The following is a 113,618-nucleotide window of genomic DNA, read 5'->3' as shown; positions in this document are numbered from 1 at the left end:
TCCTCGGCAACTCCGAGTCGCTCGGCCTGCTCACGTACGACGCGTGCGTGGCCGAAGGGCTGACGCCCTCACCCCCGCTGGACCTGACCACCGCGGCCGCGCCGGAGGACTTCCACGCGGCCCTCGCGCGCGCGTTGGCCGACGACTCCTGCGACGCGGTGATCGTGACGGCCATCCCGGGAGTCGGCGAGGGGTCCGCGGGCGACGCCGCCCTCGCCGAGGCGCTCAGGTCCGCGGCGGAGCAGGTCCCCGGCAAGCCGGTCCTCGTGGTCCACGTCGAGCTCGGCGGCCTCGCGGAGGCCCTGTCGGCGGCGACCAGCACCGCGCCGCAGGCCGCCGCGGGCCCGCCGAAGATCCGTGCCGACCACCCCTTCCGCGCCCTGGACCGGCTGCGCGCCACACCGGGCCCCGCGGAACCGCCCGCCCCCGGGAACGGCGACCGCCTCATCCCCGCCTATCCCGCCGCCGAGCGCGCGGTGCGGGCCCTGGCCGATGTCGTGCAGTACGGCCAGTGGCGCCGGGAGTCCGCCGAACCCGGCAAGGTGCCCGAGTACGAGAACATCGACGAGAAGGGCGCCGCCACCCTGATCGACGGCCTGCTCACGCGCGGACAGGGCCTCACCCTCGGCACCGAGGACACCTGCCGGCTGCTCGCCGAGTACGGCATCCGGGTCCACCGCGCCCTGCCCGCCGCCACCTCCGACGCCGCCGTCGAAGCCGCCGCCACCCTCGGCTACCCGGTCGCCCTCAAGGCCACCGCCCCGCACCTGCGCCACCGCGCCGACCTCGGTGGCGTACGCCTGGATCTCGCGGACGAGGAGCAGCTGCGGCGGGCGTACGCCGAGCTGACCGAGTTGTTCGGCGCGCCGGACGAACTGCGGCCCGTGGTGCAGGGGATGGCACCGCGCGGGGTGGACACCGTGATCCGGGCCGTCATAGACCCCGCCGCCGGCGCCGTGCTGTCCTTCGGGCTCGCCGGGGCCGCCTCCCAGCTGCTCGACGACACCGCTCACCGGCTGATTCCGGTCACCGACCGAGAGGCGACAAGCCTCGTGCGATCGATCCGGACCGCGCCGCTCCTCTTCGGCTGGCGCGGTTCCACCCCGGTCGACACCCCCGCCCTGGAGGAGCTCCTGCTGCGGGTGTCCCGGCTGGTCGACGACCATCCCGAGGTCGTCGCGGTCACCCTGGAGCCGGTCGTCGTCGCCCCGCGCGGCCTGAGCGTCCTCGGCGCCTCCGTACGGCTCGCGCCACCGCCCGCCCGCGACGACCTCGGCCCGCGGACCCTTCCCGCGTACTGAGCGGCGGCGAGCGGTGCCTCGCAGTCGGCGTGCCACCGTAGGATGGACGTCATGGCCAAGACCAGTACGACGACCCAGGGGCTGCGTGCGGCGATCGAGCGCAGCGGCTACTACCCGGCCCTCGTGGCCGAGGCGGTGGAGTCCGCGCTGGGCGGCGAGCCCATCCGGTCGTACCTGGTCCACCAGGAGACGACGTTCGACCAGAACGAGGTGCGGCGGCACGTGACCGTGCTCGTCCTCACGGGCAACCGCTTCATTGTGAGCCACACCGACGAGCAGGCCGCGGACAGCACGTCCCCGACGCCGTACGCCACCACCTCCACGGAGTCCGTGAAGCTTGGCCGGATCTCGTCGGTCGTGGTCAGCCGGGTCGTCGCGAACCCGGAGCAGTACCAGCCGGGCACCCTGCCCCGCGAGGTCGTGCTGACCATCGGCTGGGGCGCCGTCTCCCGTATCGACCTGGAGCCCGCCGCCTGCGGCGACCCCAACTGCGAGGCGGACCACGGCTACACAGGCAGCTCCACGGCGGACGACCTGAGCCTGCGCGTCAGCGAGGCGGGGGACGGCCCGGACACCGTGCGCCAGGCGCTCGCCTTCGCCCAGGCCATCTCCGAGGCGACCGCGGACGTCCCCCGCTGATGGCCCACCCGTCTCCCCCCGCCGCCCATGATCGAGGGCGCTCCGCGCCCGCCCCTGCTGATTCCACCGCCTGGGACCACCCCGAACCCCTGGCCCTCGACACCGCGCCCGTCCCCGAGTACGGCACCGGCTCCCTCGCCGACCTGCTGCCCACCCTCGCCGCCGGCATGGCCGTACCGGACATGACCGCCACGATCCAGGAGCTCACGCCCTCCGACCGGAACTGCGTGTTCCTGATCGACGGCCTGGGCTGGGAGCAGCTGAAGGCGCACCCGGACGAGGCGCCCTTCATGACCTCCCTGCTGGCCACCTCGCGCGGCGGCACCGGCCGCCCCCTGACCACCGGCTACCCGGCGACCACCGCGACCTCCCTCGCCTCCGTCGGCACCGGCCGGCCGCCCGGAGCCCACGGCCTGCCGGGCTACACCGTGCGCAACCCGGCCACCGGCGAGCTGATGAACCAGCTGCGCTGGCAGCCGTGGACCAAGCCGCACGTCTGGCAGCCGTACCCCACCGTCTTCCAACTCGCCGACCGGGCCGGGGTGCACGCCGCCCAGGTCTCCTCGCCCACCTTCCAGAACACCCCGCTGACCAAGGTCGCGCTCAGCGGCGGCACGTTCCTCGGGCGGCTGTCCGGCGAGGAGCGCGTGGATCTCGCGGCCGAGCAACTCGCCGCCGCCGACCGCTCGCTGGTCTACACGTACTACGCCGAGGTCGACGGCGCGGGACACCGCTTCGGCGTCGACTCCGACACCTGGCGCGGCCAGCTGATGTACGTCGACCGCCTGGTCCAGCGCCTCGCCGAGCAACTCCCGCCGAACAGCGCGCTGTACGTCACCGCCGACCACGGCATGGTCGACATCCCCTTCGACGACCAGCACCGCATCGACTTCGACGAGGACTGGGAACTGCGCGCCGGCGTCGCCCTGTTGGGCGGCGAGGGCCGGGCCCGCCACGTCTACGCGGTGCCGGGCGCCGCAGGCGATGTGCTGACCTGCTGGCGCGAGGTCGTCGGCGAGCAGTTCTGGGTCGCCTCCCGGGACGAGGCCATCGCGGCGGGCTGGTTCGGACCGCCGGACCACTTCGACGAGCGGGTGTACGACCGGATCGGCGACGTGGTCGCCGCCGCCCGCGACGACGTACTCCTCATCGCCTCCGAGCGGGAGCCGAAGGAGTCGGCGATGGTCGGCAACCACGGTTCCATGACCCCCGCCGAGCAACTGGTGCCGCTGCTCGAAGTACGCTCCTGAAGCCGACCCGCCCCCGTCTCCCACAGAACCGAAAGGTGCTCGACCTGCCATGCCCGAGCTGGTGTTCTTCTCCGGAACCATGGACTGCGGGAAGTCCACACTGGCTCTCCAGATCGAGCACAACCGTTCGGCGCGTGGTCTGACGGGCATCATCTTCACCCGGGACGACCGGGCCGGCGAGGGCAAGCTGTCCTCGCGGCTCGGTCTGGTCACGGACGCGGTCGAGGTCGAGGACGGCCAGGACCTGTACGCCTACCTCGTCGACCACCTCTCCCGCGGCGGCCGCGCGGACTACGTGATCGCGGACGAGGCGCAGTTCCTCACGCCGGAGCAGATAGACCAGCTCGCCCGTGTGGTCGACGACCTGGACCTCGACGTCTACGCCTTCGGCATCACCACCGACTTCCGCTCCAAGCTGTTCCCCGGCTCCCAGCGCCTGGTGGAACTGGCCGACCGGGTCGAGGTGCTCCAGGTCGAGGCCCTGTGCTGGTGCGGCGCCCGGGCCACGCACAACGCCCGTACGGTCAACGGCGAGATGGTCGTCGAGGGCGCCCAGGTGGTCGTCGGCGACGTCAACCAGGCCGATGACGTCGGCTACGAGGTCCTGTGCCGCCGGCACCACCGCCGCCGGATGACCGCGGGTACCGCACACGCGGCCGCGCTGTCCCCGGACGTCCTGCCCGTCCCGTCGGCCGGGGCGCGCTTCTGACCTGACGGGGGAGGGGCTCAGCGCGGGTTCTCGATCAACGAGAAACGCGCCCCCTCCGGATCCGCCACCGTGGCCACGCGACCGTGCGGGCTGTCGTGCGGCGACCGCAGCACATGGCCGCCCAGGTCGGTGAGGAGACGGGTGGCGGCGGTCGCGTCGGCCACCTCGAAGTACGTCATCCAGTGCGGTCCCCGGTCGCGGGGGAGGGCGTGGCCGACGCCGTGGAGACCGGCCACGGGGCGGCCGCCGGCGTGGAGGGTGACGTAGTCGAAGTCGGCGGAGACCACGGGCTCGCCCTCGTAACCGAACACCGTCTCGTAGAACTTGGCGACGCCCACCGTCTCGAAGGTGAGCAGCTCGTGCCAGGCGGGAGTGCCCGGTACGCCCGCGACGGAGGTGCCCAGGTGGGCCGCCGCCTGCCACACGCCGAAGACGGCACCGGACGGGTCCGAGCCGATCACCAGCCGCCCGGCCTCCCCGGCGTCCAGCGGGCCCACCCCCACCGTGCCACCGCACAGCCGTACCGACTCGGCCGTCAGGTCGATGTCGTCCGAGGCGAGGTAAGGCGTCCAGGCGACCGGAAGATTGCGGTCGGGCGACAACTGCCCGATCCCGGCGACGTCCTGGCCGTCGAGCAGCGCGCGGACGTAGGGCCCGAGCTGCTGCGGGCCCGGCACGAACTCCCAGCCGAACAGCGATCCGTAGAACTCCTGGGTCGCGGCCATACCGTGCACCATCAGACTCACCCAGCAGGGTGTACCGGGCGTGTGCCGAGCGGGCGGGGCGGCCGACCCCCTTGCCTCGGTCATCGTCACTCTCTCCTCGGCCCCTCGCGGTGGCCGTGTCGTGTCCGCTGTCGGGACCTCCGTGCCGATGCTCGCACCACCCGCGGCCGGCTGACCGTTGCCACGCGATGGCCGACGGATGTCGATCGGCTGTACAGCATGTGCCCGTTCCCGTACGCCTGGTGACCGGGCCTGTCCGGCGGAGCAGAGTAGCCGGACATGGACGAGGCGGCCACCCGGTGCGCAAGGATGGTGGCCATGAACGCCATCATCTCCGCATCCGAACTCGCGAGCGCCCTGGCGGGTCCGAACCCGCCCGTACTGCTCGACGTCCGCTGGCAGCTGAGCGTGGCCAAGGCGGCCGGTGAGCCGCCCTTCGACGGCCGGGCCGAGTACGCGGCCGGGCACCTGCCGGGCGCGGTCTACGTCGACCTGGACCGGGAGTTGGCCGGCCCGGCCGGCGCCGGCGGGCGGCATCCGCTGCCCGACCTCGCGGAGTTCGGCGCAGCGATGCGCCGGGCGGGGGTCTCCGCCGGTACACCGGTCGTCGTGTACGACGGCGGGCAGGGCTGGGCGGCCGCCCGCGCGTGGTGGCTGCTGTCCTGGACAGGTCACCCGGATGTGCGAGTCCTCGACGGCGGGTTGACGTCCTGGCAGGGGCCGCTGCAGTCCTCCCTGCCGGGTCCCGCTCTCTCCGAGGGCGACTTCGAGCCGGTTCCCGCGGCGGCCGGTCTGCTCGACGCCGACGCGGCCGCGGCGCTGGCCCGCGCGGGTGTGCTGCTGGACGCACGCGCGGGGGAGCGCTACCGCGGCGAGGTGGAGCCGATCGACCGCGTCGGCGGCCACATCCCGGGCGCCCGGTCCGCGCCCACCACGGACAACGTCGGCCCGGACGGCCGCTTCCTGCCCGCGGAGGAGCTGAACGCCCGCTTCAAGGCCCTCGGCGCCACCGACGGCACCGAGGTCGGCGTCTACTGCGGTTCCGGCGTCTCCGGCGCCCACGAGGTCCTGGCGCTGGCGGTCGCGGGCATCCCGGCGGCGCTGTACGTCGGCTCCTGGTCGGAGTGGTCCTCGGACCCGGAGCGACCGGTCGCCGTGGGCCCGGACCCCCAGTAGCCCGCCGCTGCCCAGTACGACGGGAAAGGGCCGCACTCGACGAGCGCGGCCCTGTTCCCCGTACGGCTGACTACTCCTGCTTCTTCCTGCGCGTCCCGAACACGATCTCGTCCCAGCTCGGGACCGCCGCTCTGCGGCCCGGGCGGACGCCGTCGGCCTCGGCCTGGCGGTCGGTCGCGCCGATGAGGCGGTCGCGGTGGCTGGCCACCGAACGCGGCATGAGGACGTCCGCGTAGGCGGAACCGGCCGAGGCCGCGGGGGCCGGCGGCTCCTCCACCTCCGGCTCCTCCTCGAGCGCGGGCGGTTCCTCGATGCTCGCCGTCTCGGACGGCCGCTCCGGTACGACCATGTCGCCCCGGAAACTCGGCACGGCCTCCAACAGGCTGGTCAGCGAGTCCCGTTCGGCGACGGTCTCCTCGACGGGCTCGGCCGGGGGCAGGCTCGGCCGGTCGAGGGCGCGGTCCAGCGGACGGTCGCGCGGCAGCCGGGCGATCCGCGGTACGAAGGGAAAGCTGGGCTCCGGCGCGCCGAGGTCCTCGGACTCGCCGATGAGTGAGCGCGCCTCCTCGTCGACGGCCTGGACGAGCCGCCGGGGCGGGTCGTAGGTCCAGCTCGCCGAGTGCGGTTCACCCGCGACGCAGTAGACCAGCAGAACCTCCCAGGTGCCGTCGTCGCGACGCCACGAGTCCCACTGGACGGTGTCCTTCTCGGCACCGCGCAGCACCAGCCGCTCCTGCACGGCCTCACCGAGCTGCGGTCCGGCGTTCTCGCCGGGCCGGCGGACCGGGGTCTTGCGGGCTCGTTCGGCCATGAAGGCGCGCTCGGCGAGCACGGGGCCCTCGAAGCGCCGTACGCGGTCTACGGGGATACCTGCGAGCTGGGCTACCTCTTCCGCGGTGGCACCCGCGCGTATACGCGCCTGGATGTCGCGGGGACGGAGATGGCTTTCGACCTCGATCTCGATCTGGCCGAGGCGGGGACGGTCGCCGCGCACCGCCGCGCGCAGCCGCTCGTCGATCGGAAGCGTGTACTCCGTTGAGTCGGCAGCCTTCAGCACCAGCCGTGTGCCGTCATTGGAGACGGCCACGACACGCAGTTCGGGCATGGGGACCTCCCGGGTGGTGCCTGCCGACGTCACGTGCGTCGCTGCTTCCGCTAGTCGAGTGTGGCCTGCCCGGGTGCAGCCTGCCACAACCTTGCCGAGTTGCCCGGCGTGTCGGGCCAGAGCCCTGGATCGCCGTTATGGCACGGTTACCTATTCGCAACGCTAAGTGACCAACTCCGTCACCCTGTGCAACTGGCCCCCTCCCGACCGCCCTTGAAGGCCACGGACGCCCTGGCGGGAGACCTGACCCAGGGCTCGCAACAGTACTCCATTTGGGCCACGTGCGTGGATTGGCGCGCCACTCGACTTCGTTCAAGAAACCCTGTCCGGCCGTTCGTTGAGCAGTTCTTGCGATCTTGGACGTGGCGTAGTTCACGGAATCGCCAGAAACGGAACTATTGCCTTCGTGCGTATGTCCGGCGATCGCCCGGCTATGCCCCCAACACCCTGCGCAGATAGTCGTTCTGGAACCGCCGGTGGGGATCGAGGCGGTCCCGGAGCGCGGTGAACTCGCCGAAGCGCGGGTAGACGCCCGCGAAGTACTCGGCGTCACGCGTGTGCACCTTGCCCCAGTGCGGGCGCCCCTCGTGCGCCGTGAAGATCCGCTCCGCGGCCGTGAAGTACGCCTGGTACGGCGTCCCCTTGACCATGTGGACGGCGATGTAGGCGCTGTCGCGGCCGGAGGCGGTGGACAGCGTGATGTCGTCGGCGGGCGCGGTGCGCACCTCCACGGGGAAGCTGACCCTGAGGGCGGACCGCTCGACCATCGTCCTCAGTTCGCGCAGCGTCTCCACGACGGCCTCGCGCGGGACGGCGTACTCCATCTCCACGAACCGCACCCGGCGGGGCGATGTGAAGACCTTGTACGGGATGTCGGTGTACGTCCGCGCGGACAGCGCCTTGCTGGAGATGCGCGCGATCGAGGGGATCGTGCCCGGCGCCGCGCGGCCGACCCACTGGGCCACCTGGAAGACGCCGTTGGAGAGGAACTCGTCCTCGAACCAGCCCTGGAGCTGCGGCACCGGCTTCTCCGGACCCGCGCTGCGGTTGTTGCGCTTGGTGTTGGTGGAGCCGGTGTGCGGGAACCAGTAGAACTCGAAGTGCTCGTTCTCGGCCCAGAGTTCGTCGAAGGCGCTGGTGACCCTGTCGAAGCTCATGGGCTCCTCGCGGGCCGTGAGCAGGAAGATCGGCTCGACGGCGAACGTGATCGCGGTGACGATGCCGAGCGCGCCCAGACCGATCCGGGCGGCCGCGAAGACCTCGGGGTTCTCCTTCTCGGAGCAGGAGAGCACCGAGCCGTCGGCCGTGACCAACTCGAGTCCCCTGATCTGGGCGGCGATCGAGCCCGAGTCCCGGCCCGTGCCGTGGGTGCCGGTGCTGGTGGCTCCGGAGACCGTCTGCTCCATGATGTCGCCCATGTTGGTGAGCGACAGGCCCTCACGCGCGAGAGCCACGTTGAGCCTCTTGAGCGGCGTACCGGCCTCCACCGTGACCGTCATGGCGTCCCGGTCAATGTTGCGTATACCGGTCAACAGTTGAGGGCGTATCAACACACCGTCGGTCGCGGCGATCGAGGTGAAGGAGTGCCCGGTGCCGACGGCCTTCACCTTGAGACCGTCCTCGGCTGCCTTCCGCACGGCAGCGGCCAGCTCGTCGACCGAGGCGGGCGTGACCTCCCGCGCGGGACGCGCCGCGACATTGCCGCCCCAGTTACGCCACGTGCCGTTCCTCGCGCTCGCTGCCGTGCTCAACGCTGCCTCCCCGACGTGGAGCCGGCCTCTTGAGCCGGCGGTACCCGAGGAAACCGACCGCGACCGCGACGGCCCCGGACACCGCCGGAACCCCGTACCCGGCGCGCGCACCGGCCGCGTCGATCACCCAGCCGGCCACGGAGGAGCCGAGTGCGACCCCGACCGCGAGCCCGGTACTGATCCAGGTCATGCCCTCGGTCAGTTGCGCGCGTGGTACGTGCTGTTCGATCAGGGACATCGTCGTGATCATCGTGGGAGCGATGGACAGGCCCGCAACGAACAGCGCCACGGCCAGAAACGGCAAGTTTCCGACCAGTAGGAGGGGGATCATACTCACGGCCATGGCGCATATGCCCAGCAGCCAGCGAGGTTCGGGACGCCCCGGGAAGTGCAACAGCCCGAAGACGAGGCCCGCTGCACAGGACCCCGCCGCGTAGAGGGCGAGCACGAGGCTGGCGGCGCCCTTGTGGCCCTGCTCGTCGGCGAAGGCCACGGTGACCACGTCCACCGCCCCGAAGATCGCCCCGGTCGCCACGAAGGTGGCCACCAGGACCTGCAGGCCCGGCGCGCGCAGTGCCGTACGGCCGCCGTCCTGCTCACGCGGGTGCGGAGCCGGCTCGGTGGCCCGCTGCGCGGTCAGCCAGAACACACCGACCGCCAGGAAGCAGGCGGCGAGCAGCGGACCCGCCTCGGGGAACCAGGCCGTGGACAGCCCGATGGAGATGATCGGTCCGAAGATGAAGCAGACCTCGTCGACGACGGACTCGAAGGAGTACGCGGTGTGCAGCTGCGGAGTGCCGCGGTACACGGCCGACCACCGCGCGCGGATCATCGCGCCGAGGCTCGGCACCGAGCCGATGCCGACGGCACACACGAACAGCACCCAGTCCGGCCACCCGAAGTGCGCCGCGAGCAGCATCCCGGCGGACGCCATCAGCGCGACGAGGGTCGCCGGGCGCAGCACCCGCCGCTGGCCGTGCAGGTCCACCAGCCGGGAGACCTGCGGGCCGATCGCGGCGGCGGCCAGCGCGATGGTCGCGGACAGCGAGCCAGCGAGACCGTACCTGCCGGTGATCTGGGAGATCATCGTGACCACGCCGATGCCCATCATCGACAGCGGCATCCGGCCGACGAAGCCCGCGGCGGAGAAACCCCTGGAGCCGGGGGCGGCGAACAGGGCGCGGTAAGGGCTGGGCACAGGGTCTCCGGTCGGCCGGTGAGCGGCGGCTCGTGGGGCGGGTAAGGCGCGAATGCGCCTCATACAGCTTACTGGTGAGGGGTCCCGGCGCACCCGGCCGGGCGGCCGGGAACCCGGGTGGTCACCCCGCCGTTTCCCGGCTGTCAGTACCGGATGACAGGATCGACCCATGCGAGACGCGCTCGACGCCACCCCCTACGACGCCCTGCTCCTGCTCTCGTTCGGAGGCCCCGAGGGCCCGGACGACGTGGTCCCGTTCCTGGAGAACGTGACGCGCGGGCGTGGCATCCCCAAGGAACGCCTGAAGGAAGTCGGTCAGCACTACTTCCTGTTCGGCGGGGTCAGCCCCATCAACGACCAGAACCGCGCCCTGCTGGACGCCCTGCGCAAGGACTTCGCGGACCACGGCCTGGGCCTGCCGATCTACTGGGGCAACCGCAACTGGGCGCCCTACCTCACGGACACCCTGCGCGAGATGGTCGTCGACGGCCACCGCCGCATCCTGGTCCTGGCCACCAGTGCCTACGCCTCCTACTCGGGCTGCCGCCAGTACCGCGAGAACCTCGCCGAGTCGCTGGCGGCACTCGAGGCCGAGGGCCTGGAGCTGCCGAAGATCGACAAGCTGCGGCACTACTTCAACCACTCCGGTTTCCTGGAGCCCATGGTCGACGGGGTGATCGCGTCCCTCGCCGAGCTCCCCGAGGACGTCCGCGACGGCGCCCACATCGCCTTCTCGACCCACTCGATCCCGACCGCGTCCGCGGACACCTCAGGACCGGTCGAGGGCCACGGCGAGGGCGGCGCGTACGTCGCGCAGCACCTGGAGGTCTCGCGGCTGATCGCGGACGCCGTCCGGGAGCGCACCGGCGTCGACCACCCCTGGCAGCTCGTCTACCAGTCGCGCTCCGGCGCCCCGCACATCCCGTGGCTGGAGCCCGACATCTGCGACCACCTGGAGGAGCGCCACGCGTCCGGCGTCCCCGCCGTGGTGATCGCGCCCATCGGCTTCGTCTCCGACCACATGGAGGTCCTCTACGACCTCGACACGGAGGCGAAGGCCAAGGCCGAGGAGCTCGGCCTGCCGATGCGCCGCTCGGCGACCGTCGGCGACGATCCCCGCTTCGCCGCCGCCGTCCGCGACCTGGTCCTGGAGCGTGCCGCCGTCGAGCGCGGACAGGAGGTCACACCCTGTGCCCTCGGCGCGCTCGGGGCCGGCCACAACGTCTGCCCGGTCGGCTGCTGCCCCGCCCGCGCCCCCAAGCCCGCCGCCGCGGGCGTCGACAGCCCGTACGTGTGAGGAGCCCCGTGACCGACCCCCTGCACGCGGAACTGCTGCGGCTGGCCCGGGAGGCCGCCCGCCGCGCCGGCACCCTGCTGCGGGACGGCCGCCCGGCCGACCTCGCGGTCGCCAGGACCAAGTCCAGTCCCATCGACGTGGTGACCGAGATGGACATCGCGGCGGAGAAGCTGATCACGGACCTGATCTCCGAGCACCGCCCGCACGACGGCTTCCTCGGCGAGGAGGGCGCCGCCACCGAGGGCACCAGCGGCGTCCGCTGGGTCATCGACCCGCTCGACGGCACGGTCAACTACCTCTACGGATTGCCGACTTGGTCCGTCTCCATCGCGGCCGAGCAGGACGGCGAGACCGTCGTCGGGGTCGTGGCGGTCCCGATGCGCGCGGAGACGTACCACGCGGTCCGCGGCGAGGGCGCGTGGGCCACGGGCGCGTGGGCGGGCGAGCGCAGGCTGGCGTGCCGTCCGGCGCCGCCCCTGGAGCAGGCCCTGGTGTCGACGGGCTTCAACTACGTCACCGAGGTCCGTGTCCACCAGGCCGAGGTGGTCCGGAAGCTGATCCCCCTCCTGCGGGACATCCGCCGTGGCGGCTCGGCGGCGGTCGACCTGTGCGACCTGGCCGCGGGCCGCCTGGACGGCTACTACGAGCGGGGCCTGAACGCCTGGGACTACGGAGCGGGCGACCTCATCGCCCGAGAAGCGGGCGTCCTGACCGGCGGCCGCCCCGGAGAGCGCCCGAACCCCGGCCTCACCGTCGCCGGCACCCCGGGAGTCTTCGAGCCCCTCCAGCAGCTCCTGGAGGACTTCGGCGCCTGGCACGACTGACCGGCAGACTCCGGGCGAACACAAGGTGAACAGGCCCGGCCGGCGACGCAGCGGGCCCCCGGCGCTGGATTCGCCGGGGGCCCGCTGTCGTGCCGGGAAGCCGATCAGACGCTAGACGCCGACCTCCACACCGTGTTCGGCGGCGAGGCGGCGCAGGTCGTCGAGCTCGCCCTGTTCCACCTCGACGAGGAAGTCGTCGCCCTCGTCGAGAGCCCGCGTCAGATCCGTCTCGGTCGCCCTTATGCGCTGCAGAAGTCCTGCGGTGAATGCGTCCATGCTGCGCCCCCTCGTCCTGGGTCGTGGGTCGGTGGCACGGGGGTGTGCCGTTCGGAAGGGGCGATCACGTCTCTCGCGGGTGCCCAGCGCTGCCCAGGCCGGGCGGCGACGGTGCCGGACACCCACGCCCGCTCTGCGGAAGCGGACAGCGCCGTGCCGCATGGTGGTACGGCACATGCAGAGCGTGATCGCGGGTGTAAAGCCGTCCTCCCCCCGCTCCCTTCGACGGAAACCTCAACCCCGCGAGAAAATCCCGCATTCCCGCTCTCACACCCGTCTTTCAGTTGGCCCTCACCCGCCTTACAGCCGACTTATGGCCGAAAAGGGCAGGATGGAGGCCGACACTCACCGAACCCCTGCCCACGCGTGCCCGAAGCGCGCTACGCGGGTGGACACAGGAAGGACAAGCGACGTGCGCGTACTCGTCGTCGAGGACGAGCAGCTGCTCGCCGATGCGGTGGCCACCGGACTGCGCCGGGAGGCCATGGCCGTCGACGTCGTGTACGACGGCGCGGCCGCCCTGGAGCGCATCGGCGTCAACGACTACGACGTGGTCGTCCTCGACCGGGACCTTCCTCTGGTCCACGGCGACGACGTCTGCCGCAAGATCGTCGAACTCGGCATGCCCACGCGCGTGCTGATGCTCACGGCCTCCGGTGACGTCAGCGACCGCGTCGAGGGTCTGGAGATCGGCGCCGACGACTACCTCCCCAAGCCCTTCGCGTTCAGCGAGCTGACGGCACGCGTGCGTGCCCTCGGCCGCCGCACGAGCGTCCCGCTGCCGCCGGTCCTGGAGCGCGCCGGGATCAAGCTCGACCCCAACCGCCGCGAGGTCTTCCGCGACGGCAAGGAGGTCCAGCTCGCCCCCAAGGAGTTCGCCGTCCTGGAGGTGCTGATGCGCTCCGAGGGCGCTGTCGTCTCCGCGGAGCAGCTCCTGGAGAAGGCCTGGGACGAGAACACCGACCCCTTCACCAACGTCGTGCGGGTGACCGTCATGACCCTGCGCCGCAAGCTGGGTGAACCCGCAGTGATCGTCACCGTCCCCGGCTCCGGTTACCGGATCTGATCACCCGTGGCCTCGACTCCCGCTCCTCCCCAGGCCCCTCCGAAGCCCACGTGGGACCCCAGGCGACCGGCGCCGCCGCTGCCGTGGCTGCGCCCGACCATCCGCATAAGGCTCACGCTGCTGTACGGCGGCATGTTCCTGATCGCGGGCATCCTGCTGCTGTCGATCATCTACCTGATCGCCGCCCAGGCGCTGAACGTCGGCAGTGAACTGCCCTTCAAGATCACCACGGGCAGTGTCACCAGCGACATCTGCAGCAACCTGCCCTCGAGCGGCACCTCCGAGGTCATGAACAAGGCGATGGACAGGTGCGTCAACGACCAGCGCCAGCACGCCCTCGACGACCTCCTCAGCCGCTCGCTGCTGGCCCTGCTCGGCCTCGCGATCATCGCCTTCGCCTTCGGCTACGCCATGGCGGGACGCGTCCTGTCCCCGCTCGGACGGATCCTGCGCACCGCACGCGCGGTGGCCGGCTCGGACCTCTCCCGCCGTATCGAGCTGGACGGCCCGGACGACGAGCTCAAGGAGCTGGCCGACACCTTCGACGACATGCTGGAGCGCCTGGAGCGGGCCTTCACTGCCCAGCAGCGCTTCGTCGGCAACGCCTCGCACGAACTGCGGACCCCGCTGGCGATCAACCGCACGCTCCTGGAGGTGCACCTGTCGGATCCGGGGGCACCGGTGGAGCTGCAACAGCTGGGCAAGACGCTGCTGGCCACCAACGAGCGCAGCGAACAGCTCGTGGAGGGCCTGTTGCTGCTCGCCCGCAGCGACAACCAGATCGTCGAGCGCAAGCCCGTGGACCTCGCCGAGGTCGCCGAGCAGGCGGTCGACCAGATGCACGGCGAGGCGGAGGCCAAGGGCGTGGCGATCCGCGGCGAGCAGAAGTCGGCGGTCGTCCAGGGCAACGGCGTCCTGCTGGAGCGCATCGCCCTCAACCTGGTGCAGAACGCGGTGCGCTACAACGTGCCGGAGGGCGGCTGGGTCGAGGTGACCACGGAGCTCCAGCACGGCCACGCGGTGCTCACGGTGTCCAACACGGGCCCCGTGGTGCCGGCGTACGAGGTCGACAACCTCTTCGAGCCCTTCAAGCGGCTGCGCGGCGCCGACCGCACCGGCAGCGACAAGGGAGTCGGTCTGGGGCTGTCCATCGTGCGGTCCGTGGCGCGGGCGCACGGCGGCCACATCACCGCTCAGCCGCGCGAAGGAGGTGGGCTGGTGATGCGAGTCACCCTGCCTGTCTGAGACCATGGCCCCCGCACCGAGACCGACATACAGGGATGTTCGCTTTGCGCGGAATTTTCTGGGCACCTGGAGGACTGCCCCCTGTGTGATCGATCACAAGGGAGAATTTCCCGCCATCTACTCTCCGTGATCATGCACCCTGTCGGAAAGCCGGGAACATCCGGGTTTTCAGGGGTCCTGATCACGGGAAGTACACGGTGAGACGCCTTTGAAGTGCGGGATTCGGACCGTGTACGGTCCCGATCGCCATCCAACCCGATCACTCAAGAGGGGTCCGGTTGGGTGTCGATTGAGTAACAGACCTTGATGTGAGGCAAAATCTCCGCCTCGGGTCGGGCACAAGTCCGGCCTCTCACGCGTTACGTGCGCTGGAGACACCGCAGACACCCAGAGGGGGAGAGCGACATGGCAACGGATTACGACACCCCGCGCAAGACCGACGACGACGTCGACTCGGACAGCCTTGAAGAGCTCAAGGCGCGTAGGAACGACAAGTCGACGTCCGCAGTGGACGTCGACGAGTTCGAGGCCGCCGAAGGCCTGGAACTGCCCGGAGCGGACCTCTCGAACGAAGAGCTGGCCGTCCGGGTACTGCCCAAGCAGCAGGACGAGTTCACCTGCATGAGCTGCTTCCTGGTGCACCACCGCAGCCAGCTGGCCCGAGAGAAGAACGGCCAGCCGATCTGCCGCGACTGCGACTGAGGGCGGGTCGGGCATGACTGGCTCGACCCCTCCTTGGAAGCGCCGCTCTCCCCGGCAGGGAGCGGAGCAGGGGCCGTCCGACGGCTCCCACGCGCGTGACGACGAGCGGGGCTCTTCCGGTCCGGGAGCCTCGCTCGAACCGGTGGCCGACCGGGCCGGCCTCCCGGCGCCCACCGATTCGACCAGGACGCCCGCGCCCGTCGCGCGACGACGGGTGTCGGCGATCCGGGACAAGGCCCGGGAAGGGGTCCGCAAGGGCGGTAGCCGGGCCAGGGCGGGCCTGGCGTACCTCACGGACCGCATCATCGAGAACGCCCCGCGTATCCCCGTACGGGACCTCGCGACCCTCCGCCGCCAGTTCCCCGGCCTTGGCCCCGAGCAGCTCGCGGACAAGCTCGTCGCGGGCGCCGCGAGCGCCACGGCGACGGTCGGAGCGGGGATTGGTGCGGCGGCGATGCTCCCCGTCCCGCCTGCGATGCCGACAGAACTGGCCGCCGAGATCACCGGCGTCGCCGCGATCGAGCTGAAGCTGATCGCCGAACTCCACGAGGTCTACGGCGTACGGCCGCCCGGGAACCTCAAGGAGCGCAGCACCGCGTATCTCAATTCCTGGTCGGGAGAACGCGGGATCGACGTGAAGAAGCCGTCGACGGTGAGCGGCGCGCTCAACAGCCCGATGAAGCAGCAGCTGCGGCAGCAGATCATGAAGCGGATGATCCGCGACCTGCCGAACCTCATGCCGTTCCTGGTCGGCGCGGCCGTCGGGGCGGTCATGAACCGCAGGGACACCAGAAAGCTCGCGGAGCGGATCCGCAAGGATCTGCGCAAGGTCCAGGTGGCCTGGGACGAACTCCCCGCGTTGCCGGCCCTGGAGATCCCGGCCGATCCACTGGAGCTGGAGACGTAAGACGATCGCGAGAAGTCCGGGCCTCACCGTCCATGCGGTCGGGTGAAGCCCTGCACGAACGTGCTAGGCGGCGGCCGTGCGGGCCGTCTTCAGCGCCTCGGCCAGCCGCTCCGGCTCGCGCGTCGACAGGTACAGATACGGCGTCGGGTCGTCCGGATCGGTGACCTCCACTTTCAGCGCCCTGGGGATGTAGGAGCGCAGCAGCAGAAAGGCCCGGGTGTCGGCCTTGTAGGTCCGCCAGGCCCGGGCCTCCTCCGGGTCCAGGATCTCCGCCTCGCCCAGCGCCGACACCGGGATCTTCGCCTCGCCCGCGATCAGGGAGTCCCCCACGACCCGGATGCGCAGCGAGCCGTAGGAGCTGGCGCAGATCGCCGCCGCGGCGGTGCCGCCGACCAGGCCGCCGAGCAGCGGAAGCGTCCCGAAAGGGAGCAGGATCAGCGCGAACGCGACGCCGACCAGGAGGGAGATCAGCCACCAGGAACGGGGGGCGGTGAGGCGTTCGTCGTACGGGGCGGCGGAGGGCTGCATGGAACCAAGCTTGGCACGGCGTCCAGGCACGGCCGATGTCAGGGGCAGTCGGCGCGAAGCGCCGTCAGGCAGGGTGGCGGGGGGAGACGGGCGGGCGGGTAAGGTCTGCGCCTGTGAGTGGTACTTCCCCGGCTCTGAAGCCTCCCGCCGACGCGGCGCGACCTGTGCGCCACCCGGACGCTCCCGCGCCCGGTGAGCTGCTCGGTGCGCACTACGGCCAGTGTTTCGGCTGTGGCGGCGAGCAGCCGCACGGGCTGCACCTGGCGGCGCGGGCCGGCGAGGGGGTCTCGGTCACCGCCGAGTTCACTGTCCGCCCCGCCCATCAGGGCGCCCCGGGACTAGCGCACGGCGGTGTGCTCGCGACCGCCCTCGACGAGACCCTGGGCTCGCTCAACTGGCTGCTGCGCACGATCGCCGTGACCGGACGCCTGGAGACCGACTTCGTACGGCCGGTACCGGTCGGCACGGTGCTGTACCTGGAGGCCGAGGTGACCGCGGTGGCCGGGCGGAAGATCTACTCGACCGCGACCGGCCGGATCGGCGGCCCCGAGGGGCCCGTGGCGGTCCGTGCCGACGCCCTGTTCATCGAGGTCAAGGTCGACCACTTCATCGACAACGGCCGCCCGGAGGAGATCCGGGCCGCCATGGACGACCCGGACCAGGTCCGGCGTGCCCGCGCCTTCGAGGTGAACCCGTGAGCCGTGACCCCCTGAACGTGCTGATCCGGCGCGTCGACCCGGACGTACCGCTTCCGTCGTACGCGCACCCCGGTGACGCGGGGGCCGATCTGCGGACCACCGAGAGCCGTGAACTGAAGCCCGGGGAGCGGGCGGTACTGCCCACCGGGGTGTCTGTGGCGCTGCCGGAGGGGTACGCGGCCTTCGTGCACCCACGATCCGGTCTCGCCGCCCGCTGCGGTGTCGCTCTCGTGAATGCCCCGGGGACGGTTGATGCCGGGTACCGTGGGGAGATCAAGGTGATCGTGGTGAACCTCGACCCGCACGAGTCGGTGCGGTTCGAGCGTTTCGACCGGATTGCTCAACTCGTCGTCCAGCAGGTCGAGAGGGTCCGCTTCCAGGAGGTCGCGGAGCTTCCCGACTCGGCGCGGGCCGAGGGGGGCTTCGGGTCCACCGGCGGTCACGCCGCCGTGGGCGACGGGGGCGATACAAGCGCTGAGGCCGCCGTGGGCGGCACAACGGGTGGGAATCGATACGCATCGGTCGTATCCGACCGGGAAGGACAGTGACGTGTTCGGACGTCGCAACAAGAAGGGTGCCGCCGAGGACGCGGCCGGCGAGGCCGAGCAGGTCGTCGACAGCGTCGGCACGGAGGCGGACGACGTAGAGCGCGAGCGCGTACGGCTGGAGCCGGAGCCGCGTCCCGACGGGCCCTGGGACGACACCGAGGTCCGCGACCCCGCCGAGGGCCGCGTGGACCTGGGCGGGCTGTTCGTACCGGGTGTCGACGGCATGGAGCTGCGGGTCGAGGTCGCGGGCGACGCGATCGTCGCGGCCACCGTCGTGCTGCGCGACAGCGCCATCCAGCTCCAGGCCTTCGCCGCTCCCAAGCGCGAGGGCATCTGGGGCGAGGTGCGTGAGGAGATCGGCTCCGGCATCACCCAGCAGGGCGGCATCGTCGACGAGGTCGAGGGTCCGCTGGGCTGGGAGCTGCGGGCCCAGGTGCCGGTGCAGCTGCCGGACGGCACGGGCGGCTTCCAGGTCGTGCGGTTCGTGGGTGTGGACGGACCGCGCTGGTTCCTGCGCGGGGTGATCTCGGGCCAGGGCGCGGTGCAGCCGCAGGCGGCCGGGCTCCTGGAGCAGATCTTCCGGGACACGGTCGTGGTCCGCGGCGAGGGTCCGATGGCGCCCCGCGACCCGATCGTCCTCAAGCTGCCGAACGACGCCCAGATGGTCCCCGAGGGCATCCAGCAGCAGGACGAGGGCTCCCGTTTCTCCGGCGGCATGGGTCAGCTCCAGCGCGGACCGGAGATCACCGAGGTCCGGTAGCCGTACGACATCGAGGGCCGTACCCCGTCCTGGGGTGCGGCCCTTTTTCGTGCGCGGGACCTTGACGGCGGATTGGTCTGTACCTACCTTCTCGGCTCAACGCGTCTGTTCATAAAGGCGCTTGGCGTTCATATACGAGAACGGAAGGCCCCCCACCTATGCGCAGAACCGCTCTCCTGACCGCTGTCGCGGCCCTCGCCGCCGGTGCTCTCGCCGTGCCCGCCGACGCCGCGCCCGCCACCTTCGTCCATCCCGGAGTCACCGTCTCCCAGGGGCAGTTGGACTTCGCCCGCAGCAAGGTGAACGCGGGTGCCCAGCCCTGGAAGGGTGCCTTCGACGCGATGCTGGCGAGCAAGTACGCCGATCTGAACCGCACGGCCAAGCCGCGCGCGGTCGTCGAGTGCGGGTCGTACTCGAACCCCAACTACGGCTGCACCGACGAGCGCGAGGACGCGATCGCCGCCTACACCGACGCCCTGGCCTGGTACATCACCCGGGACGAGCGGTACGCCAAGAAGGCCATCCAGCTCATGGACGCCTGGTCGGCGGTGATCACGGACCACACCAACAGCAACGCGCCCCTCCAGACCGGCTGGGCCGGCTCCTCGTGGCCCCGGGCCGCCGAGATCATCAAGTACACGTACAGCGGGAGTTGGGCGAACTCCGGGCGCTTCGCGACCATGCTGCGCAACGTCTATCTGCCCGAGATCATCAATGGCTCGAACTCCAACGGCAACTGGGAGCTGTCGATGACGGAGGCGGCCGTCGGCATCTCCGTCTTCCTGGAGGACAAGGCGTCGTACGACAAGGCCATGGCGAGGTTCCGCACCCGTACCGCCGCCTATGTGTACCTCGACTCCGACGGCGATCTGCCGAAGACGGTGCCGAGCCAGAACCTCAACACCCGGGACAAGATCGTCGGTTACTGGCAGGGGCAGTCCACCTTCGTCACCGGGCTCACCCAGGAGACCTGCCGGGACCTCACGCACACCGGGTACGGCATCTCCGCGATCTCGCACGTCGCCGAGACGAGCCGGATCCAGGGGCAGGACCTGTACGGCACGGACGTGGGCGAGCGCCTGCGGCAGGCACTGGGGTTCCAGGCGAAGTACGAGCTGGGGACGGCCGTGCCGAGCTGGCTGTGCGGTGGGTCGCTGAAACTCGGGCTCGGGCCGGTGACCGAGGTCGGGTACAACGCGCTGCACAATCGACTTGGCATGGGCATGACTAACACGCAGGCGCTGACGGAGCGGAACCGTCCGGCGGGCAGCAACAACCTCTTCGTGGCCTGGGAGACTCTCACCCACGGGGACAACCCGAACTGAAACCGTTGAAGGCCGGGCGCCGGGCGGTGATACTGGCGCCCGGTTTCACGGTTCACGGGGTTTCACGGGTTCACGGGGGAGGACGTATGACTCAGGTGGTCACCGAGACCATGGTGCGGGTCGAGGACATCCACAGGTCGTTCGGTGAGGGGGCCGCCGCGGTGCACGCGTTGCGTGGGGTCTCCTTCGAGGTGCCGCGCGGTGAGCTGGTCGCGCTCAAGGGGCGCTCGGGCTCCGGGAAGACCACGCTCCTCAACATCGTCGGCGGGCTCGACCGGCCCGACCGGGGGCGGGTCGTCCTCGACGGGGTGGACGTCGCCGGGCTGGACGAGGACGGGCTGCTGGCCCTGCGGCGGGACCGGATCGGCTTCGTGTTCCAGTCCTTCGGGCTCATCCCGATCCTCACCGCTGCCGAGAACGTCGGTGTGCCGATGCGGCTGCGGCGGATGGACGCACGCGCGCGTGAGGAGCGCGTCGAGCTGCTGCTGGCCCTGGTCGGCCTCGCGGACCACGCGAAGCAGCGGCCCGGTGAGCTCTCCGGGGGCCAGCAGCAACGGGTCGCCATCGCCCGCGCCCTCGCCAACAACCCCGCCCTCCTCGTCGCCGACGAGCCGACCGGCCAACTGGACGCGGAGACCGGTCACGCCGTGATGGAGCTGTTGCGGGCCGTCGTACGCAGCGAGAACGTCACGGCCCTGGTGGCCACGCACGACGCGACCCTGCTGGACCTGGCGGACCGGGTGCTGGAGTTGGGGGACGGGGAGATCGTGGGGCACTGAGGGGGTGCTCGGGGGGCGGTTCCTCGGTTGGTTGGGGTGGCCCGGTGTGAGCGGCGTGCGCAGTGGTTGCGAGGGGGCTCAGTCGGTCCGGGTGCTCACCGCGAGGGGTGCTTGGGTCTGTGGCGGTGTGGGTGCGGGCGGGGTGGGCCCCGGGCCGGTGTGGCCGTGAAGGGTTACGGGGCGTGTGCGAGCGCTGGGCTCCGTCGAACTGGGGGTGCAGCTCCGGCCCGGAAAGGCTGCGGAGTGTGCTGCGGGGGACATCCGGGCCGGCATCAAGGGTGTCGGGGCCGGGGCCGGTCGCATGGCCGGGACCACCAGTGATCGCCGGTCGCTGTCGAGGCGCCGGGTGAACCATGCGTCCAGGGTTACCGGCCGGTCTCTGGGGCCCACACTCCGATGGCCGGAGCCGTCAGCCGGTTTCGGGGTCCTGCGTCACGACGTCCTGGATCACCGAGCCCGAATTCCAGAGGCGCCTCACGGCGGGCAGGAGCCTCCTCCTGCGCTTCCGCTCCGGGTCCGGGTCGCCGCCTGTCCCGGGCTCCCACCCCGACGTCCTGGATCGCCGAGCCGGGTTCCAGGGTTCCGTCTCGACGGGCCAGGGGCTGCTGAGCCCGTCCCCCCGGCTGCCGAGGCCAGGTTGCCGGGTATGTCCCCCGGGCAAGTGTCGCGAGACCTGGGGACTGCCGTCCCTGGCCCCCGCGAGGCCAGAGCTGCCGAGCCGGCCCCCAAGGCCCGTGACCACGTCCCCGCCGCCCGCCCCTCTGCGAGGCCGGGTTGTCGAGTCCGTCCCGCCGGCGCGCGCCGCGAACCAGGGAATTACCATCTCCGGCCCCCCGCGAGGCCCAGGACTGGCGAGGCCCCCAGGCCCCCGTAACCACGCCCACGTCCCCGCCGCCCGCCCCTCTGCGAGGCCGGGTTGTCGAGTCCGTCCCGTCGGCGCGCGCCGCGAACCAGGGAATTACCATCTCCGGCCCCCCGCGAGGCCCAGGACTGGCGAGGCCCCCAGGCCCCCGTAACCACGCCCACGTAACCACGCCCCCGGTCCCCAGGACCCCAGGGCTGCCGAGCCCCGCCCCCGGCCCTCGCCGTAAGCCCACGGGCTGCCGCCCCCGTCCCCGGCCCCCCGCGGGGTCAGAACTGCCCAGTCCGACCCCGAGACCCTCGTAGCTCCCCCCGCGTCAGAGTTGCGTCAAAGACCACCCCCAAGCCCCCCTCCCGCCCCCTCCGCCCGGATCGGCGGCCGTAAGGTCGACGCTGCGTAGGCAGTGTTGACCGGAAGACAATGGACCCATGGGACGCGGCAGGCTTCGGATCTATCTCGGTGCGGCACCGGGCGTCGGCAAGACGTACGCGATGCTGTCCGAGGCGCACCGCAGGATCGAGCGGGGTACCGACTGTGTCGTGGGCTTCGTGGAGCACCACGGGCGGCCGCGCACCGAGGTGATGCTGCACGGGCTGGAAGCGACTCCGCGCAGGGAGATCGCGTACCGGGACTCCGTCTTCGGCGAGATGGATGTCGATGCCCTGCTGCGCCGGGCCCCCGCCGTCGCCCTGGTGGACGAACTCGCCCACACCAACATCCCGGGCTCGCGCAACGCCAAGCGCTGGCAGGACGTGGAGGAACTGCTCGCGGCCGGGATCGACGTGGTCTCGACCGTGAACATCCAGCACCTGGAGTCGCTCGGTGACGTCGTCGAGTCGATCACCGGGGTGCGGCAGCAGGAGACCGTTCCCGACGAGTTCGTACGCCGGGCCGACCAGATCGAGCTTGTCGACATGTCGCCCCAGGCGCTCAGGCGTCGCATGGCGCACGGCAACATCTACCAGCCGGACAAGGTCGACGCGGCGCTCTCCAACTACTTCCGGCCGGGCAATCTGACCGCCCTGCGGGAGCTCGCGCTGCTGTGGGTGGCCGACCGGGTCGACGAGTACCTCAAGCAGTACCGCAACGATCACCAGGTCTCCAGGATCTGGGGATCCAGGGAGCGGATCGTCGTCGGGCTGACCGGCGGGCCGGAGGGGCGGACACTCATAAGGCGGGCCGCACGCCTGGCCGAGAAGGGCGCCGGCGGTGAGGTGCTCGCCGTCTACATAGCCCGCAGCGACGGTCTGACCTCCGCCTCGCCCAAGGAACTCGCCGTCCAGAGGACCCTCGTCGAGGACCTTGGAGGAACCTTCCACCATGTCGTCGGCGACGACATACCGGCCGCGCTGCTCGACTTCGCGCGCGGCGTCAACGCCACCCAGATCGTCCTCGGTTCCTCCCGACGCAAGACCTGGCAGTACGTCTTCGGACCCGGTGTCGGCGCGACGGTGGCCCGGGAGTCCGGGCCCGACCTGGACGTGCACATCGTCACCCACGACGAGGTCGCCAAGGGACGCGGACTGCCCGTCGCCCGCAGCGCCCGGCTGGGGCGGGCCCGGATCCTGTGGGGCTGGCTGGTCGGTCTGGCCGGCCCGGCGTTGCTGACGATCCTCCTCACCACCGTCGACCTCGGCCTCGCCAACGACATGCTGCTGTTCCTGGCGGTCGTCGTGGCGGCGGCCCTGCTCGGCGGCCTCTTCCCCGCGCTCGCGTCGGCCGCGCTCGGCTCGCTGCTGCTCAACTACTTCTACACACCGCCCCTGCACCGCTGGACCATCGCCAACCCGAAGAACATCGTCGCCATCGTGATCTTCGTGGGCGTCGGCATCTCGGTGGCTTCCGTGGTCGACCTCGCCGCCCGCCGCACCCACCAGGCCGCCCGGTTGCGCGCCGAGTCGGAGATCCTGTCCTTCCTCGCCGGCAACGTGCTGCGCGGCGAGACCCGCCTGGAGGACCTCCTGGAGCGCGTCCGGGAGACCTTCGGCATGGAGTCGGCGGCCCTGCTGGAACGGGCGGGCGACGTCGAGCCGTGGACCTGCGCCGGCCGGGCGGGACTGGGACCCCCCGTGGAGCGGCCCGAGGACGCCGACGTCGACATGCCGGTGGGGGACCACATGGCGCTCGCGCTCACCGGCCGGGTACTGCCCGCCGAGGACCGCCGGGTGCTCGCGGCCTTCGCCGCCCAGGCTGCCGTCGCCCTGGACCGCCGCAGGCTCCAGGAGGAGGCCGACCAGGCCCGCACACTGGCCGAGGGCAACCGCATCCGTACGGCGCTGCTGGCGGCCGTCTCGCACGATCTGCGGACCCCGCTCGCCGGCATCAAGGCGGCCGTCTCGTCGCTCAGGTCCGACGACGTCGCCTGGTCCGAGGAGGATCAGGCGGAACTCCTGGAGGGCATCGAGGAGGGCGCCGACCGGCTCGACCACCTCGTGGGCAACCTGCTCGACATGTCCCGTCTGCAGACCGGCACGGTCACCGCGATCATCCGGGAGATCGACCTCGACGAGGTGGTGCCGATGGCGCTCGGCGGGGTGCCCGACGGGAGCGTGGAAATGGACGTGCCGGAGACCTTGCCGATGGTCGCCGTCGACCCGGGGCTGCTGGAGCGGTCGGTGGCCAACCTGGTCGAGAACGCCGTCAAGTACAGCCCGCCCGGCCACCCCGTCCGCGTCTCCGCCAGCGCCATCGCCGACCGGGTCGAGCTACGGGTCGTGGATCGCGGCCCCGGCGTCCCTGACGATGCCAAGGAGCGCATCTTCGCGCCCTTCCAGCGTTACGGCGACGCCCCGCGCGGCGCGGGGGTGGGGCTCGGGCTCGCGGTGGCCCGGGGTTTCGCGGAGGCCATGAACGGCACCCTCAACGCCGAGGACACACCCGGGGGCGGCCTCACCATGGTGCTGACGCTCCGCGCGGAGCACACGCACGCGGAGCTCCTCGTGGACCCCTTCACAGAGGCAGAGGCAAAAGCAGAAGCAGCGGCAGAACCGGCGGCAGAAACCGAAAGGCAGGCCACATGACCAGAGTGCTGGTCATCGACGACGAGCCGCAGATCGTGCGCGCCCTCGTGATCAACCTCAGGGCGCGCAAGTACGAGGTCGACGCGGCGCACGACGGCGCCACCGCGCTCCGGCTCGCCGCCGCCCGCCACCCCGACGTGGTGGTCCTCGACCTGGGCCTGCCCGACATGGACGGCGTCGAGGTGATCCGGGGACTGCGTGGCTGGACCCGGGTGCCGATCCTCGTGCTGTCCGCCCGGCACTCCTCCGACGAGAAGGTCGAGGCGCTGGACGCGGGCGCCGACGACTACGTCACCAAGCCCTTCGGCATGGACGAGCTGCTCGCCCGCCTCAGGGCCGCCGTGCGCCGCGCCGAGCCCACCGGGAGCGGCGAGGACGAGGTCCTGGTGGAGACCGACGAGTTCACCGTCGACCTGGCCGCCAAGAAGGTCCGCAAGCACGGCAGAGACGTACGTCTCACCCCCACCGAGTGGCACCTGCTGGAGGTGCTGGTCCGCAACACCGGCCGACTCGTCGGCCAGAAGCAGCTCCTCCAGGAGGTCTGGGGGCCGTCGTACGGGACGGAGACGAACTACCTGCGGGTCTACATGGCCCAGCTGCGGCGGAAGTTGGAGGCGGACCCCTCGCATCCCAAGCACTTCGTCACGGAACCGGGAATGGGATACCGGTTCGAACGCTAGTGCTGCGGGTACAACGCTGTCGGCGCACCCCGGTACGCTTTCCGATATGAGTGCTGTTCCGCGTTCCGAGAAGCCGGTGGGCCGGTTCCGGCGCATGCTCGACCGGCTCTCCTCGTCGCAGGAGGACCTGGAGTCCGAGGAGCTGCGGGAGGACACCGAGACCGCAGGCTGCACTCGGATAGGTGACTGTCACGACCGGCAGATCGTGACCGTTACTGGTACCTTGCGCACGGTCACCCTGCGTCCGCGCGCGGGCGTCCCGGCCCTGGAGGCCGAGCTGTTCGACGGCTCCGCCGCCCTGGACGTGGTGTGGCTCGGCCGGCGCTCCATCGTCGGGATAGAACCGGGGCGCAAGCTGATCGCCTCCGGGCGGATCTCGATGAGCCGGGGCCGCCGGGTGCTGTTCAATCCGAAATACGAACTCCGACCCGTGGGACGGGAGTAGCCGGTGACGTCTCTCGACAAGCCGACCGAAGACACTCAGGCCGACGACGCACGGGCGGTGACCGAGGCCGCCCTGTTCGAGGCGTTCGGCGGCGTCCGGGGCATGGTCGAGACGGTCCTGCCGGGCCTGCTCTTCGTCACGATCTTCACCATCAACAAGGACCTGCACCTGTCGGCGATCGCCGCGCTCGCGGTGTCGTTGCTGCTGGTCGTGGTCCGTCTGGTCATGCGGGACACCGTCAAGCACGCCTTCAGCGGTGTCTTCGGCGTCGCCTTCGGTGTCGTCTTCGCGATGATGACGGGCAACGCCAAGAACTTCTATCTGCCGGGCATGCTGTACACCCTGGGCCTGGGCCTGGCGTACATCATCACCACGCTCGCGGGTGTGCCGTTGATGGGGCTCATCCTCGGCCCGGTCTTCAAGGAGAACCTCTCCTGGCGGACCCGCAACCCCGGCCGCAAGAAGGCGTACTCCAAGGCCAGTTACGCCTGGGGTGGCATCCTGCTCGCCAAGTGCGCGATCCTCTTCCCGCTGTACTGGTGGGCCGACACCGCGCAGCTCGGCTGGGTCCTGGTCGCCCTCAAGATCCCGCCCTTCCTGCTCGCCGTGTGGCTCACCTGGGTCTTCCTCGCGAAGGCGCCGGCTCCGATCGACGTGTTCGCGGAGATGGAGGCCGAGGAGAAGGCCCAGGAGGAGCGCAAGGCGGCCCAGGCCGCGGAGCATGGGGACACGGAGGCCGCGGGCGGACGGCACCGGCGCGAGGCGTAGATCGCGGCACTTCCGGTACTGCCGGCACTTCTTCCACGACGGCGGAGGGTGCCCTGCACACGCAGGGCGCCCTCCGCCGTCGTACCGCCCAAGAGGCTTCCTCCCGCTAAGAGGCTTCCTCGCGGCGGACCGACAGCAGGTCCTCCAGCTGTTCCTCGCGGGCCTGGGCGGCCACGAACAGGAGCTCGTCGCCGGCCTCCAGGGAGTCCTCCCGGGACGGGGTGAGCACGCGGGTGCCGCGGATGATGGTGACCAGAGAGGTGTCCTCGGGCCACTCCACGTCGCCGACCGTGGTGCCGGCCAGGGCCGACTCCTCGGGCAGGGTCAGCTCGACCAGGTTCGCGTCGCCGTGGCTGAAGCGGAGCAGGCGGACCAGGTCGCCGACGCTCACCGCCTCCTCGACCAGGGCGGACATCAGGCGCGGGGTGGAGACGGCGACGTCCACGCCCCAGGACTCGTTGAACAGCCATTCGTTCTTCGGGTTGTTCACCCGGGCGACGACCCGCGGGACGCCGTACTCCGTCTTCGCCAGCAGGGAGACGACCAGGTTGACCTTGTCGTCACCCGTCGCGGCGATCACGACGTTGCAGCGCTGGAGCGCGGCCTCGTCCAGGGAGGTGATCTCGCAGGCGTCGGCGAGCAGCCACTCCGCCTGCGGAACGCGCTCGACCGAGATGGCGGTCGGCGCCTTGTCGATGAGAAGGACCTCGTGGCCGTTCTCCAGCAGTTCGCCCGCGATCGAGCGGCCGACCGCACCGGCACCGGCAATGGCGACCCTCATCAGTGACCGCCCTCCTCTTCGGGGCCCTCGGCGAAGGACGCCTCGACCTTCTCGATGTCGTCCGTGCGCATCATCACGTGGACGAGGTCACCCTCCTGCAGCACCGTCTGCGAGGTGGGCAGCATGGCCTCGCCGAGGCGGGTCAGGAACGCCACGCGGACGCCCGTCTCCTCCTGCATCCTGCTGATCTTGTGGCCGACCCAGGCGGTCGAGGCGTGCACCTCGGCCAGCTGGACCCCACCGGTGGGATCACGCCACAACGGCTCCGCGCCCGAGGGCAGCAGCCGGCGCAGCATCTGGTCCGCCGTCCAGCGGACCGTGGCCACCGTCGGGATGCCCAGGCGCTGGTAGACCTCGGCGCGCCGGGGGTCGTAGATGCGGGCAGCGACGTTCTCGATGCCGAACATCTCGCGGGCCACGCGCGCGGCGATGATGTTGGAGTTGTCGCCGCTGGAGACCGCGGCGAAGGCGCCGGCCTCCTCGATGCCCGCCTCGCGCAGGGTGTCCTGGTCGAAACCGACCCCGGTGACACGGCGACCGCCGAAACCGGAGCCCAGTCGTCGGAAGGCGGTGGGGTCCTGGTCGATCACGGCGACCGTGTGCCCCTGTTGCTCCAGGGCCTGGGCGAGAGCGGAACCCACTCTCCCGCAGCCCATGATGACGATGTGCACGACCGTCCTTCCGGTGTCAATAAGTACTGCTCAGCCACATCAGGGTCTCAGACCGACGCCCAAGCTACACACGGGCGTAGGACGACGGCACCCCCGTGCACGGTTGCCCCGACTTCGGGCCGGTCAGCGGCGACTGATGCTGCGGACGCTCGCGAGCGTCAGGATCCCGAGGCCGACGAGGGCGGCCGCGGCGCCGATCAGCTCTGCGGTCGTGTGCATGGAACCTCCGGGAGCAGTAGGGGCGGGGTCCTGTCATATAGGCATGCCGCCCCGCTCACCTGCGCAATCCGTAGCCGGAGGGGGTCCGGATTTCACCCGGTAAGCAGATGCGGGGTGCCGGGTGGTTGTTCTTCCTTTCGAACGCTTACGCTTCTCTGTTGTGTCCAAACTGACCGACGTGCCCAAACGGATCCTCATCGGGCGCGCACTGCGCAGTGACCGGCTCGGGGAAACGCTCCTGCCGAAGCGCATCGCGCTTCCGGTGTTCGCCTCCGACCCGCTGTCCTCCGTGGCGTACGCGCCCGGCGAGGTGCTGCTGGTCCTGTCCATCGCGGGCGTGTCGGCGTACCACTTCAGCCCGTGGATCGCCCTGGCGGTCGTCGTGCTGATGTTCACGGTGGTCGCCTCCTACCGGCAGAACGTGCACGCGTACCCGAGCGGCGGCGGCGACTACGAGGTGGCCAACACCAACCTCGGCCCCAAGGCGGGTCTCACGGTCGCCAGCGCCCTGCTGGTCGACTACGTCCTCACGGTCGCCGTCTCCATCGCCTCGGGCATCGAGAACCTCGGCTCCGCCGTCCCCTTCGTGGTCGAGCACAAGGTGTTCTGCGCGATCGCCGTGATCATTCTGCTCACGCTGATGAACCTGCGCGGCATGAAGGAGTCCGGCTCGCTGTTCGCGATTCCGACGTACGTCTTCGTCACGGGCGTGTTCATCATGATCGCGTGGGGTGCGTTCCGCGGTCTGGTTCTGGGCGACACCATGCGGGCACCGACGGCGGACTACCACATCAAGGCCGAGCACCAGGGCCTGGCCGGATTCGCCCTTGTCTTCCTGTTGCTGCGCGCCTTCTCCTCCGGCTGCGCCGCGCTCACCGGCGTCGAGGCCATCTCCAACGGCGTACCGGCCTTCCGCAAGCCCAAGTCGAAGAACGCGGCGACCACGCTCGCGATGATGGGCCTGCTCGCCGTCACGATGTTCTGCGGGATCATCGTGCTGGCCATGGTCACCAAGGTCCGCATGGCCGAGAACCCGGCCGTCGACCTGATCCACAACGGCGTCGCGCTCGGCTCCGACTACGTCCAGAATCCGGTGATCTCCCAGGTCGCCGAGGCCGTCTTCGGCAAGGGCAGCTTCCTGTTCATCGTGCTGGCCGCGGCCACCGCGCTCGTGCTGTTCCTCGCCGCGAACACCGCCTACAACGGCTTCCCGCTGCTCGGCTCGATCCTCGCCCAGGACCGCTACCTGCCGCGCCAGCTGCACACCCGCGGCGACCGCCTCGCCTTCTCCAACGGCATCGTGCTGCTGGCCGGTGCGGCCGGACTCCTGGTGTGGATCTACGGCGCCGACTCGACCCGGCTGATCCAGCTCTACATCGTCGGCGTGTTCGTGTCGTTCACGCTCAGCCAGACCGGCATGGTCCGGCACTGGAACCGCCACCTGGCGACCGAGAAGGACGCCGCGAAGCGCACCCACATGATCCGCTCCCGCGCGATCAACGCCTTCGGTGCCTTCTTCACCGGGCTCGTCCTGGTCGTCGTCCTGGTCACCAAGTTCACCCACGGCGCCTGGGTGGCCCTGCTCGGCATGTGCATCTTCTACGCGACGATGACGGCGATCCGGAAGCACTACGACCGGGTGTCCGAGGAGATCGCGGCGCCCGAGGGCCCGAGCGACGACAGCCTGCGGCCGTCCCGCGTCCACTCCGTCGTCCTGATCTCCAAGATCCACCGCCCGGCGCTGCGGGCCCTCGCCTACGCCAAGCTGATGCGCTCGGACTCGCTGGAGGCCCTGAGCGTCAACGTCGACCCGGCCGAGACCAAGGCACTGCGCGCCGAGTGGGAACGGCGCGGGATCGACGTACCGCTGAAGGTGCTGGACTCGCCGTACCGCGAGATCACGCGGCCGATCATCGACTACGTCAAGGGGCTCCGGAAGGAGTCGCCGCGCGACGCGGTGTCCGTGATCATCCCCGAGTACGTCGTCGGCCACTGGTACGAGCATCTGCTGCACAACCAGAGCGCGCTCCGGCTCAAGGGCCGGCTGCTGTTCACGCCGGGGGTCATGGTGACCTCGGTGCCCTACCAGCTGCAGTCCTCGGAGGCGGCGAAGAAGCGCGCTCGCAGGCGGCAGGAGTGGAACGCGCCCGGCGCGGTGCGGCGCGGTCCGGCCGAGCAGCGGGCGAAGGAGACGCCGGCGCCGAAGTAGACTGGTCGGCTGTTGTCCTGGTGGGTTGTCGACCCACCGCTTCCTTTGACGTTGTGGAGTCACCCCGCCATGCAGGCAGAACCGAAGAAATCGCTGGTGGGGCTGGAGTTCGAAGTCGAGGTCGGCCCCGTCGCCCACGGCGGGCACTGCATCGCCCGCACGGAGGACGGCCAGGTGCTGTTCGTCCGGCACACGCTGCCCGGTGAGCGGGTCGTGGCCCGGGTGACGGAGGGCGAGGAGGGAGCGCGTTTCCTGCGCGCGGACGCGGTGTCGATTCTGGAGCCGTCCAAGGACCGCATCGAGGCGCCCTGTCCCTACGCCGGTCCCGGCCGCTGCGGCGGCTGCGACTGGCAGCACGCGAAGCCGGGTGCGCAGCGACGCCTCAAGGGGGAGGTCGTCGCCGAGCAGCTGAAGCGGCTCGCCGGTCTCACCCCCGAGGAGGCCGGCTGGGACGGCACGGTGATGCCGGCCGAGGGCGACAAGCTGCCGGCGGGCGAGGTGCCCGCCTGGCGCACCCGCGTGCAGTACGCGGTGGACGCCGACGGCAACGCCGGTCTGCGCCGCCACCGTTCGCACGAGGTCGAGCCGATCGAGCACTGCATGATCGCGGCGCCGGGCGTCAGCGAGCTGGGCATCGAGGAGCGCGACTGGTCCGGGATGGCGTCCGTGGAGGCGATCGCGGCGACCGGCTCCCAGGACCGCATGGTCATCCTGGAGCCCCGCCCGGGCGCCCGGCTGCCGCTGGTGGAGCTGGACAAGCCGGTGTCCGTGATGCGCGTCGAGGAGCACGACGGCGGCATCCACCGCGTCCACGGCCGCGCCTTCGTGCGCGAGCGGGCCGACGGCCGCACCCACCGGGTGGGCAGCGGCGGCTTCTGGCAGGTGCACCCGCAGGCGGCCGACACCCTGGTGAAGGCGGTCATGCAGGGCCTGCTGCCGCGCAAGGGCGAGATGGCGCTCGACCTGTACTGCGGTGTGGGCCTGTTCGCGGGGGCGCTGGCGGACCGCCTCGGCGACAAGGGCGCGGTCCTCGGTATCGAGTCCGGCAAGCGCGCGGTCGAGGACGCCCGGCACAACCTCGCCTCCTTCGACCGGGTCCGCATCGAACAGGGCAAGGTGGAGTCGGTGCTGCCGCGCACCGGGATCACGGAGGTCGACCTGATCGTCCTCGACCCGCCGCGGGCGGGGGCGGGGCGCAAGACGGTGGAGCACCTGTCGTCCCTGGGGGCCCGGCGCATCGCGTACGTCGCCTGCGACCCGGCGGCGCTGGCGCGCGACCTGGGGTACTTCCGGGACGGGGGGTACCGGGTGCGGACGCTTCGGGTGTTCGATCTGTTTCCGATGACGCATCACATGGAGTGTGTCGCCATCCTCGAACCGGCCGCAAAGGGATCCTGACCTGCGGTTTTGTGCGTGCGCATTATGTGCGGTGTGGGCGTTACGGGCGATATCTTGACGCTGAAATGACGCTCGTGACGCTCATATGACGCTCGTTCTGGTGGGGTGTCAGGCAGTTTTTTCAGCAGCTCAAGCACCTTCGCCGTGGAACGACGACCTGCTCCCGACGAACGGCAGCGCGTACTTCTTGAGCGGATCGCGGCTGGCGAGGAACCCGGCGCCTGGGCGCCGGGGGAGTGGTGCTCGACGTATGCCCTGCGTGACCGTGGGACGCTCGTTCGACGCGGATTCTGACGGAGCGTGACGCGGTTGTCCCGGACCAGATCGCGCGGGTCCGGGGTGGCGGCAGCCGAGTGCGCGCCGTGTCGCAAGCGAGCGAGGGCCGATCCCCAGGTGAGCTGGTTGCCGCAGTCTGCTCAGCCCTGAGGAGGACAGACTCTTGGCCACGGTGTTCACCCTCGCCGCCTCGGCGGGCGCCGGATGCACCGCGGGAGCATCCCGATCGCGGGGCCGCCACCACGGGGGCGACCCGGGACCAGCAACGATGTCCTTGCGGAAGGGCGAGAGAAGCCGCACCGTGGGCTGTCACGGCTTGTGGCTGGCTCCCTCAGGTACGGGTCCAGTGTTGGTTGTTGCGAGGCGGACGTGTTCGCGCATGTCGCAGACGGGTCCGCTTGACCCTGTCGAGGGCGCCTGAAGCCGACCCTGGAGACCGTGGTCCACGCGTCATGTGCGGAACGCTTCGCCCTTCCGGCTCCTGGCCCGTAGGACGTCGAGCGCTGTGAGTGCCACGTGCAGTTCGGTGCGGTGTTCGCCGGACTCGAGATCGCAGTCGAGTATCCGCTCTATGCTGCGCAGACGTTGGTAGACGGTCTCGCGGGACAGACAGCCGGAGCGGGCTGCCAGGGTCTTGTTGCCTGCCGCGTCGAGGTAGTGGCGCAAGGTCGTCAGCAAGTCCGTCCCGTGGCGGGCATCATGGTCGAGGAGCCGGCTGAGCCGGCGCTCGGTGAAGTCCTGGATCCGGGTGTCCTCCCGGAGCGCGAAGAGCAGGCGGCGCAGGCCGATGTCGGATGGCTTGTGGTAGGAGCGTTCCGGCGGGAGCGGCTGGCCGGGCTCGGTGGCCTCGGTGACGCGGGTCGCCTCGCGGAAGGATCGGGCGACATCGAAGAGGCCCGTCGCCTCGCTGCCTGCGCTGACGGTGGCCCCCGGCGCCAACTCGAGTACGGTGCGGCTCAGGTGTTCGACCACGGGTGGGCAGGGCCGGCCGGGGCGCAGGGGTAGGAGGATGCCGAGGCGCGTGGGACCGAGCACGCCGACGAGGGCCTGTGTCCCTTGCTTCCTCAGCTCCTCGCAGAGGAGGGCCTCGCTTTTCGTCGCGTCGGCCTCTTGAGGGAAGTCCGCGAGCACGGCCATGAAGCTGCAGTCCTTGGTGGACAGACCCAGTGCGGCGAACCGGGCCTCGGCGTCCATAGGAGAGTGGTGACGTTGTCCGACGAGGTCGCGCAGGAGATTGCGGTGTGCGGTGCGTTCCCAGGGCACGGGGTGGATGACGCGGGCGATGGTGAGGGCCATGGCCGCTCTCTCCAGGACCGTCACAGCCGTGGGGCCGAATGCCGAGGGGGTGGCCTGGCCTGGCGGGGCGGGCAGCATGACCACTCGGCCCCAGCTTTCGCCCTGGTACTCCACGGATGTCACGAGCCAGCCGCCGGGTCCGGACACGGATGTGCGGCCGGCGGGAGGTGTCGCTCGTGAGCGCCGTTCCCAGTCGCTGAGCGCTGCCTCGACCGTGCCTGCGGAGGGCGCGCAGATCAGCGCCTGGTGGGCCAGGTTCTCCAGTACGACGGTGTGGCCGCTCATCTCGGCGGCGGCACGTACGACCTCCTCGGGCACAGCGCCGCGCAGGGTGAGGGCGGTGAACGCCTCGTGAATGCGCTGGGTCCGGCGCATCTCCTCGGCCTGGTTGCCGAGGATGAGAGCGTGGACGACCTGTGTGACCTCAAGGAAGTTGACGTCCTTTGCCAGGGTCACGAGGGGGAGCCCGCGGGCCTCGCAGGCATGGACCAGGGCGTCGGGCGCGCGGTGGTAACGGCGGACCAGTTCGATGACCAAGGCCGCCGCGCCGATGTCGGCGAGTTCGTTCACGTAGCGGCGTACGCCGGCCGGCTCCTCGGGCAGGGGCATACCGGTGGTCAGTACGAGCTCGCCGCCCTTGAGGAAGGAGGCAGGGTCGGTCAGCTCGGTCATGTGAACCCAGCGGACGGGGCGGTCGAGCAGGTCTGGCCCGGTGACGACCTGCGGCTGCCCGGCGGACAGGACGGGAAGGGTCAGAACGTCGGCCACGGTGAGCGGATGGCCGGCGGTGGCCATGTCCGGGCCTGCCAAGGAGGCGTCAAGACCGTCGGTGACGGGCCTCGCAGCCGTGTGGTGCTTCTCGCGCATGGGACCTCCCTGGGTGCTCCGTCACCCTGACAAGCCTCACTGACCTGCGCAAGAGCTCTGAAAGGGCCGCTGTGAGCAGGACGAGCGGGGCGTGATGCCCGGTGCGGCTGACACAACGTCCAGATGCCGCGGCACGGACGGACAGATCGAGCGTTGGCGTCATCGAGGTACGCGGAGATGCTCGACCGGACCGGAGCCAGACCGACGACCCGCCGGGAGACGAACATGACTGCACTGTCGCCGCACCTTCGCCAGGCCACGCCCGTGGTGGCGGTTTGGGGAGAGGGCGTCCACCTCTACGGTGATGACGGCCGCCGCTACCTCGACTTCACCGCCGGCATCGGCGTGACCAGCACCGGGCACTGCCACCCCAAGGTCGTAGCGGCTGCCCAGGAACAGGTGGGCGCCCTCGTCCACGGCCAGTACACGACAGTCATGCACCAGCCGCTGAAGCGGCTTGTCGGCAAGCTGGGCGACGTCTTGCCCGAGGGGCTCGACAGCCTGTTCTTCACCAACTCCGGCAGCGAGGCGGTGGAGGCGGCGCTGCGGCTGGCCCGGCAGGCCACCGGTCGGCCGAACATCCTGGTCTGTCACGGTGGCTTCCACGGCCGTACGGTGGCCGCCGCCTCGATGACGACCTCCGGCACCCGCTTCCGGTCGGGCTTCTCCCCGTTGATGAGCGGTGTCGTCGTCACTCCCTTCCCTTCGGCCTTCCGCTACGGCTGGGACGAGGAGACCGCGACACGATTCGCCCTGCAGGAGCTGGACTACACACTCCAGACGATCTCCTCACCTGCTGACACGGCCGCCGTCATCGTCGAGCCGGTGCTCGGCGAGGGGGGTTACGTGCCCGCGACCCGCGCCTTTCTGGAGGGCCTGCGGGAGCGGGCCGACCGGCACGGCTTCCTACTGATCCTCGACGAGGTGCAGACCGGAGTGGGGCGCACCGGCCGGTTCTGGGGACACGAGCACTTCGGCGTCACACCCGACATCCTCGTCACTGCGAAGGGCCTGGCCAGCGGCTTCCCGCTGGCAGGTATCGCCGCCTCCGACGAGCTGATGGCCAAGGCGTGGCCGGGCTCACAGGGCGGTACGTACGGCGCCAACGCCGTCGCCTGCGCCGCGGCCTGCGCCACCCTCGACATCGTCCGCGACGAGAAGCTCGTCGAGAACGCCGAGGCGATGGGCGCGCGCCTTCGCCAGGGCCTGGAGGCGGTGGCCGACCGGACCGTAGGCATCGGCGACGTACGCGGCCTCGGGCTGATGCTCGCCACCGAGTTCGTCACCGAGGACGGCAGTCCGGACCCCGAGACTGCCGCCCGCGTGCAGCGTGCCGCTGTCGACCAGGGCCTGCTCCTGCTTCTGTGCGGCGCCTGGAACCAGGTCGTGCGGATGATCCCGGCCCTGGTGATCGACGAGACGGCGGTGGACCAGGGGCTCCAGGCATGGGCGGCCGCGGTGGAGGCCGGCACATCGGGAGCGGGGCGGCGATGACGGACACCACCACGGCCCTGGAGTCGCTGGTCGCGCGGCTCACCAAGACCGCTCCCGGCCTGCGTGGTCTTCCCCAGCAGTGCCGCTGACGTGGTCGCGGTGCTGCGCGCGTGCCCGAGGCGGGCGTCTCGGTCACCGCGCCCGGTGGCGGCACCAGCATGGCGGGCAACGCGGTCGGGCCGGGTTCCGTCCTTGACTTCTCCCGTTACATGAACCGCATGCTGGACATCGACCCGATGACGCTTACCGCGCGCGTTGAGGCACGAGTGATCCTTGACGTGCTGCACAGCGCGACGGCACGGCACGGGCTCACCTTCGGCCCCGATGGAGGACGCGGCAGCAGCGCCCGAGAACCTGGCCGCTTACCTGCGCGACTTCCGCACGCTCCTGGCCGCACGTGGCTTGACTGGGGTGCTTTACGGGCACTTCGGCGCGCATGGAATGCTGATCTACTGCCGGTTTTCGGACCTCCGCCGGGAGACGGCTGTGACTCAGCGCCTCAGCCGGCCATTGAGCGACTCAATCAGCTGTGAACCGCGCTTCGGTGACAGCAACGGTCAGTGCATCGGGGGTCCGTGCTTCGTCGAGGCTGTCCTTCACGCAACCATGGTCGGGACGGGACCAATCGAGTCGACGGCTGCTTTGTTGAGGGGCAGAGGGTGCGTAATGGACATTCGGCAGCTGGAGTACTTCCTTGCGATCGTTGATCGTGGGGGGTTCAACCGTGCGGCCTCGGCTCTGTACGTGTCACAACCGTCGCTGTCGCAGGCCGTGCGGGCACTGGAGCGTGATCTCGGTTCCGAGTTGTTCCATCGCATCGGGCGTAGGGCAGTGCTGACGGAGGCCGGAAGGGCTCTGATCGAGCCTGCCCGGGACGCCGTGCGGAGTTTGGAGACGGCGCGGGCGAGTGTCGCGGCGGTGCACGAGCTGCGTGAGGGGCGCCTGGACGTGGCATCCGTGCCGTCGCAGGCGGTGGAGCCGCTGACGAGTTTGGTGAGTACCTTCACCCACCGGTATCCCGGCGTCTCCGTGGCCATCAAAGCGGCGTTCACCTCGCGTGATGTGATCGACATGGTGCGCACGGGTGCCGTGGAACTGGGGCTCTTGGCGTCCGCCGGGCCGTTCTCCGACAAGGAGGTCGTCTCCCACGCGCTGGAGCGGCAGCGCTTTGTGCTGATGGTGCCGGCCGACGGCCCGTTCGCCGATCGGACGGCGGTGGAGTGCCAGGAGCTTGCAGGACAGCGGCTGATCGTCGGGCAGCCGGGTACCGGGATGCGCGCCTACGTCGACGCGCTGCGGGAACAGGGCATCGAGTTCACCATCGCCGCCGAGACGGAGCACCGGGTCTCGCTCATGCCCCTGGTGCTGGCCGGGGTCGGGCTCGCGGTGGTCATGGATTCCTGGCGGGACCTCGCCCGGCAGCTGGGCGCCCGCGTCCTGGACATCGAGCCGGAGACCACCTTGGACATCGCTCTCGTCAGCCGCCGCGGCAGCCTGTCGCCGGCAGCCGCCGCGTTCGTCACGGCCGCCACGGCTGATAGCCACCGCTTATAAGGGATATCCGCTTTGCGTCTTGGACGCCCCGCGGACCGCCTTGCTGCAATCGACGGCATGACGACGAACCACCGCATTGCCCTGATCCCCGGCGACGGCATCGGCGCCGAGGTACTGCCCCCAGCACAGCAGGTGCTCGATGTTCTCGGCCGCCGCCACGGCTTCAGCCTGTCCTACACGTCGTACGACTGGTCGTGCGAGCGGTACCTGCGGGAGGGCGCGATGATGCCCGCCGACGGGATCGACCAGCTGCGCGACAAGGACGCGATCCTGCTGGGCGCCGTCGGCTACCCGGGGGTGCCGGACCATGTCTCGCTGTGGGGGTTGCTGATCCCGATACGGCGCAGCTTCCGCCAGTACGTCAACCTCCGGCCCGTCCGTGTCTTCGCGGGCATCGACAGTCCGGTGCGCGGCGCACAGCCGGGCGAGGTCGATCTCGTCGTCGTGCGGGAGAACGCCGAGGGCGAGTACAGCGAGATCGGGGGACGGCTGAACCAGGGCACGTCCGAGGAGCTGGCCGTCCAGGAAGCAGTGTTCACCCGGGCCGGGGTCACCCGTATCGCCGACTACGCGTTCTCGCTCGCTGCCCGCCGCCGAGGGAAGCTCACCTCCGCCACCAAGTCCAACGGCATCATTCACACCATGCCGTTCTGGGACGAGCTGATCGCCGAGCGGGCCGTCGAACACCCCGGCGTCACCTGGGACCAGGAGCACATCGATGCGCTGGCAGCCAAGTTCGTCCTCGACCCCGCCCGCTTCGACGTCGTCGTCGCCTCCAACCTCTTCGGCGACATTCTCAGCGACCTCGCGGCCGCGGTCGCCGGATCGATCGGCATCGCCCCGGCGGCCAACCTCAACCCCGAGGGTGACTTCCCCTCGATGTTCGAGCCGGTACACGGCTCAGCGCCCGACATCGCAGGCCAGGGCATCGCCAACCCGCTGGGCGCGATCTGGTCCGCGGCCATGATGCTCGACCACCTCGGCCATCCAGCCGCGGCCAGGGACATCACGGACACGATCGCGACGGTCCTGGCCAAGACCGATACCCGTACACGTGACCTGGGCGGAACCGCGACCACCGCCGAGTTCACCGACAAGCTGATCGAGCTCCTCTGAGCCATGTTTTCTTCCGCGGTGGGCGGCAGGGACGGCGCCGCCCACCGGTCACTCCCGCGCGCCCTGGCCATGAGGTGAACTTGAGGTCGGAGACGACGCACGTGCACAAGGCGTCTTCCGGGCACCGGTCGTCGCAAGACGACGCGGGTTACGGCCTACGTTCTCGTCACACGCCGGGAACAGCTGCTTCTCCGGCGTCCAGAACCAACACCGCGACGTGCAGGGACGTGCGCTGCAGTCCTGATTCCAGGTCACAGCCGAGGAGCCGTTCGATGGTGTGGAGGCGCTGGTAGTACGCCTGCCGGGACATGCCGGCGCGCTTCGCCGCGACCGACTTGTTCCCGGCCGCCGCCAGATAGGCGCGCAGTGCCGGGAGCAGATCGCCGCCATTGCGGCCGTCGTGCTCGATGAGGCGGCTCAGTTGCCGTTCCGCATACCGCTGAAGACGGGTGTCCTCGCGCAGGACGCCCAGCAACTCCGGCAGCCGGACGTCGGCGGGGACGTAGAACCACCGCTCCGGCGAGGCCGGTGTGATGGCCTCCGCCGTCTGCTCCGCCTCCTGCCACGACTGGGCGATCCCGCCGAGGTCGGTCACCCCGGGGCCGACGGCGACGACGGCCCGCGGTCCGAGCTCCTCCCGGGTCAGACGGCCGATCTGCTCGGCGGCCGGCTGCCAGGCGCTCGCCTGCGCCAGAGCCATGAGTACGCCGATGCGGCCAGGGGCAGTCTCGCCGACCAGGGCGCGGATGCCGGTGTGCGCCAGAGCCTTCGCGATCCGTTCGTCGAGGTGCTCACCATCAGTGCCGGTGTACGGGTGGCGGATGACCACGGCGAAGAGGCGGTGTCCAAGGGTGGGCAGTCCTAGTGCCTCGGCGCGGGCGCGGGCGTCCGCCGGCGACCGGAAACGCCGTTCGTACAGGTCCCGCAGTACCGAGCGGTGGGCCCGGCGGTCCCACCAGGCACGCCCGGCGAGGCGCGCCATGGTCAGCGCGATCGCCGCACGTTCCAGCACCAGGACGTGTTCCGGGTCGGGCTCGGCGTTCAGCCGGTCCTCCAGCAGGACCAGCCGCCCCCACGGCCCGTGGTGGTCCTGCACCGGCGCGATCAGCCATCCCTCCGGGCCGCTCGGCGTGATCCTCTCCGGCGTCGGGGCGGCCCGCGAACGCCGCGACCAGGCCGACACCACCGGCTCGTACGGCCGGCCGAGCAGCTCGCACATCAGGACCCGGTGGGTGAGATCCTCCAGCACCACGGGGGCTCCGGTGAGCTCCGCGGTGGCGTGCACCAGTTCCTCGGGGTCCGCGCCCCGCAGTGTCAGGGCGGTGAAAATGTTCTGGATGTCCCGCCCGCGGCGCAGCAGGGCCCCCTGGGCGTCGAGGATGAGCGCGTGCACCGTCTGCGTGACGTCGATGAACCGGACGCCACGGGCCAACTCGACCAGCGGCACGTCACGGGCTCGGCACGCCGCCACCAGCTCGTGGGGCACCTTCTGGTACCGGTAACCGAGCTCCACGATCAGGCCGGCCGCGCCGACGTCCGCGAGCTGGTCGACGTAGCCGCGCAGCTCGGAGGCGTCCTCGGGATGCGGCATGCCGGTCGTCAGCACCAGCTCGCCGCCCTCCAGGAAATCGGCGGGGTTGAGCAGCTCGGTGACATGCACCCAGCGCACCGGGCCGTCCAGCTGTGACTCGCCGGCCAGCACGCGCGGCATTCCTTCGGCGAGCACGGGCAGGCGCAGTACCTCCCTGAGCGTGGGGAAGTGCCCGGGTGCGGGAGGTCTGGGCGGCATAGGGGGTGCTTTCATCCGAGGGGATCGGGCTCACCTTGGCATCAGCCACCCATCGTGACAAGAGGAGGGCCGTCATTCGTGCAGTCCGGCCGTCCGCAGTGACAGACCGTCTCGAGAAGGCCCCAAGGCGGAACACAGTGTGGGTTGACCTGCAGGTTCCCTCGGGCGGAGAGTGAACGCCATCCCCAGCAGGATCCTGGACCGGAATGGTCCGCACGGTGTTTCGCACCGTGCTGGGGCCCGACTGCCGCCCACCCCACCATCGAGAGGAGCGACCTCATGCGCATCCCGAAGCGCGTCGCCGTGATCGGTGCCGGCAGCATGGGCAGCCAGGCCATGTGGCGACTGGCCGCCCGCGGAGCCGAGGTCATCGGCTACGACCGGTACGCACCGGGTCACGACCGAGGCGCGGCCGGGGGCGAGAGCCGCATCTACCGAGCCGCCCACCTCGGCGAGCCCGCGTACATTCCTCTGCTGCGGCTCGCAGACCGGATGTGGGAGCAGCTTCAGGCAGAGACGGGCCGGTCGCTGCGACGCCGCAGCGGCAGCCTGGTGATGGGGGACGCCTCCTCACCTTCCATGAGCCTCCTCCTCTCCACCAGCACCGCCCAGGGGCTGGATCACGCGGTACTGGACCGGGAGGAACTCGCCCGCCGCTACCCGCAGCACCGGCTCCCGGACGGACACATCGCCGTCCTCGACCGGTTGGGTGCCGTCATCAGGCCGGAGGCTTCCATCCAGGCCGCTGCCGCCCGGGCCGAGCACCTGGGCGCCCTGCTGCACCGTTACACCACGGTGCGGGAGGTCGTCCCGGCAGCGGGCGGCGGGGTTCGGGTCGTCACCGACCAGGGCACGGACCACGTGGACGCCGCCGTGGTGACCGTGGGCCCCTGGGTCAACACCCTGCTCCCTGACCTTCCCCGGACCATCGACGTCCGCCGGGTGGTCTGCTCCTGGCACTTGCCCACCCGCCACGACTGGTTCGCGGGCGGTGCTCCTCCCTTCGTGCGCGCCGCACCCCACGACTGTTTCGGGATCCCGTCGCCCGACGGCATCTCCGTCAAGCTCGGTCTCTCCTTCAGACACCATGCGCCGGTGCCCGAGCCCGAACGGCTCGACCGTACGGTCCGGCCCGAGGAACTCGGCACCTTCCGCGAGCTCATCGGTGAACTCATGCCCGACCTGAACCCCGACCCCATCAGGATGTCGGCCTACATGGAGGGCTACACGAAGTCCGGAAACCCGCTCGTCGGTCATCTCCCCGGCGAGGACGACATCATCGTCATGGCCGGTTTCTCCGGCAGCGGCTTCAAGACCTCGCCCGCGATGGGAGAGATCGCCGCCGACCTGGCGCTCGACGGCACCACGGAGCACCCCGTCGGCTTCCTCGCTCCGGCAGGAGTCGGCGGCGCCTGATCCCCGGCGCTTGTCGACGTCATCACCCCCCTCACGACGACGTCATCACCCCCCTCCCGAGATTCCTGTCAGGAACATGGTCAAAGGCCGCGCCGACCCTGACCAGTTCCCGAAGCAAGAAAGTGGAGTACTTCCATGCCCCTTCCCTCGTTCCAGTTCCGGCCGAAGTACGTCTCGTTCGACTGCTACGGCACGTTGATCGAGTGGCCGATGACCCCCATCACGCGTGAACTCGTCGGCGACCAGATCCCGGCCGAGCACTGGGACCAGTTCGTCAAGGAGTTCCGCGGCTACCGCTACGACTCGGTCCTTGGCAGGTACCACCCCTACGAGCAGACTCTGCAGGACGCCTTCGAGAGGGTCTGCCACAAGTGGGGCGTGAAGGCCGCCCCGGACGCCGGCAAGCGGTTCGCCGACGGCGTGCGCAGCTGGGGCCCGCACGCGGATGTGCCGGAACCGCTGAAGAAGATGGGCGAGAACTACAAGCTGGTGATCCTCTCCAACGCCGATGACGCCTTCCTCGAGGAGAGCGTGCCCCGGCTCGGGGCCGACTTCCACGCGGTCTTCACTGCGGAGCAGGCCGGCTACTACAAGCCCCGGTACGCAGCGTTCGAGTACATGCTCGACCAGCTCGACGCGTCCCCCGAGGACTTCGTGCACGTCTCCTCGCACACCCGCTACGACCTGATGCCGATGCACGACATGGGCTTCCGCAACCTCGTCCTCCTGGACCGCGGCTGTGACCCGGTCACCCACGGCTATGACTACGTGACCGTCAAGTCCCTGAACGAGCTCAACCAGATGCTGGGCATCTGACGCGCGACGCACCCCCGGTCACCCAGCACCTTCCCGACAGTCGCCCGGTCTCGCGCGGCCGCCCATGAGCCCTGCGCGACTCCGGCCGCTGACGGACGACGTCCCACCACCCCCGTCCGCCCCGCACATCGTCCCCGCATCACGGATTCCCCGTATCTCCCGTATCCCCAGCGTTCCCCAGGAGGCACCGCCATGGAAATCAACCCCCGCAGAACCGTACTCCGCACCGCAGGCGCCCGGGCTGCAGCCCTGCAGGTCAACAGGCACTTGAGCATCCCGATCGTCACGACCGCCCTGGCCCTCGCGCTCGCCGCGTGCGGGGCGGGCGCCACTGGGCAGAACGTAGGGGCGAACAGCACGGCACAGGGCGGAGGATCCGGCTCGTCGGCCGAGCACACCGACGACATCTCGGTCGGTGTGAAGCCGGACCAGAACGCGGTGAAGCTGCTGCCCGCAGCGGTGAAGGCCAAGGGCACGCTCTCGGTGGCCATGGACCTGTCGTACCCGCCCACCATGTTCATGGCATCGGACAACAAGACCCCGATCGGGTTCAACCCGGACCTGGCCCGGCTGATCGCCGCCAAGCTCGGTCTGAAGCTTCAGATCAACAACGTCAAGTTCGACACCATCATCACCGGACTGCAGGCCAACCGGTACGACTTCACCGCCTCCACCATGGGCGCCACGAAGGACCGGCTCAAGGCGCTCGACATGGTCGACTACGTCAACTCCGGGACCGGAGTGTCCGTCCCCTACGGGAACCCGCAGAAGCTGGGCACCCACACGCTGTGCGGGCACCGCGTCGGAGTCACCTCCGGCACCACCCAGCAGCTGCAGTGGCTGCCCCAGCTGTCCAAGCAGGACTGTACGAGCAAGGGCAAGCCGGCCATCCAGGCGGTGTCCCTGCCCAGCGTAAACGACGCTCTCACCCAGCTGGTCTCCAAGCGGATCGACGCGGTCATGTACGACTTCATCGCGCTCGAGTGGGCGGACGCGCAACAGCCCAAGACCTTCGACGTCCTCAAGCCCCTGGTGACCACCAAGCCCGTGACCGTCGGCCTGAAGAAGGGCTCACCGCTGACCCCCGCGGTGAAGGCAGCCATCCAGTCGATCATCGACAGCCCCAAGTACGCCCAGGCGCTGGGCCGCTGGGGTTTCGATGATCTCGGGGTCAAGTCCGCGGCCATGGCCGTCCCGCAGGACTGACAGGCCGATGGACGTGATCGAGACCACGACGACCAGGGGCGGACCGGTGCCACAACTACGGGCCGAAGAGAAGAAGCGGATCACGCCGAAGCGTCCGCGCGACTACGTCGCCTGGGCCGTCGCCGTCGCGATCGTCGCAGGTCTGGTGTGGACCGCGGTGACGAACGAGAACTATCGCTGGCCGGTGGTGTTCAGCTACTTCACCACGCAGACCATCCTCAACGGCCTGCTGATCACGCTGCTTCTGACCGTGACGAGCATGGCTCTGGGCACCCTGCTGGGGCTGGTGCTGGCGGTGATGCGCATGTCGCACCAGCGGCCCGTCTCTGGGCTCGCCCAGCTCTACATCACCTTCTTCCGTGGCACCCCTGTGCTCGTGCAGCTGGTCTTCTGGTTCAACATCGCGGCGCTGTACCCGAACCTGTCGATCGGCATCCCGTTCACCGGCATCTCCACGCCGGTGAACGTGAACGCGATCATGACCCCGATGACCGCGGCCATCGTGGGGCTGTCGCTCAACCAGGCCGCCTACATGTCCGAGATCATCCGTGGCGGCTTCGCCTCGGTCAGCCGTGGGCAGCACGAGGCCGCGGAGTCCCTGGGCATGTCGGGGTTCACCAAGCTCCGCCACGTGATCATCCCGCAGGCCATGCCGGCGGTCATCCCGGCCACCGGCAACCAGATGATCGGCATGCTCAAGGAGACCTCGCTGGTGAGCGTGCTCGGCGTCGCCGACCTGCTGAACAGCGCACAGGCGATCTACGCCCGCACCTACCAGACGATCCCGCTGCTGATCGTGGCCAGCCTCTGGTACCTGATCATGACGCTGGTGCTGAGCGTGCCGCAGTCGATGATCGAGCGCCGGTTCTCCCGCTCGACCCGGGCGCGGCTGACCCCGGCCGCCACCTCGGCCGGGCCCGGGGCCGGCCGGCCCGTTCCCGTCACGAGGGAGTCGCTGCTGTGAACGCCGACGGAACGATCGTCGCACGCAAGCTGTGCAAGAGCTTCGGACGTCACCAGGTCCTGCGTGACATCGACCTGACCGTCGCGGCCGGTGAGATCTCCTGCATCATCGGGCCCAGCGGCTCGGGCAAGTCGACCCTGCTGCGGTGCGTCAACGGCCTGGAGACCGTCGACCGCGGAGTCCTCAAGGTCAACGGAGAGGACTTCGGCTACGTCGAGAAGGACGACGCCTACCACGCCGTGCGCCCCAAGCGGCTGGCCGAGCAGCGCGCCCGCATCGGCATGGTGTTCCAGCAGTTCAACCTGTTCCCCAACATGACCGCCGAGAGCAACGTCATGTCCGGACCGGTGCTGGTGCAGAAGAAGGACCGCGCCACCTGCCGGGAGCGGGCACAAGAACTGCTGGCCAAGGTCGGCCTTGAAGGGTGCGGCCACAAGTACCCCGCCCAACTGTCCGGCGGCCAGCAGCAGCGCGTGGCCATCGCCCGCGCGCTGGCGATGGAGCCCACCATCATGCTGTTCGACGAACCCACCAGCGCCCTGGATCCCGAGCGCGTGGGCGAGGTACTCGCCGTCATGCGCGACCTCGCCGGCAACGGAATGACCATGCTCCTCGTCACCCACGAGATGGGCTTCGCCCGCGAGGTCGCCGACGAAGTGCTGTTCATGGACGAAGGCATCGCAGTCGAACGCGGCGACGCACGCGAAGTGCTGGCCAACCCACGCGAGAAACGAACCCAGGCTTTCCTCGAAAGGGTGCTGTAGAAGCGTTCCGGACACGCGGAGCGGCTCCGGCAGCGGGTCCGGAGAAGACGCCGACCGACTGCGGGTGACATAACTCCGCACCCTGCCGGTCCTGGTCTTCAACACCCAGCAGTTCGACGTCGCATTGACCGTCACCGTCAGCGCGCTCCTCATCGCCCTGGTCGCCCTCGTCCGCAAACTCGGCGGCCAACGGGACGGTCAGCGCGTCCTCCCCGCCCCCACTTCGAAACTCCCCGTCAAGGACCCGACATGAAGACGATTCCCTACTGGATAGAAACCGCCGGGGCGTTTCCCGACCGGTCCGGCAAGCCGCTGACCGAGGACACCGACCTGGTGGTCGTCGGCGCCGGCCTGACGGGCCTGTCCACCGCCCTCCACTCCGCCCGCAAGGGCGCCCGCGTCACCCTCGTCGAGAAGGGCCAGATCGGCTCCGGTGCCTCCGCGCGCAACGGCGGCATGGCCAACCTGGGCTTCACCATCGGCGTACGCCAGGCCATCCGCCGGTACGGACTCGAACGGGCCCGCGAGATCTACAACTCCTACGGCGAGGCCGTGGACACCGTCGAACGGCTGGTGGACGAGGAGTCCATCGACTGCCAGTTCCGCCGCGTCGGACGCCTGGGCGTCGCGTCCCGCCCCGCCCACTTCGAAGGCAAGAAGGCCCAACAGCGCGACCTGGCCAAGCACTTCGGACACGAGACCACTCTGATCGGTAAGTCCGAGCTGCGTTCCGAGATCGGATCCGACGCCTACCACGGCGGCCTGCTCGACCCGTTCAGCGCCGCACTGCACGTCGGCCGCTTCGTGCGCGGTGTGGCGGAGGCATGCGAGCGCACCGGTGTCGAGATCCACGAGCGCAACGCTGCCATCGGCGTGCGGCGTACCGCCGCCGGCCGGTTCGAGGTCAGTACCGAGCGCGGCGTCATCCGTGCCGGACAGGTCATGATGGCCACCGACGCCTACACCGACACGAACTTCCCGTGGCTGCGCCGCCAGCAGGTCTGCGTGGGCAGCTTCATCATCGTCACCGAGCCGCTCGGCGAGGAACTCGCCCGGGACATCATCCCCAAGGCCCGCCTCATCGTCGACTCGAACAAGGTCTGCCACTACTTCCGGCTCACTCCGGACAACCGGCTGCTGTTCGGCGGCCGTGCCCGTTTCGCACCGTCCGACCCCACCTCGGACAAGAAGAGCGGACAGGTTCTGTTCCGTGAGATGTGCGAGATCTTCCCCCAGCTCTCCCGCACCAGGATCGAGTACGTGTGGGGCGGCTCCGTCGGCTTCGCCATGGACCGCATCGTGCACGCCGGACAGACCGAGGACGGCGTCCACTACTCCATGGGATACGCCGGCCACGGCGTGCAGATGGCCACCCACATGGGGCAGGTCATGGCCGAGGTGATGGACGGCCACCCCGAGGTCAGCCCCGTCCGCGACCTCGCTCCGCCCCGCATCCCCCTCTACAACGGCACTGCCTGGTTCCTGCCCTTCGCGGGCGCCTACTACAAGACGCTGGACCGCATCCGCTGACCGGTCGGCAGCCTCTCTACACCTACAAGGAGATACCCACGATGACTGTCGTCCGTGATGTTCCCAAGCAGCTGTTCATCGGCGGCGATTGGCAGGACGCGGAGTCCGGACGGACCCTGTCCGTCGACAACCCGGCCACCGGCGAGGAACTGTGCCAGGTCGCCGACGCCTCACCCGCCGACGGCCGGCGTGCCGCCGAGGTGGCCCTCGCCGCGCAGGCCGCCTGGGCCGCCACCCCGCCGCGCGTGCGCAGTGAGATCCTGCGCCGCGCCTACGACATCATCATCGCGCGCACCGAGGACCTCGCGCTGCTGATGACCCTGGAGATGGGCAAGTCCCTGGCCGAGGCGCGTGCCGAGGTCGCCTACGGCGCGGAGTTCTTCCGCTGGTTCTCCGAGGAAGCCGTGCGTATCGACGGCGGCATGATGACCGCCCCCGACGGCAGGAACCGTCTGCTGGTCACCCGTCAGCCCGTCGGCCCCTGCCTGCTCATCACCCCCTGGAACTTCCCCCTGGCGATGGGCACCCGCAAGATCGGCCCCGCCATCGCCGCCGGCTGCACCATCGTCCTCAAACCCGCCCCCCAGACCCCCCTGACCAGCCTCGCACTGGCGGAGATCCTCACCGAAGCGGGCCTGCCGGCCGGTGTGCTGAACATCGTCACCACCTCCGACGCCGCCGGCGTCGTCGAACCCCTCCTTCGCGGCGGGAAGATCCGCAAGCTCTCCTTCACCGGCTCCACCCAGGTCGGGCGGATCCTGCTGGCCCAGTGCGCCGACACCGTCATCCGCACATCCATGGAACTGGGCGGCAACGCTCCTCTCCTCGTCTTCGACGACGCCGACCTCGACACCGCCGTCGAGGGCACCATGGTCGCCAAGATGCGCAACATGGGCGAGTCCTGCTGCGCGGCCAACCGCATCTTCGTCCACACCTCCGTCGCCGAGGAGTTCGCCTCCCGCCTCGCAGCCCGCATGGCCGCCCTCACCGTCGGGCCCGGCACCGAACCCGGCACCGACGTCGGCCCCCTCATCGACGCCGCCGGCCGCAGTAAGGCCCACGACCTGGTGCAGGACGCCGTCAAGCGCGGTGCCACCGTCCTGACCGGCGGTGAACTCCCCGAAGGGCCGGGCTGCTTCTACCCGCCCACCGTCCTCACCGGCATCGCCCCCGACGCCGCGATCATCGACACCGAGATCTTCGGCCCCGTTGCCGCGATCCGCACCTTCGAGACCGAGGACGAGGCCGTTGCCGCCGCCAACGACACCGAATTCGGCCTGGCCGCCTACCTGTTCACCCAGAACCTCGACCGTGCCCTGCGTGTCGCCGAACGTCTCGAAAGCGGCATGATCGGCATCAACACCGGACTGGTCTCCAACCCCGCCGCGCCCTTCGGCGGCGTCAAGCAGTCCGGCCTGGGCCGCGAAGGCGGACGCGTCGGCATCGACGAGTTCCTGGAGTACAAGTACCTGGCCGTCCCCGTCGGAGCCTGACATGCGCGAGCGACTCGTCGTCCTCTACCGCGGCAACCGGCCCCCCGCCACCACACGCATCGAACGCCTCGCGGACACCGTCTACGCGACCGAGGAGGAACTGCCCTACCTCCTCCCCGGCGCCGACGTCCTTTTGGCCTGGGTGAACATCACCCCGGCCATCCGGGAGGCGTGGCCCGACGATCCGCAGAAGGCGCCCCGCTGGGTCCACGCGTCCTCTGCGGGCGTGGACTCCTTCCTCTTCCCCGCCCTGGTGGACGATCCGCACGTTGTCCTGACCAACGCCCGCGGGGTCTACGAGCAGCCGACCGCCGAGTACGTCCTGGGCCTGATCCTCGCCCTCGCCAAGGACTTCCCCGGCACGTGGGAGCACCAGCGGCGCCGCGAGTGGCGTCCGCGCCCCAGTGACGGCATCACCGGACGCACCGCGCTGGTCTGGGGCACGGGGCCGATCGGCCGGGCCATCGCCGGACTGTTGCGCGCCGTCGGGATGCGGGTGAGCGGTGCGGGCCGCAAGTCCCGCACCGACGACCCCGACTTCGGCACGGTCCACGGCGCGACGACCCTACGCTCCGCCCTGACAGAAGCGGACTACGTCGTCCTGGCCGCCCCGCTCACCCAGGACACCCGGGGCATGGTCGACGCCCCTGTGCTCGCCGCCATGAAGCCGGGGGCGCGGCTGATCAACGTAGGCAGGGGCGGACTCGTCGACGAGGAGGCGCTGGTCGACCACCTCGCCGCCGGACGGCTCGCCGGCGCAGCCCTGGACGTGTTCGCTCAGGAACCGCTGCCTGCCGAATCACCACTGTGGGACATGCCCGGCGTGATCATCTCCCCACACACGGCGGGCGAGACCACCAGCGAGCGGGAGGCACTCGTCGAGGTGTTCCTCGACAACTTCGCCCGCCACCTCGGGGGCCGACCGCTGCGCAACGTGGTGGACAAGCGGCGCGGATACGTGGTCGACGACCCGCACCCCGCCTGAAGACGAGCAGCACGATGGGACCGGGCGGTAGCCGCCCGGTCCCATCGCCTCATACTGCCGCGCTGAGCTGGCAAAGCTGTCCCCTGCCGTGTAGACCACCGGCTCGCCGCCTTCCGGTGCGAGGCTTGGTCAGGTCGTACGAGGTCATCCCCGACCAGGCCATGCGCAGCGGCAGCTCCACGATCCCCTGGGCCGGGCCGGACAACTCATCCAGCGACTCCGGCAGACGACGCCGGAACTTCTCCGGGTAGAGCGCGAGGTCCTCGGCGTCTGCGCTCCGGAGGTCCCTCGGCGCGGGTCATGATTGAGCGAGCCGGTGTCTCACGTGAGAGAGGCTCTTAGCAGCTCGGTCTGCCCGAGTGGGCAGGACGGGCAATCGGTCGTGACGCTCGTTTGACGCTCTGGGCGTCCGCACGCCTCGCGATGAGTCAAGAAGGCGGCTCTGACCTGGCCTTTTCCCTCACTCCCTCAGGCCGTTCCTGACCCCCCATGTGACCGCACCGGGGCCGCCGTCTCGGCGGGGCCGCTCACGGTCCGTCGGTGGGCGCGGCCTCGGTGTCGCGGGTGTCCCGGGTGCTACGCCGTCGCGGTCAGCAGGTCGGCCAGGACGTCGGGGCGTTCCAGGGCGATGAAGTGGCCCGCCTTCGGCACCTGGGTGAAGTCGGCGGTCGGCAGGAGGTGCTTGTTGGCCTCGCGGTCCGAGACGCGGGACCAGTCCTTCTCGCCGTAGACGAAGTGGACGGGGGCCTTGACCTCCGGGTAGCGGGAGCGGGCCGCGATGAGGCTGGGCAGGGCCTGGTACACGGCCCGGGCGACGGTCGGGTAGCCGGGGCGGGCGCCCACCTGGAGGAGTTCGTCCACGTAGTCCTCGCGCAGGGCGCTCTTGTCGCCGAGGCCGCCCTGCAGGATCTTGCGGAGGGCGGGTCTGGGCTCCACGCCGGCGATCACCGGGCCCACTCCGGGTGCGAGAGCTCCGCTGACCACCACACGGGCGAGAAGACTGGACCGGGCGATTCCGCCGGGGAAGTCGTACGTGTTCACCGCGATGACGCGCCGTACCCGCTCCGGCAGGTCGGCCGCGGTGGTCAGGGCGAGCACCGCCCCCATGGACTCTCCGACCAGCGTCACGTCGTGGAGGTCGAGTTCGGTGAGCAGCCGCTCGACGCCCGCGCGCATCGCCGGCTCGTCGTAGGACGCCCCGGGCACGATCTCGGAGTAGCCCATCCCCGGCAGGTCGAGGGCGTACACGGTGTACCGGTCCGCGAGCAGCGGGATGAGGAGGCGGAAGTGCTCGGCCTGCGTGCGCACGGTGTGCAGCAGGACCAGGGGAGCGCCGGTGCCCGCCTTGAGGTAGCGCAGGGTTCCCTCGTGACGGTGATGCCCTGCGCGCGGGGTCAGGGCGTGGCTGGTGGTCCCCGGGATGTCGATGGTGGGGCGTGACGTCTGGCCGGGCTTCAGTGCGGTCATGTCCGCCTCCACGTGAGAAACTGATCGGTTTCCAGTACAGTAAACCGATCGGTTTCAGAGTGCAAGTGCGAGTGGCTGGTTCCCCGCCTCGGCGTGGCCTGTCGGCGTCGTTCAGGTCGAGTCGGAGCTCGGGGCCGAGTTTCCCGACCATGTGGTAGAGCCACTCGGAGGGTCGCCGGCACGGGGGTGCCTTCGACCGCACCGTGCTGTTCGAGCCGGTCGTCTGACTGCTGTGACGCCTGGCCCGGGTGGGCGCGAATCACCGCCGCCGTGATCGCCGTGCGTGCGGGCGGGAGAGGCGTCCGCGGATGGGCGCCCGTCGCCTGCTGGGCCCCTCGGGCAGAAGCCGGTCGGCGGCGTGCGGGGAGAACCCGGCGAGGCGTCCGCCACCGGCCGGCGCGAGCGTCCGGCCTCGCCCATGACCGTTGCTCGGGCGTTCGCCTCCCGCTCGACCGTGCGGCGGATCACGGTGTGCGCACGCGGATCCGGCCGCCCGGGTGCAGGGGCATCGCCGTGGCCACGGTGACCTCGGGGGCCGGCCCATCGCCGCCCGGTCTCTCGGGGAGCGCGTCCGCAAGGGCGGTCGGGAGGGACGCGCTCACCCACACTCACCGCAGCCGCACTCCGCTCATTCCCCGTGACCGGGCTCCTTCGCCAGTTCCGCGTTGAACTGGGCGCCGACCAGAAGTGCCAGGTTGGACAGCCACAACCAGATCAGGAAGACCACGACGCCCGCGAGCGAGCCGTACAGACGGCTGTACGTGCCGACATGCGAGGTGTACAGGGCGAACCCGAGGGAGACGGCGAGCAGAAGGGCCACCGCCAAGGTGCCGCCGGGCGCCATCCGCCCGACGGGGCGGGAGCACCCCGGGCCCGAACGGTACAGAACGAGTACCAGGGCGACGGCCACCGCGGCGATGACCGGCCACCGCAGTGTGTCCCAGGCGGCCTGCGGTCCGGTGCCGAGATCCAGCGCGCTGCCCAGACGCCGGACGAGGCCGCCGCTGAGCAGCAGTGCGAGCGTCGACGTGAGGAGCAGGGCGAGCAGCACCAGGGCCGTGGCGACGATGCGCGGAGCGGTACGCCAGACCGGCCGGTCCGCGTCGATGCGGTGCATGGAGTACAGCGCGCGACGGAAGACGCTCAGATAGCTGCACCCCGACCACAGGGCACCCGTCCCTCCGGCGAAGATCAGCGTCCACGCCGTCGCCTCCTGCCCGGCCATCTGCCGCAGGGTGCCGCGCAGCAGGGCACGGGACGCGGCAGGAGTGGCCTGCACCATGCGGTCGATGACGCCCGGCTCGGCGGTGGGCATGGCCAGACCGAGAATCGACAGGATCACCAGCAGCGACGGGAACAGGGCCAGAACCGCGTAATAGGTCAGCGCCGCGGCCCAGTCGGTGACGTCGTCGTTCCAGACGGCCACCGGCGTCCGGCGCAGCGCCGTCCACCAACGGGCGGTACGACCGTCTGCGTCATCCATGGCAGGACTCTCTGTCGGTGCTGGCAAAGAGGGCGGCGTTGTCCGTGCGTCGTGGTCGCCGCGCCGCCTCGTGCGTTTCACAGGAAGCGGCGGATCGGTCCGACCGCGGCTTCCCCGACGCGTTGCAGCACGGCCCGCCGTCTCCACCGATGGAGGTCGATGTCCACACTGCGCTCGAGGTCCGCCTCGTAGTCCCGGTCGAGGGAGGCGGTGAACTCCTCGTCCAGGACGGCGAGCATCACCTCTTCGTCGTGGTCCATGGACCGGCGGTTGAAGTTGGTGGATCCGATGAGCGAGGCCACCGAGTCCACGGTGATGATCTTGGCGTGCATCATGGTCGGCTGGTACTGGCGTATGTGCACCCCGGCCCGCAGCAGACGCGTGTAGTGGTGCTGGCCGGCCAGTTGGCAGGCGCGCTGGTCGGTGTGGGGACCGGGCAAGAGGATCTCGACCCGCACGCCGCGACGAGCGGTCTCGCACAGCAGGTCGATGAAGTAGGCGTCCGGAGCGAAGTAGGCGGTGGCCAGCCTGAAGCGTTCCTCGGCGGAGCTGAGCATGATCCTGATGAGCGTCTGCATGTCCTGCCAGCCGATGCTGGCGGAGCCGCGGACGACCTGTACCACCGACGACCCCGCCTGCGCGTGTTCCGTGAAGCGGTCCCGGGTGTCGAAGAGTTCGTCGTGGCACTCGGCCCAGTTCTGCGCGAACGCGGCCGCGATGCCGTCGACGGCCGGACCGCGCACCTGAACGTGCGTGTCCCGCCACTCGGCGGGGTTGCGCGCGTCGCCGCACCATTCCTCGGCGATGCCGACGCCGCCGGTGAAGGCGGTGCCCTCGTCGACGACGAGGGCCTTGCGGTGGCAGCGGTGATTCTGCTTGAACGGCGACAGCCACGCGGGTTTGCGGAACCAGGCCACCTGCACGCCCGCGGCACTCATGAGGTCCAGCAACCGCCGCTCGATCTCCTTGGCGCCGAAGCCGTCGAGCAGCAGTCGCACCCGTACCCCCGCGCGGGCGCGCTCGGCCAGCGCGTCGGCGAAGTCGTGGGCGATCTGCCCCCGCCAGTACACGAACGTCATCATGTCGATGGTGTGCCGGGCCGAACGGATCGCCCCGAGCATCGCGGGGAAGATCTCGTCGCCGTTGCGCAGGGGCACCAGGTCGTTGCCCTCGGTGGCGGCCACGCCGATCAACCGCTCCAGGCGACGGCGCAGACGCTGCTTGCGCGCCTCCGGGTCGGGAGCGGTGTCCTGTGCGGAAGGTGCGGGTATGCCGCCGAGTGTCACGCCGGATCTCCGAAGGGGTCATGAAGCGGGAACGTCACGGGGCCGAGCGAGCCCGAACAACCACCTTCCCGGTGGACCCCGCGGCACACGATTACCCCGGCTTCGGGTTCCTGCGGCACGATGTCGCTGACACACCGCACCCTTGCGTGGCCCTTCTGGAGCCCTCGATCACACGCCCCCCGGGAGGCCCGCCGTATGAGGATCTCGCAACGCGCCCAGTCCGTCGCGCCGTTCTACGCGATGGAGTTCGGCAAGCACGCCGCGGCGCTGGAGGCCGAGGGGCAGCACGTCGTCAAGCTCAGTCTGGGGGAACCGGACTTCGGGGCGCCGCCGACCGTGCTGGACGCGCTGCGGGGGGCCGTGGGGAGCAGGCCCATGACGTACACGGGGGCGCTCGGGCTGCCCGAACTGCGGCTGGCCATAGCGCGGTTCTACGGTGAGCGGCACGGCGTCGACGTCGATCCGGGCCGGGTCGTCGTGACCGCCGGGGCGTCGGCCGCGCTGGTGCTGGGTGCCGCCGCGCTCGTCGATCCCGGGGACGAGGTGCTCATCGCCGACCCGTCGTACCCCTGCAACCGGCAGATCGCCGAGAGCTTCGGGGCGCGGGTCACGCTCGTGCCCACCAGCGCCGGGTCCCGGTACCAGCTGGACGCGGCCTCCGTACGGTCGTCCTGGACGGACCGCACCCGCGGCATCATGGTCGCGAGCCCCTCCAACCCGACCGGCACCTCCGTCCCGGCCGACGAGCTGGCGGCCATCTGCGAACTGGCCCGGGAGCGGGACGCCTGGCGGATCGTCGACGAGATCTACCTCGACCTCGGCGACCACGACGAGCACGGGCGGCCGCCGCGCAGTGTGCTGTCGTACGACCCTGAAGCCGTGGTCATCAACAGTTTCTCGAAGTACTTCGGGATGACCGGCTGGCGGCTGGGCTGGTGTGTGGTGCCCGAGGCGCTGGTGCCCGCCCTGGAGCGGCTCGCCCAGAACTACATGATCTGTGCCTCCACCCCCGCCCAGTACGCCGCGCTCGCCTGCTTCACGCCCGAGTCGCTCGCCGTGTGCGAGGAGCGGCGGGCCGAGTTCGGGCGACGGCGGGCCCTCGTCCTGGAGGGCCTCGAGCAGATCGGGCTGCCGGTGCCCGTGCCGCCGGACGGGGCGTTCTACGTCTACTTCGACGTCAGCGGCACCGGGCTCACCTCGTGGGAGTTCTGCGGGCGGGCGCTGCGGGAGGCGCACGTCGCGCTGACGCCGGGGCGGGACTTCGGGGTGGCCACCGCCGACACGCATGTACGGCTGTCCTACGCGGCCTCGGCCGACGAACTGGGCGAGGGGATCGCGCGGCTCGGGAAGTTCATGGCCACGCTCGCCTAGACCTGGCACGGGGGCCGGTCCGTGTGGACCGGCCCCCGCGTCATGCGGATGCTCAGACCAGGTCGAAGCGGTCCAGGTTCGAGACCTTGACCCACGCGTCGACGAAGTCCTTCACGAACTTCTCCTTCGCGTCGTCGCTCGCGTAGACCTCGGCGAGCGCGCGCAGCTCGGAGTTGGAGCCGAAGACCAGGTCGGCACGGGTGCCGGTCCACTTCAGCTTGCCCGTCTCCGCGTCACGGCCCTCGAAGGCCGTCTGGTCCTCGGAGGTGGACTTCCACGTCGTGCCCAGGTCGAGCAGGTTGACGAAGAAGTCGTTGGTCAGGACGCCCGGACGGTCGGTGAGGACGCCGTGCGCCGTGCCGCCCTGGTTGGCGCCGAGGACACGCAGACCACCGACGAGGACGGTCATCTCGGGGGCGCTCAGGGTGAGCAGGTTCGCCTTGTCGAGCAGCAGGTACTCGGCCGGCAGGCGGTTGCCCTTGCCGAGGTAGTTGCGGAAGCCGTCCGCCACCGGCTCCAGCGCCGCGAAGGACTCGACGTCGGTGTGCTCCTCGGTGGCGTCCACACGGCCCGGCGTGAAGGGGACCTCCACGTAGTAGCCGGCGTCCTTGGCGGCCTGCTCGACCGCCGCGGCACCCGCGAGGACGATCAGGTCGGCCAGGGAGACCCTCTTGGCACCGGTGTTGAAGTCGGCCTGGATGCCCTCCAGGACGCGCAGCACCTGGGTGAGCTGCTCGGGGTCGTTGACCTCCCAGCCGCGCTGCGGCTCCAGGCGGATGCGGGCGCCGTTGGCACCGCCGCGCTTGTCGCTGCCGCGGAAGGTGGACGCCGAGGCCCACGCGGTGGAGACGAGCTGCGAGACCGTGAGGCCGGTCTCCAGGACCTTGGCCTTCAGGGCCGCGATGTCACCGGCGTCGATGGTCTCGCCCTCGGCCTGCGGCAGCGGGTCCTGCCACAGCAGCGTCTCGGCCGGGACCTCCGGGCCGAGGTACAGGGACTTCGGGCCCAGGTCACGGTGGGTCAGCTTGTACCAGGCGCGGGCGAAGGCGTCCGCGAACTGGTCCGGGTTCTCGTGGAAGCGCTTGGAGATCTCGCCGTAGATCGGGTCGAAGCGCAGCGAGAGGTCGGTGGTGAGCATCGTGGGCCGACGCTTCTTCGACGCGTCGTGGGCGTCCGGGATGATCTCCTCGGAGTCCTTGGCCACCCACTGCTTGGCGCCGGCCGGGGACTCGGTCAGCTCCCACTCGTAGCCGAAGAGGATGTCGAAGAAGTCGTTGCTCCACTGGGTGGGCTTGGTGGTCCAGGTGACCTCGAGACCGGAGGTGATGGCGTCGCCGCCCTTGCCGGTGCCGTAGGTGGACTTCCAGCCCAGGCCCTGCTCCTCCATGGAGGCGGCCTCGGGGTCGTTGCCGACCGCGTCGGCCGGGCCCGCGCCGTGGGTCTTGCCGAAGGTGTGACCACCGGCGATGAGGGCGACGGTCTCCTCGTCGTTCATCGCCATGCGGCGGAAGGTCTCGCGGATGTCGCGGGCCGCGGCCAGCGGGTCCGGGTTGCCGTTGGGGCCCTCGGGGTTGACGTAGATGAGGCCCATCTGGACCGCGCCGAGCGGGTTCTCCAGCTCACGGTCGCCGGTGTAGCGCTGGTCGTCGAGCCAGGTGGTCTCGGGACCCCAGTAGACGTCCTCGTCGGCCTCCCAGACGTCGGCGCGGCCGCCGGCGAAGCCGAAGGTCTCGAAGCCCATGGTCTCCAGGGCGACGTTGCCGGTGAGGATCATGAGGTCGGCCCAGGAGATGGACTGGCCGTACTTCTTCTTCACCGGCCACAGCAGACGGCGGGCCTTGTCCAGGTTGCCGTTGTCCGGCCAGCTGTTCAGCGGCGCGAAGCGCTGCTGGCCGCGGCCGCCACCGCCGCGGCCGTCGCTGATGCGGTAGGTGCCGGCGCTGTGCCAGGCCATCCGGATCATCAGCGGGCCGTAGTTGCCGAAGTCCGCGGGCCACCAGTCCTGCGAGGTGGTCAGCACCTCGGCGATGTCCCGCTTCACGGCGTCCAGGTCGAGGGCCTGGAACGCCTCGGCGTAGTCGAAGTCCGCACCCAGCGGGTTCGCCACGACCGGGTCCTTGGCGAGGATCTTCAGGTTCAGCCGCTCCGGCCACCACTGGCGGTTGCCGCCGCCCTGGGTGGGGTGCGGGGCGCGCCCGTGCGCGACCGGGCAGCCACCGGTGCCCTCGGGCTTGGGGTCGGTGACGATTGCGTCGTGGTTCTCAGACATGGAAGTCCTTCCGAACTGGGTGGATCACGGTGCTGAAGTAAGCCTTGATCAGGGTGCTGAAGTAAGCCTTTGGGCGGAGCAGTCGGGGCACAGGCCCCAGTAGATGACCTCGGCCTCGTCGATCGAGAAGCCGCGGTCGTCGGAAGCCGTCAGGCAGGGCGCGTGACCGACGGCACAGTCGACGTCGACGACGGCCCCGCACGACCGGCAGACCAGGTGATGGTGGTTGTCCCCGACCCGTCCCTCGAACCGTGCCGCGCTGCCGGGCGGCTCGAGGCGGCGCACGAGACCCGCCGCGGTGAGCGAGTGCAGGGCCTCGTACACGGCCTGGAGGGATATGTGGCCGAGACGGTCGCGCACACCTGTGGCGATCGCGTCGGCCGGGAGGTGGTCACCGGCCCGGACGGTCTCGAGCAGTGCGACGCGCGCGGCCGTCACCCGCAGGCCGGCACCGCGCAGCTCATCGGCGGTGTTCGGAAGCTGGGGGGCGGTCATGCGACCAACCTACCCCCACAAACACGAATGGTTCAAGAAATGGAACCGTTCCAAATTTGTGGCGCGTCGGATCGGGGCCCCTCTCACCCCCGATGGCGCTCACAACACTGGCCGCTGCGGTGTGCGTGCGGTGTAACCCCTGATGAACGGCACGGGAGACATCTGTGTAATGGGCGTTTCGTACGGTCGGTGGAGATCGAGTCGGCTGAGGTCAGGAGGCGTGCCCGTGGTGCGGACGGTCTGCTCGTACTGCGGTGTGGGCTGCGGCCTGGTCCTCGACATCGGGACCGGACCGGACGGACGGCGTACGGTCCTGAAGGCGTCCGGCGACAAGGAGCATCCCGCCAACTTCGGCAAGTTGTGCACCAAGGGCGCGACCACCGCCGACCTGCTGGCGGCACCGGGGCGGCTGGCCACGGCCCTGGTGCGGCCCGAGCGGGGTGAGGAGCCGGTGCCGGAAGCCGTCGGCGTGGCGATCACCGAGACGGCCCGGCGGCTGCGGGAGATCGTCGACGAGCACGGCCCCGACGCCGTCTCGCTCTACGTGTCCGGGCAGATGAGCCTGGAGGCCCAGTACCTGGCCAACAAGCTCGCCAAGGGATTCCTGCGCACCAACCAGATCGAGTCGAACTCGCGGCTGTGCATGGCCGGCGCCGGCACGGGATACAAGCTGTCGCTCGGCGCGGACGGCCCGCCCGGCTCGTACCAGGACTTCGAGCAGGCCGACCTGTTCTTCGTCATCGGCTCCAACATGGCCGACTGCCATCCCATCCTGTTCCTCCGGATGATGGAACGGGTGAAGTCGGCGGGCGCCAAGGTGATCGTCGTCGACCCGCGACGCACCGCCACGGCCGCGAAGGCGGACCTGTACCTCCAGATCAAGCCGGGCACCGACCTCGCGCTCCTCAACGGCTTGCTGCATCTGCTGCACGCGAACGGCGACATCGACCCCGACTTCATCGCCTCCCACACCGAGGGCTGGGAGGCGATGCCGGAATTCCTCGCCGACTACCCGCCCGCCACGGTGGCCGGCATGACCGGCCTCGCCGAGGAGGACATCCGGGAGGCGGCGCGGCTCATCGGCTCGGCCGGTGAGTGGATGAGCCTGTGGACCATGGGGCTCAACCAGTCCACCCACGGCACCTGGAACACCAACGCCCTGGTCAACCTCCACCTCGCCACGGGAGCCCTGTGCCGCCCCGGCAGCGGCCCCTTCTCCCTCACCGGCCAGCCCAACGCCATGGGCGGCCGCGAGATGGGCTACATGGGACCGGGACTGCCCGGCCAGCGGTCTGTCCTCGTCGACGACGAGCGGGCCTTCATGGAGGAGCTCTGGGAGCTGCCCCCGGACACCCTGCGCGCCGACGGCGTCGGCAAGGGCACGGTCGAGATGTTCCAGAAGATGGCCGACGGCGAGGTCAAGGCGTGCTGGATCATCTGCACCAACCCGGTCGCCTCCGTCGCCAACCGCCGCACGGTCATCGAGGGCCTGGAAGCCGCCGAGTTCGTCGTCACGCAGGACGTCTTCGCCGACACCGAGACCAACGCGTACGCCGACGTCGTGCTCCCGGGTGCGCTGTGGACGGAGGGCGAGGGCGTCTTCGTCAACAGCGAGCGCAACCTCACGCTGACCCCGGCGGTGGCCGACCCGCCCGGCGAGGCGATGGCCGACTGGCGGATCATCGCCGCCGTCGCCTGCGAGATGGGGTACGAGAAGGGGTTCTCGTACGACAGCGCCGAGGACGTCTTCGAGGAGATCAAGCGGGCGTGGAACCCGAAGACGGGATGGGATCTGCGCGGGGTCTCCTACGAGCGGCTGCGGGAGACACCGGTGCAGTGGCCCGCGGCGAGTCCGGACGGGCCGGACCGGAACCCCATCCGGTACGTGGCGCAGGACGGTTCGCTGAGCTTCCCCACCGCGAGCGGGCGTGCCGTCTTCTACGCCCGGCCGCACATCCCGCCGGCCGAGATGCCGGACGACGACTACCCCTTCGTCCTGAACACCGGGCGGCTCCAACACCAGTGGCACACGCTGACCAAGACGGCCAAGGTGGCGAAGCTGAACAAGCTGAACCCCGGGCCCTTCGTGGAGCTGCATCCGCAGGACGCGTCCGCCCTCGGAGTGGTCGACGGTGACTCGGTCGAGGTGGCCTCGCGGCGCGGGCGGGCGGTGCTGCCGGCCGTGGTGACGGACCGGGTCCGGCCGGGGTGCTGCTTCGCGCCCTTCCACTGGAACGACCTGTTCGGGGAGTACCTGAGCGTCAACGCGGTGACGAACGACGCCGTCGATCCGCTGTCGTTCCAGCCGGAGTTCAAGGTGTGCGCGGTGTCGCTCACGAAGGTGCCGACGCCGGTGGCCTTGCGGACACCGGGGGCCGTGCCGGCTCCGGGTTCGGTAACTGGGCATGAGGTCGCTGAGGTTGCTCCGGCCGCGTCCACGGCCGCGTCCGTCTTCGGCCTCGACCCCGCACCGCCGCCCGTCCTCACCGCTCAGGAACGCCAGTACCTGGTCGGCTTCCTCGCCGGGGTCCCCGCCGGGGCGCCCGGGGTGCCGGTGCTGCCGCCCGACGCGCCCTTCAGCCCCGAACACGCTCTGTGGGTGAACGGCACACTCGCAGGGATGTACTCCCGGGCGGCGACCACACAGCCCTCGGCCACACAGCTGCGCCGTGAGGTCGTCATCCTGTGGGCCTCGCAGACCGGCAACGCCGAGGAGTTCGCGGCCGCCACCGCCGAGCGGCTCAAGACGGTCGGCCACCCCGCCTCCCTGCTCGGCATGGACGAGGCCGACCTCGGCGAACTGCCGCCAGGCGCCGACCTGTTGCTGATCACCAGCACCTTCGGCGACGGTGACGCCCCCGACAACGGCAGCGGTTTCTGGGAGACCCTGGCCGACCCCGGGACCCCCCGCCTGGAGGGCCGTCGGTACGCGGTGCTGGCCTTCGGCGACTCGTCGTACGACGACTTCTGCGGGCACGGCCGCCGCCTCGACCAGCGCCTCGACGAACTGGGCGCGCTGCGGCTCGCCCCGCGCACGGACTGCGAACCGGACTTCGAGGACGCGGCACATGGCTGGCTGGACCAGGTCCTGACGGCCCTGTCCGGCGAGGCCGAGGCACACTCCCGCCCCTCGACGGCCGCCTCCGGTACGTCCTTCGCCCTCGCCGGTCCGCCCTCACGCCCCTCCGCCCCCGCCCTCCCAACCCTCCCCGTCACCCCGCCCCGCCCGAAGAAGCCCGCCCCCGTCCTCGCCCGCCTCACCGGCAACCGCCTGCTGAGCCTGCCCGGCGCCGGCAAGGAGGTCCGCAGGTTCACCTTCGACACCCGGGACGCCGAGAGCCCGCTGCTGTACGAGGCGGGTGACGCCCTCGGCATCCGGCCGCTCAACTCGGCCGACCTGGTCGAGGAGTGGCTCGCGGTCACCGGTCTGGACGCCGGGGCGGCGGTGGACGTCAACGGCGTGGGCGAGGTCGCGCTCGGCGAGGCGTTCCGGCGCCACCTCGACATCACCAGGATCACCCCCGGCCTGCTCCGGTTCGTCGCCGAACGCACCGGGGACGCCAGGGAGTTGAAGAAGCTCCTGCGCCCGGACAACAAGGACGAGCTCGCCAAGTGGGGCTGGGGCAGGCAGGCCGTGGACGTGATCACGGAGTACGCCGTGAAGGCCGGCCCGCAGGAGTGGGCGCAGACCCTCGGACGCCTCCAGCCGCGCCTGTACTCCATATCGTCCAGCCCGCTGACCGACCCGCACCTCGTCTCGCTGACCGTCTCCGTGGTGCGCTACGAGAACCTGCACGGCAGGCCCCGCCAGGGCGTCTGTTCACCCTTCCTCGCCGACGCCGCCGCGGACACCCCGGTGCCCGTCCACGTCCAGCGCTCCCCGCACTTCCGACCGCCGGCCGACTCCGCCACGCCCATGGTCATGGTCGGCCCCGGCACCGGTGTCGCGCCCTTCGTCGGCTTCCTGGAGCAGCGCCGGGCGCTCGGCCACCGGGGCCCGAACTGGCTGTTCTTCGGCGAACAGCACAGGGCGACCGACTTCTACTACGAGGAGGAGCTGACCGGGTTCCTCGCGGACGGCACCCTCGCCCGCCTGGACACCGCCTTCTCCCGCGACCAGCGCGCCAAGGTGTACGTCCAGGACCGGATGCGCGAGCACGGCCCGCTGCTGTGGTCCTGGCTCCAGGACGGCGCCCACTTCTATGTGTGCGGCGACGCCTCCCGGATGGCGAAGGACGTCGACCAGGCGCTCCGGGACATCGCGGCCCTCCACGGCGGCCTGGACCAGGCGGGCGCGGCGGCCTATGTGAAGCAACTCGCCGCCGAGAAGCGCTATGTACGTGATATCTACTGACCGCACCCGTGGGCGGGGCTTCGGCCACACGTGGCAGTATCGGTCGCCATGAGGGCGTCCCCAGCGGTCCGCAGCCTGCGCGCGGCGGTGCTCGCCGCGCTCTGTGTGCTGCTGGCCGCCGGAGGACACACACTGGCGACCGGTATGGCGCCGCCGGTGTGGGCACAGGCGGCCGGGTTCGTACCGGTGTTCGCGGCCGGGTGGCTGCTCGGCGGCCGGGAACGGTCACTCGGGGCCATCGGCGCGGCGACGCTCACCTCCCAGGGCGGACTGCATCTGGCCTTCGGCTCCGTGCGACCGCACACGGTGATGGTCATGCACGGCATGCGCATGACCCACACGCACGCGCACGCCCTGACCCCGCACGCCACCGCGGCCCACGTCTCGGCCGCTGTCCTGCTGACCTGGTGGCTGCGGCGCGGCGAGGCCGCCCTGTGGTCGCTCCTGCGCCGGACGGCCACGCTCGTACCGGGCCTCGCGGCCTGGTGGCAGGGGTACGGCGAACCGGTCGCCCCGGACCCCGTCCGCCCACCGGCCGACGGCCCACGCACCCCCCGCCCCGTCCTGCTCCGCCACACGGTCCACCGGCGCGGCCCGCCCACGACGATCCCGTACGCGCTCTGACCTTCCCCTCCCTTCCCGTCAGTACGGAGATCCCTCACCCATGTCCCCAGCACGCACCGCCCTGCGCCGTGCCGGTCTCGGCAGTGCCCTCGCCGCCTGCGCCGTCCTCACCGCCGCCGGCGTCGCCTCCGCGCACGTCACCGTCCACCCCGACAGCTACGCCAAGGGCGCCACCGACGGCGCCCTGACCTTCCGCGTACCCGACGAGAGCGACACCGCGAGCACCACGAAGGTCCAGCTGTTCCTGCCCACCGACCACCCCCTGCTCGGCGTGCTCGTCTCCCCGCACGACGGCTGGACCGCCGAGGTCACCGACGCCAAGCTCAAGACGCCCGTCAAGACGGATGACGGCACGATCACCGACGCGGTCTCCGAGATCACCTGGACGGGCGGGAAGATCGGCCCCGGCCACTACGAGGACTTCGACGTCGCCTTCGGCCAACTGCCCGACGACGCCGCCCAGTTGACCTTCAAGACCCTGCAGACCTACTCCGACGGCAAGGTCGTCCGCTGGATCGAGGAGGCCGCACAGGGAGACGACGAGCCGGAGAACCCGGCGCCGGTCCTCAAGCTGACGGCGGGCACGACCGCGTCGGCCACCGCGTCGAAGACCTCCGCGGCCGCGGCTCCCAAGGCCTCCGCGAGCGACTCCACCGCCCGTGGTCTCGGTGTCGCCGGACTGGTCGTGGGCGTCCTGGGGCTGGCGGCCGGCACCTTCGCCGTCGTACGGAGCCGCCGTGCGCGCTGAGCGGGGACCTGCGGATTTCCGTACCCACAGGTGACGACGGGCGCCCGGATGGGAGGATGAGGCGCCATGACTGCAGGGTGGTGTGCACGCACAGTACGGGCCGCGGTGTTCGCGGCCGTCTGTGTGCTGCTCGCCGCCCTGGGCCACGTCCTCATGTCCGGCGCCCAGGTGCCGGGCCGGACACTGGCCGCGGGCCTGGCCGTGACCGGGTGCGCGGGCTGGTGTCTGGCCGGCCGTGAACGCGGGCTGCCGCTGATCGTGGCCGTCGTGGTCGGCGCCCAGACGGCCCTCCACGTGGCGTTCTCCCTCGCGCAGTCCACAGCGGAGGCGCAGGACATGGGCGGGATGCACACGGAGTCCATGCACATGAGCGGCATGGACTCCGTCGATGCGGCCTCCATGGGGACCTCGTCGGGTGTCGGCGCCCTCTCGTTCCTCGTGCCCTTCGGGATGTACGCCGCCCACCTGCTCGCCGCACTCCTGACCGGCCTCTGGCTGGCGTACGGCGAGCGGGCCGCGTTCCGCATCCTGCGGGCTGTCGCGGCACGGCTGGTCGCCCCGCTGCGGCTGCTGCTCGCCCTGCCCGCCACCCCGCACCGCCCGCGTCCGCGCGCAGGCCGGCCCCGTTCGCAGCGGGAGCCGCGCCTTCTCCTTCTCGGCCACGCGATCAGCCATCGCGGTCCGCCCCCGGGGATCGCTGTCGCCTGACGACAGCCAGTGCGCCGAGACCGCCCCTGCGCGGCTCGGCCCCCGGCCGTACGCCCACGTGCACATCCACGCCGGCGCCGTACGACCGCGTCTCCTCACCGGACCACCCCGCGCCCCCGTGTGCACAGCCGGCGGTCCGGATCACGGCTGACCCGAGAAGGACACCTGGTGATCACTTCCGCCCCGCCCGCCCCGGCCGACCCCCGCGCTCAACGGGAGTCCGCCGACGCCACCGCCACCGCCTGGGCGCTCGCCGCCCGTGCCGGTGACACGGACGCCGTCGAGCAGTTCGTCCGCGCGCTCCACCATGACGTGCTGCGCTATGTCTCCTACCTCTGCGCCGACCCCCAGGCCGTGGACGACCTGGCCCAGGACACGTTCCTGCGGGCGCTCGGCAGCCTGCACCGGTTCGAGGGGCGGTCCTCGGCGCGGGCCTGGCTCCTTTCCATCGCCCGCCGTGCGGTGATCGACGGGTTCCGCCATGCGGCGGCCCGGCCCCGCCGGTACGACGGTTCCGACTGGCAGGCTGCGGCCGAGCGCGCCCAACCGCGGGGCGTGCCCGGCTTCGACGACGGGATAGCGCTGCTCGACCTGCTGGCCGCGCTACCGGACGAGCGGCGCGAGGCGTTCGTGCTGACGCAGATGCTGGGGCTGTCCTACGAGGAGGCGGCCGTGGTGAGCGGGTGTCCTGTGGGGACGGTGCGGTCCCGGGTGGCGCGGGCCAGGGGAGTGCTGATGGAACTGGCGGGCTGAGAGCGCCCACGGCGGTGCCGCTCCCCCGGGGAAGGTCCGGTCACCGCTTGTTCCGGAGGTACCGGGCCGCCATGGCCGCCGCGGCCAGACCTGCGAGCCCTGCCCCGGCCGAGGTCAGTGCCCTGGCCCTGCGGCTCGGGCCGGCCGGCCGCGCGCCCGGCGCCACACCGTACGCGCTGCCCGGTGCCCCCGGGACCGCGCTCGCCAGCAGCTCCGCCAGGTGCACCCCCTCGTGGCCGCCGCTGTCGAACTCGTGGATCTGGGTGCGGCAGCTGAAGCCGTCGGCCAGGACCACCGTCTCCGGGGGCTCCTCGCGCAGCCGGGGGAGCAGCACGCGTTCCGCGCACGCCTCGCTGACCTCCAGGTGGCCCGGTTCGAAACCGAAGTTGCCGGCGAGACCGCAGCAGCCGGAGTCGAGTCGTTCGGCGTCGACTCCGGCGCGGCGCAGGAGCTCCCGGTCGGCCTGCCAGTCCAGTACCGCGTGCTGGTGGCAGTGCACCTGGGCGAGGGCCTTCGCGGAACGTTCCGGGACGTGCGGGGGCTCGTAGCCGGGGGAGTGCTCGGTGAGCAGTTCGGCGAGCGTGACCGTCCGGTCCCGCAGCCGCCGCACGTCACGGTCGGTGGGGAACAGCTCGGGCGCGTCCGAGCGGAACACGGCCGTGCAGCTGGGCTCCAGGCCGACCACCAGACCGCCCGCCCGGACGTGCTCGGCGAGCCTGCGCACGGTCCGGCCCAACACCCGTTCCGCGGTCGCGAGTTGTCCTGTCGAGATCCAGGTCAGTCCGCAGCACAGCGGCTCCTCGGGCAGGACGACCCGCCAGCCCGCGTGCTCCATGAGAGTCACGGCCGCCTGTCCGATGTGCGGGTGGAAGTGGTTGGTGAAGGTGTCGGGCCACAGCAGGACGCTGCCGCGCGCCCCGTCGCCGTACGGCTCGTGCCGGGCGAACCACTGCTGCAGCGTCTCCCCCGCGAACAGCGGGATCTCGCGGTTCTCGACGCCCGCGAGCGCGACCGCCGCCCTGGACAGCGGCGGGGTGTGGGTCAACGCGTTCACGACGGGGCCGAGTCGGGTGCGTCCGACGACCTGCGCCACGGCGGGCAGCCAGCCCATCGAGAGATGGGCGCGGGGCCTGCGCCACCAGCGGCCCTCGTAGTGGTGGGAGAGGAACTCCGCCTTGTACGTGGCCATGTCGACGTCCGCCGGACAGTCCTTCTTGCAGCCCTTGCAGGCCAGACACAGATCGAGTGCGTCCCGGACCGCCTGTGACCGCCAGCCGCCCTGGACCGGGCTGTCGCCGTGCCCGTCGAGCATCTCGAACAGCAGCCGGGCCCGCCCGCGCGTGGAGTGCTCCTCCTCGTGCGTGACTTGGTAGGACGGGCACATCACCGCGCCGCCCTCGGTGGTGTGCTGACGGCATTTCCCCACGCCCACACAGCGGTTGGCGGCGTCGGCGAAGGACCCGCCGTCGTGCGGGAAGCGGAAGTGCAGGTCGCGGGGGTCGTACGGGGCCCAGTCGCCGCCGAGGCGCAGGTTCTCGTCGAGTCCGTACGGCGCCACGACCTTCCCGGGGTTCATCCGGTCGAGCGGATCGAAGAGGGCCTTCACCTGGCCGAAGGCGGTGCCCAGTCGCTCCCCGAACATGCGGGGCAGCAACTCGCCCCGGCTCTGCCCGTCGCCGTGCTCGCCGGAGAGGGAACCGCCGAACTCGACGACCAGGTCGGCCGCCCGCTCCATGAACCGCCGGTAGGCCGCGACCCCGTCGGCGGAGTACAGGTCGAAGGGGATCCGGGTGTGCACACAGCCGTGCCCGAAGTGGCCGTAGAGACTGGGCCCGGTGTCGCTGAGGTAGCCGAACTCGTCGTACAGGCGCCGCAGTCGGCGCAGGTAGTCGCCGAGCCGTTCGGGCGGGACCGCGGAGTCCTCCCAGCCCTCGAAGGTGTCGGGGCGGCCGGGGATGTGCGCGGTGGCGCCGAGTCCGGCCTCGCGGACCTGCCACAACTCCTGCTCGTGGGAAGGGTCGTCGAGGAAGGCGACCTGGGGGTCGTGCTCCGACTCGTGCAGGCCGTCGAGCATGCGGTGGGCGTGCTCGTCGGCCTCCCGCAGGGTGTCCGCGCCGAACTGCACCATCAAGAAGGCGTTCCCGTCGGGGAGTTCGGCACGGGCCTTCGGGTTGAGGTGCTTGATCCGTTCGTCGCGGACCAGCCGCGCGTCCAGGCCCTCCAGCGCGATCGGCTCGTACGGCAGGATCGTCGGCACCGCGTCCGCGGCCGTCTCGATGTCGGGGAACCCGAGGACGACCAGGGTGCGCTCCTTGACCACCGGGACCAGTTCCAGCTCCGCGCGCACCACCGTGACCAGCGTCGACTCGCTGCCGACCAGCAGCCCGGCGACATCGAAGCCGTGCTCGGGGAGCAGGGAGTCGAGGTTGTAGCCGGAGACGCGGCGCGGGATGTCGGGGAAGCGGGCGCGGATCTCGTCGGCGTAGGTGTCGCGCAGGGCGCGCAACTGCCGGTACAGCCGGGCCCGCAGATCTCCGTGCCGCTCGATCTCGGCGTACTCCTCGTCGCTGGTCTCCCCGCACCAGAACCGGGTGCCGTCGTACAACTGCACTTCCAGGCGGGCGATGTTGTCGACGACCTTGCCGTACGCCTGCGCGGTGGCCCCGCAGGAGTTGTTGCCGATCATGCCGCCGATGGTGCAGTTGGCATGGGTGGCGGGCTCCGGGCCGAACCGCAGCCCCTGCGGGGCGAGTTGACGGTTGAGTTCGTCGAGGACGATGCCGGGCTGGACGACACAGGTGCGGGCGTGGGGGTCCACGGACTCCAGACGGTCACAGTACTTCGACCAGTCGATCACCACGGCGGTGTTGGTGCACTGCCCGGCGAGGCTGGTCCCGCCGCCCCGGGACAGTACCGGCGCGTCGTGCTCGCGGGCCACGGCCACCGCCTCGGCGGCCGCTTCGGGCGTCCGGGGCACGACCACGCCGATCGGGGTCTGACGGAAGTTCGAGGCGTCCGTCGAGTAGGCGGCCCGGCTCCCGGCGTCGAAGCGGACCTCGCCGTCGACCCGCTCGCGCAGCGCGTGTTCCAGGGCCGCCGTGTCCTGCGGGGGTGCGTCGGGCCGTCGTACGACAGGAGCGGGCAGGTCGGAGGTCGTCATGAGGCCCTCCTTCGGTGTCGGCGCGGGCACCGGCCGGGTACCCGCGGCGGCACCGGTGACTACTCGGGTGCCGGCTCCGCGACGAAGTCGGGCATCAGCGCGCACAAGGCCTGGCGCTGCGCGGGGCCCACGAACCGCCCGAAGGCCTCCTGGGCGGCCCGGCTCCCGGCGTCGAAGCGGACCTCGCCGTCGACCCGCTCGCGCAGCGCGTGTTCCAGGGCCGCCGTGTCCTGCGGGGGTGCGTCGGTCCGTCGTACGACAGGAGCGGGCAGGTCGGAGGTCGTCATGAGGCCCTCCTTCGGTGTCGGCGCGGACCTCGGCCGGGTACCCGCGACCGCACCGGTGACTACTCGGGTGCCGGCTCCGCGACGAAGTCGGGCATCAGCGCGCATAGCGCCTGGCGCTGCGCGGGGCCCACGAACCGCCCGAAGGCCTCCTTGACCGTCTCGGCGAGTGCGTCGGAGGCGTCCTTGAGCAGCCCCCGGGCCTTCTCGGTGAGGGTGACCTCGATACCCCGCTTGTCGCCGCAGACCGATCTGCGGGTGACCAGACCGGCGTGCTGAAGGCAGGCGATCTGGTAGGTGAGGCGGGTCTTCGGGCGGCCCAGGAGCTCGGCGATCTGGGTCATGCGCAGGGCCTGGCCGGGGTGTGCGCCGAGCAGCGACAGGACCAGGAACTCGTCGTGTGAGACGTCCAGCCGTTCCTTCACGACGGAGCGCAGCTCCTGCTCGACGGCTCCCGTCGCGGCCAGCATCAGCATCCATGCGTGCAGCTCAGGGGGCAGGAGTCCACCGGACGCGGCGGGACATTCGGACGGATCGGCCATGCGTCGAGTGTAGCTGTTGTTCAAATTTGGAGTATGCGCTAGCGTGACGTCATCCAAATTTGAACAACAGAACCGAGGGATCATGACCGTCGCCGTCGAAACCGGAACCTGGCAGCTCGACCGGACCGCCACCACCGTCGCGCTCAAGCACAAGACCATGTGGGGCCTGGTGACCGTGAAGGGCGCCTTCGCCACCGTGGACGGCCAGGGCGAGGTGCGGCCCGACGGGTCCGCCGTCGGCACCGTGACCCTCGACGCCGCCTCCCTCGACACCAAGAACGCCAAGCGCGACGAGCACCTGCGCGGCGCCGACTTCTTCGATGTCGAGAACCACCCCCAGATCACCTTCGCGGTGCGCAGCGCCGAGCTGCGGGACGGCGACCAGGTGCAGGTGATCGGTCAGCTCACCGCGCGCGGCATCAGCCGCCCCCAGTCCTTCACCGCGCGGCTCGGTGACGTGAGCGCCGACGCGGTCACGCTGAACGCCGAGTTCTCGGTGGACCGCGACCAGTTCGGCCTGGGCTGGAACCAGCTGGGCATGATCCGCGGTCTGACCACGGTCACCGCCTCGCTCCGCTTCAAGCGGTCGGCAGCGTGACGTAGGTGCTCGACAGCGTCTGCGGCGAGGACGTGAACACCCGGAGCCGGATGTGCCGACCCGGCTTCGGGAGGGCGTACGTCCCCCCGGGCGGCCGCAGCTCATAGGTCGCCGTCGAGTGCGCGGCCAGCGTCCTGGGCCCCCGCAGGACCGAGAAGTACGGGTACATGCCCTGACCCCGGGTGAGGGTGAAATGGGGCGTGAGGGCCTCGTCGTCCGTGTTGGTGACACGGAGCGTCAGCCGGGAGAGGGTGCGGACGTCGTGCCGCACGGAGGTGACCTCCATGCGCAGGGGCGGTGAGCCGGTGGCCGCCAGCGCCGCGCTCGCCAGCGCCGGACTCAGCAGCAGGACCGCCGCGGCGATCCGCGCCGGGCGCCGGAGCGGGCCGGTGAGCCGGCGGGTGAACGGCTGCCAGGCCCCCGCGAACTCCGTCGCGGGCGCGGTGACCGCCGCCGCCAGCCACAACGGGGTCATCATCAGGTAATAGCCGTCCTGCGAACGCGTCGCCAGCCAGAAGGCCAGCCACGGCAGTACGGTCGCCGCCGGGCCGAGGCGGCGCACGAACAGCACGAACAGCGCCAGCAGACCGGCGAGCAGCAGCAGACTCGCGTACCCGTACCAGTCGAGCCGGTCGCTGCCGTCCGTGAGATACAGCGACACGCCCACCAGGCCCTGGCCGTGCAGCACCGCGCCCTGGATCAGCGGCAGCGCGATCCCCTTCAGCCACGCGACCGGCTGGCTCACGACGAAGTACGCGTTGATCAGCAGCCATACGGCGGCGGCGACCCCGGCGAGCCGCAGCGCCACCAGGCCCGCCGCCCGCGCGCCGAGCTCCCCACGCCGTATCGCGTAGATCCCGGCGAGCAGGAACGGCGCGAGGAACCACGGCAGTTGCTGCGCCGCGCACGCCGCCCCCAGACAGGCCGCCTGCGCCATCCCGGTCGGACCCAGCCGCCCGCCCCGCCCGATCCGGGGCCAGCGCACCACCACCGGCACCAGCAGGGCCAGCGCCAGGATCGCCGGGTAACCGAGCCGGCCGTACATGGAGATCATCGAGAATCCCAGGCACGTCATGGTCGCCGCCGACCGCCACGGCGTGGGCAGCAGCCACCACAGCACGACCGTGCCGACAAGCAGCGCGCCCGTGCTCATCGCTATGGCCGGCAGACCGCCGTGGCCGAGCCACAGCAGGGGGGCGGTCAGCAGCGGGGCGAGCGGGGGATAGCCGTAGGTGTAGTCGTAGCCGCCCGTGACGGTCGGGGTGAGCGCGATGCCGTTGCCGCCGAAGAGCCAGGGCCAGGGACGGCCGTAGATCCCGTGCCCGGCGACCAGGTCGCGGGCCGCCTGCGCGGTGAGGACGGACTCGTCGGAGCCGCGGTGGAACAGGACGAACGCGCACAGGGCGAGCGTCAGGCCGGTCACCAGCACGCACAGGTCCACGCGCGCGAGGGAGCGCCGGCCGCGCACGACCAGGGCGAGCACGCCGCAGACGAGGATCGACGCGTAACAGGCCGAGATGACCGCGGCCACGGCGGGCCGGTGGGTGGCCGCCTGTGTCCACACCTCGCGCGTGCCGATGAACAGGCTGACGTCCGCGAGCAGCGTCAGGACGCGATGCCACTGCGGGGGAGGTTCCGGGGCGGTGGACGCCGCCGGCTGGGTCGGTCGGCCGGGCGCCGACAGCTGAGTATCTGCCAGGAGCACGGCACCGGACGCTAATCGGCCCCGGTGAGCCAGGTGGCGACGGAGGCCAAGAGTCCGGTGTGAGGGGGGTAAGACCCTTTCGTCATGGTCGGGGGTGACGTGATGTGTACGCCGAGTCCGTCGCGGACCGTGTCGTTGTTGGGCCGAACGGGTGACTTGGCGTAAGAATTGGCTGGTGCAGGCATTGAAGGCAAGTCGGAGCGGGGGCAGCCGGTGAACAGGTACGACGTCACCGATGAACAGTGGGAGGGGCTCGCCCAGGTCGTTCCGTTGCGCGGGCGGGACGCGTGGCCCTCCGCGGTCGACCACCGGTCCGTGCCGGAGGCCGAGACCGAGGCCCGGCGCCGGTTCGTGGTCCTGCGGATCAACGTCTTCGCGGACGCCCGCGAGGTCGCCGAGACCCTGATGGCGGGCATCCCCGTCCTGCTCGACCTCACCAGCGCGGAGACGGACGTCGCCAAGCGGGTCCTCGACTTCAGCACGGGCGTCGTGTTCGGACTGGCCAGCGGGATGCACCGGGTGGACCGGAACGTGTTCCTGCTCACTCCGGCCGGCACCGAGGTGACGGGGTTGATGGAGAGCGCGGGGATGCCGGGGGCTTAGCGGTTGGTGGTGGTGGGGGGCGGGGGCAGGGTGGGGCGGTTGCGGGATCGGCTTGTCGGTCGGGGGCCCGGCCGTCGCTGCGGGAGCGGGCCGGTCGTGGGGTCGGTCGGGTGGGGCGGCGAGTAGGTCGTGGGACTGGTGTGCCGGTGTGGAGCGCACTGGTTGCTGGTCCAGTCGGTCGGTGCGGGAAGGAGCCCATCGCGGGGGCGACCCGATGCTGCGCTGGCGGGCCGGTTGTGGGGCGGTCGGTCGGTGTGGGGGCCGACGGGACGTCGGGCTGATCTGCCGACGCGGTGGTGGGGCAGGTGCGCTGGTGCGGCGGTGGTCCGGTCGTTCGATGTTCGGGGAGGGCGGGTCGGTTCCGGTCGGGTGTCACACCCGGCCGGGGTGGCGTTCGCTCGTTCGTGGGAAGGCCGGGGCGGAGGAACGGTTCGCCCGGTGGCGGAGTCCTACGGTCCGGATATGCGTGTGTCCCCCACCTCCTCCGTCGTGCCGGCTCAGTCCGCTTCGCCGCTCGCGGAGTCGCCGCGGCGCCGGCCCGACCGGCCCTGTCTCACCGAGCTGCGGCTCTCCGCGTACGCCGGGCACCGGCGGGCCGGGCTGCCGCTCGGGCCGCTGACCCTGTTCGCAGGGCCCAGCGGGAGCGGCAAGACGAGCGCGCTCCGGGCATACGAGGCGCTCGCGCGACTCGGTGGCGGCGCGAGCCTCGATGAGGTGTTCCCGTACCCCCTCGCGTGCGTCCCCGACCGGGCCCGCCCCGACGCTCAGCGCCGCCGCGGCTTCCGGATCGGCTGCACGGCCGACGGGCCCGAAGGTCCGGTCCGGCTCGACGTCGCCGTCCAGGCCGAGCCCGAACTGCGCATCGTGGGGGAGCGGTTGACCTCCGGCGGGCTCGTCCTGCTGGAGACCGCCCTGCGCGACCCCTCCCGCCGATCCGTACAGGCCGCCTGGCACACCGCCGGGACCGCGCCGGTCACCCGCGCCCCGCTCCCGGACGACCAACTCGGCACCCCTCTGCTGCCGCTGCGAGTGGCCGGCAAGACGGACGGACAGCGGCGCGTTCTCGCCGCCGCCGAACAGATGGTCGTCGCCCTGCGCTCCGTCTTCGGCTGCGACCCACGGCCCGGACGCATGCGCCTGCCCGTCCCGACCGGTTCCGGACGGCTGCTCGGCGGCTGCGACAACCTCGCCGACGTCCTGTGGCGCACCCGCACGGAGTGCGGCCGACGGCACGCGCAACTCGTCGCCGCGGTGCGCGCCGGATGCGCGGGACCCGTCGCCGACGTGCTCGCCGAACCCCTGCCCGCCGACATGGTCCGGGCCCTGCTCGACCGCGGGGACGGCAGCCGGACGGAGCTCGGGCGGCTGGGCGACGGCGAGTTGAGGTATCTCGCCCTCGCCCTGGTGCTGCTCACCGGTCCCGGAGTGCTGGAGGTCGACCCGGCCGGCGAGGTGCCCGCGGCGATGCAGACGCTCACCGTGCTCGCCGACAACCTCGACCGGAGCCTGGACCCACGGCAGCGGACCGAGCTGCTGCGGCTGGCCGTGCGGATGTGCGAGCGCGGGCACATCAGGCTCGTCGGCGCGGTGAGCGACGCCTCGTGGGCCACGGGGGTGGACGGCGTCACGGTGGTACACCTGGAGCCGTGACCGAACCTCTCGACGTGGCGAAACTGCAGCGCAGGCTGGCCGACTTCGCGGCGGCCCGAGACTGGCAGCCGTACCACACCCCCAAGAACCTCGTCGCCGCGCTCAGTGTGGAGGCGTCCGAACTGGTGGAGATCTTCCAGTGGCTGACGCCCGAGGAGTCGACGCGGGTCATGGACGACCCCGACACCGCGCACCGCGTCACGGACGAGATCGCCGACGTGCTCGCGTATCTGCTCCAGTTGTGCGAGGTGCTCGGCGTCGATCCGCTGGCCGCACTGGACGCGAAGATCGACCGCAATGAACGGCGGTTTCCGGCGCCGTGAGGAAGGGATCAGTCCTCTTTCACTCTCCGTGATGAAAAACGGCTTCGAAATCGATTTGTTGTCCACAGATTTCCGCCTACCTCTGGTTTTTCGTTCCAGGCGACCTCACTCTGGGTAGTGGACAAGGGAGTTCGGGCGGACGTGCCCGGGGTACGTCGCGACAGACGGGGGCAGCCGATGGACGCGGTGCGGCTCATCGTGACGAGCAGGCGTGCCCTGGCCGGGGGCGGCGAGGCGCCTCAGGTCATGGCGGAGGTGTGGCAGGCGCAGGCCCTGGCCCAGGCGATAGGGAGCCGCCTCGCGGTCGCCGGCCCCCCCGAACTCCGGGGTGAGGCGCTGGGATTGACCGAGCTGGCGGGCCGGGGCTGCGGAGTCCTGGAGCGTCCCGACATCGCCGTGGCGGAGTTGCGGGCCGCGCAGCTCACCGAACTCGGCGATGCCCGCCAGGCCCTTCTCTGTCTCGGCGGCCTCCTCGGCGAGGTGGGCATAGCCCTGGTCGGCCTCGCCTGCGCGGCGGACGACGAGACGACGTACTGGCAGTGCATGGAGGCGATCGACGCGGCGGACGAGTCGCGGGACCGGGTACTGCAGATGCTGCGAAGACTGGCGGACCGGGGGGAGGAGTTGCCGGAGGCGGGGTGACTCTTCGGCTGCGGGTCCGTCGTGGCTGGTCGCGCCGACGCGGCAGAGCCGCATATCGATACAGCCCCGCGCCCCTGGGTGGGTACAGCCGGGCATGGCTTGTCTGCCACTCAGTCAGGGGCGCGGGGCTGTGACATCGGCGGCTCCGCCGCGGGGCGCGACCAGCCCCCACCGACCCGCAGCCACCGGACAACCCTCAGCCCACCCCCTCCTCGCCGACCCCCAGCCCAGAACCCCCGGCCCCCTGAAAATCCGCATCCAACGCCGAGAGATCCGCGTTCAGCGCCGCCATCAGCTCCTCCATCTGCTGCAGCAACCCCTGCGGCTGCCCAGCCCCCGCAGTCGGCGGCACGGTTTCTTCGGACAAGACGGCCTCCTCGGCCCAAGGACCCCGGCCAAGGGGCCGACGCGGGTAACGGATCACGCACCGGCGACGACGAGCCGGCTCCACCTGAGCCAACGATCACCAAAGAGCTCGGTCACTGGCGGGGTCACAGGGACCGGTGGGACCACGGTGAACTCCTGCGTGCAGGATGGAATCATGGATCTCCGCATCTTCACCGAGCCCCAGCAGGGCGCGAGCTACGACACCCTCCTCACCGTCGCCAAGGCCACCGAGGACCTCGGCTTCGACGCCTTCTTCCGTTCCGATCACTATCTGAAGATGGGCGACGCCGACGGCCTGCCCGGCCCCACCGACGCCTGGATCACCCTCGCCGGTCTCGCCCGCGAGACCAAGCGGATACGCCTCGGCACCCTGATGACAGCCGCCACCTTCCGGCTCCCAGGCGTCCTCGCCATCCAGGTCGCCCAGGTCGACCAGATGTCCGGCGGCCGAGTCGAACTGGGCCTGGGCGCCGGGTGGTTCGAGGAGGAGCACACGGCGTACGGCATCCCGTTCCCGAAGGAGAAGTTCCCCCGCCTCCAGGAGCAGCTGGAGATCGTCACCGGTCTGTGGGCCACCGCGCCCGGCGAGACCTTCGACTTCCGCGGCGAGCACTACGAGCTCACGAAGTCGCCCGCGCTGCCCAAGCCCGCCCAGGACAGGATCCCCGTGCTGATCGGCGGCCACGGCGCGACCCGTACCCCGCGCCTCGCCGCCCGCTACGCCGACGAGTTCAACATGCCGTTCGCCTCCCCGGACGACAGCGAGACCCAGTTCGGCCGGGTCCGCGCCGCCGCCCGGGAGGCGGGCCGCGCGGCCGACGCCATCACCTTCTCCAACGCCCTCGTCGTCTGCGTCGGCAAGGACGACCAGGAGGTCGCCCGTCGCGCCGCGGCGATCGGCCGTGACGTCGAGGAGCTCAAGGCCAACGGCCTGGCCGGCACCCCCGCCGAGGTCGTCGACAAGATCGGCCGCTACGCCGCCGTGGGCTCGAGCCGGATCTACCTCCAGGTCCTCGACCTCGACGACCTGGACCACCTGGAGCTGATCTCCGCGCGGGTGCAGTCCCAGCTGTCGTAGACCGGCGCCTCCTGGTTAATCGAAGGCGCAGGTGGGACCCGCTGTGGGAAGCTGAGAGCGTCGTCCTGCCGAGCCCCCGGGATCACCGTCTCGGGGGCTTTCGCGCGCACGGCATCCTGTCCCGTCCACCGGCCGGAGAGGCCACTCGCATGTTTCTGACGATCAGTACCACCGGCACTCCCGAACGCCCCGCCACCGACCTCGGCTTCCTGCTGCACAAGCATCCCGACAACGCGCAGGCGTTCTCCACCTCCTACGGCAGGGCGCACGTCCTGTATCCCGAGGCGGACGATCAGCGCTGCACGGCGGCGCTGCTGCTGGAGGTCGACGCGGTGGCGCTGGTCAGGCGCGGCAAGGGCAAGGGACGCGGCGGCGCCCCGGACGCGGCGCTCGCGCAGTACGTCAACGACCGTCCGTACGCGGCCTCCTCGCTGCTCGCGGTGGCGCTGAGCGCGGTGTTCTCCAGCGCGATGCGCGGGGTGTGCGGTGCCAAGCCCGAACTGCCCACGCAGCCGCGGCCGTTGCGCATCGAGGTGCCCGCGCTTCCGGCCCGTGGCGGTCCGGAGCTCGTACGGCGTCTCTTCGAGCCGCTCGGTTGGGACGTGACCGTCGAACCGGTCGCGCTGGACACCGAGTTCCCCGAGTGGGGCGACTCGCGCTACGTCCGTCTCGAACTGGAGTCCACGCGGCTCACCGTCGCCGAGGCCCTGCGCCACCTGTACGTCCTCCTCCCCGTCCTCGACGACGCCAAGCACTACTGGGTGGCCTCCGACGAGGTCGACAAGCTGCTCAGGGCCGGTGAGGGCTGGCTGCCCGCGCACCCGGAGCAGAAGCTGATCACCAGCCGCTACCTGTCCCGCCGCTGGTCGCTGACGCGGGAGGCCATGGAGCGCCTGGAGTTGGTGAGGCTCGCGGAGGCCGACGACAGCGCGGTCGAGGACATCGACAACGCCGTCGAGGCGGAGACCGAGACCGAGGAGAAGCCGACCCCGCTCGCCGTCCAGCGGCGCGAGGCGATCCTTGAGGCGCTGCGCGCCGCCGGTGCCGCCCGGGTCCTGGACCTCGGGTGCGGACAGGGCCAGTTGGTGCAGGCGCTGCTCAAGGACCCGAGGTTCACCGAGATCGTCGGCGTCGACGTGTCGGTGCGGGCGCTCACCATCGCCTCCCGCCGGCTGAAGCTGGACCGCATGGGGGAGCGGATGGCCTCCCGCGTCCAGCTCTTCCAGGGTTCGCTGGCCTATACCGACAAGCGGCTCAAGGGGTACGACGCCGCCGTGCTCAGCGAGGTGATCGAGCACCTCGACCTGCCCCGGCTGCCGGCCCTGGAGTACGCGGTGTTCGGCGCGGCCCGCCCCCGGACCGTCCTCGTGACGACCCCGAACGTCGAGTACAACGTGCGCTGGGAGTCGCTCCCGGCCGGGCACGTCCGGCACGGCGACCACCGCTTCGAGTGGACGCGGCAGGATTTCCGGGACTGGGCGTCGTCGGTGGCCGAACGGCACGGCTACGACGTGGAGTTCGTCCCGGTGGGGCCAAACGACCCGGAGGTCGGGCCGCCCACACAGATGGCCGTTTTCGAGCTGCGCACAGCTGTGATCAAGACCGAGAAGGAGGTGAAGGCGGCATGACCGAGACCCAGCGCACAGGGCGGACTCTTCCCGTCACCGACCTCTCCCTCGTCGTCCTCGTCGGCGCCTCCGGCTCCGGCAAGTCCACGTTCGCCCGCCGGAACTTCAAGCCGACCGAGGTGATCTCCTCGGACTTCTGCCGGGGCCTGGTCTCCGACGACGAGAACGACCAGGGCGCGACGAAGGACGCCTTCGACGTCCTGCACTACATCGCGGGCAAGCGCCTGGCCGCCGGCCGCCGCACGGTCGTCGACGCGACCAGCGTGCAGTCGGACTCCCGACGGCAGCTGATCGACCTGGCCAGGCAGTACGACGTGCTGCCGATCGCCATCGTGCTGGATGTGCCCGAGGAGGTGTGCGCCGAGCGCAACGCGGCCCGCACCGACCGGGCCGACATGCCGGTCCGGGTCATCAAGCGCCACATCCGCGAACTGCGCCGCTCGATCCGCCACCTGGAGCGCGAGGGCTTCCGCAAGGTGCACGTCCTGCGCGGGGTCGGGGACATCGAGAACGCCACCGTCGTCACCGAGAAGCGCTTCAACGACCTGACCCACCTCACCGGCCCCTTCGACATCGTCGGCGACATCCACGGCTGCGCCCTCGAACTGGAGTCGCTCCTCCACAAGTTGGGCTACGCCGACGGCGTCCACCCCGAGGGCCGTACCGCGGTATTCGTCGGCGACCTCGTCGACCGCGGCCCGGACAGCCCCGGCGTGCTGCGCCGCGTGATGTCGATGGTCAAGTCGGGCAACGCGCTGTGCGTGCCGGGCAACCACGAGAACAAGTACGGCCGTTACCTCAAGGGCCGCAAGGTCCAGCACACCCACGGCCTCGCGGAGACCATCGAGCAGATGGAGAGCGTCACGGACGAGTTCCGGGCCGAGGTGAGGGAGTTCATCGACGGCCTGGTCAGCCACTACGTCCTCGACGGCGGCCGCCTGGTCGTCTGCCACGCCGGTCTGCCGGAGAAGTACCACGGCCGCACCTCCGGCCGGGTCCGCTCGCACGCCCTGTACGGGGACACCACCGGCGAGACCGACGAGTTCGGGCTGCCGGTGCGCTACCCGTGGGCGGAGGACTACCGCGGCCGGGCGGCGGTGGTCTACGGCCACACCCCGGTCCCGGAGGCGACCTGGCTCAACAACACGATCTGCCTGGACACCGGAGCGGTCTTCGGCGGCAAGCTCACGGCGCTGCGCTGGCCGGAGCGGGAGCTGGTCGACGTACCGGCGCAGCAGGTCTGGTACGAGCCGACGAAGCCGCTGAAGTCGGAGGCGCCCGGCGGGCAGGACGGCCGGCCCCTGGACCTCGCCGACGTGCACGGCCGCAGGGCGGTCGAGACCCGGCACCAGGGCCGGGTGGCGGTCCGGGAGGAGAACGCGGCCGCGGCCCTGGAGGTCATGAGCCGCTTCGCGGTGGACCCGCGGCTGCTGCCGTACCTTCCGCCGACCATGGCACCGACGGCCACCAGTCACATCGAGGGGTACCTGGAGCACCCTGCCGAGGCCTTCGCGCAGTACGCGCAGGACGGTGTCGAGCGGGTCGTGTGCGAGGAGAAGCACATGGGCTCGCGGGCGGTGGCCCTGGTCTGCCGGGACGCGGAGACGGCCCGCAGGCGCTTCGGAGTCGACGGCCCTACGGGCTCGCTGTACACGCGGACCGGCCGCCCGTTCTTCGACGACGAGTCGGTGACGGAAACGATCCTGGACCGCTTGCGCACGGCGATCGGCGAGGCGGGCCTGTGGTCCGAACTCACTGCGTCCAACAGCGCCTCCGGCGCGGGTGACTGGCTCCTGTTGGACGCCGAGCTGATGCCGTGGTCGCTGAAGGCCTCCGGTCTGCTGCGGTCGCAGTACGCGGCCGTCGGCGCCGCGTCCGGAGCGGTGTTCCCGGGCGCGCTGGCCGCGCTCCAGGGCGCCGCGGACCGGGGCGTGGACGTGTCGGACCTGCTGGGCCGTCAGCGCGAACGGGCCGACGCGGCGAGCGCGTTCACCGACGCGTACCGGCGCTACTGCTGGACCACCGACGGCCTGGACGGTGTCCGCCTGGCCCCGTTCCAGATCCTCGCGGTCCAGGGCCGCAGCCTCGCCGGGCTCCCGCACGACGAGCAACTGGCCTGCCTCGACCGCCTGGTGGAGCACGACAGTACGGGCCTGCTCCAGACGACCCGGCGCCTCTACGTCGACACCGGTGACCCGGAGTCGGTGCGGGCGGGCGTCGACTGGTGGCTGGAGATGACCGGGCGCGGCGGCGAGGGCATGGTCGTCAAGCCGCTCGGCGCGGTGGTCCGCAGTACGGAGGGCCGTCTGGTCCAGCCCGGTATCAAGTGCCGCGGCCGGGAGTACCTGCGGATCATCTACGGTCCCGAGTACACCCGTCCTGAGAACCTCGACCGGCTGCGCAAGAGGTTCCTGAACCACAAGCGCTCCCTCGCGATCCGCGAGTACGCCCTCGGCCTCGAGGCCCTGGACCGGCTGGCGGAGGGCGAGCCGCTGTGGCGGGTGCACGAGGCGGTGTTCGGGGTGCTGGCGCTGGAGTCGGAGCCGGTGGACCCCCGTTTGTGAGGCGTGGCTCACCCCAGCAACCGCAGCCGCTCCCCGCACACCCCCACCTCCACGGTCTGCCCCCACGTCAGCTCCAGCGAGTCGCCCTCCATCCCGTCCCCGAAGGCGATCAGGCGTTCGGACTCGACGGTGAGGCGGAGGCGGGCGGGGGCGAGGAGTTCGCCGGCGGTCAGCAGGGTGCCGGTGGCCGGGGAGGGCCAGGCCTCGCGGACGAACCAGACCAGGCGGGTCTCCGTCGGGGCCGGCAGCCGTAGGGCGGCGCCCCGCTCCTGCCACACGGACCGGAGCCAGCCCGTGGCTCCGGTCCCCGTCCCCACCAGCACCCCGGAGGAGGCCTGGGCCTCGACGACACCCCCGTCGCCCTCCAGGCCCAGGCGGTATCTGGCGGTCTGGTGTCCGGCGGCGCCCAGGTAGATCTCGTTCAGCGCGACGAGCCGCTGGGTGTCGTCCGCCACGGCCTCGACCATCGTCAACTCGTCGACGCCCGCACCGGCCGCCGTCAGCAATCTGGCGGTGTCCCGCGGTCGGTGCCGCACCAGCACACCGGGGTTGCGGCCGGGCTCGGTGTCGATGCCCAGCACCGGCTGACCGGAGAGGTACTTGGCCACGTTCGCCACCAGTCCGTCCTGGCCGACCACGATCACGACGTCCTCGGGAGCGAACAGGAAACGGTCCAGGTCGGCCCGCTCCACCCGCGCCTGACGCCAGGTCAGCGGAATCGCGGAGGTCACCTCGGCGAGCGCCCGTCGGGTGCGTTCGTGGCGTTCGGCGACCTCCCGGATGTCCCGGCCCCGGGAGGAGAGGAAGAAGGCGGCCTGGCCGTGGGTGCCGTGGTGGGCCACCAACTCCTCGTACTCCGTGGTGCGATGGACCAGGACCGCGCGCGGCGCGAGACTCACTCCGGCTCCCGTGCGCCCAGTTTGGCCAGGAGCCCCGTCAGTACGTCGGGGGAGATCGTCACGCTGTCGATGTTCGGCAGGTTCTCCGCGAGCCGGGTCCCGGTGAGGGCGTGCAGCGTGGCCACGTCGACCTCCGCGTGCACCCGCAGCCAGGCGGCCTGTGCCTGCGCCTTGGCGTCACCGACCGCGCGCACTCCGTCGGCCTCCGCGCGAGCCAGCCGTACCGAACGCGTCGCCTCCGCCTCGGCCCGTACCGCGTCCGCCGCCGCGTGCTCCTCGGCCTCCCGACGGGCGTTCGTGCCTCGCTGGTCCACCAACTGCTCCTCGCGGCGGGCGAGTTCGATCTTGCTGTCCAGTTCGTTCTCGGCAATGGCCCGCTCACGCTCCACGGCCACGGCCCGCCGTTCGTAGGTCGCCCGGTCGGCCTCCTGCTGGATCTGCTCGCGGGCCGGGGTGCGCAGGGCCCGTTCCACCTCCGGCTCGGGACGCAGCGCCATCACGCGTACGGCGACCACCTCGATGCCGGTGGCCGGCAGCCGTGGCTCCGCGTCCAGGCCCGCCGCGACCCGCTCGCGCACCGCCGCCACCCCGTCGACGAGGGCGACGGACAGGGGAGTGCGGGCCAGTACGTCGAGCGCGTGCTGCTGGGCCGTCTCCGTGAGCAGTGTGCCCAGTTGCTCCAGGGGCGCACCCCGCCACACCCCGGTGTCCGGGTCGATCGAGAAGTCCAGGCGGGCGGCCGCGAGCGCCGGGTCCCCGATCCGGTAGGTCACGGTCGCCTGCACCGCCACGTCCTGGAAGTCGGACGTACGGGCGTGGAAGGTCATGGCCAGCTCGCGGTCGTCCACCGGGACTTCGGAGAGCGCGGCCGTCAGTGCGCGGAACCAGAAGCTGAGCCCGGGACCGTCGTGCAGCAGTGCGCCGCCGCGGTGGTGCCGGATGTGCGCCGTGGGTGCGCCGCGCAGATGGCGCCAGCCGAGGCGCCGGGTGATGTCGGCCATCGAGCCCCCTCTTTTCGTCTATTGGACGATAACCGGAAGGGTCAGTTGTCGTCAAGGGGACGAGAACAAGAAAGCCGCGCGGACCGTGGGTCAACAGGCCCCTCGGTGGTCAGGATGGAGGCATGGGATTCCATGTCGACTCCGAAGCCGGGCGGCTCAGCCGCGTCATCCTGCACCGGCCGGATCTCGAGCTCAAAAGGCTCACCCCCAGCAACAAGGACGCGCTCCTCTTCGACGACGTGCTCTGGGTGCGCCGGGCGCGCGCCGAGCACGACGGATTCGCCGACGTGCTGCGCGACCGCGGTGTCGCCGTGCACCTCTTCGGCGACCTGCTCACCGAGGTCCTGGAGATCCCGCAGGCCCGGTCGCTCGTGCTGGACCGGGTCTTCGACGAGAAGGAGTACGGCCCGCTGGCCACCGACCACCTGAGGGCCTCCTTCGAGGCGCTGCCCGCCGGAGAACTCGCGGAGGCGCTCGTCGGCGGTATGACCAAGCGGGAGTTCCTGGACGCGCACCCGGAGCCGACCTCCGTGCGCTTCCATGTGATGGACCTCGACGACTTCCTCCTGGCCCCGCTGCCCAACCACCTCTTCACCCGCGACACCTCGGCCTGGATCTACGACGGGGTCGCCGTCAACGCCATGCGCCGGCCGGCCCGCCGACGCGAGACGGTCCACTTCGAGGCGATCTACCGCCACCACCCGCTCTTCCGTGACGAAACGTTCCACGTCTGGTCGGAGGGCCAGGCCGACTACCCGTCCACCATCGAGGGCGGCGACGTCCTCGTCATCGGCAACGGCGCCGTCCTCATCGGCATGAGCGAGCGGACCACGCCCCAGGCCGTCGAGATGCTCGCGCACAAGCTGTTCGCCGAGGGCTCCGCGCACTCGATCGTGGCCCTCGACATGCCGAAACGGCGGGCCTTCATGCATCTCGACACCGTGATGACGATGGTCGACGGCGACACCTTCACCCAGTACGCCGGGCTCGGCATGCTCCGGTCGTACACCATCGAACCGGGTGTCGGCGACAAGGAACTCAAGGTCACCGACCACCCGCCGGAGCACATGCACCGCGCGATCGCCGCCGCGCTCGGACTGAGCGAGATCCGGGTCCTGACCGCCACCCAGGACGTGCACGCCGCCGAGCGCGAGCAGTGGGACGACGGCTGCAACGTCCTCGCGGTCGAGCCGGGTGTCGTCGTCGCCTACGAGCGCAACGCCACCACCAACACCCATCTGCGCAAGCAGGGCATCGAGGTCATCGAGATCCCGGGCAGTGAGCTGGGGCGGGGCAGGGGCGGACCGCGCTGCATGAGCTGTCCGGTGGAACGGGCGGCCGTATAGAAGCGATCTGTCGTGGAACGGTCGAGCGCACAGTCGTACAGCTGCCTGTATATAAATGCTGAAGGTCGTATAGACTTCCAAGGTCCGTCTGATCACGTACCTCTGGAGCGCCCCCCATGGCGACAGTTCCGACCGCCCTCGCCGGCCGCCACTTCCTCAAGGAGCTCGACTTCACCGAGCAGGAGTTCCTCGGGCTGGTCGAGCTGGCGGCCGAGCTGAAGGCCGCCAAGAAGGCGGGGGCCGAGACCCGGTACCTGAGCGGGAAGAACATCGCGCTGATCTTCGAGAAGACCTCGACGCGCACGCGCTGCGCGTTCGAGGTCGCCGCGGCGGACCAGGGCGCCTCGACGACCTACCTGGACCCGTCCGGCTCGCAGATCGGGCACAAGGAGTCCGTACGCGACACCGCGCGCGTGCTCGGCCGTATGTACGACGGGATCGAGTACCGCGGGGACAGTCAGCAGAAGGTGGAGGAGCTGGCGGCGTACGCCGGGGTGCCCGTCTACAACGGGCTCACCGACGACTGGCACCCCACACAGATGCTGGCCGATGTGCTCACGATGACCGAGCACACCGCGAAGCCGGTCCGGGAGATCGCGTTCGCCTACCTCGGTGACGCGCGGTTCAACATGGGCAACTCGTATCTGATCACCGGTGCGCTGCTGGGCATGGACGTACGGATCGTCGCGCCGAAGGCCTACTGGCCCGCGCAGGACATCGTCGAGCGGGCGCGTGCGCTCGCCGTGGACAGCGGGGCGCGGATCACCCTCACCGAGTCGCTGGAGGAGGGCGTGCGGGGGGCGGACTTCGTCGCGACCGACGTCTGGGTCTCCATGGGCGAGCCGAAGGACGTGTGGGACGAGCGGATCGCCGCGCTGTCGCCGTACGCGGTGACCATGGACGTGCTGCGGGCCACGGGGAACGCGGACGTCAAGTTCCTGCACTGCCTGCCCGCCTTCCACGACCTCGGTACGAAGGTGGGCCAGGAGATCTTCGAGACCCACGGCCTCGAGTCCCTGGAGGTCACGGACGAGGTGTTCGAGTCGGCGCACTCGGTGGTCTTCGACGAGGCGGAGAACCGCCTGCACACGATCAAGGCCGTGCTGGTCGCGACGCTGGCCTGAACCTCACGCCGGGTGCCACCGAGGCGGCACCGCCTTGAGGTGGAACCACACCGCCTTGCCGGTCTCGGTCGGGCGGTGACCGCACGACGAGCTGAGCGCCCTGATCAGGAGCAGCCCCCGGCCGTGCTCCTGCCAGGGGTCCGGTTCCGTGGTGTCCGGCTGGGTGAGATGCCCCGGGGGCGCCGGGTCCGGGTCGTGCACCTCCACCTGGCAGCCGGTCGGCAGCAGCTCCACGACCAGCTCTATCGGGGTGTCGCCGGCCGTGTGCTCCACGGCGTTCGCCACCAGCTCCGCCGTCAGCAGCTCCGCGGTGTCGCAGTCCGCCCCGTGCTCCAGCTCGGCCAGCGCGGTGCGGACCAGCGCGCGCGCCACGGGCACGGCCGCGGCGGAATGCGGCAGCGCGATGCGCCAGGACGCGGAGGCTGGGGGGCGATCTTGCAAGGCGGTTCCGTTCATGAGCAGGCTGTCCTGCTTTCAACCCGATGAATGGTACGGCGCCGTCGGCAGAGTCGTCCGGCGGGCACCGTACGGGACCTTCGGCCCCGTTGGCAGGCGGCTTACCCGTAGCAACGGCTTGCCTCCCGCGGCTGATCCCGCCGTTGCCGGTCTGTCGACGAGCCGTGACGGATGTGACGGGGCCAGGTCACATCCGGACACCTCTCTCACCTCTATCGCGCACTCATGACGACAGTCAAAGATGAGTGATAGCTTCGAAGGGCAGAGCGCACCTGGAACCTCGCCACTCGCACGTCGTCCGAGCACGAGGAGGCCGCACGATCATGAGCCCCTTCACCGGCTCCGCCGCCCGCACCCCCGACTGGCAGCATCTGCGCGTCGACCTCGCCGACGGCGTCGCCACGGTCACCCTCGCCCGCCCCGACAGACTCAACGCGCTCACCTTCGGCGCCTACGCCGACCTGCGCGATCTGCTCGCGGAGCTGTCCCGCGAGCGTTCCGTGCGCGCCCTGGTCCTGGCCGGCGAGGGCCGCGGGTTCTGTTCCGGCGGTGACGTGGACGAGATCATCGGCGCGACCCTCGCCATGGACACCGCCCAGCTCCTCGACTTCAACCGGATGACGGGCCAGGTGGTGCGGGCCGTACGGGAGTGTCCGTTCCCGGTGATCGCGGCCGTGCACGGGGTGGCGGCGGGCGCCGGCGCGGTCCTCGCCCTGGCGGCCGACTTCCGGGTGGCGGACCCCTCGGCCCGCTTCGCCTTCCTCTTCACCCGGGTCGGCCTGTCCGGCGGCGACATGGGCGCGGCCTATCTGCTGCCCCGGGTGGTCGGGCTCGGCCACGCCACCCGTCTCCTCATGCTCGGCGAACCGGTCCGCGCCCCCGAGGCCGAGCGCCTCGGCCTGATCAGCGAACTGACGGGGGAGGGCGGCGCGGACGAGGCGGCCCGAGCCCTGGCCCGCCGGCTGGCCGAGGGCCCGGCCCTGGCGTACGCCCAGACGAAGGCGCTGCTGACGGCGGAACTGGACATGCCGCTGGCGGCCTCCGTGGAACTGGACGCCTCGACGCAGGCCCTGCTGATGAACGGCGAGGACTACCGGGAGTTCCACGCGGCGTTCACGGAGAAGCGGCCGCCCAAGTGGAAGGGGCGGTGATCATGTCCACTTCCGTCCGACGCATCGCGATCATCGGCGGCGGTCCTGGTGGGCTGTACGCGGCAGCTCTGCTGAAGCGGCTTGATCCCGGACGTGACATCACCGTCTGGGAACGCAACGCCCCCGACGACACCTTCGGCTTCGGAGTGGTCCTCTCCGACGAGACCCTCGGGGGCATCGAGCACGCCGACCCGGAGGTCTACGAGGCGATGCAGGCCGACTTCGTCCGCTGGGACGACATCGACATCGTGCACCGGGGCGTCCGGCACACCTCCGGAGGACACGGCTTCGCCGCCCTCGGCCGCAGACGACTCCTGGAGATACTGCACGACCGCTGCCGCGCGCTCGGCGTGGACCTCCGCTTCCGTACGCGGGCCCCGGCCGGTCTCCAGGAGACGCACGACCTCGTCATCGCCGCCGACGGAGTCAACAGCACCACACGTGGGGCCCACGCACCTGTGTTCCGCCCCCATGTGACCTCGCACCACTGCCGCTACATCTGGCTCGCCGCCGACTTCGCCTTCGACGCCTTCCGGTTCGAGATCGCCGAGACCGAGCACGGCGTGATGCAGCTCCACGGCTACCCCTACGGGCCCGACGCCTCCACCGTGATCATCGAGATGCGCGAAGAGGTCTGGAGGGCTGCCGGCTTCGACGAGGTCAGCGCACAGGAGTCGACGCAGAGCTGTGCCAAGATCTTCGCCGAAGCACTCCGCGGCCGCCCTCTGCGCTCCAACAACTCCACCTGGACCACCTTCCGCACGGTGGTCAACGAACGCTGGTCGCACGGCAACACCGTGCTGCTGGGCGACGCGGCGCACACCGCCCACTTCTCCATCGGCTCGGGCACCAAGCTCGCCGTGGAGGACGCCCTCGCCCTGGCCGCCTGTCTCGAGGAACAGCCGTCATCGGCACAGGCGTCGGCGGCCTACGAGGCGGAGCGCAAACCCGTCGTCGCCTCCACGCAGCGCGCCGCCCGCGCCAGCCTGGAGTGGTTCGAGAACCTCGGCCTCTACCTCGACCAGCCGCCCCGCCAGTTCGCCTTCAACCTGCTCACCCGCAGCCGCCGGGTCACCCACGACAACCTGCGCCTGCGTGACGCCCGCTTCACCGGCGCCGTGGAGCGCGAGTTCGGCTGCCCGCCGGGCACGCCCCCGATGTTCACCCCGTTCCGGCTGCGCGGTCTGACCCTGCGCAACCGGGTCGTGGTCTCGCCGATGGACATGTACTCCGCCACCGACGGCATTCCGGGCGACTTCCACCTCGTCCACCTGGGCGCGAGGGCGCTCGGCGGCGCCGGGCTGGTGATGACCGAGATGGTCTGCGTCTCGCCCGAGGGACGCATCACGCCCGGCTGCACCGGCCTCTACACCGGCCGACAGGCCGAGGCCTGGAAGCGGATCACCGACTTCGTCCACGCGCGGTCGCCGGGCACCGCGATCGGTGTGCAGCTCGGCCACAGCGGCCGCAAGGGCTCGACCAAGCTGATGTGGGAGGGCATCGACGAGCCGCTGCCCGAGGGCAACTGGCCGGTCGTGGCGCCGTCCCCGATCCCCTACAAGCCCTCCAACCAGACCCCGCGCGAGCTCGGCCGTGCCCAACTGACCGACATCCGCGAGCAGTTCACGCAAGCCGCGGTGCGGGCCGCCCGAGCCGGCTTCGACCTCCTCGAACTGCACTGCGCCCACGGCTACCTGCTCTCCGGCTTCCTCTCCCCGCTGACCAACCGCCGCACGGACGCCTACGGCGGCTCGCTCGCCCAGCGCCTGCGCTTCCCGCTCGAAGTCTTCGACGCCGTCAGGGGAGTGTGGCCCCAGGAACGGCCCATGACCGTCCGTATCTCCGCCACCGACTGGGCCGAGGGCGGCACCACGGCCGAGGACGCCGTCGAGATCGCCCGCGCCTTCGCCGCGCACGGTGCCGACGCGATCGACGTGTCGACGGGGCAGGTCGTATCCGAGGAGCACCCGGAGTACGGCCGCTCCTACCAGACGCCGTACGCCGACCGGATCCGTCACGAGACCGGCGTCCCGGTGATCGCGGTCGGCGCCATCTCCTCCTGGGACGACGTCAACTCACTGATCCTGGCCGGGCGTACCGATCTGTGCGCGCTGGCCCGGCCCCATCTCTACGACCCCCACTGGACCCTTCACGCGGCCGCCGAGCAGGGGTACGACGGTCCCGGCGTCGCCTGGCCCGACCCGTACCGCGCGGGCAACCGCCGGCCACAGACCGGCCGCACGGACGCACCCAAGCCCCGGCTCGGACTGGGGGCTTGAGGGGCCGCTCCTCTCGGCGTACCGCACGACTGTGACGGGCCCGGGATCACAGACCGACGAACGTGGCCCCCGCGTCCCGCAGCCGCTCGTGCAGGCCCCGGAACACCGCCGCCGCCCGCTCGCCCGGCCAGTCCTCCGGGAGCAGCGCGGCGGGCAGCCCGGGGTCGGCGTAGGGCAGGTGGCGCCAGGAGTCGAGGGCGAGGAGGTAGTCGCGGTAGGCCTCCTCCGGCGGAGTGTCGGCCCGCTCCTCCCAGTCGTGCAGCACGCGCGCGTGGCGGTCGAGGAACGCCTCGTGCTCCTTGGCGATCGCGGCCAGGTCCCACCAGCGGGAGACCGCCTCCACGGTCGCCGCGAAACCGAGATGCTCGCCGCGGAAGAAGTCCACGTACGGGTCGAGCCGCAGCCGCTGGAGCGTGTGCCGGGCCTCCTCGTACAGCCGCGCCGGCGCGATCCACACCCCGGGGGCCGCCGTGCCGAAGCCGAGTCCGGCCAGCCGGGAGCGCAGCACATGCCGCTTCTGCCGCTCCGACTCGGGCACCGAGAACACGGCGAGCACCCAGCCCTCGTCCTCGGGCGGGGTCACCGCGTAGATGCGCCGGTCGCCGTCGTCGAGCAGCTGGCGGGCGTCCGGGGACAGCTCGTAGCCGGCGGCGCCCTGTGCCGTGCGGGCCGGCAGCAGCAGGCCGCGCCGCTTGAGGCGGGACACCGACGACCGTACGGAGGGGGCGTCCACGCCGACCGCGGCCAGCAGCCGGATCAGCTCGGCGACGGGCACGGGGCCCGGCACGAAGCGGCCGTAGGCTCCGTAGAGCGTGACGATGAGAGACCGTGGTGCATGCTGGTCGGACACGTTGATCATCTTAGGTCGTGTGGATCACTGCTGGTCACCATCGGTGCGCAGCCTGAACCGCTGGAGTTTTCCGGTCGCCGTGCGCGGCAGCGCGTCCAGGAAGACGATCTCGCGCGGGCATTTGTAGGGTGCCAGTTCGCCCTTGACGAAGGCGCGCAGCGCGTCGGCATCACGGTCGGCGCCCTCCTTGAGGACCGCGAAGGCGACGACGACCTGACCGCGTGTTTCGTCGGCCCGCCCCACGACCGCCGCCTCGACCACGTCCGGGTGCCGCAGCAGGGCGTCCTCGACCTCCGGTCCGGCGATGTTGTACCCGGCGGAGATGATCATGTCGTCCGCGCGGGCCACATAGCGGAAGTAACCATCGTTCTCCCGGATGTATGTGTCGCCGGTGATGTTCCAGCCGTCCCGCACGTACTCGCGCTGCCGGGGATCGGCGAGGTAGCGACAGCCGACGGGGCCGCGTACGGCGAGCAGTCCGGGCTCGCCGTCGGGTTTCTCGTGCCCCCTCTCGTCGACCACGCGCGCGTGCCATCCGGGTACCGGCACCCCGGTCGTCCCGGGCCGGATGTCCTCGTCGGCCGCGGAGATGAAGATGTGCAGCAGCTCGGTGGCGCCGATGCCGTTGACGATCCGCAGCCCGGTCCGCTCCCGCCAGGCCCGCCAGGTGGCCGCGGGCAGGTTCTCACCGGCGGAGACACAGCGGCGCAGGGAAGAGACGTCGTACGCGTCGAGCCCGTCGAGCATGGCGCGGTAGGCGGTGGGCGCGGTGAAGAGAACGGAGACCCGGTGCTCGGCGACGGCCTGCAGCAACTGCTGGGGACCGGCCTGTTCGAGGAGGAGGGAGCTGGCGCCGACGCGCATCGGGAAGATCACCAGACCGCCGAGCCCGAAGGTGAAACCGAGCGGCGGACTGCCCGCGAACACATCGTCCACATGGGGCCGCAGCACGTGCCTGGAGAAGGTGTCGGCTGTCGCGAGCACATCCCGGTGGAAGTGCATACAGCCCTTGGGACGCCCGGTGGTCCCGGAGGTGAAGGCGATCAGCGCCACGTCGTCGGCCGCCGTCCGCACGGTGGGATACGGCGTCCTGGGCGCCTCGCGGTTCAGGAGGTCGTCGGGGGCGTCGCCGCCGTACGTCGTGATCCTGAGGCCCGGTATCTCGGCCTTGGCGAGGTCGTCGACGGAGCGTATGTCGCACAGGGCGTGCTCTATGCGCGCGATCTCGCACATCGTGGCCAGCTCGTGCGGGCGCTGCTGGGCCAGCACGGTCACGGCGACCGCCCCGGCCTTCAGCACCGCCAGCCAGCAGGCCGCGAGCCAGGGCGTGGTCGGCCCGCGCAGCAGGACACGGTTGCCGGGGACGACCCCGAGGCCGCCGGTGAGCAGATGTGCGAGCCGGTCGACCCGGGCGCGCAGTGTGCCGTACGTCCATGTGTCCCCGGCCGGGGTGTGGAAGACCGGGCGGTCGTCGGGCGGGCCCGTCAGCAGCTCGGCGGCACAGTTCAGCCGATCGGGGTACCTCAGCTCCGGGAGGTCGAAGCGGAGCTCCGGCCACTGGTCGGGGGGCGGGAGGTGGTCGCGCGCGAAGGTGTCGACGTGGGCCGAGACGTTCATGGCGGGTCGCCCCCTTGCCTTGTGGGCCGCCTAGTGGGCGTCGATGGTGGGCTCGCACAAGGAGCGTATCGTGTTGGTGACGACAGTCAACGCCACGCGATACTGTCGTGGGGTCCTGTCGACGAGAGGGGACCGGCAATGCCCGCATTCTCACTCGAACCGTCACAGACCGCCCGGTGCGCGGAGCTGCGTGCCCTCGCCGAGGAACGGCTGCGCCCGCTCGCGGAGAAGGGCGAGCCGGGACAGGTGAACCGTCCGCTGATCGCCGAGCTCGGTCGACTGGGCCTGCTGGAGCGGCTGTTCACCTCCGGGGCCCTCGACCTCTGTCTGATGCGGGAGTCCCTCGCGTACTCCTGCACGGAGGCGGAGACGGCCCTCGCCCTCCAGGGTCTCGGCGCCCACCCCGTCCACGCCCACGGCACCCCGGCCCAGCGGGAGCGCTGGCTGCCGGCGGTCGGCGACGGCGGCGCGGTGGCCGCGTTCGCGCTGAGCGAGCCGGGGGCGGGGTCGGACGCGGCGGCACTGTCCCTGTCCGCGGTCCCCGACGGCCCCTCCCGCTGGCGGCTGACCGGGAAGAAGTGCTGGATCTCCAACGCCCCCGAAGCCGATTTCTACACGGTCTTCGCCCGGACCACCCCCGGCGCCGGAGCCCGTGGAGTGACCGCCTTCCTCCTGCCCGCCGACCGCCCCGGTCTCACCGGCACCGCCCTCGACATGCTCTCCCCGCACCCCATCGGCGCCCTCGCCCTCGACGCCGTGCCTGTGAGCGACGACGACGTCCTCGGTGAGGTCGACCGCGGTTTCCGGGTCGCCATGGGAACCCTCAATCTCTTCCGGCCCAGCGTCGGCGCCTTCGCGGTCGGCATGGCGCAGGCGGCGCTGGACGCGACCCTCGCGCACACCGCCCGGCGGGAGGCCTTCGGCGGCAGGTTGAAGGACCTCCAGAGTGTCGCCCACACGGTCGCCGAGCTGGCCCTGCGCACGGACGCGGCCCGCCTCATGGTGTACGCGGCGGCGACGGCGTACGACGAAGGCGCCCCGGACGTGCCCAAGCGGGCGGCGATGGCGAAGCTGCTGGCCACCGAGACGGCGCAGTACGTCGTCGACACCGCGGTCCAGCTGCACGGCGCGCGCGCCCTCCAGCGCGGACATCTGCTGGAGCACCTGTACCGGGAGGTGCGCGCCCCGCGCATCTACGAAGGGGCGAGCGAGGTGCAACGGGGCATCATCGCCAAGGAGTTGTACGCGAACCTGGAGGCCTCGTGAGCGCCGAGCGCATCAACCCGCCCGAACTCTCCCCACCCACCGGCTTCTCGCACGCGGTCGTCGCCACCGGGTCCCGGGTGGTCTTCCTGGCGGGGCAGACGGCCCTCGACGCCGACGGCAAGGTGGTGGGCGACTCCCTGCCGGAGCAGTTCGAGAAGGCACTCGTCAATCTCCTGACCGCCCTCGCCGCCGCCGGCGGTACCCCGTCCGACCTCGCCCGGGTCACCGTCTACGCCACCGACATCACCGCCTACCGCGCCCATGTCCGTGAACTGGGCCGTATCTGGCGGGAGTTGGCGGGCCGTGACTATCCCGCCATGGCCGTCGTCGAGGTCGTGCGGCTGTGGGACGACCAGGCAGCGGTGGAGCTCGACGGGTTCGCGGTGCTGCCGTAGTGTCGCCGAGCTGCCGGCGACCTCGTTCAGAGGCGGTGTCGTCCTTCGAGTGGCCGCCCCGGGGGCCTTCGTCGATCGCTGCGGCCATCCAGCGGGGGTGCGCATCCTCGACAAGCCCCCGCTCGCGCATCCGCGGTGCCGCGGAATCAGGCGGCGACGGCCAGCTCTCCGGTCGGCACCCGGTGCGGGGCGACGATCCGGCCGTCGGGAAGCAGCTCGCCGGTGTCGTCGAAGACGATCGCGCCGTTGCACAGCAGGTTCCACCCCTGCTCGGGATGGGCGGCGACGATGTGCACGGCGGTGTTGTCGGACGAAGCGCACGAAGACTGGTGAGAACACATGGCGCACCTCCACATTGTTGGACCGTCCCTGTGGGGGCCGTATCCGTATGGGTAGACCATGCTCCCGTCGCGGACTCATCGGAACGGTCCGACGTGAAGCGTGACAACACGCGGACAACTCTCGGACGGTTCCACGACGCTCGGTGCGGACTCGCCACCGAAGGAGTGACGGTCACGGCTGTCCGGGCGTGTACCCGGTAGCAGTGGAGGCCCTCACTCCATCATCCGGGAGGTACCCCCCATGCCTGTTCGCCTCGTTCTCACCGCCGCTGCCGGTGCCGCGCTGTTCCTGCTGGCCGCCCCCGCACTGCCCGCGAGCGCCGATCCGTCCGAGACCGTCACCGTCGACCCCGTCGGCCGTATCGCCGAGGACGGCACCGTGACCCTGTCCGGCACCTACCGCTGCACCGGCGGTACGGGCCCCGTGTTCGTGAGCTCCTCCGTGGACGGGCGCTCCTCGTCGGTGCGGTACGGCATCGGCGGAACCCACGCGGAGTGCGACGGCGTGGAGCACCACTGGGAGAACACGGGCAAGGTCACCTCGGGCGCGCTCGAACCGGGTGCGATCCACGTCGAGGCCACCCTCATGGAACTCAGCCTCCAGAGCGGTCTCCCGTTGCCCCGCTTCCACGCCGCCGAGCAGCGGGACATCACGCTGACGAAGGGCTGAGCACGGCCCACGCTCCCCACGGGGCGGTCAGCGCACGAGTGTGATCTCCGGCGGCCACAGCACACCCTCGGCCAACAGCAGGGCGGGACCGAGGTGTTGAGGGCACACGACCAGCGGTGGCCGGGCGTGGCAGGCGATCTGGAAACGGGCGCGGGCCCCGCACTCCTCTCCGTCCCGCGGACCGGAGTGCCGGCTCGCGCACCGCAGCGCGGGCGGGGTGTCCCCGGCGGTCACCGCAGGACCGCCCGGACGTCGGAACCGTGTTCGAGGGTGGCCAGGGCCATGGTCTCCTCCTTCGGGCCGGCGGCCGGGAGCGGGCCGGGCGGACGCACCACGCAGGCATTCACCCTAGGAACGCGCAGGCCGGACGGCCTGCCCGGAAGGCCCGTACGAGTGAGACGGGAGCGGCGGCTCCACCGAGCCGGCCGGCTGGACAGGCGCCGGTCACGTCTCCGCACCGGTCAGGTGTGCGCGGCGGTCACGTGTCCAGCCCGCCGGTCGGTCGTGTCGTAACTGGGCCGATACCCCCGTTGAGCCGTTCAGGTGGGCGCGGATCGTCCGCGGGCGCACACCGCGCCGGGCCGGGTTCGTCGGTCCGCAGGGCCGAGGGGTGGATTCGTCCGGTCACCGCGGTGGCAAGGGTGCCCGCGCGGCCCCGCACCTCCGGGCCTCCTCAGACCGGATACGCGTGCGTCTGCGCCGCCTTCACCGCCGCCCAGACCTCCGCGCCCGGGTGCAGGTCGAGCTCCGCGGCGGCCACCGTCGTGAGGTCCGCCACGAGGGGGAGTTCGCCCGTGAGGTCGGCGCGGATCTGGTCGCCGTGGGTCTCCAGGCCGACGACCTCGCACCGCCAGTGGTTGCGGGCGCTGGAGCCGGTGGGCGGTTCGCGGTGGAGGGTCACGGCGCTCGGCGGGAAGGCCACGAAGACAGGGCCCGTGAGGTCTTCCGTGGTGGTGAGCGCGGGCCCCGCCTCCAGGCGGACCGTGTGCCCCTCGGCCTCGCCCCGGTAGAGGTTCAGGCCGACCAATCGGGCGATGTAGTCGGTACGGGGGTGGCGGGCGATGTGGGAGGGAGCGCCTTCCTGGACGACCGTGCCGTGTTCGACGACCACGAGGCGGTCGGCGAGGACCATGGCGTCGAGCGGATCGTGCGTGACGAGTACGGCCACGGCCTCGAACTCCGCCAGGTGGCGCCGGAGTTGGGCCCGAACCTCCAGACGGGTGCGGGCGTCGAGGGCGGCGAGGGGCTCGTCGAGGAGCAGCAGCCGGGGGCGGGTGGCCAACGCCCTCGCCAGCGCGACGCGTTGGGCCTGCCCGCCGGACAACTTGCGGGGCTTGGCTGCCGCGTGGGCCGCGAGACCCATACGGTCCAGCCACTCGGCGGCTCGTGCGCGGGCCGCCGCCTTGCTCGCGCCCTGGCAGCGCGGCCCGAAGGCGATGTTGTCCAGGGCGCTGAGGTGCGGGAAGAGCAGATAGTCCTGGAAGACGACGCCCACCGGGCGGGACTCCGGCGGCGTACGCTCCAACGCGGCGCCGTCCAGCCGTAGATGACCGTCGGTGAGCGGGGTCAGCCCAGCCAGCGCGCGCAGGGCGGTGGTCTTCCCGGCACCGTTCGGGCCCAGCAGGGCGACGACCTCGCCGGGGGCGACGGTCAGGGACACATCGAGCCGGAAGGCTCCGCGGTCCACGACGAGACGGGCGTCGAGACCGCCGGGGGCGGCGGGCGCGTCCGGTGTCGCGTCGGGGGCGGGGCGGGGCTTCTCGGTCATCCGGCTGTCGTCCAACGGTGTCATCCTGCTGTCATCCAACGGTCGCGCAGTCCCGCCAGTACCGCCACGGACACGGCCAGCAGGACCAGGCTGAGGGCGATGGCCGCCTCCGGGTCGCTCTGGAGGGCGAGGTAGACGGCCAGCGGCATGGTCTGGGTGCGGCCGGGGAAGTTGCCGGCGAAGGTGATCGTCGCGCCGAACTCGCCCAGCGCCCGTGCCCAGGCCAGCACCGCGCCCGCCGCGATACCCGGCGCGATCAGCGGGAGGGTGACCCGGCGGAACGCGGTGAAGCGGGAGGCCCCCAGGGTCGTCGCCGCCTCCTCGTAGCGCGGGTCGGCGGCCCGCAGGGTGCCCTCCACGCTGATGACGAGGAACGGCATCGCGACGAACGCCTCCGCGACCACGACCCCGGCGGTGGTGAAGGGCAGTGTGATCCCGAACGAGGCGTCCAACCACTTCCCGACGACCCCGTTGCGGCCCAGCGCCATGAGCAGGGCGACACCGCCGACGACGGGTGGGAGGACCAGCGGCAGAGTGACCAGGGCACGGACCAGACCGCGGCCGGGGAACTCGACGCGGGCCAGCAGCCAGGCCAGCGGCACCCCCAGCACCAGGCTCACCGCGGTCGCGGCCGTGGCGCAGACCAGGGACAGCTGGAGCGCCTGCCACACCTCGGCGCCGGTCAGCTGCTCGGGCATGCTCCGCCAGGGCGCCCGTACGAGCAGGGCGATCAGCGGCACGATCAGGAACGCCAGACCCATCAGCGCGGGCACGAGGAGAGGCAATGGCACACCGCCGCCGCCGCCGACCGTCCGGACGCGCCGACGCCGCGGCCCGTCCCGGAGGGTCTCGGTCGCGGCATCGCCCCTGCTCGACGAGGGAACGGTCACGGCTTGAGGAACCCGGCCCCGGTCAGGACCCTCCGGCCCTCGGCGGACCGCACGAGCGCGATGAACGCCTTCGCGGTGGCCGTGTTCCGGGCGCCCTTGAGCAGGGTGATCGGGTAGGCGTTGACGGCGTCGGCGGACTCGGGGAACTCCACGCCCTCCACCTTGTCACCCGCCGCGCGCACATCGGTCCTGTAGACGACGGCCGCGTCGGCCTCCTTCAGCTCGACCTTCGTCAGCGCGGCCTTGACGTCCTGCTCGTAGGAGACCGGGGTCAGCTTCAGCTTGCTCGCGTCGAGGGCCTTCTGCGCGGCGGCGCCGCAGGGCACCTCCTTGTCGCACAGCACGACCTTCAGGTCCTTGTCCGTGAGGTCCTTCAGCGACGTGACCTCGTCCGGGTTGCCGGGCAGCGTGGCGATCTCCAACTGGTTGCGCACGAAGGTCGCGGGTGTGCCGGAGGCGTCCCCGGCGTCCGTGACGATCTTCATCGTCCTGGGGCTGGCGGACGCGAACACGTCCGCCGGCGCCCCACCGGTGATGCTCGCGGCGAGCGAGTCACTGCCCCCGAAGCTGAAGGTGACCCGGGTGCCGGGGTGGTCCTGCTCGAACCGCTTGCCCAGGGCCGTGAAGCTCTCCTGGAGGGAGGCGGCGGCGAAGACGGTCACCGTGCCGGAGAGCCGGTCCGAGGCGGAGGAGCCCGACTGAGCGGTCGAGGAGTCCGAGTCGGACGACGAGCAGGCGGTCAGGGCCAGCAGCGCGGCGGCGCCTGCACCGGCCACCTGCAAGGACCGGCGGGTCCGCCGGGCCTGGCGGGTCCGGAGCACGGTAGGGATCATCACGGGTCCACTTCCTCTGGTCCTGACGGACACGACCTGGTCGTCACGGGCACATGCCGATCATCATGACGCAGATACAAGGGCAAAGTCACCTGTCACATCGCATAAGCCGGATGCCTGATCCATCAGGTTGGCATGTGCGTTTGTACGGCAGGCGGCTCGATGAATGGTGTTGCCGCCGGTTGACCCGGGTGATTACGGTCGGCCCCATGGCGGATGACGAACCCACGCGCGCGGCGAAACTGCTGGACGCCCAGGCGAAGGCGGAGCGGCTCTTCGCGGAGATCGGGGAGCGCGGGCTGGTCGCGCCGGGCGCGGGGGAGCAGGCGGTCAGCGACCGGATCCGGGACCTGGCGAACGACCTGTTCGGCACCACCCGGCACTGGCACAAGCAAATCGTGCGCTCCGGGCCGAACACGCTCAAGCCGTACCGGGAGAACCCGCCGGACCGCGTGATCGGCGTGGACGACATCGTCTTCGCGGACTTCGGCCCGATCTTCGAGGAGTACGAGGCCGACTTCGGCCGCACCTTCGTCCTGGGCGACGACCCTGCCAAGCACCGCCTCCGCGACGACCTCCCGAAGATCTTCGCCGCGGGCCGCAGCCGCTTCGAGGCCGACCCGGACATCACCGGCACGCGCCTGTACGCCGAGATCGAGCACCTGGCGAACCAGGTCGGGCTGGAAGCTGGGAGGCTGGCACGCCGGCCACCTGGTCGGCGAGTTCCCGCACGAGTGGATCGACGGCGCCGACGTGGAGTCGTACATCACCCCCGCCAACGACACCCCGCTGCGCCGCACCGACAGGGCCGGACGCCGCTGTCACTGGATCCTGGAGATCCATCTCATCGACGAAGAGCGGGAGTTCGGCGGCTTCCACGAGGAACTGCTCACCCTCTGACCCGGGCGGTGGCCGTGCTCAGGTGCGATCGATGTGCACGTTCGTCGACTTCACCCGGGCGGTGGCCTCCACCCCGACCTCCAGGCCGAGTTCCTCCACGGCCTCCCGCGTCAGCAGCGACACGAGCCGGTGCGGGCCCGCCTGGATCTCCACCTGGGCCGCGACATCGCCGAGCTTCACCGCGGTGACGATGCCGGGGAAGGCGTTGCGGGCGGAGGTGTGGGAGGTCTCCTCCTCACCGCCGTCCCCCTTGGCCAGCTCCACGGAGAAGGCGGCCAGGTCCCTCCCGTCGATGAGGCGCCGACCGCTGTCGTCCCGGTGGGTGGGGACCCGCCCGGCGTCCGCCCACCGCCGCGCGGTGTCGGGGCTGACGCCGAGCAGCCGTGCGGCCTGGCCGATCGTGTAGGACTGCATAGCCGCCAAGATAAGCGCCCTCGCGTCAGGCGGCGCAGCCGACCCGCGTCGTGCGGCGCGCAGCGTCACGGCCGGGCCGCGGCCGCCGCCACTTCGGCGTGATCGGAACCCACTCCCGCTGTTTCCTGAGACAGATTCCGATCTCCGCCGTCGGAGGGATACGAGGCGTGTTCAGGGACCCCGTGGATTTGCCGCCGGATCCTGAGCGGCTGTGCCCCCGGCTCCCCCCGGTGCTGCTCAGTGGAGCGCGAATTACCCACAGTACCTTTCGCCGGTGACTCGCTGCCGTCACTCATTCGGAAATCGCAACGTCGGGGGACCGATCAAGGGCCGGTAATACACCGCGATCCCCGACCTCATGGGAAGGGGCTCTGACCTGCCGTCCTCCCCGACACCAGCCCTCGCTGCTGCGTGGTCGTGAAGGCGACAGAGCGGCAGGAGATCAAGCCAACGGGAGCGATATTTGGTCGGATTTTCCAAATGTTGACATGCGGACGCCCCGTCGAGCGCAGTCTTCACGAAGGGAAAATCATCTTTCGGGGAGGTTCTCATTCATGGCAAGGAAACTCCGTGCTGAGCAGACGCGCGCTACGATAGTCAAGGCGGCTGCTGAACTGTTCGACAGACATGGTTACGAATCGGCGAGCCTGCGGGACATTGTGACCCGTGCGAATGTCACGAAGGGTGCCATGTACTTCCACTTCGCGACGAAGGAAGATTTGGCTCACGCCGTAATGGATCTGCAGCACAACTGTCTTTCGCGAGCGCTGGCAGACATTGATCGCAGTGGTTACTCCTCGCTCGAAGCCCTGATTCGGGGGACCTTCGAAATGGCCGGGCAGACCGGCCGGTGCTCCGTCGCCCGTGCAGGACTCCGGCTCGCCATGAGCGGAGTTGCGCTGAGCCGTCCGCTGCCCGATCCGGTCGACGACTGGATGGAGAACGTCGCCGAGAGGCTGGCCGCCGCCAGGAGGGAGGCCGACCTCGACGCGGACGTCGAGGTCGAGAGCGCGGCCCGTGCGCTCGTGTACTTCCTCGTCGGGAGCCGCGCGGCCGGATCCGCGAGTGGGTCGGCGCACGAGATGGGCCGGGAAGTGGCCGAAATGTGGCGGTTCATGATCCGTGCGACGGTGCCGGAGATCCACCGTCGGCGTTACCTCGAACTGGTCGCCGCGCTCGAATAGCAAGCGGAATATTTTATTCCGACAAGCCGACCCTCCACTTCCTCGCATACTTTTAATCAAAACGTAAAAGATTCGACATGTGCTTGTGTGCACACATTGCCTACCCCATTCATGTGACGCAATTCACTGAATGATGTGGTGCGCTCCACGGCTGTGGGGGTGGTCGGCGGACCTGGGGGGAAGTCCTCGCAGCCGACACCGTGTTCGAAATGTCGACCCTTGGTGAGTTCGCGACTCTTGGTCAGGTAAGGACAAGATCAATTCTTGTTGACAAGCCGCTCGCCCGGTATTTCAATGGTGAAGTCGTGCCGGGAGGCGTCTGCGTTCTGACGTCCCCACTCGTCTACAGGGGGAATGAACGAGTATGACCGCGAGTAGCCTGTCCAAAAACTTCCTTGAACTTCCCGAGCGGCAAGTGGTCTCGTATGAGCTACCGGAGCGAATCAGGTTACTGGACGCACTGCGCGGCATGTTCGAGGAGAGTAGGAGGGGCGCCGGCCGGGTCGCAATTGTCTATGGCCCGGTGGGGTGCGGGAAGACGGAACTGCTGAACGATTTCGCCGCAGAGGTCGATGCGAATGAAGGGCTCTATCTGGGAGCGTCCGCTTCCCGGCCCGAACGGACGGTTCCTTTTGGCCTCTTGGCGCACCTGTTGCACAACGACAAGATCACGCCCCAGCTGAGGGCGAGGGCCGCCCGATGGGCCGGCGAGGCACAATCCGACTTGATCAACCGCAACTCCCCGGACGCGTCCGGAAACGACGTGGCCCCGCAGATCTTCCATGAGATGTGCATGACGCTGCTCGACGTCGTCGAGGAGGCGCGGCGCCCGGTGGTACTCGGTGTCGACGACGTGCACTATGCCGACATTGCCTCACTTCGCTGCCTTTCGTACGTCGTTCGCAGGCTGCGGTCGTCGCAGTTGCTCATCGTGCTGAACGAATCGCCCCACTCCCGACGCCTCGCGACGCTGTCCGAGGCGGAATTGCCGGCCGAGCCGCTCGTGCGTTTCCTGAAGCTGCCGTTGCTTTCCCCGCAAGGTGTCGAGGAAGTGATGGCCCGGCATCTGGGGCGTGTGGCGGCTCAGGCGTTGTCCGCCGACGCCTACCGCGTCACCGGTGGGAATTCCGCCCTGCTGCACGGACTCATCGAGGACAACCGCGGCACAGTGGAGCCCACTGCACCGGTGTTCCGGGTGGCCGACGGGTTCGGGCAGGCCCTCACGAGTTGCCTCTTCCGCTGTGAGCCCGAGGTCCTGCAGGTGAGCCGGCAGCTGGCCGTCCTGGAGGACGCGCCGTCCCTGCCGGTGCTTGCCCAACTCACCGGGCTGGACCAGGAGACCACCACGCAGACCTTGGACCTCTTGCGGGAGACGGGCTTTGTCTCCGGGGGACTGCTTCGGCACCCCTACGCCAACAGTGTCGTCCTGGGTGGTATGACGTCGGAGCAGCGGGCCGACCTCCAGGTCAACACGGCCAACGTCCTCTTCAAGAACGGCTTCTCGGCGATCACCGTCGCGGGCCACCTGCTCGGGGCGAGCCGTGTGGACACCGACTGCGCCATCCCGATCCTCCACGAGGCCGCTCAGCAGGCGCTGGCAGCAGGGAAGCTGGACTTCGCCCTGGACTGCCTGCGTATCGCACTCCAGTACGACGTCGACGAACAGCGCAAGGCGACCACCATCGCGATGATCGTCCGAGTGACCTGGCGCCGGGAACCCTACGCGGCGTATCGACGGGTCGGCGGGCTGATCGAGGATGCGCGGGCGGGCCGACTCTCGGGATGGCACGCGACCTCCGTCATCGATGCGTTGACCTGGTTCGGACGCCCTCAGGAAGCGATCGAACTGCTGGTCCGTGAGTCCAAGGCTGCGCTGGAGACGCACGACCTGGTGACGGCGTCCCACCTCGAAGCGTGCAAGGCCTGGCTCGAGACGATCTATCCGGGCCGTGGCGATGAACGAGCGTGGGGCACCCCGCAGATCGACGAGCTGACCGCAGGCAGTGTCTCGCCGGAGGCCTGGGCCAGGGGACGCGCCGCCGAGATGTTCCGCCGCAATCTGGCCGTGCCGCCCGACGCCGCGCAGGTGACCGAAGCGCAGCAGGCCCTGCGGCACTACACCATGGGTGACGGTTCGGCTCCGCTGCTGCTGGTCGCCCTGTACACGCTGATGTACGCGGAACGGCTTCAGGAAGCCGACGAATGGGCCGAAGAGCTGATCACCCAGACGCGGAAGGCCTCGCTCACCACTTGGCACGCCATGTTCCGCTCGGCACGGGCCGAGATCCTCCTGCGTCAGGGAGAGCCGGCATCCGCCGAGCGTGAGGTCGAACAGGCCATGGCTCTGCTTCCCGCGAGGAACTGGGGCATCATGCTCGGCCTGCCGCTCAGTACGATCCTGCACGCGAACGCCCTGACGGGGCATGTCAGCGCGGTGCTGGAGGACGCGCAGTCCGCGCTGCCGCAGGCCATCTTCGAAACGCCGTACGGCATGCGCCTTTTGCGTGCTCGCGGTCATCGGTATCTGGCGTCGGGGCAGGTTCCGGCGGCTCTGGACGACTTCCAGGCCGCCGGTGAACTCGCCGAGCGGCTGGGTCTGGACAATCCGGTGGTGCTTCCCTGGCGTTCGAGTGCGGCCCAGGCGCTGATACGTCTCGGCAATCGCAAGCAGGCCCGGGTCCTCTTGGCCGAGCAGTTGCGCAGATGCGGTCCCGAGCATCCGCGTACCCATGCCGAGACACTGCGGGTGCTGGCCGCGGCCAACGCGCTGGACGATCGGCCCAGGCTGCTCACCAAGGCGTCCGAGTATCTGCAGATGTGCCAGGCTCCGCTCGAACTCGCGTTTGTTCTCCATGACCTCGGATGGGCGTGGCAGGAACAGGGGCAGTACAGCAAGGGCCGCCAGATTCTGCGCCGAGCCTGTGTGATGGCGGAACAGCGCGGCGTACGGATCCCGTCCCTGACCCTGATGCGACCGAGCGGGGACGAGCGGAGCCGGAGCCCGCAGCCCACCGCGCAGGGGGTGTCCACCACGGAGCCCCTGAGCGATGCCGAAATGCGCGTTGCTCAGCTCGCCGTCGGCGGTTACAGCAACCGGCAGATCGCCGGCCGGCTGTTCGTGACGGTGAGCACGGTGGAGCAGCATCTGACCCGGATCTACCGCAAACTCAACATAAGGCGACGTACCGATCTCGTAGGTGCCCTTCAGGCGGCCGAACCGATGAAGCGCGACGAACTGGCCAGCTAGCGCCTGAGCCGACGGGACGGACTGGGCCCTTTGGGAGCAGAAACGCTTCTGCTCCCAAAGGGCCCAGGGGTTCAGAGGGTCTCGAGCACTGCCGCGGCCACCGCCCCGGTGTTCTCGTCCAGGTAGAAGTGACCACCGTCGAACAGCCGGACGTCGGCGCCTTTGGTGGTGTGGCCCTCCCAGGCGCGGGCCTCCGGCAGCGGGGCGAGGTGATCGGACCCTCCCACGAAGACCGACACGGGGCAGGTGAGCCGGGCGCCTGCCGGCACGGGCGCGTAGGTCTCCACCGCTCGGTAGTCGGCCCGCACGATGGGAAGTACGAGCGCGCGCAGCTCGGGATCGTCGAGTACTCCCGCCGCTGTGCCGCCCAGTGTGTTCAGCTCGGCGATCAGGCCCGCGTCGTCGAGCAGATGGACCCGTTCGTCCCGGCCGACGGACGGGGCCCGCCGGGCCGATGCGAACAGCCGCACCGGCCCCTGGGGTGTCAACTGCTCGAAGCGACGGGCCACTTCGAAGGCGACGATCGCCCCCAGGCTGTGGCCGAAGAAGGCGAACGGCCCCTCCAGCTCACGGCGCAGGGCCGCGAAAGCGGCATCGGCGAGTGCGGGAACGCTGTCGAGAAGCGGTTCGTGGCGTCGGTCCTGCCGGCCCGGGTACTGCACGGCCAGCGTCTCGACTCGGGGTGCCAGGGACTGGGCCAACGGCCGGAAGTACGCCGCGGACCCGCCGGCGTGGGGGAAGCAGACGAGTCGCAACTCGCTGTCCTGTGTTGCCACGAAGCGGCGGGTCCAGGAACTCTGGGCTTCTGCGCTGACCTGCATGTCATCGACCTCTTGGTCAGGGACGGCGGGTGGTGGTCCGGGTTCGCGGCGTGTGCCGCGCCTCGCGCGAGGGCGGGGCCGTGGCCGGCCGGGGGATTTTGTCCGGCCACGGCCCCGCGTTTGTGGTGCCGCCGGCGGCTCGCGTGGTCAGTGGGAGACGGCACCGATCTCGTCGGTCTGGCCGGCCGGCCGGTCGGCGGCCGGCTCGGGGGCGCCACCCGGCTTCTTGAGCGTGAAGGCGAGCAGACCGCCGACGACCGCCGCCACACCGCCTACCCATGTCGCCGTGCGCAGACCGTCCGCGACGGCCGAGACGGTCGGAGTGACGTCGGAGTTGAGGTCCAAACCCGCGTTGGCGATGGCCACCAGGACGGCGAGACCCGCGGCACCGCCGATCTGCTGCGAGGCGTTGGCGAGCGCGGATGCGATTCCGGCCTCGCTCGGGTCGACCCCGGACGCGGCGCAGATGAACATCGCCGGGAAGGTGACGCCGCCGCCGACACCCCAGATGGCCAGGCCGATCAGGATCTGCCAGAAGGAGGCATCGGTGGTCATCGCCACCGCGAGGACGATCATCCCCACACCGTTGATGACCATGCCGACGAAGAGCGTGGTACGCGGTCCCCACTTGCCGAGCAAAATGCCGGTGATCTTCAGCGAGGCGAACATCGAGATGATGGTGAGCGGCAGGAAGGCGAGGCCCGCCTCCAGGGCGTCGTAGCCGAGCACGTCCTGCACGTAGTTGGTGAACAGGTAGTACGAGCCCGAAAGCGCGCTCTGGAAGACGAGGATGATCAGGATCGCCGTCACCAGGCTGCGGTTGCGAAACAGTCGCATCGGCGCCAGCGGGACCCGGGTCTTGCTCTCCACCAGCGCGAAGACGGCGAGGAGCACTACGCCGGCGACGATCGAACCGGCCCCGCGCAGCGAGCCCCAGCCCGCCTCCGGGCCGCTGACCAGGCCGAGGACCAGGAGCGAGGAACCCGCGGTGGCGAGCAGGGCGCCGGGGACGTCGAAGCTGGCGTCGCTGCCGGAGCGCTCGTCCGTGGGCAGGATCGACGGGGCGGCCACGGCGGCCAGCAGGGCCATCGGGACCAGGATGAACAGCACCCACTCCCAGCCCCAGGCGTTGGTGAGCAGGCCGCCGAGCAGGGCGCCCGCCGCCAGGCCGCCGCTGCCGCAGGCACCCCAGACGGCCAGCGCACGGTTGCGCTCGGCGCCCTCCTCGAATCGGGTGTTCACCAGCATCAGCGTGGCCGGCGAGAGCAGTGCGCCGCCGATGCCCTGGACGGCGCGGGCGGCGATCAGTACGCCGGGATCCTCGGCGAGACCGCCGACGAGACAGGCCAGACCGAACACGACGGCGCCGAGGACGAAGATCCGGCGGCCACCCAGCCGGTCGACGAGTCGACCGCCGAAGAGAAGGAGGCCGCCGAAGGCGACGGCGTAGGCGCTGACCACCCACTGGAGCGACTGGGCGGTAAAGCCGAGCGCACTGCCGATATCGGGCAGAGCGACATAAACGATGTTGTAGTCAGCGGCAACGATGAACTGGGCGAACGCCAGCAGTGCGAGCATCAGCCCGGATTTGTGCCGGTTCTTGGGGACGGTGTCAACCACGACAGGGCTTCCTTCTGTCACTGGGCCGGTGCGCACTGTGGGCCCGGCAGCGATGAGCGACGCGTCGTTAGTACACGGTGTTCAATAACAACACGGTGGAGTTTGACTCAACGGTGCTCGGCTGTCAAACGGTGTCGGGGGCAAGCGAGTTGGGCCTGGCCCCGGGGGGTGCGATCAGGTGCGGGCGGTCTTGATGCGGTCCGCCATCCGCTCGGCCATCATCAGGACGGTCAGCAGCGGATTGCCTCGGATGACCTCGGGCATGACCGACTGGTCGATGACACGCAGTCCCTCGACGCCGAGGACGCGGCACTCGGGGTCGACGACCGTGGTCGGCTCGTCCGGCGCACCCATCCGGGCCGTCGTCGCCACGTGGTGGCTGGCGAACGTCACCTTCGGCAGTTCCTCGGCGGACGGCAGCTCCGGCCTGTCGGTCAGGACGGCCGCGAAAGCCGGGCGATGGATCAGCTCGTCGACCCGCTCCAGGGCGTCCTTCGCGCGCAGTGCGTCACTCTGCTCGGTGAGCATGCGCATCTCCACGAACGGCCCCGTGAGCGGATCGCGCGACGTGAAGTTCAGCCTGCCGCGGCTGACGGCGTGCATCTGCCAGATGCACACACCGGGAATGCCGAGCCAGCCGTTGTTCGGGATGATCATCATGTCATTGGCGCCGGCGTCGGCGAGACCCGACGAGTAACGCCAAGTGACGTTCACGGTACGGCCGTAGGGGCTCGCGGCCTTCTCCGGCGGAATGGGCAGGGCGAGAACGATGAAGGGGTGCTCGGTGAGTTCCTGGCCGACCGGGAGATCCGCGACCTGGTCCACGCCGAGCGTTGCCAGGTCCGCCGTGGTGCCGATGCCCGAGCGCACGAGGAGAGCGGGGGAGAGGGCGCCGCCGGCCGAGAGGATCACCTCGCCCCCGCGGGCCACCGGGATGGTCTCCCCGTTCACCAGCCTGACTCCGGTGGCCCGCTTTCCGCCGGGTGCGAAGGTGACGGTGTCGACCGGTGCCTCGCCCCGGACTGTCAGGTTGGCGCGCCCGCGCGCGGGCTCCAGGTATCCGTCGTTGGCGGCCACGCGCCTGCCGTCCCGGATGTGCATGGCGAAAGGGGAAAGGCCGGTCGCGTCCGGCGCGTTGGTGTCGTCGTGCCAGTCGACACCCAGATCCAGCGCGGCGTCACGGAAGGCGATGTCCGCGCCGCCCCAGTTCTCCTGGGGCTCACGGTAGATGGGCAGCGGACCGCCCCGGCCGTGGTACGGGGCATCGGGGAAGTCGAGGTCGTCCTCCAACTTCCGGTAGTACGGCAGGACTTCGTCGAACGACCAGCCCTGCGCGCCCTGCGCCACCCAGCGGTCGAAGTCGTCGCGCACGCCGCGGATGGAGAAGAGGCCGTTCACCTGCGAAGTGCCCCCGACGCCCCGGCCCGCCTGGAAGGGGATCGGATCCAGGCCGGGGTGGATCCGGGTCTGCAGACCGTGCCACCAGAAGTCGGGCTGCGCGGCCATGTCCAGATCGAATTGACGACCGACAAAATTCTGCGGCCGGTCTGCCGGGCGAATGTCCTTGCCTGCCTCCAGCAGGAGTACGTTCGCCGACGAATCCTCCGAGAGTCTGGCCGCGAGAGCCGACCCCGCGGCGCCGGCTCCGACGATGATGTAATCCCATTCGATAGTCGAATTGACCATTTTCAGCCTTTCCTGAATGTGCAGGAGAGCGGAGTTCGGCAATGCCGGCCGGTCCTTCGCACGATTTGGCTCGCTATTCCGCCAGTCGACGGTATGGGGCGGCGCACCCCTAGCGGCAACCCCTAGATCGGGCCCGGGTGGACGTCCGGGGCTGAGATCCGACAGGGGGTGTATGAGCGGCAACGGGCCAGGCCAGGGCTCATACGGCCGACAGTGACTACACGTCGCTCAAAAACTGATCGGCAGTGGCCGAACTTTACGCTGTTAGGATGGCGTCATGGCAGACCCGAAACCGAGCAGGCGAGAACGCCTCCGTGCAGAGGCCGCCCAGGAGATCAAGACGATCGCGCTGAAGCACATGGCGGAGAACGGCACGGCGGCCGTGTCCCTGCGCGCGATCGCTCGCGAGATGGGGATGACCGCCGGCGCGATCTACAGCTACTACGACACGCGCGACGACCTGATCACGGCCTTGGTCGCCGATGTGTACAACTCCCTGGCGCAGGCGCTGGAGGATGCCGTCGCCGCCGCGTCCGAGGGGCCGGTCGGCCAGGTGATGGCATACGGCCAGGCCTACCGGAGTTGGGCGGTGGCCAATCCGCAGGAGTTCCGTCTTGTGTACGGCGACCCCGCGCCGGACTACCAGGTGCCCCTGTGCGGTCCCGCCGCCGAGGCCGAACACCGCGCCTGCACGGCACTCACCGGCGTCGTGGTGACGGCCTGGCCGTGGGCCCAGCGGCTGCACGCCGACGAGCACTACACCTGGGACGACTACGACCCCGAGTTCATCAGGACCGTGCGTTCGGTCTTTCCCGATCTGCATCCGGCGGCCGTGGCGCTCGCTATGCGGTTGTGGGGGCGTCTGCACGGGCTCGTCTCATTGGAGATCTACGGCCATCTGCGGCCCCAGGTCCAGGATCCGGCCAAGCTCTATCACGCGGAGCTGGTCGACCTGACGCATCTGCTGGGCCTCACGGCTCCCGTGCCGGCCGTGGGCGGCTGAGGCCTCGTCGGTTCTGGGACGTAGGTAGCGCCGGGCCACACCTTCGGGTGTGGCCCGGCGCTTTTTCATGCCCTCTTTCCGGTCAACCGGGCCAAAAATCAACCCACTTGACAGTGAACGGCGTTCCGCTACTGTTGGGCGTGGCACAACTGAACGGCGTGTAGTCGTTGACTGTCAGACGTGCTTCAGACCCGTGGCCGTGATGCCCGGGGGCCCGTGGTGGCGATCCGTCCCGCGGGGTTTTTTTACCTGTTATTCGGAAGGACTCTCCCCATGAGCGATGTCACGCAGATCGTCGAGACCTATTTCAAGGCGTGGAACGACTTCGACGCCGAGAGCCGTAAGGCCACCCTTGAATCGATCTTCGCCAAGAAGGCCAGGATCATCGACCCCGACTGGGTCGCCGACGGGGTGGACGCCATCGTGGAGGCCATCGGTGCCGCTCGTGGGAAGCTCGGTGACCTGCCGCTCGACCTGACCACGGTCATCGGCTCCCACAACGACGCCGTGCTCTACACCTGGCACCTCGGCCCTGCCGCCGAGCCGATCGCCACGGGCTATGGCGTGCTGCAGCTGAGCGACGGGGTCATCGACCTGGCGTACAACTTCTTCGGCTGATCTCCTCGGGGCCGCCGGCCCATGGTGCTCGCCCAGTATGGGCCGGACGCGTTCTGCGCGTCCGGCCCATTCGGCTTTTCCCCTGGTTATAGGGGTCGGGCCCGGAAGAACTGGGGTTGGCGATAGGGGGCACGCGTCATTAGCTTTTCGAGTGCCGCGCGTCGACCGAAAGAGGATTCTCCGATGACCGCCGCACCGCTCGACAGTGAGACCGCCCCCCACTCCTTTCTTACGGATTTGTCGACGGGCAGTCTCGACTGGAACAGTTGGCGAGAGTTTCCCCGGCAGAGCCGGACCGAGAAGGCGCTCGGCGACCGGCTGGTCGCCGAGGCCGACGAGTTCTTCGCCCTGCGCGTCGACGCCGCGCAGGTGGACGACACCCGCCTTCTGCCCGACGGGCTCCTCGACGACCTCCAGGAACGCGGCTACCTCAGGCTGGTGGTCCCTCCGGAACTCAGCGGCCACGGTCTGTCGCCCTACAACTGCTTTCGCCTGATCGCCCAGGCCTGCGCTCACTCCGTGGCCGTCGGACAGATCCTGGCCATCCAGAACGGCGTCGGCGCGGCGGCGATGCTCCCGGCCCTGCCGCCCGGCCCGCTGCGGGAGTTCGTGAGCCAACGGCTGTCCGCCGGCACCGTCTCCGGTTTCGGCGACACCGACCGTGCCGGGCAGAACAACACCCGCCCCACCCTCACCGCGACACCGGTGGACGGGGGCTATCTGTTGCGCGGCGAGAAACTCTTCACCGGCAACGGGCCGGTGGCCGACCTCCTCGCGGTGTCCGCGACCCTGCCCGGCGACAACGGCCCCAAGGTCGGCGCCTTCTTCCTGGACACCAGCAGCCCCGGTTTCTCCGTTGGCTCCCGCGTGGAGTTCATGGGCAGCCGGGGACTGCCCAACGCGTCACTGCGCTTCGACGACGTACGCGTTCCAGCCGCCCAGGTGCTCCTCGATCCCGACGGCGACCACCTCCCCCCGCTGGTGGGACTGGTGGCGCTGCTCGGCCGTATCCACTTCACCGGCGCTCCCGCGATGGCGATCGCCAAAAACTGCCTCGCCTGGTCACGGGAGTTCATCGCCCGGCGTGTCGTGGACGGCCGCCCGCTCGGCGAGTACGACGAGATCCAGCGCACGGTCACGGCAACCCTCGCGGAGGTGTACGCGATGGAGTCGGCGGCCCGCTGGAGCCTGCTCACCGACGGCCTGAGCAACCGCTGGTTCGAACGGTTCCTCACCAAGAACCTGCTGGTCCGCGGGGCCTGGCGGACCGTCGACCGGACCGTGTCCCTCTACGGCGGGGAGGGCTTCGAGACCGTGGCGAGCAAGGTCCGGCGCGGCGCCGTTCCCGTACCGCTGGAACGCGCCTTCAGGGACGCCCGCGGTCTGCGCATCGCCGGCAACGTCGACTTCCAGCTGGACAACCAACTGGGCCGGATGCTGCTCGCGAGGTTCTACGCCGCCGCGCACACCGACGCAGGCGCTCCCGCGACGGCCGAGGAGAGCGCGGCCACCGGGCTGTCCCCGGCCAACCAGGACCATCTGCGGGCGGTGACCCGGCTGGTGGCCGACGTAAGGCACTTTGCCACCGACCTGGTGCGCCGCCACCCGGACCCCGAGCATCTCCACGCCAAGGAGCGCACCGTCGTTCTTCTTGGCCGCATCGCCGGCGAGCTCTTCAACGCCGTCGCCGTCCTGGCCCGAGCCGCGGCCGACGACCAGGTTGCGGACACCGAGCCGTGGCACCACCAGGAACTCGCCGACGTGCACTCCGTCGAGGCGCGCCACCGGCTCGCCGCACTGTTCGCGCGGCTGCGGACCGAGTCCGAGCCCGACCACGCCAAGATCAGCCGCCGCTGGCTGGCCGGCGCCCACGACCAGCTCGTCCGTCACTGAGCGGCGACGGACGGTGTGAAATCGAGAGGACCCCATGACGATCGACCCTGAACTCCCGGCGGTGCTGGACGGATTCGACCTGTCGGACCAGACCCGGTTCGCCGACGGCGTCCCCTACGACCTGTTTGCCCGGCTCCGTCGGGAGGCACCTGTCCTCTTCCACCCCGGCGGACGCACCGCGGACGGCGACGGATTCTGGGTCCTGACCCGGCACGCCGACATCGTGGCCGCCGCCGCGTCCCCCGACTTCTCCGCCCAGGGCGGCGGCGACCGCGCCGGCGGTGGCTCCCACCTGGACGACCTGCCCATCGGCGTCCACGCCGGAGTGCTGTTCGCCATGATGGACAACCCGCGCCACGATCTGATCCGGCGGCTGTTGCGTCCCGCCGTCACCGGCGAGGTGGCCCAGGGCCTGGCCGCCCCGCTTCGCGAGATCGCCGACGGTCTGCTGACCGGGGCACTGGCCCGGGGCGGCCGGGCCGACTTCATGAAGGACCTCAGCGAGCCCTACGCCCTGCGTGCCGTCTCCCTGCTGCTGGGTGCCCCCCGCGCGGACTGGGACCGGCTCGCGGACTGGGGACGCCTCAACCTCGGTTTCACCAACCGCCTGACCGGCTCGGTCGACGCCGGCTCGACCGAGGTCTTCCACGCCATGTCGGCGTACTTCAAGGACCTCTTGGACCGCAAGCGCGAAGAGCCCGCGCAGGATCTCGGCTCGGTCCTCGCCGCCGGCGCCATCGACGGTGGGCAGGGCGAGCCGCCGCTCACCGACCAGGAGCGGGACGCCAACGCCGTCCTCATCCTCATCACCGGCTTCGAACAGCCCCGCAACACCATTGCCGGCGGAGTTCTCGCCCTCGCGCAGCACCCCGACCAGTGGCAGGCACTGCGCAAGGATCGCTCGCTCCTGCCTCAGGCGGTCGAGGAGATCCTTCGCTGGGTGCCGCCCAACCCCTACAACCGGCGCACCGCCACCCGGGATGTCGTGCTCCATGGCCACCGCATCGCCGCGGGCGACAAGGTCACCTTCTGGTGGCCCTCGGCCAACCGTGACGAAGACGTCTTCGACAACGCGTCGGCCTTCGACATCAGCCGCAGCCACAACCCGCACCTCTCCTTCGGCACCGGCACCCACTTCTGCCTGGGCGACCAGGTGGCCCGCCTGGAGATCCGGCTCTTCCTGGAAGCCCTACTGGAAAAGGTGGCGGAGATCCGCCTCACCGGACCGGTCGTCCACGCCCCCAACAACAAGCACACCGTGATCCTCGACATGCCGGTGGAACTGGTTGCGACCTCCGCCGCCGGCTGACCGACCGATGCCATATCAGACGGGATACCTGACATGACCGAGACCGTGGAGACCGCGGCCACCGAGGACCTCCCGGAGGTCCTGCCCTACGATCCGTTCGACCCCGCCTTCCACTCCGACCCCTACCCCACCTACCGCAGGCTGCGCGCCACCGGCGGATCGGTGATCCGCACCGGTGCCGGCGTCGCCGTCCTCGGCTACCACGATGTCCACGCCGTGCTGCGCAACCCCAAGCTGGGCCGCGGAGAGGGCGCCGGTTACCAGGACACGCTGATACCCACGCCCGAAGGCCTCAGGCCCGCGGTGATGTTCATGGACCCGCCCGACCACACCCGCATCCGGGCGCTGGTCAACAAGGCCTTCACGCCGCGTGCCATAGAGCGGCTGCGCCGGCCCGCCGCGGAACTCGCGGCCAAGCTGGTCGCGGAGACGGCCAAGGAGACTGCTGCCCAGGGCTCCGTCGACCTCACTGCCAGACTGTTCCGGCCGCTCGGCGCTGGCGTGCTGAACATCCTCGTCGGTGTTCCCGAGAAGTACCTGGCCCAGTGCATCGAGTACGCCAACGACGCCGGGCGTGGACTGGACCCGGCCTACACCCTGTCGCCCGAAGCACTCGCCAACCGGCTCAAGGCCCGCGACGGTTACGTCGAAATCGCTCAGGAACTGATCGACGAGCGCCGCGCCCAGCCGGTCGACGACCTGATGAGCGAGCTCGTCCTGGCCGAGCAGGACGGCGAGCGACTCAACGAGATCGAGCTGCTCACCACGGTGGCGAACATCTTCCTTGCCGGATTCAGCGCGCCCCAGGCCGCGATGGGCCTGGCCGTGCTCTCCCTGCTGCGCCATCCCGACCAGCTGGAGTGGTATCGCAGCCACCCCGAGGAGGCGGTGGGTTCCGTCGAGGAGCTGATGCGCTACGACGCGTCCGTGCAGCTGATCAACCGGACCGCACTGCAGGACACCGAAGTCGGCGGGGTCCCGGTCAAGGCCGGCGAAGAGGTCTTCATGCTGCTCGGCGCGGCCAACCGAGACCCCGAGGCGTACCCGGATCCCGACCGTCTCGACCTGAGCAGGCGCGGCACCCGGAGCCTCGGGTTCGGGCACGGCATCCACTACTGCGTGGCCGCTCCGATCGCCAAGCTGGTTATCGAGGTCGTCCTCGACGCCCTCATCGAGTACGACGTCGAGCTGCAGACGCAGACCCCGCAGACCAACGGAGCCCTCGCGATCCGCAGCCTCGCCGAACTGCCGGTGGCGGTCCGACCCCGCACCACGTCCTGAAGGTCCTCAGGACGACTCCCGAAACCCGCGGCATCACAGAAACAAGGAGACCCGGCACGTGAGCAGTGACATCACCACCGTCGTGAAGAAGTACATCGAGACCTGGAACCTCGTGGACGGGGGCGAACGCAGGGCCGCGATCGAGGAGTTGTTCGCCGAGAACGTCGAGTACGTCGACCCGAACGTGCGGGCCGAGGGGTGGGCGGCGCTGGACGAGTACATCGCGGAGACCCAGAAGCAGCTTCCCGGCAGTGTCTTCTCGCTGGCGAGCGAAGTGAGCACACACCACGACCTGGGGCGGTTCACCTGGCAGGTCGGCCCGGCCGGCGGAGCACCGCTGGCCGTGGGATACGACTTCATCGCTGTGGAGAACGGGCGGGTGCGGCGGTTGTACGGGTTCTTCTCGTAGCGGGTCCTGCCCCGCCGAGCGGCAGCCGCTGAAACAGAGGACCGCCGGGCCGAACGGCCCGGCGGTCCTTCCGTCTTTCCGAACGGACCCACGTCCTGCGGGTCAGTCCTTGATCTCGCAGATCGCGGAGCCGGAGGTGATCGAGGTTCCGACCTCGGCGGACAGGCCCTTGATGGTGCCGGCCTTGTGTGCGTTGA

Annotated in this window: 97 protein-coding genes and 3 pseudogenes (1 of these 100 running past the window's edge); 66 read left to right on the top strand and 34 right to left on the bottom strand. The window is 70.6% G+C overall.

Translation table 11 applies throughout. The annotated features are described in order from the left end of the window. The 4 genes in view from ACIRP7_RS37565 to ACIRP7_RS37550 are tightly spaced (at most 51 nt apart) and all read left to right on the top strand, a layout consistent with a single transcriptional unit that may run on beyond the window. Positions 1–1,301: the final stretch of a GNAT family N-acetyltransferase gene (locus tag ACIRP7_RS37565; RefSeq protein ID WP_403668946.1), read on the top strand. The gene continues 1,537 nt to the left of window position 1, outside the view; 1,301 of the gene's 2,838 nt are visible here — the last part of the coding sequence; the start codon falls outside the window, past its left edge; its stop codon occupies positions 1,299–1,301. Between the two features lie 51 nt (positions 1,302–1,352). Beyond that, complete coding sequence (locus tag ACIRP7_RS37560) at positions 1,353–1,940, top strand: DUF5998 family protein (protein ID WP_352382278.1); 588 nt, start codon at positions 1,353–1,355, stop codon at positions 1,938–1,940. Continuing rightward, positions 1,940–3,190: an alkaline phosphatase family protein gene (locus ACIRP7_RS37555; RefSeq protein ID WP_403668943.1), complete on the top strand. Its 1,251-nt coding sequence runs from the start codon at positions 1,940–1,942 to the stop codon at positions 3,188–3,190. The genes ACIRP7_RS37560 and ACIRP7_RS37555 overlap by 1 nt, the downstream gene beginning before the upstream one ends. Before the next feature lie 49 nt (positions 3,191–3,239). After that, positions 3,240–3,899: a thymidine kinase gene (locus ACIRP7_RS37550; RefSeq protein WP_403668940.1), complete on the top strand. Its 660-nt coding sequence runs from the start codon at positions 3,240–3,242 to the stop codon at positions 3,897–3,899. Between the two features lie 17 nt (positions 3,900–3,916). Here the strand turns inward: ACIRP7_RS37550 and ACIRP7_RS37545 are convergent, their stop codons facing one another. After that, on the bottom strand, positions 3,917–4,708 hold the full coding sequence (locus ACIRP7_RS37545; RefSeq protein WP_403668937.1) for a VOC family protein: 792 nt from the start codon (positions 4,706–4,708) through the stop codon (positions 3,917–3,919). A 234-nt stretch (positions 4,709–4,942) separates the two neighbouring features. Between ACIRP7_RS37545 and ACIRP7_RS37540 the strand changes: the two genes are divergently transcribed. Then, a complete protein-coding gene (locus ACIRP7_RS37540; RefSeq protein ID WP_403668934.1) occupies positions 4,943–5,800 on the top strand; it encodes a sulfurtransferase in 858 nt (285 codons plus the stop codon). 70 nt (positions 5,801–5,870) lie between these two features. Here the strand turns inward: ACIRP7_RS37540 and sepH are convergent, their stop codons facing one another. From sepH to ACIRP7_RS37525, 3 genes are all read right to left on the bottom strand, one after another. Beyond that, positions 5,871–6,905, bottom strand: a complete 1,035-nt coding sequence (gene sepH, locus ACIRP7_RS37535) for a septation protein SepH (RefSeq protein ID WP_352382269.1) — start codon at positions 6,903–6,905, stop codon at positions 5,871–5,873. A gap of 431 nt (positions 6,906–7,336) precedes the next feature. After that, entirely contained in the window at positions 7,337–8,656 is a 1,320-nt protein-coding gene (locus tag ACIRP7_RS37530) for a D-arabinono-1,4-lactone oxidase (RefSeq protein ID WP_403668931.1), read from the bottom strand. After that, positions 8,616–9,854 carry an MFS transporter gene (locus ACIRP7_RS37525; RefSeq protein WP_403668928.1) on the bottom strand — a complete coding sequence of 413 codons (1,239 nt, stop codon included), beginning with the start codon at positions 9,852–9,854 and terminating at the stop codon, positions 8,616–8,618. The genes ACIRP7_RS37530 and ACIRP7_RS37525 overlap by 41 nt, the downstream gene beginning before the upstream one ends. 169 nt (positions 9,855–10,023) lie before the next feature. On the opposite strand from ACIRP7_RS37525, the gene ACIRP7_RS37520 reads away from it, so the two are divergent. Both ACIRP7_RS37520 and ACIRP7_RS37515 read left to right on the top strand, forming a co-directional pair. Then, a complete protein-coding gene (locus ACIRP7_RS37520) occupies positions 10,024–11,151 on the top strand; it encodes a ferrochelatase (protein ID WP_403668926.1) in 1,128 nt (375 codons plus the stop codon). Between the two features lie 8 nt (positions 11,152–11,159). Beyond that, complete coding sequence (locus ACIRP7_RS37515) at positions 11,160–11,975, top strand: inositol monophosphatase family protein (protein ID WP_403668923.1); 816 nt, start codon at positions 11,160–11,162, stop codon at positions 11,973–11,975. 111 nt (positions 11,976–12,086) lie between these two features. Here the strand turns inward: ACIRP7_RS37515 and ACIRP7_RS37510 are convergent, their stop codons facing one another. Beyond that, positions 12,087–12,251, bottom strand: a complete 165-nt coding sequence (locus tag ACIRP7_RS37510) for a hypothetical protein (RefSeq protein WP_403668920.1) — start codon at positions 12,249–12,251, stop codon at positions 12,087–12,089. Between the two features lie 412 nt (positions 12,252–12,663). On the opposite strand from ACIRP7_RS37510, the gene ACIRP7_RS37505 reads away from it, so the two are divergent. The 4 genes from ACIRP7_RS37505 to ACIRP7_RS37490 all read left to right on the top strand — a co-directional run bounded on the left by ACIRP7_RS37505 (position 12,664) and on the right by ACIRP7_RS37490 (position 16,171). Then, positions 12,664–13,317 (top strand): response regulator transcription factor, encoded by a 654-nt coding sequence (locus ACIRP7_RS37505; protein ID WP_030605557.1) that lies wholly within the window; start codon positions 12,664–12,666, stop codon positions 13,315–13,317. Positions 13,318–13,323: 6 nt separating this feature from the next. Further along, entirely contained in the window at positions 13,324–14,562 is a 1,239-nt protein-coding gene (locus ACIRP7_RS37500; RefSeq protein ID WP_403668917.1) for a sensor histidine kinase, read from the top strand. A 405-nt stretch (positions 14,563–14,967) separates the two neighbouring features. Continuing rightward, positions 14,968–15,264, top strand: coding sequence for a DUF4193 domain-containing protein (locus ACIRP7_RS37495; RefSeq protein ID WP_005481602.1), 297 nt, complete (start codon positions 14,968–14,970; stop codon positions 15,262–15,264). A 13-nt stretch (positions 15,265–15,277) separates the two neighbouring features. Next, positions 15,278–16,171 (top strand): hypothetical protein, encoded by an 894-nt coding sequence (locus ACIRP7_RS37490; protein WP_403668914.1) that lies wholly within the window; start codon positions 15,278–15,280, stop codon positions 16,169–16,171. Positions 16,172–16,234: 63 nt separating this feature from the next. Here the strand turns inward: ACIRP7_RS37490 and ACIRP7_RS37485 are convergent, their stop codons facing one another. Next, positions 16,235–16,699, bottom strand: a complete 465-nt coding sequence (locus ACIRP7_RS37485; RefSeq protein WP_403668911.1) for a DUF3093 domain-containing protein — start codon at positions 16,697–16,699, stop codon at positions 16,235–16,237. A gap of 113 nt (positions 16,700–16,812) precedes the next feature. Here ACIRP7_RS37485 and ACIRP7_RS37480 point away from each other — a divergent pair, with 113 nt between their 5' ends. The 9 genes from ACIRP7_RS37480 to ACIRP7_RS37440 all read left to right on the top strand — a co-directional run bounded on the left by ACIRP7_RS37480 (position 16,813) and on the right by ACIRP7_RS37440 (position 26,584). After that, complete coding sequence (locus tag ACIRP7_RS37480; RefSeq protein ID WP_403668908.1) at positions 16,813–17,397, top strand: PaaI family thioesterase; 585 nt, start codon at positions 16,813–16,815, stop codon at positions 17,395–17,397. Further along, complete coding sequence (gene dut / locus ACIRP7_RS37475) at positions 17,394–17,945, top strand: dUTP diphosphatase (RefSeq protein ID WP_403668905.1); 552 nt, start codon at positions 17,394–17,396, stop codon at positions 17,943–17,945. Before ACIRP7_RS37480 ends, dut begins: the two co-directional genes overlap by 4 nt. A 1-nt stretch (position 17,946) precedes the next feature. Then, positions 17,947–18,705 carry a DUF3710 domain-containing protein gene (locus ACIRP7_RS37470; RefSeq protein WP_352382246.1) on the top strand — a complete coding sequence of 253 codons (759 nt, stop codon included), beginning with the start codon at positions 17,947–17,949 and terminating at the stop codon, positions 18,703–18,705. Between the two features lie 158 nt (positions 18,706–18,863). Then, the gene (locus tag ACIRP7_RS37465) at positions 18,864–20,030 is read left to right on the top strand and encodes an alginate lyase family protein (RefSeq protein ID WP_403668902.1); all 1,167 of its coding nucleotides are present in this window, start codon (positions 18,864–18,866) and stop codon (positions 20,028–20,030) included. An 86-nt stretch (positions 20,031–20,116) separates the two neighbouring features. Continuing rightward, positions 20,117–20,809 carry an ABC transporter ATP-binding protein gene (locus ACIRP7_RS37460; RefSeq protein WP_352382242.1) on the top strand — a complete coding sequence of 231 codons (693 nt, stop codon included), beginning with the start codon at positions 20,117–20,119 and terminating at the stop codon, positions 20,807–20,809. A gap of 1,290 nt (positions 20,810–22,099) precedes the next feature. After that, complete coding sequence (locus ACIRP7_RS37455) at positions 22,100–24,691, top strand: ATP-binding protein (RefSeq protein ID WP_403668899.1); 2,592 nt, start codon at positions 22,100–22,102, stop codon at positions 24,689–24,691. Continuing rightward, positions 24,688–25,371, top strand: a complete 684-nt coding sequence (locus tag ACIRP7_RS37450; RefSeq protein WP_403668896.1) for a response regulator — start codon at positions 24,688–24,690, stop codon at positions 25,369–25,371. Before ACIRP7_RS37455 ends, ACIRP7_RS37450 begins: the two co-directional genes overlap by 4 nt. Positions 25,372–25,417: 46 nt before the next feature. Continuing rightward, positions 25,418–25,816: an OB-fold nucleic acid binding domain-containing protein gene (locus ACIRP7_RS37445; RefSeq protein ID WP_037710883.1), complete on the top strand. Its 399-nt coding sequence runs from the start codon at positions 25,418–25,420 to the stop codon at positions 25,814–25,816. Between the two features lie 3 nt (positions 25,817–25,819). Next, positions 25,820–26,584, top strand: coding sequence for a DUF3159 domain-containing protein (locus ACIRP7_RS37440; RefSeq protein WP_403668893.1), 765 nt, complete (start codon positions 25,820–25,822; stop codon positions 26,582–26,584). Positions 26,585–26,690: 106 nt separating this feature from the next. On the opposite strand, the gene ACIRP7_RS37435 is transcribed toward ACIRP7_RS37440, so the two are convergent. Next, positions 26,691–27,365, bottom strand: coding sequence for a TrkA family potassium uptake protein (locus tag ACIRP7_RS37435; protein WP_352382232.1), 675 nt, complete (start codon positions 27,363–27,365; stop codon positions 26,691–26,693). Then, positions 27,365–28,036, bottom strand: coding sequence for a potassium channel family protein (locus tag ACIRP7_RS37430; protein ID WP_403668890.1), 672 nt, complete (start codon positions 28,034–28,036; stop codon positions 27,365–27,367). The genes ACIRP7_RS37435 and ACIRP7_RS37430 overlap by 1 nt, the downstream gene beginning before the upstream one ends. 379 nt (positions 28,037–28,415) lie before the next feature. Here ACIRP7_RS37430 and ACIRP7_RS37425 point away from each other — a divergent pair, with 379 nt between their 5' ends. After that, positions 28,416–30,464, top strand: a complete 2,049-nt coding sequence (locus ACIRP7_RS37425) for an APC family permease (protein ID WP_403668887.1) — start codon at positions 28,416–28,418, stop codon at positions 30,462–30,464. 69 nt (positions 30,465–30,533) lie between these two features. After that, entirely contained in the window at positions 30,534–31,862 is a 1,329-nt protein-coding gene (locus ACIRP7_RS37420; RefSeq protein WP_403668884.1) for a class I SAM-dependent RNA methyltransferase, read from the top strand. Positions 31,863–32,588: 726 nt separating this feature from the next. Here the strand turns inward: ACIRP7_RS37420 and ACIRP7_RS37415 are convergent. Beyond that, a complete protein-coding gene (locus ACIRP7_RS37415) occupies positions 32,589–34,301 on the bottom strand; it encodes a PucR family transcriptional regulator (RefSeq protein WP_403668881.1) in 1,713 nt (570 codons plus the stop codon). Positions 34,302–34,526: 225 nt separating this feature from the next. On the opposite strand from ACIRP7_RS37415, the gene ACIRP7_RS37410 reads away from it, so the two are divergent. The 5 genes and pseudogenes from ACIRP7_RS37410 to ACIRP7_RS37390 all read left to right on the top strand — a co-directional run bounded on the left by ACIRP7_RS37410 (position 34,527) and on the right by ACIRP7_RS37390 (position 38,465). Next, positions 34,527–35,795, top strand: coding sequence for an aspartate aminotransferase family protein (locus ACIRP7_RS37410; RefSeq protein WP_403668879.1), 1,269 nt, complete (start codon positions 34,527–34,529; stop codon positions 35,793–35,795). Positions 35,796–35,953: 158 nt separating this feature from the next. Further along, positions 35,954–36,076, top strand: a pseudogene (locus tag ACIRP7_RS37405) (hypothetical protein); the annotation flags it as partial. Positions 36,077–36,119: 43 nt separating this feature from the next. Continuing rightward, positions 36,120–36,197 (top strand): annotated as a pseudogene (locus tag ACIRP7_RS37400) (hypothetical protein); the annotation flags it as partial. 264 nt (positions 36,198–36,461) lie between these two features. Then, entirely contained in the window at positions 36,462–37,349 is an 888-nt protein-coding gene (locus tag ACIRP7_RS37395; protein ID WP_403669142.1) for a LysR family transcriptional regulator, read from the top strand. 57 nt (positions 37,350–37,406) lie between these two features. Further along, a complete protein-coding gene (locus ACIRP7_RS37390; protein ID WP_403668876.1) occupies positions 37,407–38,465 on the top strand; it encodes a tartrate dehydrogenase in 1,059 nt (352 codons plus the stop codon). 166 nt (positions 38,466–38,631) lie between these two features. Here ACIRP7_RS37390 and ACIRP7_RS37385 read toward each other — a convergent pair whose 3' ends face one another. Further along, a complete protein-coding gene (locus ACIRP7_RS37385; protein ID WP_403668873.1) occupies positions 38,632–40,254 on the bottom strand; it encodes a PucR family transcriptional regulator in 1,623 nt (540 codons plus the stop codon). A gap of 279 nt (positions 40,255–40,533) precedes the next feature. On the opposite strand from ACIRP7_RS37385, the gene solA reads away from it, so the two are divergent. From solA to ACIRP7_RS37340, 9 genes are all read left to right on the top strand, one after another. Next, entirely contained in the window at positions 40,534–41,670 is a 1,137-nt protein-coding gene (gene solA / locus ACIRP7_RS37380) for an N-methyl-L-tryptophan oxidase (protein ID WP_403668870.1), read from the top strand. Between the two features lie 135 nt (positions 41,671–41,805). Further along, the gene (locus ACIRP7_RS37375) at positions 41,806–42,486 is read left to right on the top strand and encodes a haloacid dehalogenase type II (RefSeq protein ID WP_403668867.1); all 681 of its coding nucleotides are present in this window, start codon (positions 41,806–41,808) and stop codon (positions 42,484–42,486) included. A 192-nt stretch (positions 42,487–42,678) separates the two neighbouring features. Next, positions 42,679–43,692 carry an ABC transporter substrate-binding protein gene (locus ACIRP7_RS37370; RefSeq protein WP_403668865.1) on the top strand — a complete coding sequence of 338 codons (1,014 nt, stop codon included), beginning with the start codon at positions 42,679–42,681 and terminating at the stop codon, positions 43,690–43,692. Between the two features lie 7 nt (positions 43,693–43,699). Next, complete coding sequence (locus ACIRP7_RS37365; RefSeq protein ID WP_403668863.1) at positions 43,700–44,656, top strand: amino acid ABC transporter permease; 957 nt, start codon at positions 43,700–43,702, stop codon at positions 44,654–44,656. Then, on the top strand, positions 44,653–45,420 hold the full coding sequence (locus ACIRP7_RS37360) for an amino acid ABC transporter ATP-binding protein (RefSeq protein ID WP_403668861.1): 768 nt from the start codon (positions 44,653–44,655) through the stop codon (positions 45,418–45,420). The genes ACIRP7_RS37365 and ACIRP7_RS37360 overlap by 4 nt, the downstream gene beginning before the upstream one ends. A gap of 124 nt (positions 45,421–45,544) precedes the next feature. Further along, positions 45,545–45,673, top strand: coding sequence for a hypothetical protein (locus tag ACIRP7_RS37355; RefSeq protein WP_403668859.1), 129 nt, complete (start codon positions 45,545–45,547; stop codon positions 45,671–45,673). Then, positions 45,670–46,950, top strand: coding sequence for an NAD(P)/FAD-dependent oxidoreductase (locus tag ACIRP7_RS37350; RefSeq protein WP_403668857.1), 1,281 nt, complete (start codon positions 45,670–45,672; stop codon positions 46,948–46,950). Before ACIRP7_RS37355 ends, ACIRP7_RS37350 begins: the two co-directional genes overlap by 4 nt. Before the next feature lie 41 nt (positions 46,951–46,991). Continuing rightward, positions 46,992–48,443 (top strand): NAD-dependent succinate-semialdehyde dehydrogenase, encoded by a 1,452-nt coding sequence (locus tag ACIRP7_RS37345; RefSeq protein WP_403668854.1) that lies wholly within the window; start codon positions 46,992–46,994, stop codon positions 48,441–48,443. 1 nt (position 48,444) lies between these two features. Then, positions 48,445–49,428, top strand: coding sequence for a D-2-hydroxyacid dehydrogenase (locus tag ACIRP7_RS37340; RefSeq protein WP_403668852.1), 984 nt, complete (start codon positions 48,445–48,447; stop codon positions 49,426–49,428). 576 nt (positions 49,429–50,004) lie between these two features. Here ACIRP7_RS37340 and ACIRP7_RS37335 read toward each other — a convergent pair. From ACIRP7_RS37335 to ACIRP7_RS37325, 3 genes are all read right to left on the bottom strand, one after another. Next, positions 50,005–50,895, bottom strand: coding sequence for an alpha/beta fold hydrolase (locus ACIRP7_RS37335; RefSeq protein WP_403668849.1), 891 nt, complete (start codon positions 50,893–50,895; stop codon positions 50,005–50,007). A gap of 628 nt (positions 50,896–51,523) precedes the next feature. Then, positions 51,524–52,378: a YihY/virulence factor BrkB family protein gene (locus ACIRP7_RS37330; protein ID WP_403668846.1), complete on the bottom strand. Its 855-nt coding sequence runs from the start codon at positions 52,376–52,378 to the stop codon at positions 51,524–51,526. A gap of 77 nt (positions 52,379–52,455) precedes the next feature. Continuing rightward, a complete protein-coding gene (locus ACIRP7_RS37325) occupies positions 52,456–53,664 on the bottom strand; it encodes a phosphatidylserine/phosphatidylglycerophosphate/cardiolipin synthase family protein (RefSeq protein WP_403668843.1) in 1,209 nt (402 codons plus the stop codon). 195 nt (positions 53,665–53,859) lie between these two features. Here ACIRP7_RS37325 and ACIRP7_RS37320 point away from each other — a divergent pair, with 195 nt between their 5' ends. Beyond that, positions 53,860–55,035 (top strand): pyridoxal phosphate-dependent aminotransferase, encoded by a 1,176-nt coding sequence (locus ACIRP7_RS37320; RefSeq protein WP_403668840.1) that lies wholly within the window; start codon positions 53,860–53,862, stop codon positions 55,033–55,035. A 52-nt stretch (positions 55,036–55,087) separates the two neighbouring features. Here the strand turns inward: ACIRP7_RS37320 and katG are convergent, their stop codons facing one another. Both katG and ACIRP7_RS37310 read right to left on the bottom strand, forming a co-directional pair. Next, positions 55,088–57,304: a catalase/peroxidase HPI gene (katG, locus tag ACIRP7_RS37315; protein ID WP_403668837.1), complete on the bottom strand. Its 2,217-nt coding sequence runs from the start codon at positions 57,302–57,304 to the stop codon at positions 55,088–55,090. Positions 57,305–57,352: 48 nt separating this feature from the next. Continuing rightward, positions 57,353–57,799, bottom strand: a complete 447-nt coding sequence (locus tag ACIRP7_RS37310; RefSeq protein WP_352382200.1) for a Fur family transcriptional regulator — start codon at positions 57,797–57,799, stop codon at positions 57,353–57,355. 169 nt (positions 57,800–57,968) lie between these two features. Between ACIRP7_RS37310 and ACIRP7_RS37305 the strand changes: the two genes are divergently transcribed. From ACIRP7_RS37305 to ACIRP7_RS37285, 5 genes are all read left to right on the top strand, one after another. Beyond that, positions 57,969–62,153 carry a molybdopterin-dependent oxidoreductase gene (locus tag ACIRP7_RS37305; RefSeq protein WP_403668834.1) on the top strand — a complete coding sequence of 1,395 codons (4,185 nt, stop codon included), beginning with the start codon at positions 57,969–57,971 and terminating at the stop codon, positions 62,151–62,153. 48 nt (positions 62,154–62,201) lie between these two features. Further along, positions 62,202–62,777 (top strand): hypothetical protein, encoded by a 576-nt coding sequence (locus ACIRP7_RS37300; protein ID WP_403668831.1) that lies wholly within the window; start codon positions 62,202–62,204, stop codon positions 62,775–62,777. 40 nt (positions 62,778–62,817) lie between these two features. Then, the gene (locus tag ACIRP7_RS37295) at positions 62,818–63,525 is read left to right on the top strand and encodes a YcnI family protein (protein WP_403668828.1); all 708 of its coding nucleotides are present in this window, start codon (positions 62,818–62,820) and stop codon (positions 63,523–63,525) included. Positions 63,526–63,591: 66 nt separating this feature from the next. Next, positions 63,592–64,233: a hypothetical protein gene (locus ACIRP7_RS37290; protein WP_403668826.1), complete on the top strand. Its 642-nt coding sequence runs from the start codon at positions 63,592–63,594 to the stop codon at positions 64,231–64,233. Between the two features lie 168 nt (positions 64,234–64,401). Then, a complete protein-coding gene (locus ACIRP7_RS37285; RefSeq protein WP_403668823.1) occupies positions 64,402–64,986 on the top strand; it encodes a sigma-70 family RNA polymerase sigma factor in 585 nt (194 codons plus the stop codon). Between the two features lie 40 nt (positions 64,987–65,026). Here the strand turns inward: ACIRP7_RS37285 and ACIRP7_RS37280 are convergent, their stop codons facing one another. The 3 genes from ACIRP7_RS37280 to ACIRP7_RS37270 are packed head-to-tail and all read right to left on the bottom strand — an operon-like array spanning position 65,027 to position 68,972. Continuing rightward, positions 65,027–68,146 (bottom strand): FAD-binding and (Fe-S)-binding domain-containing protein, encoded by a 3,120-nt coding sequence (locus tag ACIRP7_RS37280; protein WP_403668821.1) that lies wholly within the window; start codon positions 68,144–68,146, stop codon positions 65,027–65,029. Between the two features lie 59 nt (positions 68,147–68,205). Next, a complete protein-coding gene (locus tag ACIRP7_RS37275) occupies positions 68,206–68,433 on the bottom strand; it encodes a hypothetical protein (RefSeq protein ID WP_403668818.1) in 228 nt (75 codons plus the stop codon). A gap of 59 nt (positions 68,434–68,492) precedes the next feature. Then, complete coding sequence (locus ACIRP7_RS37270) at positions 68,493–68,972, bottom strand: MarR family transcriptional regulator (protein WP_352382189.1); 480 nt, start codon at positions 68,970–68,972, stop codon at positions 68,493–68,495. Between the two features lie 82 nt (positions 68,973–69,054). Between ACIRP7_RS37270 and ACIRP7_RS37265 the strand changes: the two genes are divergently transcribed. Beyond that, entirely contained in the window at positions 69,055–69,570 is a 516-nt protein-coding gene (locus ACIRP7_RS37265; protein WP_403668814.1) for a YceI family protein, read from the top strand. Here ACIRP7_RS37265 and ACIRP7_RS37260 read toward each other — a convergent pair. Beyond that, complete coding sequence (locus tag ACIRP7_RS37260) at positions 69,551–71,275, bottom strand: hypothetical protein (protein WP_403668812.1); 1,725 nt, start codon at positions 71,273–71,275, stop codon at positions 69,551–69,553. The genes ACIRP7_RS37265 and ACIRP7_RS37260 overlap by 20 nt on opposite strands. Positions 71,276–71,488: 213 nt before the next feature. Between ACIRP7_RS37260 and ACIRP7_RS37255 the strand changes: the two genes are divergently transcribed. The 4 genes from ACIRP7_RS37255 to ACIRP7_RS37240 all read left to right on the top strand — a co-directional run bounded on the left by ACIRP7_RS37255 (position 71,489) and on the right by ACIRP7_RS37240 (position 74,493). Further along, positions 71,489–71,878 (top strand): cell division protein SepF, encoded by a 390-nt coding sequence (locus ACIRP7_RS37255; protein WP_352382185.1) that lies wholly within the window; start codon positions 71,489–71,491, stop codon positions 71,876–71,878. Between the two features lie 462 nt (positions 71,879–72,340). Next, the gene (locus ACIRP7_RS37250; protein WP_403668809.1) at positions 72,341–73,528 is read left to right on the top strand and encodes an AAA family ATPase; all 1,188 of its coding nucleotides are present in this window, start codon (positions 72,341–72,343) and stop codon (positions 73,526–73,528) included. After that, the gene (locus ACIRP7_RS37245; RefSeq protein ID WP_355734600.1) at positions 73,525–73,851 is read left to right on the top strand and encodes a nucleotide pyrophosphohydrolase; all 327 of its coding nucleotides are present in this window, start codon (positions 73,525–73,527) and stop codon (positions 73,849–73,851) included. The genes ACIRP7_RS37250 and ACIRP7_RS37245 overlap by 4 nt, the downstream gene beginning before the upstream one ends. Before the next feature lie 177 nt (positions 73,852–74,028). Beyond that, the gene (locus ACIRP7_RS37240) at positions 74,029–74,493 is read left to right on the top strand and encodes a DUF6099 family protein (RefSeq protein WP_393603740.1); all 465 of its coding nucleotides are present in this window, start codon (positions 74,029–74,031) and stop codon (positions 74,491–74,493) included. A gap of 196 nt (positions 74,494–74,689) precedes the next feature. Here ACIRP7_RS37240 and ACIRP7_RS37235 read toward each other — a convergent pair whose 3' ends face one another. Further along, complete coding sequence (locus ACIRP7_RS37235) at positions 74,690–74,860, bottom strand: hypothetical protein (protein WP_403668806.1); 171 nt, start codon at positions 74,858–74,860, stop codon at positions 74,690–74,692. Between the two features lie 174 nt (positions 74,861–75,034). Between ACIRP7_RS37235 and ACIRP7_RS37230 the strand changes: the two genes are divergently transcribed. The 3 genes from ACIRP7_RS37230 (at position 75,035) to ACIRP7_RS37220 (ending at position 80,150) form a co-directional block, all read left to right on the top strand. Beyond that, the gene (locus ACIRP7_RS37230; RefSeq protein ID WP_403668804.1) at positions 75,035–75,958 is read left to right on the top strand and encodes an LLM class F420-dependent oxidoreductase; all 924 of its coding nucleotides are present in this window, start codon (positions 75,035–75,037) and stop codon (positions 75,956–75,958) included. Positions 75,959–76,107: 149 nt separating this feature from the next. Further along, the gene (locus ACIRP7_RS37225; protein WP_403668801.1) at positions 76,108–77,586 is read left to right on the top strand and encodes a 3' terminal RNA ribose 2'-O-methyltransferase Hen1; all 1,479 of its coding nucleotides are present in this window, start codon (positions 76,108–76,110) and stop codon (positions 77,584–77,586) included. Then, positions 77,583–80,150 carry a polynucleotide kinase-phosphatase gene (locus tag ACIRP7_RS37220; RefSeq protein ID WP_403668798.1) on the top strand — a complete coding sequence of 856 codons (2,568 nt, stop codon included), beginning with the start codon at positions 77,583–77,585 and terminating at the stop codon, positions 80,148–80,150. The genes ACIRP7_RS37225 and ACIRP7_RS37220 overlap by 4 nt, the downstream gene beginning before the upstream one ends. Positions 80,151–80,158: 8 nt before the next feature. Here the strand turns inward: ACIRP7_RS37220 and ACIRP7_RS37215 are convergent, their stop codons facing one another. Together ACIRP7_RS37215 and ACIRP7_RS37210 are read right to left on the bottom strand one after the other, a co-directional pair. Next, a complete protein-coding gene (locus ACIRP7_RS37215) occupies positions 80,159–81,049 on the bottom strand; it encodes a hypothetical protein (protein WP_403668795.1) in 891 nt (296 codons plus the stop codon). Beyond that, positions 81,046–82,050, bottom strand: coding sequence for an SPFH domain-containing protein (locus ACIRP7_RS37210; protein WP_403668792.1), 1,005 nt, complete (start codon positions 82,048–82,050; stop codon positions 81,046–81,048). Before ACIRP7_RS37210 ends, ACIRP7_RS37215 begins: the two co-directional genes overlap by 4 nt. Positions 82,051–82,172: 122 nt before the next feature. Between ACIRP7_RS37210 and ACIRP7_RS37205 the strand changes: the two genes are divergently transcribed. Then, positions 82,173–83,396, top strand: coding sequence for an arginine deiminase (locus ACIRP7_RS37205; protein ID WP_403668789.1), 1,224 nt, complete (start codon positions 82,173–82,175; stop codon positions 83,394–83,396). 116 nt (positions 83,397–83,512) lie between these two features. Continuing rightward, a complete protein-coding gene (gene argF / locus ACIRP7_RS37200; protein ID WP_403668786.1) occupies positions 83,513–84,520 on the top strand; it encodes an ornithine carbamoyltransferase in 1,008 nt (335 codons plus the stop codon). A gap of 3 nt (positions 84,521–84,523) precedes the next feature. On the opposite strand, the gene ACIRP7_RS37195 is transcribed toward argF, so the two are convergent. Beyond that, positions 84,524–84,976: an ATP-binding protein gene (locus ACIRP7_RS37195; RefSeq protein WP_403668783.1), complete on the bottom strand. Its 453-nt coding sequence runs from the start codon at positions 84,974–84,976 to the stop codon at positions 84,524–84,526. 323 nt (positions 84,977–85,299) lie between these two features. Between ACIRP7_RS37195 and ACIRP7_RS37190 the strand changes: the two genes are divergently transcribed. Beyond that, entirely contained in the window at positions 85,300–86,127 is an 828-nt protein-coding gene (locus ACIRP7_RS37190) for an enoyl-CoA hydratase family protein (RefSeq protein ID WP_403668780.1), read from the top strand. 2 nt (positions 86,128–86,129) lie between these two features. Next, entirely contained in the window at positions 86,130–88,406 is a 2,277-nt protein-coding gene (locus tag ACIRP7_RS37185) for a bifunctional salicylyl-CoA 5-hydroxylase/oxidoreductase (protein ID WP_403668777.1), read from the top strand. Positions 88,407–88,452: 46 nt separating this feature from the next. On the opposite strand, the gene ACIRP7_RS37180 is transcribed toward ACIRP7_RS37185, so the two are convergent. After that, positions 88,453–89,265, bottom strand: coding sequence for a PaaX family transcriptional regulator C-terminal domain-containing protein (locus ACIRP7_RS37180; RefSeq protein ID WP_403668774.1), 813 nt, complete (start codon positions 89,263–89,265; stop codon positions 88,453–88,455). Positions 89,266–89,280: 15 nt separating this feature from the next. After that, the gene (locus ACIRP7_RS37175) at positions 89,281–90,873 is read right to left on the bottom strand and encodes an AMP-binding protein (RefSeq protein WP_403668771.1); all 1,593 of its coding nucleotides are present in this window, start codon (positions 90,871–90,873) and stop codon (positions 89,281–89,283) included. A 138-nt stretch (positions 90,874–91,011) separates the two neighbouring features. Here ACIRP7_RS37175 and ACIRP7_RS37170 point away from each other — a divergent pair, with 138 nt between their 5' ends. Both ACIRP7_RS37170 and ACIRP7_RS37165 read left to right on the top strand, forming a co-directional pair. Beyond that, positions 91,012–92,139 (top strand): acyl-CoA dehydrogenase family protein, encoded by a 1,128-nt coding sequence (locus tag ACIRP7_RS37170; RefSeq protein ID WP_403668768.1) that lies wholly within the window; start codon positions 91,012–91,014, stop codon positions 92,137–92,139. Further along, a complete protein-coding gene (locus ACIRP7_RS37165) occupies positions 92,136–92,534 on the top strand; it encodes a RidA family protein (protein WP_403668766.1) in 399 nt (132 codons plus the stop codon). The genes ACIRP7_RS37170 and ACIRP7_RS37165 overlap by 4 nt, the downstream gene beginning before the upstream one ends. 146 nt (positions 92,535–92,680) lie before the next feature. Here ACIRP7_RS37165 and ACIRP7_RS37160 read toward each other — a convergent pair whose 3' ends face one another. Then, entirely contained in the window at positions 92,681–92,875 is a 195-nt protein-coding gene (locus tag ACIRP7_RS37160; protein WP_403668764.1) for a DUF5999 family protein, read from the bottom strand. A 241-nt stretch (positions 92,876–93,116) separates the two neighbouring features. Between ACIRP7_RS37160 and ACIRP7_RS37155 the strand changes: the two genes are divergently transcribed. Beyond that, positions 93,117–93,545 carry a DUF6299 family protein gene (locus tag ACIRP7_RS37155; RefSeq protein WP_403668761.1) on the top strand — a complete coding sequence of 143 codons (429 nt, stop codon included), beginning with the start codon at positions 93,117–93,119 and terminating at the stop codon, positions 93,543–93,545. Positions 93,546–93,572: 27 nt separating this feature from the next. On the opposite strand, the gene ACIRP7_RS37150 is transcribed toward ACIRP7_RS37155, so the two are convergent. The 4 genes from ACIRP7_RS37150 to modA form a co-directional block, all read right to left on the bottom strand. After that, positions 93,573–93,752, bottom strand: coding sequence for a hypothetical protein (locus tag ACIRP7_RS37150; RefSeq protein ID WP_359029004.1), 180 nt, complete (start codon positions 93,750–93,752; stop codon positions 93,573–93,575). A 466-nt stretch (positions 93,753–94,218) separates the two neighbouring features. After that, entirely contained in the window at positions 94,219–95,313 is a 1,095-nt protein-coding gene (locus tag ACIRP7_RS37145) for an ABC transporter ATP-binding protein (RefSeq protein WP_403669138.1), read from the bottom strand. 20 nt (positions 95,314–95,333) lie between these two features. Further along, positions 95,334–96,203 (bottom strand): molybdate ABC transporter permease subunit, encoded by an 870-nt coding sequence (gene modB / locus ACIRP7_RS37140; protein WP_403668758.1) that lies wholly within the window; start codon positions 96,201–96,203, stop codon positions 95,334–95,336. Further along, the gene (gene modA, locus ACIRP7_RS37135) at positions 96,200–97,036 is read right to left on the bottom strand and encodes a molybdate ABC transporter substrate-binding protein (protein WP_403668756.1); all 837 of its coding nucleotides are present in this window, start codon (positions 97,034–97,036) and stop codon (positions 96,200–96,202) included. The genes modB and modA overlap by 4 nt, the downstream gene beginning before the upstream one ends. Positions 97,037–97,245: 209 nt before the next feature. Between modA and ACIRP7_RS37130 the strand changes: the two are divergent. Beyond that, positions 97,246–97,936: pseudogene (locus ACIRP7_RS37130) on the top strand (M24 family metallopeptidase). 18 nt (positions 97,937–97,954) lie between these two features. Here ACIRP7_RS37130 and ACIRP7_RS37125 read toward each other — a convergent pair. Continuing rightward, positions 97,955–98,350, bottom strand: a complete 396-nt coding sequence (locus tag ACIRP7_RS37125) for a helix-turn-helix transcriptional regulator (RefSeq protein WP_352382141.1) — start codon at positions 98,348–98,350, stop codon at positions 97,955–97,957. 554 nt (positions 98,351–98,904) lie between these two features. On the opposite strand from ACIRP7_RS37125, the gene ACIRP7_RS37120 reads away from it, so the two are divergent. Beyond that, complete coding sequence (locus tag ACIRP7_RS37120) at positions 98,905–99,534, top strand: ScbR family autoregulator-binding transcription factor (protein WP_403668753.1); 630 nt, start codon at positions 98,905–98,907, stop codon at positions 99,532–99,534. Positions 99,535–99,898: 364 nt separating this feature from the next. Continuing rightward, complete coding sequence (locus tag ACIRP7_RS37115; protein ID WP_403668750.1) at positions 99,899–102,781, top strand: AAA family ATPase; 2,883 nt, start codon at positions 99,899–99,901, stop codon at positions 102,779–102,781. Positions 102,782–102,852: 71 nt separating this feature from the next. On the opposite strand, the gene ACIRP7_RS37110 is transcribed toward ACIRP7_RS37115, so the two are convergent. The 3 genes from ACIRP7_RS37110 to ACIRP7_RS37100 all read right to left on the bottom strand — a co-directional run bounded on the left by ACIRP7_RS37110 (position 102,853) and on the right by ACIRP7_RS37100 (position 106,908). Then, the gene (locus ACIRP7_RS37110; protein WP_403668747.1) at positions 102,853–103,602 is read right to left on the bottom strand and encodes a thioesterase II family protein; all 750 of its coding nucleotides are present in this window, start codon (positions 103,600–103,602) and stop codon (positions 102,853–102,855) included. Positions 103,603–103,749: 147 nt separating this feature from the next. After that, positions 103,750–105,222 carry an MFS transporter gene (locus tag ACIRP7_RS37105; protein WP_403668744.1) on the bottom strand — a complete coding sequence of 491 codons (1,473 nt, stop codon included), beginning with the start codon at positions 105,220–105,222 and terminating at the stop codon, positions 103,750–103,752. A 174-nt stretch (positions 105,223–105,396) separates the two neighbouring features. After that, complete coding sequence (locus ACIRP7_RS37100; protein WP_403668741.1) at positions 105,397–106,908, bottom strand: GMC family oxidoreductase; 1,512 nt, start codon at positions 106,906–106,908, stop codon at positions 105,397–105,399. Between the two features lie 277 nt (positions 106,909–107,185). Here ACIRP7_RS37100 and ACIRP7_RS37095 point away from each other — a divergent pair, with 277 nt between their 5' ends. From ACIRP7_RS37095 to ACIRP7_RS37070, 6 genes are all read left to right on the top strand, one after another. Beyond that, on the top strand, positions 107,186–107,911 hold the full coding sequence (locus tag ACIRP7_RS37095; protein ID WP_403668738.1) for a TetR/AcrR family transcriptional regulator: 726 nt from the start codon (positions 107,186–107,188) through the stop codon (positions 107,909–107,911). A 273-nt stretch (positions 107,912–108,184) separates the two neighbouring features. Next, positions 108,185–108,529: a hypothetical protein gene (locus ACIRP7_RS37090; protein ID WP_403668736.1), complete on the top strand. Its 345-nt coding sequence runs from the start codon at positions 108,185–108,187 to the stop codon at positions 108,527–108,529. A gap of 183 nt (positions 108,530–108,712) precedes the next feature. Beyond that, positions 108,713–110,422 (top strand): acyl-CoA dehydrogenase family protein, encoded by a 1,710-nt coding sequence (locus tag ACIRP7_RS37085; RefSeq protein WP_403668733.1) that lies wholly within the window; start codon positions 108,713–108,715, stop codon positions 110,420–110,422. A gap of 34 nt (positions 110,423–110,456) precedes the next feature. Further along, positions 110,457–111,731: a cytochrome P450 gene (locus ACIRP7_RS37080; RefSeq protein WP_403668730.1), complete on the top strand. Its 1,275-nt coding sequence runs from the start codon at positions 110,457–110,459 to the stop codon at positions 111,729–111,731. Between the two features lie 33 nt (positions 111,732–111,764). Next, the gene (locus tag ACIRP7_RS37075; RefSeq protein ID WP_403668727.1) at positions 111,765–113,012 is read left to right on the top strand and encodes a cytochrome P450; all 1,248 of its coding nucleotides are present in this window, start codon (positions 111,765–111,767) and stop codon (positions 113,010–113,012) included. A gap of 58 nt (positions 113,013–113,070) precedes the next feature. Continuing rightward, positions 113,071–113,421: a nuclear transport factor 2 family protein gene (locus tag ACIRP7_RS37070; RefSeq protein ID WP_403668724.1), complete on the top strand. Its 351-nt coding sequence runs from the start codon at positions 113,071–113,073 to the stop codon at positions 113,419–113,421. The last annotated feature ends 197 nt before the right edge of the window (positions 113,422–113,618 follow it).

Origin of the sequence: Streptomyces sp. NPDC102270 (assembly GCF_044766405.1) — a bacterium.
In the GTDB taxonomy this organism is placed as follows: domain Bacteria; phylum Actinomycetota; class Actinomycetes; order Streptomycetales; family Streptomycetaceae; genus Streptomyces.
The sequence above is the reverse complement of the archived record's forward strand: the minus strand, read 5'-3'. Positions and strand labels throughout refer to the sequence as shown.

Excerpts from the sequence above, each read along its gene's own strand:
- ACIRP7_RS37560 (WP_352382278.1), top strand. The coding sequence starts at position 1,353 with ATGGCCAAGACCAGTACGACGACCCAGGGGCTGCGTGCGGCGATCGAG.
- ACIRP7_RS37555 (WP_403668943.1), top strand. The coding sequence starts at position 1,940 with ATGGCCCACCCGTCTCCCCCCGCCGCCCATGATCGAGGGCGCTCCGCG.
- ACIRP7_RS37550 (WP_403668940.1), top strand. The coding sequence starts at position 3,240 with ATGCCCGAGCTGGTGTTCTTCTCCGGAACCATGGACTGCGGGAAGTCC.
- ACIRP7_RS37545 (WP_403668937.1), bottom strand. The coding sequence starts at position 4,708 with ATGACCGAGGCAAGGGGGTCGGCCGCCCCGCCCGCTCGGCACACGCCC.
- ACIRP7_RS37540 (WP_403668934.1), top strand. The coding sequence starts at position 4,943 with ATGAACGCCATCATCTCCGCATCCGAACTCGCGAGCGCCCTGGCGGGT.
- sepH (WP_352382269.1), bottom strand. The coding sequence starts at position 6,905 with ATGCCCGAACTGCGTGTCGTGGCCGTCTCCAATGACGGCACACGGCTG.
- ACIRP7_RS37520 (WP_403668926.1), top strand. The coding sequence starts at position 10,024 with ATGCGAGACGCGCTCGACGCCACCCCCTACGACGCCCTGCTCCTGCTC.
- ACIRP7_RS37510 (WP_403668920.1), bottom strand. The coding sequence starts at position 12,251 with ATGGACGCATTCACCGCAGGACTTCTGCAGCGCATAAGGGCGACCGAG.
- ACIRP7_RS37495 (WP_005481602.1), top strand. The coding sequence starts at position 14,968 with ATGGCAACGGATTACGACACCCCGCGCAAGACCGACGACGACGTCGAC.
- ACIRP7_RS37490 (WP_403668914.1), top strand. The coding sequence starts at position 15,278 with ATGACTGGCTCGACCCCTCCTTGGAAGCGCCGCTCTCCCCGGCAGGGA.
- ACIRP7_RS37485 (WP_403668911.1), bottom strand. The coding sequence starts at position 16,699 with ATGCAGCCCTCCGCCGCCCCGTACGACGAACGCCTCACCGCCCCCCGT.
- ACIRP7_RS37465 (WP_403668902.1), top strand. The coding sequence starts at position 18,864 with ATGCGCAGAACCGCTCTCCTGACCGCTGTCGCGGCCCTCGCCGCCGGT.
- ACIRP7_RS37460 (WP_352382242.1), top strand. The coding sequence starts at position 20,117 with ATGACTCAGGTGGTCACCGAGACCATGGTGCGGGTCGAGGACATCCAC.
- ACIRP7_RS37455 (WP_403668899.1), top strand. The coding sequence starts at position 22,100 with ATGGGACGCGGCAGGCTTCGGATCTATCTCGGTGCGGCACCGGGCGTC.
- ACIRP7_RS37450 (WP_403668896.1), top strand. The coding sequence starts at position 24,688 with ATGACCAGAGTGCTGGTCATCGACGACGAGCCGCAGATCGTGCGCGCC.
- ACIRP7_RS37445 (WP_037710883.1), top strand. The coding sequence starts at position 25,418 with ATGAGTGCTGTTCCGCGTTCCGAGAAGCCGGTGGGCCGGTTCCGGCGC.
- ACIRP7_RS37435 (WP_352382232.1), bottom strand. The coding sequence starts at position 27,365 with ATGAGGGTCGCCATTGCCGGTGCCGGTGCGGTCGGCCGCTCGATCGCG.
- ACIRP7_RS37420 (WP_403668884.1), top strand. The coding sequence starts at position 30,534 with ATGCAGGCAGAACCGAAGAAATCGCTGGTGGGGCTGGAGTTCGAAGTC.
- ACIRP7_RS37415 (WP_403668881.1), bottom strand. The coding sequence starts at position 34,301 with ATGCGCGAGAAGCACCACACGGCTGCGAGGCCCGTCACCGACGGTCTT.
- ACIRP7_RS37410 (WP_403668879.1), top strand. The coding sequence starts at position 34,527 with ATGACTGCACTGTCGCCGCACCTTCGCCAGGCCACGCCCGTGGTGGCG.
- ACIRP7_RS37395 (WP_403669142.1), top strand. The coding sequence starts at position 36,462 with ATGGACATTCGGCAGCTGGAGTACTTCCTTGCGATCGTTGATCGTGGG.
- ACIRP7_RS37390 (WP_403668876.1), top strand. The coding sequence starts at position 37,407 with ATGACGACGAACCACCGCATTGCCCTGATCCCCGGCGACGGCATCGGC.
- ACIRP7_RS37385 (WP_403668873.1), bottom strand. The coding sequence starts at position 40,254 with ATGCCGCCCAGACCTCCCGCACCCGGGCACTTCCCCACGCTCAGGGAG.
- solA (WP_403668870.1), top strand. The coding sequence starts at position 40,534 with ATGCGCATCCCGAAGCGCGTCGCCGTGATCGGTGCCGGCAGCATGGGC.
- ACIRP7_RS37375 (WP_403668867.1), top strand. The coding sequence starts at position 41,806 with ATGCCCCTTCCCTCGTTCCAGTTCCGGCCGAAGTACGTCTCGTTCGAC.
- ACIRP7_RS37370 (WP_403668865.1), top strand. The coding sequence starts at position 42,679 with ATGGAAATCAACCCCCGCAGAACCGTACTCCGCACCGCAGGCGCCCGG.
- ACIRP7_RS37365 (WP_403668863.1), top strand. The coding sequence starts at position 43,700 with ATGGACGTGATCGAGACCACGACGACCAGGGGCGGACCGGTGCCACAA.
- ACIRP7_RS37350 (WP_403668857.1), top strand. The coding sequence starts at position 45,670 with ATGAAGACGATTCCCTACTGGATAGAAACCGCCGGGGCGTTTCCCGAC.
- ACIRP7_RS37345 (WP_403668854.1), top strand. The coding sequence starts at position 46,992 with ATGACTGTCGTCCGTGATGTTCCCAAGCAGCTGTTCATCGGCGGCGAT.
- ACIRP7_RS37340 (WP_403668852.1), top strand. The coding sequence starts at position 48,445 with ATGCGCGAGCGACTCGTCGTCCTCTACCGCGGCAACCGGCCCCCCGCC.
- ACIRP7_RS37335 (WP_403668849.1), bottom strand. The coding sequence starts at position 50,895 with ATGACCGCACTGAAGCCCGGCCAGACGTCACGCCCCACCATCGACATC.
- ACIRP7_RS37330 (WP_403668846.1), bottom strand. The coding sequence starts at position 52,378 with ATGGATGACGCAGACGGTCGTACCGCCCGTTGGTGGACGGCGCTGCGC.
- ACIRP7_RS37320 (WP_403668840.1), top strand. The coding sequence starts at position 53,860 with ATGAGGATCTCGCAACGCGCCCAGTCCGTCGCGCCGTTCTACGCGATG.
- katG (WP_403668837.1), bottom strand. The coding sequence starts at position 57,304 with ATGTCTGAGAACCACGACGCAATCGTCACCGACCCCAAGCCCGAGGGC.
- ACIRP7_RS37310 (WP_352382200.1), bottom strand. The coding sequence starts at position 57,799 with ATGACCGCCCCCCAGCTTCCGAACACCGCCGATGAGCTGCGCGGTGCC.
- ACIRP7_RS37305 (WP_403668834.1), top strand. The coding sequence starts at position 57,969 with ATGGGCGTTTCGTACGGTCGGTGGAGATCGAGTCGGCTGAGGTCAGGA.
- ACIRP7_RS37300 (WP_403668831.1), top strand. The coding sequence starts at position 62,202 with ATGAGGGCGTCCCCAGCGGTCCGCAGCCTGCGCGCGGCGGTGCTCGCC.
- ACIRP7_RS37295 (WP_403668828.1), top strand. The coding sequence starts at position 62,818 with ATGTCCCCAGCACGCACCGCCCTGCGCCGTGCCGGTCTCGGCAGTGCC.
- ACIRP7_RS37290 (WP_403668826.1), top strand. The coding sequence starts at position 63,592 with ATGACTGCAGGGTGGTGTGCACGCACAGTACGGGCCGCGGTGTTCGCG.
- ACIRP7_RS37280 (WP_403668821.1), bottom strand. The coding sequence starts at position 68,146 with ATGACGACCTCCGACCTGCCCGCTCCTGTCGTACGACGGCCCGACGCA.
- ACIRP7_RS37275 (WP_403668818.1), bottom strand. The coding sequence starts at position 68,433 with ATGACGACCTCCGACCTGCCCGCTCCTGTCGTACGACGGACCGACGCA.
- ACIRP7_RS37270 (WP_352382189.1), bottom strand. The coding sequence starts at position 68,972 with ATGGCCGATCCGTCCGAATGTCCCGCCGCGTCCGGTGGACTCCTGCCC.
- ACIRP7_RS37265 (WP_403668814.1), top strand. The coding sequence starts at position 69,055 with ATGACCGTCGCCGTCGAAACCGGAACCTGGCAGCTCGACCGGACCGCC.
- ACIRP7_RS37250 (WP_403668809.1), top strand. The coding sequence starts at position 72,341 with ATGCGTGTGTCCCCCACCTCCTCCGTCGTGCCGGCTCAGTCCGCTTCG.
- ACIRP7_RS37240 (WP_393603740.1), top strand. The coding sequence starts at position 74,029 with ATGGACGCGGTGCGGCTCATCGTGACGAGCAGGCGTGCCCTGGCCGGG.
- ACIRP7_RS37230 (WP_403668804.1), top strand. The coding sequence starts at position 75,035 with ATGGATCTCCGCATCTTCACCGAGCCCCAGCAGGGCGCGAGCTACGAC.
- ACIRP7_RS37225 (WP_403668801.1), top strand. The coding sequence starts at position 76,108 with ATGTTTCTGACGATCAGTACCACCGGCACTCCCGAACGCCCCGCCACC.
- ACIRP7_RS37220 (WP_403668798.1), top strand. The coding sequence starts at position 77,583 with ATGACCGAGACCCAGCGCACAGGGCGGACTCTTCCCGTCACCGACCTC.
- ACIRP7_RS37210 (WP_403668792.1), bottom strand. The coding sequence starts at position 82,050 with ATGGCCGACATCACCCGGCGCCTCGGCTGGCGCCATCTGCGCGGCGCA.
- ACIRP7_RS37205 (WP_403668789.1), top strand. The coding sequence starts at position 82,173 with ATGGGATTCCATGTCGACTCCGAAGCCGGGCGGCTCAGCCGCGTCATC.
- argF (WP_403668786.1), top strand. The coding sequence starts at position 83,513 with ATGGCGACAGTTCCGACCGCCCTCGCCGGCCGCCACTTCCTCAAGGAG.
- ACIRP7_RS37195 (WP_403668783.1), bottom strand. The coding sequence starts at position 84,976 with ATGAACGGAACCGCCTTGCAAGATCGCCCCCCAGCCTCCGCGTCCTGG.
- ACIRP7_RS37190 (WP_403668780.1), top strand. The coding sequence starts at position 85,300 with ATGAGCCCCTTCACCGGCTCCGCCGCCCGCACCCCCGACTGGCAGCAT.
- ACIRP7_RS37185 (WP_403668777.1), top strand. The coding sequence starts at position 86,130 with ATGTCCACTTCCGTCCGACGCATCGCGATCATCGGCGGCGGTCCTGGT.
- ACIRP7_RS37180 (WP_403668774.1), bottom strand. The coding sequence starts at position 89,265 with ATGATCAACGTGTCCGACCAGCATGCACCACGGTCTCTCATCGTCACG.
- ACIRP7_RS37175 (WP_403668771.1), bottom strand. The coding sequence starts at position 90,873 with ATGAACGTCTCGGCCCACGTCGACACCTTCGCGCGCGACCACCTCCCG.
- ACIRP7_RS37170 (WP_403668768.1), top strand. The coding sequence starts at position 91,012 with ATGCCCGCATTCTCACTCGAACCGTCACAGACCGCCCGGTGCGCGGAG.
- ACIRP7_RS37160 (WP_403668764.1), bottom strand. The coding sequence starts at position 92,875 with ATGTGTTCTCACCAGTCTTCGTGCGCTTCGTCCGACAACACCGCCGTG.
- ACIRP7_RS37155 (WP_403668761.1), top strand. The coding sequence starts at position 93,117 with ATGCCTGTTCGCCTCGTTCTCACCGCCGCTGCCGGTGCCGCGCTGTTC.
- ACIRP7_RS37145 (WP_403669138.1), bottom strand. The coding sequence starts at position 95,313 with ATGACCGAGAAGCCCCGCCCCGCCCCCGACGCGACACCGGACGCGCCC.
- modA (WP_403668756.1), bottom strand. The coding sequence starts at position 97,036 with ATGATCCCTACCGTGCTCCGGACCCGCCAGGCCCGGCGGACCCGCCGG.
- ACIRP7_RS37125 (WP_352382141.1), bottom strand. The coding sequence starts at position 98,350 with ATGCAGTCCTACACGATCGGCCAGGCCGCACGGCTGCTCGGCGTCAGC.
- ACIRP7_RS37120 (WP_403668753.1), top strand. The coding sequence starts at position 98,905 with ATGGCAAGGAAACTCCGTGCTGAGCAGACGCGCGCTACGATAGTCAAG.
- ACIRP7_RS37115 (WP_403668750.1), top strand. The coding sequence starts at position 99,899 with ATGACCGCGAGTAGCCTGTCCAAAAACTTCCTTGAACTTCCCGAGCGG.
- ACIRP7_RS37110 (WP_403668747.1), bottom strand. The coding sequence starts at position 103,602 with ATGCAGGTCAGCGCAGAAGCCCAGAGTTCCTGGACCCGCCGCTTCGTG.
- ACIRP7_RS37100 (WP_403668741.1), bottom strand. The coding sequence starts at position 106,908 with ATGGTCAATTCGACTATCGAATGGGATTACATCATCGTCGGAGCCGGC.
- ACIRP7_RS37095 (WP_403668738.1), top strand. The coding sequence starts at position 107,186 with ATGGCAGACCCGAAACCGAGCAGGCGAGAACGCCTCCGTGCAGAGGCC.
- ACIRP7_RS37090 (WP_403668736.1), top strand. The coding sequence starts at position 108,185 with ATGAGCGATGTCACGCAGATCGTCGAGACCTATTTCAAGGCGTGGAAC.
- ACIRP7_RS37085 (WP_403668733.1), top strand. The coding sequence starts at position 108,713 with ATGACCGCCGCACCGCTCGACAGTGAGACCGCCCCCCACTCCTTTCTT.
- ACIRP7_RS37080 (WP_403668730.1), top strand. The coding sequence starts at position 110,457 with ATGACGATCGACCCTGAACTCCCGGCGGTGCTGGACGGATTCGACCTG.
- ACIRP7_RS37075 (WP_403668727.1), top strand. The coding sequence starts at position 111,765 with ATGACCGAGACCGTGGAGACCGCGGCCACCGAGGACCTCCCGGAGGTC.